General features: G+C 67.6%; 111 protein-coding genes and 1 other RNA gene (1 of these 112 only partly in view). 45 read left to right on the top strand and 67 right to left on the bottom strand.

The genetic code is table 11. The annotated features are described in order from the left end of the window. Positions 1 to 669: 669 nt before the first annotated feature. The 7 genes from recA to dapA all read right to left on the bottom strand — a co-directional run bounded on the left by recA (position 670) and on the right by dapA (position 8,838). On the bottom strand, positions 670 to 1,749 hold the full coding sequence (gene recA, locus ACOTSS_RS05925; RefSeq protein ID WP_448690589.1) for a recombinase RecA: 1,080 nt from the start codon (positions 1,747 to 1,749) through the stop codon (positions 670 to 672). Positions 1,750 to 1,871: 122 nt separating this feature from the next. Continuing rightward, positions 1,872 to 2,225 (bottom strand): response regulator, encoded by a 354-nt coding sequence (locus tag ACOTSS_RS05920; RefSeq protein ID WP_448690588.1) that lies wholly within the window; start codon positions 2,223 to 2,225, stop codon positions 1,872 to 1,874. Next, positions 2,215 to 4,581 (bottom strand): response regulator, encoded by a 2,367-nt coding sequence (locus ACOTSS_RS05915; protein WP_448691299.1) that lies wholly within the window; start codon positions 4,579 to 4,581, stop codon positions 2,215 to 2,217. Before ACOTSS_RS05915 ends, ACOTSS_RS05920 begins: the two co-directional genes overlap by 11 nt. A 102-nt stretch (positions 4,582 to 4,683) precedes the next feature. After that, on the bottom strand, positions 4,684 to 6,750 hold the full coding sequence (locus ACOTSS_RS05910; RefSeq protein WP_448690587.1) for a M13 family metallopeptidase: 2,067 nt from the start codon (positions 6,748 to 6,750) through the stop codon (positions 4,684 to 4,686). A 92-nt stretch (positions 6,751 to 6,842) separates the two neighbouring features. Beyond that, positions 6,843 to 7,472, bottom strand: a complete 630-nt coding sequence (locus tag ACOTSS_RS05905) for a DUF2062 domain-containing protein (RefSeq protein WP_176473480.1) — start codon at positions 7,470 to 7,472, stop codon at positions 6,843 to 6,845. Next, the gene (gene smpB / locus ACOTSS_RS05900; protein WP_095386291.1) at positions 7,469 to 7,954 is read right to left on the bottom strand and encodes an SsrA-binding protein SmpB; all 486 of its coding nucleotides are present in this window, start codon (positions 7,952 to 7,954) and stop codon (positions 7,469 to 7,471) included. The genes ACOTSS_RS05905 and smpB overlap by 4 nt, the downstream gene beginning before the upstream one ends. Positions 7,955 to 7,962: 8 nt before the next feature. After that, positions 7,963 to 8,838, bottom strand: coding sequence for a 4-hydroxy-tetrahydrodipicolinate synthase (gene dapA, locus ACOTSS_RS05895; protein WP_448690586.1), 876 nt, complete (start codon positions 8,836 to 8,838; stop codon positions 7,963 to 7,965). Between the two features lie 102 nt (positions 8,839 to 8,940). Between dapA and ACOTSS_RS05890 the strand changes: the two genes are divergently transcribed. From ACOTSS_RS05890 to ACOTSS_RS05880, 3 genes are all read left to right on the top strand, one after another. Continuing rightward, positions 8,941 to 10,974: a transglycosylase SLT domain-containing protein gene (locus tag ACOTSS_RS05890; RefSeq protein ID WP_448690585.1), complete on the top strand. Its 2,034-nt coding sequence runs from the start codon at positions 8,941 to 8,943 to the stop codon at positions 10,972 to 10,974. 115 nt (positions 10,975 to 11,089) lie between these two features. Then, positions 11,090 to 11,572 (top strand): transcription elongation factor GreB, encoded by a 483-nt coding sequence (gene greB, locus ACOTSS_RS05885; protein WP_448690584.1) that lies wholly within the window; start codon positions 11,090 to 11,092, stop codon positions 11,570 to 11,572. Positions 11,573 to 11,654: 82 nt separating this feature from the next. After that, the gene (locus ACOTSS_RS05880) at positions 11,655 to 12,302 is read left to right on the top strand and encodes a hypothetical protein (protein WP_448690583.1); all 648 of its coding nucleotides are present in this window, start codon (positions 11,655 to 11,657) and stop codon (positions 12,300 to 12,302) included. 15 nt (positions 12,303 to 12,317) lie between these two features. Here ACOTSS_RS05880 and ACOTSS_RS05875 read toward each other — a convergent pair whose 3' ends face one another. The 9 genes from ACOTSS_RS05875 to ACOTSS_RS05835 all read right to left on the bottom strand — a co-directional run bounded on the left by ACOTSS_RS05875 (position 12,318) and on the right by ACOTSS_RS05835 (position 20,148). Further along, positions 12,318 to 12,473, bottom strand: a complete 156-nt coding sequence (locus tag ACOTSS_RS05875; RefSeq protein WP_176473481.1) for a hypothetical protein — start codon at positions 12,471 to 12,473, stop codon at positions 12,318 to 12,320. Positions 12,474 to 12,551: 78 nt separating this feature from the next. Next, an RNA gene (rnpB, locus tag ACOTSS_RS05870) (RNase P RNA component class A) lies at positions 12,552 to 12,944 on the bottom strand. Positions 12,945 to 13,428: 484 nt separating this feature from the next. Next, the gene (locus ACOTSS_RS05865) at positions 13,429 to 14,118 is read right to left on the bottom strand and encodes an N-acetylmuramoyl-L-alanine amidase (RefSeq protein WP_448690582.1); all 690 of its coding nucleotides are present in this window, start codon (positions 14,116 to 14,118) and stop codon (positions 13,429 to 13,431) included. A gap of 78 nt (positions 14,119 to 14,196) precedes the next feature. Further along, positions 14,197 to 15,054, bottom strand: coding sequence for a CheR family methyltransferase (locus ACOTSS_RS05860; RefSeq protein ID WP_448690581.1), 858 nt, complete (start codon positions 15,052 to 15,054; stop codon positions 14,197 to 14,199). Beyond that, positions 15,051 to 16,163, bottom strand: coding sequence for a chemotaxis-specific protein-glutamate methyltransferase CheB (cheB, locus tag ACOTSS_RS05855; RefSeq protein ID WP_448690580.1), 1,113 nt, complete (start codon positions 16,161 to 16,163; stop codon positions 15,051 to 15,053). The genes ACOTSS_RS05860 and cheB overlap by 4 nt, the downstream gene beginning before the upstream one ends. An 8-nt stretch (positions 16,164 to 16,171) precedes the next feature. Next, positions 16,172 to 16,546, bottom strand: a complete 375-nt coding sequence (locus tag ACOTSS_RS05850) for a response regulator (protein ID WP_448690579.1) — start codon at positions 16,544 to 16,546, stop codon at positions 16,172 to 16,174. A gap of 79 nt (positions 16,547 to 16,625) precedes the next feature. Next, entirely contained in the window at positions 16,626 to 17,063 is a 438-nt protein-coding gene (locus tag ACOTSS_RS05845) for a chemotaxis protein CheW (protein WP_448690578.1), read from the bottom strand. Then, complete coding sequence (locus tag ACOTSS_RS05840; protein WP_448690577.1) at positions 17,060 to 19,441, bottom strand: chemotaxis protein CheA; 2,382 nt, start codon at positions 19,439 to 19,441, stop codon at positions 17,060 to 17,062. The genes ACOTSS_RS05845 and ACOTSS_RS05840 overlap by 4 nt, the downstream gene beginning before the upstream one ends. A 62-nt stretch (positions 19,442 to 19,503) precedes the next feature. Next, complete coding sequence (locus tag ACOTSS_RS05835; protein ID WP_448690576.1) at positions 19,504 to 20,148, bottom strand: histidine phosphotransferase family protein; 645 nt, start codon at positions 20,146 to 20,148, stop codon at positions 19,504 to 19,506. Positions 20,149 to 20,274: 126 nt separating this feature from the next. Here ACOTSS_RS05835 and ACOTSS_RS05830 point away from each other — a divergent pair, with 126 nt between their 5' ends. Further along, positions 20,275 to 21,231 (top strand): RluA family pseudouridine synthase, encoded by a 957-nt coding sequence (locus tag ACOTSS_RS05830; RefSeq protein ID WP_448690575.1) that lies wholly within the window; start codon positions 20,275 to 20,277, stop codon positions 21,229 to 21,231. Positions 21,232 to 21,312: 81 nt separating this feature from the next. Continuing rightward, on the top strand, positions 21,313 to 22,215 hold the full coding sequence (rpoH, locus tag ACOTSS_RS05825; RefSeq protein ID WP_448690574.1) for an RNA polymerase sigma factor RpoH: 903 nt from the start codon (positions 21,313 to 21,315) through the stop codon (positions 22,213 to 22,215). A gap of 6 nt (positions 22,216 to 22,221) precedes the next feature. On the opposite strand, the gene ACOTSS_RS05820 is transcribed toward rpoH, so the two are convergent. Next, positions 22,222 to 23,019 (bottom strand): transporter, encoded by a 798-nt coding sequence (locus ACOTSS_RS05820; protein WP_448690573.1) that lies wholly within the window; start codon positions 23,017 to 23,019, stop codon positions 22,222 to 22,224. Between the two features lie 98 nt (positions 23,020 to 23,117). On the opposite strand from ACOTSS_RS05820, the gene mtgA reads away from it, so the two are divergent. Then, positions 23,118 to 23,825, top strand: a complete 708-nt coding sequence (mtgA, locus tag ACOTSS_RS05815) for a monofunctional biosynthetic peptidoglycan transglycosylase (RefSeq protein WP_448690572.1) — start codon at positions 23,118 to 23,120, stop codon at positions 23,823 to 23,825. Positions 23,826 to 23,921: 96 nt separating this feature from the next. On the opposite strand, the gene ACOTSS_RS05810 is transcribed toward mtgA, so the two are convergent. The 4 genes from ACOTSS_RS05810 to aspS all read right to left on the bottom strand — a co-directional run bounded on the left by ACOTSS_RS05810 (position 23,922) and on the right by aspS (position 28,151). Beyond that, positions 23,922 to 24,458, bottom strand: coding sequence for a J domain-containing protein (locus tag ACOTSS_RS05810; RefSeq protein ID WP_448690571.1), 537 nt, complete (start codon positions 24,456 to 24,458; stop codon positions 23,922 to 23,924). A gap of 54 nt (positions 24,459 to 24,512) precedes the next feature. Beyond that, the gene (locus ACOTSS_RS05805) at positions 24,513 to 25,298 is read right to left on the bottom strand and encodes a polyphosphate kinase 2 family protein (RefSeq protein WP_448690570.1); all 786 of its coding nucleotides are present in this window, start codon (positions 25,296 to 25,298) and stop codon (positions 24,513 to 24,515) included. 62 nt (positions 25,299 to 25,360) lie between these two features. Beyond that, positions 25,361 to 26,239 (bottom strand): alpha/beta fold hydrolase, encoded by an 879-nt coding sequence (locus tag ACOTSS_RS05800; RefSeq protein WP_448691298.1) that lies wholly within the window; start codon positions 26,237 to 26,239, stop codon positions 25,361 to 25,363. Positions 26,240 to 26,369: 130 nt separating this feature from the next. After that, positions 26,370 to 28,151, bottom strand: coding sequence for an aspartate--tRNA ligase (aspS, locus tag ACOTSS_RS05795; protein ID WP_448690569.1), 1,782 nt, complete (start codon positions 28,149 to 28,151; stop codon positions 26,370 to 26,372). Between the two features lie 182 nt (positions 28,152 to 28,333). Between aspS and rnd the strand changes: the two genes are divergently transcribed. After that, the gene (gene rnd / locus ACOTSS_RS05790; protein ID WP_448690568.1) at positions 28,334 to 29,524 is read left to right on the top strand and encodes a ribonuclease D; all 1,191 of its coding nucleotides are present in this window, start codon (positions 28,334 to 28,336) and stop codon (positions 29,522 to 29,524) included. Positions 29,525 to 29,701: 177 nt separating this feature from the next. On the opposite strand, the gene ACOTSS_RS05785 is transcribed toward rnd, so the two are convergent. From ACOTSS_RS05785 to ACOTSS_RS05770, 4 genes are read right to left on the bottom strand one after another with little or no spacing between them, the layout of a single operon-like run. Continuing rightward, on the bottom strand, positions 29,702 to 31,204 hold the full coding sequence (locus ACOTSS_RS05785) for a Ppx/GppA family phosphatase (protein WP_448690567.1): 1,503 nt from the start codon (positions 31,202 to 31,204) through the stop codon (positions 29,702 to 29,704). Next, positions 31,188 to 33,356, bottom strand: coding sequence for an RNA degradosome polyphosphate kinase (locus tag ACOTSS_RS05780; protein WP_448690566.1), 2,169 nt, complete (start codon positions 33,354 to 33,356; stop codon positions 31,188 to 31,190). The genes ACOTSS_RS05785 and ACOTSS_RS05780 overlap by 17 nt, the downstream gene beginning before the upstream one ends. After that, the gene (locus tag ACOTSS_RS05775) at positions 33,347 to 34,018 is read right to left on the bottom strand and encodes an HdaA/DnaA family protein (protein ID WP_448690565.1); all 672 of its coding nucleotides are present in this window, start codon (positions 34,016 to 34,018) and stop codon (positions 33,347 to 33,349) included. The genes ACOTSS_RS05780 and ACOTSS_RS05775 overlap by 10 nt, the downstream gene beginning before the upstream one ends. Continuing rightward, positions 34,018 to 35,289 carry a heavy-metal-associated domain-containing protein gene (locus tag ACOTSS_RS05770; RefSeq protein ID WP_448691297.1) on the bottom strand — a complete coding sequence of 424 codons (1,272 nt, stop codon included), beginning with the start codon at positions 35,287 to 35,289 and terminating at the stop codon, positions 34,018 to 34,020. The genes ACOTSS_RS05775 and ACOTSS_RS05770 overlap by 1 nt, the downstream gene beginning before the upstream one ends. An 86-nt stretch (positions 35,290 to 35,375) precedes the next feature. Between ACOTSS_RS05770 and purM the strand changes: the two genes are divergently transcribed. From purM to cls, 3 genes are all read left to right on the top strand, one after another. Continuing rightward, positions 35,376 to 36,494 carry a phosphoribosylformylglycinamidine cyclo-ligase gene (gene purM / locus ACOTSS_RS05765; protein ID WP_448690564.1) on the top strand — a complete coding sequence of 373 codons (1,119 nt, stop codon included), beginning with the start codon at positions 35,376 to 35,378 and terminating at the stop codon, positions 36,492 to 36,494. A 125-nt stretch (positions 36,495 to 36,619) separates the two neighbouring features. Beyond that, positions 36,620 to 37,570 (top strand): phosphoribosylglycinamide formyltransferase, encoded by a 951-nt coding sequence (gene purN / locus ACOTSS_RS05760; protein ID WP_448690563.1) that lies wholly within the window; start codon positions 36,620 to 36,622, stop codon positions 37,568 to 37,570. A 50-nt stretch (positions 37,571 to 37,620) separates the two neighbouring features. Further along, positions 37,621 to 39,066, top strand: a complete 1,446-nt coding sequence (gene cls, locus ACOTSS_RS05755; protein ID WP_448690562.1) for a cardiolipin synthase — start codon at positions 37,621 to 37,623, stop codon at positions 39,064 to 39,066. 82 nt (positions 39,067 to 39,148) lie between these two features. On the opposite strand, the gene ndk is transcribed toward cls, so the two are convergent. The 4 genes from ndk to ACOTSS_RS05735 form a co-directional block, all read right to left on the bottom strand. Beyond that, positions 39,149 to 39,571, bottom strand: coding sequence for a nucleoside-diphosphate kinase (gene ndk, locus ACOTSS_RS05750; protein ID WP_095388737.1), 423 nt, complete (start codon positions 39,569 to 39,571; stop codon positions 39,149 to 39,151). Between the two features lie 97 nt (positions 39,572 to 39,668). Then, positions 39,669 to 40,211 (bottom strand): hypothetical protein, encoded by a 543-nt coding sequence (locus tag ACOTSS_RS05745; protein WP_448690561.1) that lies wholly within the window; start codon positions 40,209 to 40,211, stop codon positions 39,669 to 39,671. Positions 40,212 to 40,297: 86 nt separating this feature from the next. Beyond that, on the bottom strand, positions 40,298 to 40,747 hold the full coding sequence (locus tag ACOTSS_RS05740; protein ID WP_448690560.1) for a DNA polymerase III subunit chi: 450 nt from the start codon (positions 40,745 to 40,747) through the stop codon (positions 40,298 to 40,300). A gap of 129 nt (positions 40,748 to 40,876) precedes the next feature. After that, positions 40,877 to 42,331, bottom strand: a complete 1,455-nt coding sequence (locus ACOTSS_RS05735; protein WP_448690559.1) for a leucyl aminopeptidase — start codon at positions 42,329 to 42,331, stop codon at positions 40,877 to 40,879. Positions 42,332 to 42,456: 125 nt separating this feature from the next. Here ACOTSS_RS05735 and ACOTSS_RS05730 point away from each other — a divergent pair, with 125 nt between their 5' ends. The 4 genes from ACOTSS_RS05730 (at position 42,457) to rsmA (ending at position 48,179) form a co-directional block, all read left to right on the top strand. Continuing rightward, positions 42,457 to 44,814, top strand: a complete 2,358-nt coding sequence (locus ACOTSS_RS05730; RefSeq protein WP_448690558.1) for an LPS-assembly protein LptD — start codon at positions 42,457 to 42,459, stop codon at positions 44,812 to 44,814. A 157-nt stretch (positions 44,815 to 44,971) separates the two neighbouring features. Then, entirely contained in the window at positions 44,972 to 46,312 is a 1,341-nt protein-coding gene (locus ACOTSS_RS05725) for a peptidylprolyl isomerase (RefSeq protein WP_448690557.1), read from the top strand. Then, complete coding sequence (gene pdxA / locus ACOTSS_RS05720; protein ID WP_448690556.1) at positions 46,312 to 47,331, top strand: 4-hydroxythreonine-4-phosphate dehydrogenase PdxA; 1,020 nt, start codon at positions 46,312 to 46,314, stop codon at positions 47,329 to 47,331. The genes ACOTSS_RS05725 and pdxA overlap by 1 nt, the downstream gene beginning before the upstream one ends. A 23-nt stretch (positions 47,332 to 47,354) precedes the next feature. Then, positions 47,355 to 48,179: a 16S rRNA (adenine(1518)-N(6)/adenine(1519)-N(6))-dimethyltransferase RsmA gene (gene rsmA / locus ACOTSS_RS05715; RefSeq protein WP_448691296.1), complete on the top strand. Its 825-nt coding sequence runs from the start codon at positions 47,355 to 47,357 to the stop codon at positions 48,177 to 48,179. 118 nt (positions 48,180 to 48,297) lie between these two features. Here rsmA and rpsU read toward each other — a convergent pair whose 3' ends face one another. Then, positions 48,298 to 48,504, bottom strand: a complete 207-nt coding sequence (rpsU, locus tag ACOTSS_RS05710; protein ID WP_003047635.1) for a 30S ribosomal protein S21 — start codon at positions 48,502 to 48,504, stop codon at positions 48,298 to 48,300. 282 nt (positions 48,505 to 48,786) lie between these two features. On the opposite strand from rpsU, the gene ACOTSS_RS05705 reads away from it, so the two are divergent. The 3 genes from ACOTSS_RS05705 to ACOTSS_RS05695 all read left to right on the top strand — a co-directional run bounded on the left by ACOTSS_RS05705 (position 48,787) and on the right by ACOTSS_RS05695 (position 51,093). Further along, positions 48,787 to 49,551, top strand: a complete 765-nt coding sequence (locus ACOTSS_RS05705; RefSeq protein WP_448690555.1) for a class II aldolase/adducin family protein — start codon at positions 48,787 to 48,789, stop codon at positions 49,549 to 49,551. Positions 49,552 to 49,578: 27 nt separating this feature from the next. Further along, complete coding sequence (locus tag ACOTSS_RS05700) at positions 49,579 to 50,124, top strand: (2Fe-2S)-binding protein (RefSeq protein WP_448690554.1); 546 nt, start codon at positions 49,579 to 49,581, stop codon at positions 50,122 to 50,124. A gap of 111 nt (positions 50,125 to 50,235) precedes the next feature. Beyond that, positions 50,236 to 51,093, top strand: coding sequence for an RcnB family protein (locus tag ACOTSS_RS05695; protein ID WP_448690553.1), 858 nt, complete (start codon positions 50,236 to 50,238; stop codon positions 51,091 to 51,093). A gap of 63 nt (positions 51,094 to 51,156) precedes the next feature. Here ACOTSS_RS05695 and ACOTSS_RS05690 read toward each other — a convergent pair whose 3' ends face one another. Further along, the gene (locus tag ACOTSS_RS05690; protein ID WP_448690552.1) at positions 51,157 to 53,784 is read right to left on the bottom strand and encodes an EAL domain-containing protein; all 2,628 of its coding nucleotides are present in this window, start codon (positions 53,782 to 53,784) and stop codon (positions 51,157 to 51,159) included. Positions 53,785 to 53,951: 167 nt separating this feature from the next. Between ACOTSS_RS05690 and ACOTSS_RS05685 the strand changes: the two genes are divergently transcribed. Next, positions 53,952 to 54,983, top strand: a complete 1,032-nt coding sequence (locus tag ACOTSS_RS05685) for a fatty acid desaturase family protein (protein WP_448690551.1) — start codon at positions 53,952 to 53,954, stop codon at positions 54,981 to 54,983. Between the two features lie 3 nt (positions 54,984 to 54,986). Here ACOTSS_RS05685 and ACOTSS_RS05680 read toward each other — a convergent pair whose 3' ends face one another. Continuing rightward, the gene (locus ACOTSS_RS05680) at positions 54,987 to 55,466 is read right to left on the bottom strand and encodes an asparaginase domain-containing protein (RefSeq protein WP_448690550.1); all 480 of its coding nucleotides are present in this window, start codon (positions 55,464 to 55,466) and stop codon (positions 54,987 to 54,989) included. Between the two features lie 115 nt (positions 55,467 to 55,581). Further along, a complete protein-coding gene (locus tag ACOTSS_RS05675; RefSeq protein ID WP_448690549.1) occupies positions 55,582 to 57,183 on the bottom strand; it encodes a lysine--tRNA ligase in 1,602 nt (533 codons plus the stop codon). Positions 57,184 to 57,288: 105 nt separating this feature from the next. Between ACOTSS_RS05675 and ACOTSS_RS05670 the strand changes: the two genes are divergently transcribed. Then, positions 57,289 to 57,657: a PilZ domain-containing protein gene (locus tag ACOTSS_RS05670; RefSeq protein ID WP_448690548.1), complete on the top strand. Its 369-nt coding sequence runs from the start codon at positions 57,289 to 57,291 to the stop codon at positions 57,655 to 57,657. 47 nt (positions 57,658 to 57,704) lie between these two features. On the opposite strand, the gene ACOTSS_RS05665 is transcribed toward ACOTSS_RS05670, so the two are convergent. Genes ACOTSS_RS05665 through alr form a run of 3 tightly spaced genes read right to left on the bottom strand, consistent with a single transcriptional unit; the run spans position 57,705 to position 60,474 of the window. After that, positions 57,705 to 58,052, bottom strand: a complete 348-nt coding sequence (locus ACOTSS_RS05665) for a RidA family protein (protein WP_448690547.1) — start codon at positions 58,050 to 58,052, stop codon at positions 57,705 to 57,707. Between the two features lie 20 nt (positions 58,053 to 58,072). Then, a complete protein-coding gene (locus ACOTSS_RS05660) occupies positions 58,073 to 59,332 on the bottom strand; it encodes a D-amino acid dehydrogenase (RefSeq protein ID WP_448690546.1) in 1,260 nt (419 codons plus the stop codon). After that, a complete protein-coding gene (alr, locus tag ACOTSS_RS05655) occupies positions 59,329 to 60,474 on the bottom strand; it encodes an alanine racemase (RefSeq protein WP_448690545.1) in 1,146 nt (381 codons plus the stop codon). The genes ACOTSS_RS05660 and alr overlap by 4 nt, the downstream gene beginning before the upstream one ends. 120 nt (positions 60,475 to 60,594) lie before the next feature. Here alr and ACOTSS_RS05650 point away from each other — a divergent pair, with 120 nt between their 5' ends. The 3 genes from ACOTSS_RS05650 to ACOTSS_RS05640 all read left to right on the top strand — a co-directional run bounded on the left by ACOTSS_RS05650 (position 60,595) and on the right by ACOTSS_RS05640 (position 64,524). Next, on the top strand, positions 60,595 to 61,041 hold the full coding sequence (locus tag ACOTSS_RS05650; RefSeq protein WP_448690544.1) for an Lrp/AsnC family transcriptional regulator: 447 nt from the start codon (positions 60,595 to 60,597) through the stop codon (positions 61,039 to 61,041). Positions 61,042 to 61,191: 150 nt separating this feature from the next. After that, a complete protein-coding gene (locus tag ACOTSS_RS05645) occupies positions 61,192 to 63,924 on the top strand; it encodes an ATP-dependent DNA helicase (protein WP_448690543.1) in 2,733 nt (910 codons plus the stop codon). A gap of 54 nt (positions 63,925 to 63,978) precedes the next feature. Then, on the top strand, positions 63,979 to 64,524 hold the full coding sequence (locus tag ACOTSS_RS05640) for a SixA phosphatase family protein (RefSeq protein ID WP_448690542.1): 546 nt from the start codon (positions 63,979 to 63,981) through the stop codon (positions 64,522 to 64,524). Positions 64,525 to 64,629: 105 nt separating this feature from the next. Here the strand turns inward: ACOTSS_RS05640 and ACOTSS_RS05635 are convergent, their stop codons facing one another. The 5 genes from ACOTSS_RS05635 to rpmF all read right to left on the bottom strand — a co-directional run bounded on the left by ACOTSS_RS05635 (position 64,630) and on the right by rpmF (position 67,716). Beyond that, entirely contained in the window at positions 64,630 to 65,031 is a 402-nt protein-coding gene (locus tag ACOTSS_RS05635; protein WP_448690541.1) for a MerR family transcriptional regulator, read from the bottom strand. Between the two features lie 14 nt (positions 65,032 to 65,045). Next, positions 65,046 to 65,339: an integration host factor subunit alpha gene (locus ACOTSS_RS05630; RefSeq protein WP_448690540.1), complete on the bottom strand. Its 294-nt coding sequence runs from the start codon at positions 65,337 to 65,339 to the stop codon at positions 65,046 to 65,048. 182 nt (positions 65,340 to 65,521) lie between these two features. After that, complete coding sequence (locus ACOTSS_RS05625) at positions 65,522 to 66,487, bottom strand: beta-ketoacyl-ACP synthase III (protein WP_448690539.1); 966 nt, start codon at positions 66,485 to 66,487, stop codon at positions 65,522 to 65,524. Beyond that, on the bottom strand, positions 66,484 to 67,518 hold the full coding sequence (plsX, locus tag ACOTSS_RS05620) for a phosphate acyltransferase PlsX (protein ID WP_448690538.1): 1,035 nt from the start codon (positions 67,516 to 67,518) through the stop codon (positions 66,484 to 66,486). The genes ACOTSS_RS05625 and plsX overlap by 4 nt, the downstream gene beginning before the upstream one ends. A gap of 21 nt (positions 67,519 to 67,539) precedes the next feature. Continuing rightward, positions 67,540 to 67,716 (bottom strand): 50S ribosomal protein L32, encoded by a 177-nt coding sequence (gene rpmF / locus ACOTSS_RS05615; RefSeq protein ID WP_095383514.1) that lies wholly within the window; start codon positions 67,714 to 67,716, stop codon positions 67,540 to 67,542. 454 nt (positions 67,717 to 68,170) lie between these two features. On the opposite strand from rpmF, the gene ACOTSS_RS05610 reads away from it, so the two are divergent. Next, positions 68,171 to 68,611 (top strand): MAPEG family protein, encoded by a 441-nt coding sequence (locus ACOTSS_RS05610; protein WP_448690537.1) that lies wholly within the window; start codon positions 68,171 to 68,173, stop codon positions 68,609 to 68,611. A 33-nt stretch (positions 68,612 to 68,644) separates the two neighbouring features. Here ACOTSS_RS05610 and ACOTSS_RS05605 read toward each other — a convergent pair whose 3' ends face one another. From ACOTSS_RS05605 to ygfZ, 5 genes are all read right to left on the bottom strand, one after another. Next, positions 68,645 to 69,310, bottom strand: coding sequence for an MBL fold metallo-hydrolase (locus ACOTSS_RS05605; RefSeq protein ID WP_303620931.1), 666 nt, complete (start codon positions 69,308 to 69,310; stop codon positions 68,645 to 68,647). A gap of 55 nt (positions 69,311 to 69,365) precedes the next feature. Beyond that, positions 69,366 to 69,542, bottom strand: coding sequence for a hypothetical protein (locus tag ACOTSS_RS05600; RefSeq protein ID WP_448690536.1), 177 nt, complete (start codon positions 69,540 to 69,542; stop codon positions 69,366 to 69,368). A 136-nt stretch (positions 69,543 to 69,678) separates the two neighbouring features. Continuing rightward, positions 69,679 to 70,233, bottom strand: coding sequence for a retropepsin-like aspartic protease family protein (locus ACOTSS_RS05595; protein WP_448690535.1), 555 nt, complete (start codon positions 70,231 to 70,233; stop codon positions 69,679 to 69,681). A gap of 51 nt (positions 70,234 to 70,284) precedes the next feature. Then, a complete protein-coding gene (locus ACOTSS_RS05590; protein ID WP_448690534.1) occupies positions 70,285 to 70,893 on the bottom strand; it encodes a hypothetical protein in 609 nt (202 codons plus the stop codon). 32 nt (positions 70,894 to 70,925) lie between these two features. Then, positions 70,926 to 71,654 (bottom strand): CAF17-like 4Fe-4S cluster assembly/insertion protein YgfZ, encoded by a 729-nt coding sequence (gene ygfZ / locus ACOTSS_RS05585; protein WP_448690533.1) that lies wholly within the window; start codon positions 71,652 to 71,654, stop codon positions 70,926 to 70,928. 140 nt (positions 71,655 to 71,794) lie between these two features. On the opposite strand from ygfZ, the gene pyrC reads away from it, so the two are divergent. After that, positions 71,795 to 72,817: a dihydroorotase gene (gene pyrC, locus ACOTSS_RS05580; RefSeq protein WP_448690532.1), complete on the top strand. Its 1,023-nt coding sequence runs from the start codon at positions 71,795 to 71,797 to the stop codon at positions 72,815 to 72,817. Positions 72,818 to 72,957: 140 nt separating this feature from the next. Here pyrC and rarD read toward each other — a convergent pair whose 3' ends face one another. Then, on the bottom strand, positions 72,958 to 73,875 hold the full coding sequence (rarD, locus tag ACOTSS_RS05575; protein WP_448690531.1) for an EamA family transporter RarD: 918 nt from the start codon (positions 73,873 to 73,875) through the stop codon (positions 72,958 to 72,960). A gap of 25 nt (positions 73,876 to 73,900) precedes the next feature. Further along, positions 73,901 to 74,122 (bottom strand): hypothetical protein, encoded by a 222-nt coding sequence (locus ACOTSS_RS05570; protein ID WP_448690530.1) that lies wholly within the window; start codon positions 74,120 to 74,122, stop codon positions 73,901 to 73,903. Between the two features lie 180 nt (positions 74,123 to 74,302). On the opposite strand from ACOTSS_RS05570, the gene ACOTSS_RS05565 reads away from it, so the two are divergent. From ACOTSS_RS05565 to ACOTSS_RS05550, 4 genes are all read left to right on the top strand, one after another. Then, positions 74,303 to 74,707 (top strand): glycine zipper 2TM domain-containing protein, encoded by a 405-nt coding sequence (locus tag ACOTSS_RS05565; protein ID WP_448690529.1) that lies wholly within the window; start codon positions 74,303 to 74,305, stop codon positions 74,705 to 74,707. 184 nt (positions 74,708 to 74,891) lie between these two features. Continuing rightward, complete coding sequence (locus ACOTSS_RS05560) at positions 74,892 to 75,443, top strand: GNAT family N-acetyltransferase (RefSeq protein WP_448690528.1); 552 nt, start codon at positions 74,892 to 74,894, stop codon at positions 75,441 to 75,443. Next, positions 75,440 to 75,880 (top strand): DUF1330 domain-containing protein, encoded by a 441-nt coding sequence (locus ACOTSS_RS05555; RefSeq protein ID WP_448690527.1) that lies wholly within the window; start codon positions 75,440 to 75,442, stop codon positions 75,878 to 75,880. The genes ACOTSS_RS05560 and ACOTSS_RS05555 overlap by 4 nt, the downstream gene beginning before the upstream one ends. A gap of 87 nt (positions 75,881 to 75,967) precedes the next feature. Continuing rightward, entirely contained in the window at positions 75,968 to 76,714 is a 747-nt protein-coding gene (locus ACOTSS_RS05550; protein WP_448690526.1) for a hypothetical protein, read from the top strand. Between the two features lie 7 nt (positions 76,715 to 76,721). Here the strand turns inward: ACOTSS_RS05550 and ACOTSS_RS05545 are convergent, their stop codons facing one another. Beyond that, the gene (locus ACOTSS_RS05545) at positions 76,722 to 77,462 is read right to left on the bottom strand and encodes a Crp/Fnr family transcriptional regulator (protein ID WP_448690525.1); all 741 of its coding nucleotides are present in this window, start codon (positions 77,460 to 77,462) and stop codon (positions 76,722 to 76,724) included. 130 nt (positions 77,463 to 77,592) lie between these two features. Here ACOTSS_RS05545 and ACOTSS_RS05540 point away from each other — a divergent pair, with 130 nt between their 5' ends. Then, entirely contained in the window at positions 77,593 to 79,002 is a 1,410-nt protein-coding gene (locus ACOTSS_RS05540; protein ID WP_448690524.1) for a DUF1254 domain-containing protein, read from the top strand. Positions 79,003 to 79,296: 294 nt separating this feature from the next. On the opposite strand, the gene ACOTSS_RS05535 is transcribed toward ACOTSS_RS05540, so the two are convergent. From ACOTSS_RS05535 to thiS, 3 genes are all read right to left on the bottom strand, one after another. Further along, complete coding sequence (locus ACOTSS_RS05535) at positions 79,297 to 79,479, bottom strand: CsbD family protein (protein ID WP_448690523.1); 183 nt, start codon at positions 79,477 to 79,479, stop codon at positions 79,297 to 79,299. Between the two features lie 115 nt (positions 79,480 to 79,594). After that, positions 79,595 to 80,368 carry a bifunctional sulfur carrier protein/thiazole synthase protein gene (locus ACOTSS_RS05530; protein ID WP_448690522.1) on the bottom strand — a complete coding sequence of 258 codons (774 nt, stop codon included), beginning with the start codon at positions 80,366 to 80,368 and terminating at the stop codon, positions 79,595 to 79,597. A gap of 1 nt (position 80,369) precedes the next feature. Next, on the bottom strand, positions 80,370 to 80,576 hold the full coding sequence (gene thiS / locus ACOTSS_RS05525; RefSeq protein WP_448690521.1) for a sulfur carrier protein ThiS: 207 nt from the start codon (positions 80,574 to 80,576) through the stop codon (positions 80,370 to 80,372). A 213-nt stretch (positions 80,577 to 80,789) separates the two neighbouring features. Here thiS and ACOTSS_RS05520 point away from each other — a divergent pair, with 213 nt between their 5' ends. From ACOTSS_RS05520 to ACOTSS_RS05500, 5 genes are all read left to right on the top strand, one after another. Then, a complete protein-coding gene (locus ACOTSS_RS05520) occupies positions 80,790 to 81,230 on the top strand; it encodes a type II 3-dehydroquinate dehydratase (protein ID WP_448690520.1) in 441 nt (146 codons plus the stop codon). Between the two features lie 69 nt (positions 81,231 to 81,299). Beyond that, positions 81,300 to 81,776 (top strand): acetyl-CoA carboxylase biotin carboxyl carrier protein, encoded by a 477-nt coding sequence (gene accB, locus ACOTSS_RS05515; RefSeq protein ID WP_448690519.1) that lies wholly within the window; start codon positions 81,300 to 81,302, stop codon positions 81,774 to 81,776. Positions 81,777 to 81,787: 11 nt separating this feature from the next. After that, complete coding sequence (accC, locus tag ACOTSS_RS05510; RefSeq protein WP_448690518.1) at positions 81,788 to 83,143, top strand: acetyl-CoA carboxylase biotin carboxylase subunit; 1,356 nt, start codon at positions 81,788 to 81,790, stop codon at positions 83,141 to 83,143. 98 nt (positions 83,144 to 83,241) lie between these two features. Further along, positions 83,242 to 84,633 carry a L,D-transpeptidase family protein gene (locus ACOTSS_RS05505; protein ID WP_448690517.1) on the top strand — a complete coding sequence of 464 codons (1,392 nt, stop codon included), beginning with the start codon at positions 83,242 to 83,244 and terminating at the stop codon, positions 84,631 to 84,633. Positions 84,634 to 84,672: 39 nt separating this feature from the next. Next, positions 84,673 to 85,149, top strand: a complete 477-nt coding sequence (locus ACOTSS_RS05500; protein ID WP_448690516.1) for a hypothetical protein — start codon at positions 84,673 to 84,675, stop codon at positions 85,147 to 85,149. A 4-nt stretch (positions 85,150 to 85,153) separates the two neighbouring features. Here ACOTSS_RS05500 and ACOTSS_RS05495 read toward each other — a convergent pair whose 3' ends face one another. Next, positions 85,154 to 85,876, bottom strand: coding sequence for a murein L,D-transpeptidase catalytic domain family protein (locus ACOTSS_RS05495; protein WP_448690515.1), 723 nt, complete (start codon positions 85,874 to 85,876; stop codon positions 85,154 to 85,156). 200 nt (positions 85,877 to 86,076) lie between these two features. Here ACOTSS_RS05495 and ACOTSS_RS05490 point away from each other — a divergent pair, with 200 nt between their 5' ends. Further along, complete coding sequence (locus tag ACOTSS_RS05490) at positions 86,077 to 86,421, top strand: arsenate reductase family protein (RefSeq protein ID WP_448690514.1); 345 nt, start codon at positions 86,077 to 86,079, stop codon at positions 86,419 to 86,421. Positions 86,422 to 86,434: 13 nt separating this feature from the next. On the opposite strand, the gene ACOTSS_RS05485 is transcribed toward ACOTSS_RS05490, so the two are convergent. Both ACOTSS_RS05485 and recF read right to left on the bottom strand, forming a co-directional pair. Next, the gene (locus ACOTSS_RS05485; RefSeq protein ID WP_448690513.1) at positions 86,435 to 86,749 is read right to left on the bottom strand and encodes a hypothetical protein; all 315 of its coding nucleotides are present in this window, start codon (positions 86,747 to 86,749) and stop codon (positions 86,435 to 86,437) included. A gap of 92 nt (positions 86,750 to 86,841) precedes the next feature. Beyond that, on the bottom strand, positions 86,842 to 87,951 hold the full coding sequence (gene recF, locus ACOTSS_RS05480) for a DNA replication/repair protein RecF (RefSeq protein WP_448691295.1): 1,110 nt from the start codon (positions 87,949 to 87,951) through the stop codon (positions 86,842 to 86,844). 270 nt (positions 87,952 to 88,221) lie between these two features. On the opposite strand from recF, the gene ACOTSS_RS05475 reads away from it, so the two are divergent. Together ACOTSS_RS05475 and ACOTSS_RS05470 are read left to right on the top strand one after the other, a co-directional pair. Continuing rightward, complete coding sequence (locus ACOTSS_RS05475; protein ID WP_448690512.1) at positions 88,222 to 88,350, top strand: hypothetical protein; 129 nt, start codon at positions 88,222 to 88,224, stop codon at positions 88,348 to 88,350. 61 nt (positions 88,351 to 88,411) lie between these two features. After that, on the top strand, positions 88,412 to 88,591 hold the full coding sequence (locus tag ACOTSS_RS05470; RefSeq protein WP_095383448.1) for a PspC domain-containing protein: 180 nt from the start codon (positions 88,412 to 88,414) through the stop codon (positions 88,589 to 88,591). A 358-nt stretch (positions 88,592 to 88,949) separates the two neighbouring features. Here ACOTSS_RS05470 and ACOTSS_RS05465 read toward each other — a convergent pair whose 3' ends face one another. The 4 genes from ACOTSS_RS05465 to ACOTSS_RS05450 form a co-directional block, all read right to left on the bottom strand. Beyond that, complete coding sequence (locus ACOTSS_RS05465) at positions 88,950 to 89,132, bottom strand: hypothetical protein (protein ID WP_448690511.1); 183 nt, start codon at positions 89,130 to 89,132, stop codon at positions 88,950 to 88,952. Positions 89,133 to 89,251: 119 nt separating this feature from the next. Next, positions 89,252 to 90,961, bottom strand: coding sequence for a M56 family metallopeptidase (locus ACOTSS_RS05460; RefSeq protein ID WP_448690510.1), 1,710 nt, complete (start codon positions 90,959 to 90,961; stop codon positions 89,252 to 89,254). Continuing rightward, positions 90,958 to 91,326 (bottom strand): BlaI/MecI/CopY family transcriptional regulator, encoded by a 369-nt coding sequence (locus tag ACOTSS_RS05455; RefSeq protein ID WP_448690509.1) that lies wholly within the window; start codon positions 91,324 to 91,326, stop codon positions 90,958 to 90,960. Before ACOTSS_RS05455 ends, ACOTSS_RS05460 begins: the two co-directional genes overlap by 4 nt. Before the next feature lie 554 nt (positions 91,327 to 91,880). Then, complete coding sequence (locus ACOTSS_RS05450) at positions 91,881 to 92,489, bottom strand: TetR/AcrR family transcriptional regulator (protein ID WP_448690508.1); 609 nt, start codon at positions 92,487 to 92,489, stop codon at positions 91,881 to 91,883. A gap of 79 nt (positions 92,490 to 92,568) precedes the next feature. On the opposite strand from ACOTSS_RS05450, the gene ACOTSS_RS05445 reads away from it, so the two are divergent. Continuing rightward, the gene (locus ACOTSS_RS05445) at positions 92,569 to 94,008 is read left to right on the top strand and encodes an 8'-apo-carotenoid 13,14-cleaving dioxygenase (RefSeq protein WP_448690507.1); all 1,440 of its coding nucleotides are present in this window, start codon (positions 92,569 to 92,571) and stop codon (positions 94,006 to 94,008) included. Here ACOTSS_RS05445 and ACOTSS_RS05440 read toward each other — a convergent pair. Both ACOTSS_RS05440 and ACOTSS_RS05435 read right to left on the bottom strand, forming a co-directional pair. Continuing rightward, the gene (locus ACOTSS_RS05440; RefSeq protein ID WP_448690506.1) at positions 93,929 to 94,789 is read right to left on the bottom strand and encodes an NTP transferase domain-containing protein; all 861 of its coding nucleotides are present in this window, start codon (positions 94,787 to 94,789) and stop codon (positions 93,929 to 93,931) included. The two genes, ACOTSS_RS05445 and ACOTSS_RS05440, sit on opposite strands and share 80 nt — an antisense overlap. Beyond that, positions 94,786 to 95,817 carry a D-alanine--D-alanine ligase family protein gene (locus ACOTSS_RS05435; protein WP_448690505.1) on the bottom strand — a complete coding sequence of 344 codons (1,032 nt, stop codon included), beginning with the start codon at positions 95,815 to 95,817 and terminating at the stop codon, positions 94,786 to 94,788. The genes ACOTSS_RS05440 and ACOTSS_RS05435 overlap by 4 nt, the downstream gene beginning before the upstream one ends. 130 nt (positions 95,818 to 95,947) lie before the next feature. On the opposite strand from ACOTSS_RS05435, the gene ACOTSS_RS05430 reads away from it, so the two are divergent. Next, positions 95,948 to 97,459 (top strand): hypothetical protein, encoded by a 1,512-nt coding sequence (locus ACOTSS_RS05430; RefSeq protein ID WP_448690504.1) that lies wholly within the window; start codon positions 95,948 to 95,950, stop codon positions 97,457 to 97,459. Between the two features lie 164 nt (positions 97,460 to 97,623). Continuing rightward, positions 97,624 to 98,637: a hypothetical protein gene (locus ACOTSS_RS05425; protein WP_448690503.1), complete on the top strand. Its 1,014-nt coding sequence runs from the start codon at positions 97,624 to 97,626 to the stop codon at positions 98,635 to 98,637. 102 nt (positions 98,638 to 98,739) lie between these two features. On the opposite strand, the gene rplL is transcribed toward ACOTSS_RS05425, so the two are convergent. The 4 genes from rplL to ACOTSS_RS05405 form a co-directional block, all read right to left on the bottom strand. Further along, positions 98,740 to 99,117 carry a 50S ribosomal protein L7/L12 gene (gene rplL / locus ACOTSS_RS05420; RefSeq protein WP_053553858.1) on the bottom strand — a complete coding sequence of 126 codons (378 nt, stop codon included), beginning with the start codon at positions 99,115 to 99,117 and terminating at the stop codon, positions 98,740 to 98,742. A 96-nt stretch (positions 99,118 to 99,213) separates the two neighbouring features. Beyond that, entirely contained in the window at positions 99,214 to 99,729 is a 516-nt protein-coding gene (gene rplJ, locus ACOTSS_RS05415) for a 50S ribosomal protein L10 (protein WP_448690502.1), read from the bottom strand. Between the two features lie 326 nt (positions 99,730 to 100,055). Further along, a complete protein-coding gene (locus ACOTSS_RS05410) occupies positions 100,056 to 100,994 on the bottom strand; it encodes a hypothetical protein (RefSeq protein ID WP_448690501.1) in 939 nt (312 codons plus the stop codon). Beyond that, on the bottom strand, positions 100,991 to 102,349 hold the full coding sequence (locus tag ACOTSS_RS05405; RefSeq protein ID WP_448690500.1) for a glycosyltransferase: 1,359 nt from the start codon (positions 102,347 to 102,349) through the stop codon (positions 100,991 to 100,993). The genes ACOTSS_RS05410 and ACOTSS_RS05405 overlap by 4 nt, the downstream gene beginning before the upstream one ends. Before the next feature lie 508 nt (positions 102,350 to 102,857). On the opposite strand from ACOTSS_RS05405, the gene ACOTSS_RS05400 reads away from it, so the two are divergent. Both ACOTSS_RS05400 and ACOTSS_RS05395 read left to right on the top strand, forming a co-directional pair. Next, on the top strand, positions 102,858 to 103,412 hold the full coding sequence (locus tag ACOTSS_RS05400; protein WP_448690499.1) for a PadR family transcriptional regulator: 555 nt from the start codon (positions 102,858 to 102,860) through the stop codon (positions 103,410 to 103,412). Positions 103,413 to 103,423: 11 nt separating this feature from the next. Further along, on the top strand, positions 103,424 to 103,753 hold the full coding sequence (locus ACOTSS_RS05395; RefSeq protein WP_448690498.1) for a DUF2218 domain-containing protein: 330 nt from the start codon (positions 103,424 to 103,426) through the stop codon (positions 103,751 to 103,753). A 7-nt stretch (positions 103,754 to 103,760) separates the two neighbouring features. Here the strand turns inward: ACOTSS_RS05395 and ACOTSS_RS05390 are convergent, their stop codons facing one another. Then, entirely contained in the window at positions 103,761 to 106,559 is a 2,799-nt protein-coding gene (locus ACOTSS_RS05390; RefSeq protein ID WP_448690497.1) for a DUF3857 domain-containing protein, read from the bottom strand. Between the two features lie 82 nt (positions 106,560 to 106,641). Then, positions 106,642 to 106,935 carry a 4a-hydroxytetrahydrobiopterin dehydratase gene (locus ACOTSS_RS05385; protein WP_448690496.1) on the bottom strand — a complete coding sequence of 98 codons (294 nt, stop codon included), beginning with the start codon at positions 106,933 to 106,935 and terminating at the stop codon, positions 106,642 to 106,644. 53 nt (positions 106,936 to 106,988) lie between these two features. Here ACOTSS_RS05385 and ACOTSS_RS05380 point away from each other — a divergent pair, with 53 nt between their 5' ends. The 3 genes from ACOTSS_RS05380 to ACOTSS_RS05370 form a co-directional block, all read left to right on the top strand. Beyond that, on the top strand, positions 106,989 to 107,417 hold the full coding sequence (locus ACOTSS_RS05380; protein WP_448690495.1) for a metallopeptidase family protein: 429 nt from the start codon (positions 106,989 to 106,991) through the stop codon (positions 107,415 to 107,417). Beyond that, a complete protein-coding gene (gene ccmA, locus ACOTSS_RS05375) occupies positions 107,414 to 107,998 on the top strand; it encodes a heme ABC exporter ATP-binding protein CcmA (RefSeq protein WP_448690494.1) in 585 nt (194 codons plus the stop codon). Before ACOTSS_RS05380 ends, ccmA begins: the two co-directional genes overlap by 4 nt. A 118-nt stretch (positions 107,999 to 108,116) precedes the next feature. Next, on the top strand, positions 108,117 to 108,555 hold the 5' portion of the coding sequence (locus tag ACOTSS_RS05370; protein WP_448690493.1) for a heme exporter protein CcmB. The gene runs 209 nt beyond the window's last position; 439 of the gene's 648 nt are visible here — the first part of the coding sequence; the start codon lies at positions 108,117 to 108,119; its stop codon lies beyond the right edge, outside the window.

Below are 108,555 nucleotides of genomic sequence, written 5' to 3'. Positions count from 1 at the left end.
CATAGAGAGGCAGGCTTTGCGTCCCAGCCTTCTCTGCATATCTGCACGGGTTTTCCATTCGCTATGGAACGACCGTTAGCGACCGGTTGCGGTTACATGCGACGTGATCCCCGGCGGAAGCCGGGGTCCAGGGCGTTAGAAACCGATGCTGGCTGGTCGCGCTCTGGACCCCGGCTTTCGCCGGGGATCACCAGATGGGCCATCCTCTGGAGCGCGCGCCTGTCTTTCATCGTCACCCCGGACTCGATCCGGGGTCCCGCTTGATGCTCAAGCCAGTCAATACCTCAGAAAGCGAGAGATCCCGGATCAAGTCCGGGGTGACGAATGTCGGAAACCGACCGGTTGCTGCCATATCCGACGTGTACCCCGGCGAAAGCCGGGGCCCAGGGCTTCGTCGCGCATCCCTAGCTTTTTATCGCCCTGGACCCCGGCTTTCGCCGGGGCACACAATGGAATGGAAACGTCCGCTTCCCACCCCAAAGCCGCCATCGCGCTCGAACCGCAAACGGCGGGATCGTCCACGCAGGGATCAACGGCGGGCGGGCCGACCTGCGAAAGGGAGAGAGCAGGTCCAAGGGGCATGGGGCCCGCCGCCGTCGGCCAGCCGGTCAGGAGGGGCGGACCGGCCGGATGGCGAGGGTCGGGATCGCGCGCTGCGATCCCGACGCCTTAGATGTCGTCGTCGCCCTCGTCGTCGGGGCCAGCCATCATCTCCTCGGCCACTTCGTCGGTGCGGCCGCGGATCGCGGTTTCGAGCCGTTCGCGAAGCTCGGGATTCTCGGTCAGGAAGGTTTTCGCATTCTCGCGGCCCTGCCCGATGCGGATCGAGTCATAGCTGAACCAGGCGCCCGATTTCTCGACCAGTCCGGCCTTGACGCCGATATCGAGAATCTCGCCGATCTTCGAAATGCCCTGCCCGTACATGATGTCGAATTCGACCTGCTTGAACGGCGGCGCGACCTTGTTCTTCACCACCTTCACGCGCGTCGTGTTGCCGACGATCTCGTCGCCGTTCTTGATCTGGCCGGTGCGGCGGATGTCGAGGCGGACCGAGGCGTAGAATTTGAGCGCGTTGCCGCCCGTCGTCGTCTCGGGATTGCCGTACATCACGCCGATCTTCATGCGCAGCTGGTTGATGAAGATCACCATGCAGCGCGAGCGGCTGATCGAACCCGTCAGCTTGCGCAGGCTCTGCGACATCAACCGCGCCTGCAGGCCGACATGGCTGTCGCCCATCTCGCCCTCGATCTCGGCGCGCGGCACCAGCGCGGCGACCGAGTCGACGACGAGCACGTCGATCGCGTTCGAACGCACCAGCGTGTCGACGATCTCGAGCGCCTGTTCGCCCGTGTCGGGCTGCGACACGATCAGCTCGTCGATGTCGACCCCCAGCTTCTTCGCATAGACGGGGTCAAGCGCATGTTCGGCGTCGACGAAAGCGACCGTGCCGCCGGTCTTCTGCGCTTCGGCCAGCGTATGCAGCGCCAGCGTCGTCTTGCCCGAGCTTTCGGGACCATAGATTTCGATCACGCGGCCGCGCGGAAGGCCGCCGACCCCCAGCGCGATGTCGAGCCCGAGCGACCCGGTCGAGATCGCCTCGACCTGCATCGCCTCCTTCGAGCCCAGCTTCATCACCGAGCCCTTGCCGAAGGCGCGGTCGATCTGCGCCAATGCGGCGTCGAGCGCCTTCTGCCTGTCCGTTCCGTTCACTGATTTCCCCGATTCGACGAGTGACAATTGTCCGGCCATTACCGTCCCTTTCCTGCTCTAGAGCGAAGGCAGAAGCATCGCAACGCCCGACCTCTGTACGACATTTGTTCTCAAAGAACAAGAGGGGAACAATGGGAAGCGGAATGACGGGGATTTCGTCGCTACTCGCGGAAGAAATCCTGCAAGACCGCCTCGATCTCGCTCAGCCGGAACGGCTTGGACACGAGCTTGCGGTGCGCGTGCGCGGGCGGGATCACGTCGCCGCCGCCCGAGGTGAAGGCAAAGGGGATATCGCGCTCGGCCAGCGCGTCGGCGACCGGCCATCCCTTGGTCTCGCCGAGATTGATGTCGATGAGCGCCGCCGCGACCGGCTCCGCGTCGATAATGGCCAGCGCGTCCTCGACCGCGGCCGCCTGCGCAGGCTCCGCGAAACCGAGGGCGTCGAACATGTCGGCCAGCATCATGCCGATCAGCACATCGTCCTCGACGAGCAGGATCAGCCGGTCATCCGCCATTGGAAATCCGATGCGCCGCAGCGTCGAGCGCCGCCGACGTCGCTTCCGCCAATTGCGCGACCGAAAAGGGTTTGGGCAGAAAAGCGACCTGGTCGATGTCGATCGACTGGCGGAGCTGCTCCTCGGCATAGCCCGACATGAACAGCACGGGCAGGTCGGGCCGCTTGGCGCGCATCGCGCGCACCATCGCGGGGCCATCCATCACCGGCATCACCACGTCGCTGATCACCAGGTCGATCCTGTCCATCGTGCCGAAACGTTCGAGTCCCTCTTCGCCCTGCGCGGCGGTCATGACAGTATAACCCGCGCGGACCAGCGCGCGTTCCGCGACCGCGCGCACCATGTCCTCGTCCTCGACGAGCAAAATGGTCCCGGTGCCCCACTGACTCTTTCGCGGCTTGATCGCCGGCGGCGCCGCGACAGGCGCGCCGCTTTCGGTGCGGTGGACCGGCAGATAGATGGTGAAGCTCGTCCCCTGCCCCGGCTTGCTGTCGGCGAAGATGAAACCCGCCGATTGCTTGATGATGCCATAGACGGTCGACAGGCCGAGCCCCGTCCCCTTCCCCACATCCTTGGTCGTGAAGAAGGGCTCGAATATCTTGGGCAGCACGTCGGCAGGAATGCCGGTGCCCGTATCGCTGACCTTGAGCGCGCTATAATCGGCAGGCGGCATGATCTCGCTGCCCATCTGCCGTACCTCTGCCGCGGTGACCGGATAGGTCTCGATCGTCAGCGTACCGCCCCCCGACATCGCGTCGCGCGCGTTGACCGCGAGGTTGATGATCACCTGCTCGAGCTGCCCCGGGTCGGCGCGCACCGCGCCCAGCCCGCGGCCGTGATGCACCGACAGCTGCACCGTTTCGCCGATCAGCCGCTTCAAGAGATGCGAGACCTCCGAAATCACGTCGGGCAGCTGCAATATCTGCGGCCGCAGCGTCTGCTGGCGCGAGAAAGCGAGCAGTTGCCGCGTCAGGCTGGCGGCGCGATTGGCGTTGCTGCGGATCTGCTGGATATCGTCATAGTCGCTGTCGCCGGGCGTGTGCCGCATCAGCATCAGATCGCACGCGCCGAGCACCGCGGTCAGGATATTGTTGAAGTCGTGCGCGACGCCGCCCGCGAGCTGGCCCACCGCCTGCATCTTCGATTGCTGCGCGACCTGGCGCTTCAGCCGCGATTCCTCGCTCGAATCCTTGAGGCTGAGCAGCACCGCCGCCTCGCCGAGCCCGCGCACCCCGACGACGCGCATCGACACCGGCTCGTCGCCCTGCCCGGCGAGCCGGATCGACAGGTCGCCGCCGACCTGCTGCCCGCTGCTGTGGCGGCGGATCATGTCGGCAAGCGGTCCCTTGTCCTCTCCCACGACCAGATCGCCCGGATAGCGCGGCATCCGCCCATCGGCGATGCCGGCGGCGCGGAGGAAGGCGCGGTTCGTGTAAAGGAAGCGCCCGTCGCGATCGACCATCGCCAGCCCGAAGGGCAGCAGCGACAGCAAGGTTTCGACATAGGTCTGCGCCGTGCCGCGGTCGGCGGGCCCGATCTCCTCGTCGATCAGCGCGAGCAGCATCGGCCCGCCCGCGCCAGCGGGCGCGAGCGGAATCTGGATCATCCGCACCGGCGTGGTGCGGTCGCCCTCGCGCGCGAAATAGAGCGCCCCGGCGTCGTCGAGCCGCAGCATCGCCGCCGCGTCGCGCCCGGCATAATGGGCGCGGTCGCTCTCGCCGAGCGCGCGGAGCAGGAAGGCCTCATTGGCGACGCGCAGCCGTCCCTCGGCGCTGACCAGCGCCGCCATGATCCCCGCCTGGCCAAGCGTTCGCCCGGCCGGGCCGTCGAGGTGACGGACGATTTCCGATGCGAGGTCAAGCCGTTCGTGCGCCGCGAAGCGCCAGACCAGATAATCCTCGGCCTGTCCCGTCCGCGTGACCTGCGCGCGCAATTGCAGGCCGCCGACCGATATCTCGTCGGCACGCCCCTCGCCGTCGCGCCACGCGGCACGGCCGGCATTTTTGAGCTGTTCGGCGCCGCGGCCTTCGAGCGGCAGTCCGGGCGGGGTCACGAAGCCGCCCATCCAGGTCGCGAACAGGTCGTTGGCGCAGACCATTCGGCCCGCGCGGTCGGTCACGGCAATGGCGACGTCGTCGTGCGCGACCGCCTGCCGCAACATGGTCCAGTCGGGTGCCCCCGCCTCGCCCGCCGTCGCAGCGGGAAACAGACGGCGGGCGAGAATCACGCCACCGATGGCGATTGCGATTCCCGCGACGAAACCCGCCGCCAGCACCGGATCGCGCGTCGCCCAGAACAGCAGCGCGACCGACAGCAGCGCGAGACCCGCGAGCAGCCCGGCATCGACCCGCGACAGGCCCGCAGGCGCCGTCCCGACGGGACCCGCCCCCCTGCCGACGTCGGCATCAGCGGAAGGCAGGCTCGTCGCGTTCAATCTCGGGCTTTCCTTATTCGCGCATCACCAGATGCGGACACGATCCTTGGGCGCCAGATAGAGCTTCTGGCCTTCCTTTACCTGATAGGCCTTATACCAGGGGTCAAGGTTGCGCGAGACCCAACTCCGCTGGATCGAGGGCGAATGCGGGTCGGTGGTGATGCGCTGCGACAGATTCTGCTCGCGATAGTTGCGCCGCCACACCTGCGCCCAGCCGAGGAAGAAGCGCTGGTCGCCGGTCATCCCGCCCAACACCGGCGCCTCCTTGCCGCCCAGCGACTTCTTGTAGGCATCATAGGCGATGGTCAGCCCGGCGAGGTCGCCGATATTCTCGCCCAGCGTGAACTCACCGTCGAGATGCTCACCGGGCAGCACTTCATAAGCGCTGTATTGCGCGACCAGCGCCTTGCCCGCCGCCTCGAACGCCTTGACGTCTTCGGGAGTCCACCAGTCGGCGAGCTTGCCGGTTTCGTCATATTTGGCGCCCTGATCGTCGAAATGATGGCTGATCTCGTGACCGATGACGGCGCCGATGCCGCCATAGTTGATCGCCGGATCGGCGTTGGGGTCGAAGAAGGGCGGCTGCAGGATCGCGGCCGGGAAGACAATCTCGTTCATGCCGAAATTGGCGTAGGCGTTGACCGTCATCGGGGTCATCCCCCATTCCCAGCGCCGGATCGGCCCGCCGAGGCGGCTGATATTGTCGTCGTGCGCGAACTGGTTCGATCGCAGCGCATTGCCGAACAGGTCGTCCGCCTTGATCTCGAGCTTGCTGTAATCCTTCCACTTGTCGGGATAGCCGATCTTGGTGGTGAAGTTCGCGAGCTTCTTGCGCGCCCTGACCTTGGTTTCGGGCTGCATCCACGTCAGATTGTCGATGCGGCTTCCCAGCGCCGCGATGACATTCTTCACCAGCTTGTCCATTTCCGCCTTGGTTTCGGGCGTGAAATATTTGGCGACATAATCCTGGCCGACGGCCTCGCCCATATTGTTCGTGGTGAAATCGACCGCGCGTTTCCAGCGCTCCTGCATCTCGGGCGTGCCCGACAGCGCGGTGTCGTAGAAGGAAAAGGCTTCCTTCGCCACCGCGTCGGGCAGCACGTCGGCAAAGCCGTCGAGGCTGCGCACGAGCAACAGGTCGCGGATCACGCCGATCGGCGCGTCGGCGATCAGCTTCGCTTCGCCGGTGAAGGCGCTCGGCTGTGCGACAAGGATCGAATCCTCCTTGACCCCGACCCCGCGTATGAAGCCCGCCCAGTCGAAGCCCGGCGCCGCCTGCGTCAGCTCGGCGATCGTCATCTTGTTATAGACCTTGGTCGCGTCGCTGCTGTCGTTCTTGTCCCAGTGGACGGTCGCGATCTGTTTTTCGAAATCATAGATCGCCTGCGCGCGCGCGGCGGCGTCTTTCTCGCCCGCCAGCGTCAGCACATTCTGCAGATGCTGGAGATAGGCCGCCTGCAGCTTGGCGTTGCGCTCGCCATCCTTCAGATAGAAATCGCGGTCGGGCATGCCGATGCCGCCCTGATAGAGCGAATAGATATAGACGTCGGGATTCTTGTCGTCCTGCCCGACATAGCCGCCGAAGAAATGCTGGATGCCGTTGCGGTCGGCCTCGGCGAGCAGCTTGACGAGCCCCGCCTTGTCGACGCTGCGTACCTTGGCGAGCCACGGCTCGATCGGCGCCAGCCCCTTCGCCTCGACCGCTGCGGCGTCGAGATAAGAGGCATAGGCGCGCCCGATCATGCTGTCCGGATTGCCCCTCGCGGCCTCGAGAATCTCCTGCGTACGCTTCTGCGACAGGTCGGCGAGCGCGGTGAACATGCCGTAATTCGACTTGTCGGCGGGGATCGCGGTGTTCTTCGCCCAGGTGCCGTTGGCATAGGCATAGAAATCGTCGCCGGGCAGGACGGTCCTGTCCATGCCCGACGCGTCGAAGCCATAATCGCCGATTTCGGGCTTGGCGGACGCCTTCGCGTCGGCGCTTTTCGTTTCTTCCTTCGCGGCGAGTTGCACAGCGGGCGCCATGCCGAACAGAAGGGCGCCGAGCGCCGCCGTCGCCAGCAGGCGCGAAGAGAGTTTCGGACGGATCATGATTTTCCCCAGTTTGAAACGGAACAGGATCGCGCCGCGCGGGCGCGGCACGGGCTGATGATGCGACAGCTATAACCGGGCGCGGGGGCCGTTCAACCGGCCGCGGCGTCGCTCGTCGACGCCTCAAGTCGTTTGTCGCGCGCAAGCTGCAGCTTGCGCCGCCAGCGCAGCCGGATCCAATTGTCCCAGATCAGCGTCGCGAGCACATAGCCGACGAGCGCGGACACCGCCGAAATGACGAACAGCCCGGCAATCAGCGCGGGCGCGGCATCGGAGAGCAGCCAGCGCAGCCATTGCGCGACCGTCGCCCCTTGTTCGACCATCACCGAAAAGGTCGCCACATTGGCGTGGAGCCCGAACATGCGGTCGCCGAGCCATACCGATGCCGCGATGATGAACGGCGTCGTCACCGGGTTCGACAGAAAGGTCATCGCCGCGCCGATCGGAATATTGGCGCGAAAGGGCAAGGCGAGCAGCGCGACGCCCAATATCTGCACGCCGGGGATCAGCAGGAAGATGCCGACGAACAGGCCCAGCGCGGTTCCGCGCGGGACCGACGTGCGCGTGAAGCGCCATAAATGACTGTGCGCGACGCGATGCGCGAACGGCCGGACGAACCGGCTCGCCAGCAACTCCTCGCGCGTCGGCGAATTGCGGCGAATCCAGTTCATCACCGCCGCCTTGTCGCGGACTTTGGGGTCGCGAGGCGCGTTGCCGCTCATCCGCGCTCCTTCATCAATCTCTGCTTGTCGCGCTTCCAGTCGCGTTCCTTGATCGATTCGCGCTTGTCGTGCGCCTTCTTGCCCTTGGCGAGCGCGAGTTCGACCTTCGCGCGGCCGCGGCTGTTGAAATAGACCGAGAGCGGCACCAGCGTCATCCCCTGCCGCATCACCCCCGCGTGCAGCTTGTTGATCTCGCGGCCGTTGAGCAGCAGCTTGCGCGGCCGCCGCGGCTCGTGGTTGAAGCGGTTGCCGTGGCTGAACTCGGGAATGTTGGCGTTGATCAGCCACACCTCGCCACCCGTCACTTCGGCATAGCTTTCGGCGATCGTCCCCTCGCCGAAACGCAGCGATTTGACCTCGGTCCCCTGCAGCGCGATCCCCGCCTCGAACACCTGCTCGATGGCATAGTCGAAGCGCGCGCGCCGGTTCTCGGCGACGACCTTTTTCTTGTCGAATTCGGCGGCGGACTGCGGACGGGCCATCGGGAAACCTAGAAAACTCCCGCCGCTTCGAGCGCGGCGTCGACGGCGGCGCGCGAGGCGGCCGACGCCGGAATGATGGGCAGGCGCACTTCGGGGTCGAACCAGTCGTGGATGCGCGACAGCGCATATTTGACGGGCCCCGGCGACGCGTCGGAGAACATCGCCTTGTGCAGCGCGAACAGCCGGTCGTGGAGCGCCAGCGCGCGCGTCCAGTCGCCGGCGGCGCAGGCGGCGGCGAAGTCGGCGCAAAGGCGCGGCGCGACATTGGCGGTCACCGAGATGCAGCCGACCCCGCCCATCGCGGCGTGCGGCAGCCACAGATCGTCGTTGCCCGAAAGCTGGCAGAAATCATGTCCCGCCCCGGCGCGCTGGACGGTGACGCGGGCAAGATCGCCGCTCGCATCCTTGATCGCGACCACGCTCGGGATTTCGGCGAGCTTGCACATCGTCTCGGCGCTGATGTCGGTCACCGTGCGGCCCGGCACGTTATAGACGACGATCGGCAAGTCGCTCGCCTCGGCGAGCGCGCGGAAATGCGCGAGCAGCCCATCCTGCGTCGGCCGGTTGTAATAGGGCGCGACGACCAGCGCGGCATCGGCGCCCGCCGCCTGCGCGTGGCGCATGTGGCGGATCGCGGTCGCGGTGTCGTTCGACCCGCAGCCCGCGATCACCGGAACGCGCCCCGCCGCCGCCTCGATGCAGCAGTCGATCACCCGATAATGTTCGTCGAAGCCCAGCGTCGGGCTTTCGCCCGTGGTGCCGCACGGAACCAGCGCGCTCGTCCCCGCGTCGATCTGCCAGTCGACCAGCCGTTTGAAGGCGGGAGCGTCGAACGCCCCACCGCGAAATGGCGTCACCAAGGCGGGAATCGACCCCGAGAACATGCACCGCTCCTTTACAAAAATCGCGCCGCGACCGATAGGACAGCGACGGCGCGCCGCCTAATGAACGTCTATTCAGCGCCCCGCAAGGAGTTTGCCACTAACATGGCCGGCATGATTTCGCTGCCCCCTATTTCCCGCCTCGCGCTCGTCGCGGCCCTCCTCATTCCCGGCATCGCCTCCGCGAGCGAACTGACCCCCGAGCAGATGGCCTGGTACCGTGCCCAGATGGGGCTCGCGTCGGTGTCGACCAGCCCCCCGACGGCGACCAATTCGGTCGGCGACGCGGTGCTCGAATGGCGGCGGCTGACACAGGACAACAACGCCTCCTTCGACCGACTGTCGCGCTTCCTGATGGCGAACCGCGGCTGGCCCGATGCCGACAAGATGCGCGTCCGCGCCGAAAAGGCGATCGCGATCGACAGCTTCGACCCCGCGCGCACCCTCGCCTATTTCACCGCCTTTCCGCCCAGGACGCCGAGCGGCGAACTGCGCATGGCGCTCGCACTCAACGCCTCGGGCCGGCGCGACGAAGCCAATGCCGCGGTGCGCCGCGCCTGGACCGGCGGACCGCTGACCCAGGACGAGGTCAACCGGGTGCTGACCTTCTTCCCCGGCGCGATCACCCCCGCCGATCATGACGCGCGGATGGAGCGGCTGCTCTGGTCGAACGACACCGGCGCGGCGGCGCGCCAGCTCACCTACACCTCGCCGCAGAAGCGCGCGGTGTTTTCCGCGCGGCTCGCGATGCGCAGCGGCGCGGTCGACGCGGCGCTGCAGGCCTCCGCGGTCGAGGCCGCCAACCCATCGCTCGTCCGCACCGACCCCGGCTATATCACTGCCAAGGCGACCTGGCTTCGCGCCTCGGGCCGCGCCGGCGAAGCGCGCGCGTTGCTTGCCGGCCCGCGCGCGCTGGCGAGCGCGCCGCTCGACGCAGAGGAATGGCTCGAAACCTTGCTGACCAACGCCCGCCTCGCCGATGCGGGGGGCGACAAGACGACCGCCTATAATATCGCGAAGCAGCTCGACGACGCGCTGCCGCCCGGCACGGTGGTGCGCGAAACCGCGCTCGGCGTGCGCGACGATTATACCTCGCTCGCCTGGCTCGCGGGCCAGCTGGCCTTCCGCGACCTCCATCGCCCCGGCGAGGCGGTGCGCCTGTTCCGCGCCTATGGCGACGCCGCGCGCTCGGCGCAAACGCGCACGAAGGGCTATTATTGGGCCGGGCGCGCGGCGCTCGCCGCCGGCGACACCGCGACCGCCAACGCCTATTTCTCCGACGCGGCGGAGCATTATGACCAGTTCTACGGCCAGCTTTCGCTCGAGCGGCTCGGCCGGCCTCAGCCGCGACCGGCCGCCACCCCCAGCATCCCCGTGACGCCGTCGGAAAAGACGGCGTTCGAGGACGACCGGCTCGTCCGCGCCGCGCGCGCGCTCGGCGAGATCGGGGCATGGCGCGAGCAGTCGCTGTTCCTGCGCGCGCTCGCGCAAAAGGCGACCTCACCCGCCGATCACATTCTCGCGGGCCAGCTCGCCAAGCAGATCGGGCGCCCCGACCTCGGCGTGATGATCGGCCGCAGCGCGCAGGCGAACAGCCTCGACGCGGTCGAGGTTTCGGGCTTTCCGACCGTGCGCGTTCCCGCGGGGCACGAAAGCAACTGGACCTTCATCCACGCGATCACCCGGCAGGAAAGCCAGTTCGACCGCGCCGCGGTCAGCCACGCCGGCGCACGCGGCATGATGCAGCTGATGCCGGGCACGGCGCGCGAGGTCGCGGGCAAGCTGGGGCTCAGCTACGACGCCAGTTCGCTGACCACCGACACCAATTACAATCTGACGCTCGGGTCGACCTATTTCCAGCAGATGCTCCGCTATTTCGGCGGCAGCTATCCGCTCGCGGTCGCCGCCTACAACGCGGGGCCGGGCAATGTGAACAAATGGCTGCGCGCCAACGGCGACCCCCGCTCGGGCGGAATCGGCATCGTCGACTGGATCGAGGCGATCCCGATCTTCGAGACCCGCAACTATGTGCAGCGTGTGCTGGAGAACGCAGTCGTCTACGATACGCTGCGCGAAGGCGGCGGCTCCCAGCCCAAGGCGCCGCTGAGCTTCTATCTCGGCAAGACGACGCCGGGATAGGGATAGGCATAGTCACAACGTCATCCCGGCGAAGGCCGGGATCTCGCCGGTGCGGCCGAAACGCGAGGGTGAGATCCCGGCCTTCGCCGGGATGACGGCTAGAGAGTTTGGGGCAATGGCCGGAGACAAAAACAACATCATCAGCCCGGCGGGTTTCGCCGCGCTGCGCGCCGAATATGACGCGCTGCTCGGCGGCGAACGTCCGAAGCTGGTCGACGTCATCAGCTGGGCGGCGGGCAACGGCGACCGCAGCGAGAATGGCGACTATATCTACGGCCGCAAGCGGCTGCGCGAGATCGACCGGCGGCTCGCCTTCCTCGCGCGGCGGATGAAGGCGGCGCGGGTCGTCGACCCCGCCGAGCAGCCCGACAAGAGCCGCATCTGGTTCGGCGCGACGGTCGAGTTGGCCGACGAGGAGGACGCGCGCCGCACCGTCACGCTGGTCGGCGACGACGAGGCCGACGCGGGCGCCGGCCGGATCGGCTGGAACAGCCCCCTCGCCCGCGCGCTGCGCGGCGGCGCCGTCGGCGACCTGCGCACCGTCGCGCTGCCCGCGGGTCCCAAGGAATGGGAAATCATGGCGATCGCCTATCCCTGACCGCCTGTGAGCGCGATCACAGCGGCCGCTCCCGCAATGCGATAGGCACGGGCGGTTCCTATCGGGTCGCAGGAGGGGGATGATGCGCTATCTTCTGGCTTTTCCGGCCGCCGCCATGCTGGCGGTCGGCGCGCAGGCGGGCTCCGTCCCGCGCTATGGCGATGCCGAGATCGCGGCGGACCTGAAGCCCGGCGAAGAGGTCGAAGCCCGGATCGACGGCGATTTCAACGGCGATGGCGAAACCGACACCGCCTGGATCGCCGCGGGTCCCGACCGGCGCACCGTCCACGTCGTCTTCGCCGTGCGAAGCGAGGTCGACTTGGGCCATGTCCCGGCAGGAAGCTTTGCGCTGCCGCCCGACCGTCTCGGCCCCGCCGAACTGTCGGTGACCAAGGACGTTCTGGCGATCAAGGATCTGACCGGAGGCACGACCGCGCTGGGGGCCACCTACCGCTTTCGTGGCGACCGTGCGACGGCGCGGATGCGGCTGATCGGTCTCGACGCGACGGCCTATAGCCGCACTTTCGCCCACGACGGCGCCAAGATGAGCTGGAACCTGCTGACCGGCGACCTCATCACATCGCGGCTCGAGTTGACCGGCAGCGGCGACGATGCGGGATATCGGGAGTCCGGCGCGAAACGCATGCGGCGGCCGATCAGCGTCGTCGACATGGAAGCCACCCCCGACGCCGAGACCGAACTCGCGGCGATGGTGCCGCCGCCCGGCTAGTCTGCGATGGGCGACTCAGGTCCGCAGCAGCGCGGGGACGATCCACACCGCCGAAAGCACGATCACCGCGAGGACCAGCGATATCGCAAGGACATAGCGGACGCCCTGCCCCTTGACGGCGCTCGTCGCCTCTTCATCGGTGACTTCGATATGGTCTTCGACGACTCTCATCTTTCGTCTCCCTATCGTCTACCCGTCAAAACGCGCCGCGGCGGCAAGCGGTTCCCGCGCGCGGCGGAAGGGGAGAGACGTGCCAGAGGGTCTGTAAGCCGGGTTCTGTCCACCCCTTTTCAGGGGATGGGCGATCATTCCTCTAGGCGAACGGTTGCCCGAACGCTCAAGCAGTCAACCCGGACGGCGGGGCCGGAACCAACCCTGGGATCGAACCCGTGCCATCCCTATTCGACCTTGCTCCCGGTGGGGTTTGCCGTGCCGCGTCCGTTACCGTCCGCGCGGTGCGCTCTTACCGCACCCTTTCACCTTTCGCCGGGCCGAAGCCGTGGGCGGTCTCTTCTCTGTGGCACTTTCCCTAGGCCCGCCCGAAAGCGGACCCGCCGGACGTTATCCGGCACCGTGGTTTCCATGGAGCCCGGACTTTCCTCCCCCTCGCTTGCGCGAAGCGGCGATCGCCCGACCCTCTGGCGGGTGGATGTATAGCGCGATCCGCCGGCCATTGCGAGGGTTTGCGAAAATGGCGGCTTTGGACTGGGAAGCGGACGTTGCCGTCTTTCGTCAGCCCGGGTTGGATCGGGATCCGCTCGGCGCAAGGATCGCGCGATAGCCCAAAGTTCAGGAAAGTTCAGCCTTGTGCGACCCCCGATTGGGACCTTGCGGCGACCGCTGTTTGTCCACCAAATGAAAGAGTCGAATCGAGGCTGGCACAGCGCGATAATGTAGGAAAGCCTTTTTGAAGGCGGTGTCTGCCTTGGGGTGGGGAGCGGACGTTGCGTCCCGATAAGCCCCTCCCCTTCAGGGGAGGGGCAACGCAGACTTGGCAGCTTGCTGCCTAGTCGGAGTGGGGTGGGGTCTATCGGCCTTGCGCAAGGCCGATAGACCCCACCCACCCCTCCCCTGAAGGGGAGGGGCTTTCTCTCTGCCTATGGCCGCTAGCGGTCGAAACCGGCCGTCAATTCCCCTCGGGCTGCGGCAGCAGCAACGCCAGCAATATCGCCCGGCATTCGCCGTCGATCGTGCCATCGATCAACTCAGTGCGAAACCGCCGCTGGAACGCCACCGTCGCCGCGAACCCGTCGGTCACGTCATAACCGAAGCGTTCGAGCGCGAGCAGGAAGCCCGCGTCGGTCCACAAGGGATCGGTCAGCTTCTTGGTCGGCCGCGGCAGCGCGAGGCGGCGGCGCGCCAGTTCCTCCCATGGGAAAAGCTCGCCGGGGTCCTGCTTGCGCGTCGGCGCGATGTCCGAATGACCGACGACATTACCGCGCGTGATCGCATAGCGATCCTTGATCTGGTGGACGAGACGAACGACCGACGCGACCTGCGGATCGGGAAAGGGCACATAGCCCCATTCGTGCCCCGGATTGACGATCTCGATCCCGACGCTCGCCGAATTGATGTCGCTGATCCCGCGCCAGTGCGACTTGCCCGCGTGCCAGGCGCGCTTGTCCTCCGCGACCATATGGGTGATCTGCCCGTCCTCGCTGACGACATAGTGCGCCGACACTTTGGCGGCAGAATCGGCAAGCCGATCAATGGCTTCGGCCCCGGTCTTCATGCCGGTATAATGGAGGACGATCATCGAGACCGGCAGCGAACGCTCGTCGAAATTCGGAGACCAGCGTTCGATAAAATCGCTCATGCCTGTCGCTGCCCATTTCCTGCGAACCCCGGCCCCGCTTGCGCCAGCGGGGGGCAAATTGCAAGGTTGGAGCGGCCTTCAGGCCGCGACGCGCCGCACCTGCTGATCAGCGGGTTCGTAGAGGCCGCGCAGCCGCGGGCTGGCGACGAACTGGTCGGTCTGGCCGAGCACCGTCTCGCCCGCTCCCAGCACGAGGAAGCTTTGCGGCGCCGCGACCGCGCGCAACCGCGCGAAGGCCTTGAGGCGCATCGGCGCCGCGAAATAGAGCAGCAGATTGCGGCAGAAGATGAGATCCGCAGGTGCCGCGAGCGGCGGCCGGTCGACGAGCATGTTCTGCACCGAGAAATCGATCCGGCGCCGCAGGTCGGCCTTCGCGAGCCAGCCCGCCTCGGTCTGGTCGAACCAGCGCACCATGCGCTGCACGGGGAGGCCGCGCTGGATCTCGAACTGGGTGTAGATCCCGACCCGTGCGCGCGAAATCGCATGATAGCTGACGTCGGTGCCGACAATCTGGACCTGCCACCCCGCCCACCGTTCGGCCTGTTCGGCGAGCAGCATCGCCATCGAATAGGCTTCCTGCCCGGTCGACACGCCGCAATGCCAGATGGTGACGCGGCGCGAGAGCGCGTTGACCTCGCGGATATGATCGAGCGCCTTGGAAGCAATGTCGTCGAACACACTGTGTTCGCGATAGAAAAATGTCTCGTTGTTGAGCATCGCGTCGACCGTGTCGTCGAGCAGCTGGCGGCTCGTTGAGGTAACGAGCGCCGCAACGAGCGCGTCGAGATCGGCGATGCCGTGGCGCTGCATCACCGGTTTCAGCGACATTTCGATGCGCCAGATGCGGTTCGGCGACAGCGTCTGCCCGGTGCGCGATTCGAGCACGCCCATCAGCACCCGATAGGCCGACTCGCTCGCGGTCCCGCCCGCCATCATGGCTTGCGCCCCGGAAGGAAGCTGCCGAGCATCAGCGCGATCGCGTCGGGGTTCAGCGTCGCCGCCGCGACCCCCGCCTTGCTCACCGCGCCGGGCATGCCCCAGATCACGCAGCTTTCGGGCGCCTGCGCGAAGACGGTGCCGCCCGCCGCCTTCAGCCGCGCCGCGCCGTTCGCGCCGTCGCGGCCCATGCCGCTCAGCACCACGCCGACGCCGCCCTTGCCATAGGCCTCGGCGACCGAGGCGAACATCGGATCGGCCGAGGGGCAGCAGCCGTTTTCGACCGGATGCCGGTCGAGCGCGATTTCCCGGCGACGGCCGTTCGCGACGACGACCAGATGCGCGTCGCCCGGCGCGAGATAGATATGCCCGCGCTCGACCGCCATTCCCGCCGCCGCCACCCGCACGCGGCGCGGCGTCATCGTCGCGATCTGGCGCGCATAGAATTCCATGAAGGCGTCGGGCAGATGCTGGGTCAGCAGGATCGGTGCGGTGATCCGGCGGTCAAGATGGGCGAGGAAGTTGGCGAAGGCGGGAATGCCGCCGGTGGAGGCCGCGACCGCGATGCATTCGAGCGGCTGGCCGGTGTCGATCGCGGCCACGGGCGTCGGCGGCGCCGAAGGCTGCGCGGGCCGCAGAACGGCCGGAGCGGTCAGCGGCTGCTGCCCCAGCGTCATGATCCGCTCGGTCAGCACCTCGGCGAAGCGTCCGGAGAAGCTGCCGCGCCCCGGCTTGGCGAGCGTATCGCTGGCCCCGAGCGACAGCGCGTCGATCGCGGCGGGTCCGCCTTCGAGGCAATTCGAGGAAAGGATGAGGACGCGCGCGCCCTGCGCGCGCTCCAATATGTGCGGCAGCGCGTCGATGCCGTTCATCCCCGGCATCTCGATGTCGAGCACGACGACATCGACCGGCTCGCACGCCAGATAGGCGAGCGCCTCGTGCGCCGATGCGACCGAAGCGCAGATCTTCAGCTCGGGCCGCTGTTCGACGATGCGTTCGAGGATGCTACGCACGACCAGGCTGTCGTCGACGAGCATGACGCGCACCGTGCGCGCCGAGGGCATGGTGGCCGCCTCGCGGCCGGAGAGATTGAGCTGCGGCTGACTCACCTTCGTCCTCAGGCGACGCCGACGAGCTGCAATTTTCCTTCCAGCGTTTCGCGGTCGAACGGCTTCATCACATATTCGTCCGCCCCGGCCTCGATCGCGGCGCGGATATGGTCGATGCTGTTCTCGGTCGTGCAGAAGACGACGCGCGGGCGCTCGTCGCGCCCGAAGTCGAGGTCGTTGAACGCGCCCAGAAACTCCATGCCGCTCATCACCGGCATGTTCCAGTCGAGCAGGATCACGTCGGGGCGGTTCGCGCGGCAGAAGGTCAGCGCCTCCTGCCCGTCAGCGGCCTCCTCCACAGCGAACGCCATGCTTTCAAGAATATGGCGCGCGACCTTGCGAATCACTTTGCTGTCATCGACGACCAGACAGGATTTCGACATTTCTATTACCTCCGACCCCCCGGGGTTGCTCGCCTTGCTAGCGCGAAGGGGTGTCCAGCCCGTTAATGAACGACAAAAGTCATGCGGCGCTCGCGACGGGCAACGTCACGAAATGCGCGGGGTCGACGACGAGTAGCGACGCGCCGTCATGCTCGATCATCGCGTCGGCGACGCGCGCCCAGCCGGGAAGCAGCTTCCCGGCGACGCGCGTTTCGGGCGCGTCGATGAAGCAGACATCCTCGATCTCGTCGGCGAGCAGCGCATAGCCATGATCGGCAACGTCGACGACGATCACCCGCTGCCCTTGGGTCGCCGCCACCGGGGGCAGCCCGACGACGACATGCGGGTCGATCAGCGTGAAGACACGGCTGCGGAGCGCGAATAGCCCGGCGACATGCGGCGGGGCGGCGGGCACCTCGACCGGGGTCCCGACCGTGACCACCGAATGGATCGCGCGGCTGCGCAGCGCAACGCGCGTGTCGGCGATGCGCGCGACGAGATAGAGTTTCTCCATCATGGGCGGCCTCCTCCCACCCGGGCGCGCAAGGCTTCGAGCAGCGCCTGGCGGTCATAGCGATAGACGGTCTCGTCGTCGGGCCCGGCGGCCGCGACCGCCGCGCGCAGCCGGATCACCGGCACGCCGCCCGCGACATGGGCGGCCGGGTCGGCATCCTCGGACAAGATCAGCAGCACGTCGGGCAATTCGTCGCCGGCCGACGCGACGCGATAGCCCGCACTGCGCAGGATCGGCGCCAGGAAATTGTCGCCCCAGCCGTCGGCATCGCCCGCGAGCCCGCACAGCGGCTGGCGCGCATCGACCGGTGCGGTGCCGCGCGCATATTGTTCCATCAACCAAAAGGGATCGAGCAGTTCGACGGGCTCGCCACCGACCAGCGCGACTCCGGCGATCAGCCCGGGGGCCGCCGCGGGCTGGACCGCATCGGGCAACCGCACGATGTCGATCACCGCCTCGATCGGATAGCAAAGCCCCCCTTGCCCGTCGTGAAGGCGAAGCAGCTTCACCGCGCCCGGCCCCTCGGGCAGCTTCGCGGCGTGGACCGGGAAGATGTCGTCGCCGATCTGCGCCTGCACCGCCCCGGCGCTTTCGAAAAGCGCGAGCGCGGGGACTTCCTCGACGCGCTCGATCACCGACAGGCGCACGCCGCGAACGCGGCCGCCCGCATCGCGGAACAACAGAAGCTGGGTCGCCTTGCGCGCCGCGGCGGTCTCCGCCTCGGCATCGGCCGCTTCGTCGCGGCTGCGCCCCGCCTCGGAGGCATCGACCCCCGCCGCGGCGAGCAGCCCCTGGACGTCGAGCAGCAGCACCGGCCGGCCATTGTCGGGCAGCGTCGTGCCCGCGTAGAGGCCGGTCGCCATGATCAGCGGTGCCGCCGGCTTGATCACCAGTTCCTCATGATCGTGGATCGCCGCGACGCTCAGCGCATAGCTCTGTCCCTGCCCCGGCCGCACGATCACGATCGCGCGATCCTCGGCATCCTCGTCCGTGCCGGCCTTCAGCCCGAGTATCTCTTCGAGCCTGAGCAGCGGGAACTGCTCGCCGCGCACCGTCGCCAGCTCGCCGCCGCCGACGCGGTCGATGCGCGCGCTGTCGCTGTTCTCGAGCAGGATTTCGCGAACGGCGCCGCGCGGGATCGCGAAATATTGCCCCGCCGCGCGCACCATCAGCCCCGAAATGATCGTCAGCGTCATCGGCACGCGCAGGATGATCGTCAGCCCGCGTCCCTCGTCGTTGCGCAGTTCGACGACGCCGCCGATCTTTTCCAGGTTCGACTTGACGATGTCCATGCCGACCCCGCGCCCCGACACCGAGGTGATCTGGGCGGCGGTCGAAAAGCCGGGGCGAAAGATCAGTTCGAGCTTGTCCTTCGGGGTCAGCGCGCGCGCTTCGGTCGCGGTCAGGATGCGCGCCGCGATCGCCTTCGCGACCAGCGCGTCGGGCGACAGGCCGCGGCCATCGTCGCGCACCTCGATCTCGATCTGGTTGCCCGACTGGCGCGCGGCGACCGACAGCGTCGCGTTCACGCCCTTCCCCGCCGCGACGCGCTGGTCGAGCGGCTCGATGCCGTGATCGATCGCGTTCCGCACGATGTGAATCAGCGGATCGCGGATATTTTCCATCATCTCGCGGTCGAGCTCGACCTCGCCGCCGCTGGCGACGAACTTCACCTTCTTGCCCAGATCCTGCGCGAGGTCGCGGACGATGCGCGGCAGCGGCGCGAACAATTTGTCGATGCGCTGCATCCGCATCTGGCTGACCGACTGGCGCATCCCGGCGATCGAATCGGACAGGCGGTCGAATGAGGCGATCAGCCGCGGGTCGGCGCCCGATTCGCGCAGCATGCGGGCGAATTCGTTGCGCGCGAGCACGATGTCGGTAACCCCGGTCATCACGCTGTCGAGCAGCGGCAGCGGCACGCGGATCGAGCGCCATGCCTGCAGTTCGGCGGCCAGATCGTCCTCGCGCCGCAACTGGATCTCGACCGGCTCGGGCGTCTCGACCTTTTCGCCAGCAAAGGCGAGCGCGTCGATCACGTCGGCATCGTCGCCCGCCGGCTCGCCGCCGCCGGCGCCCAGCGCGCCGCACAATTCGGTCAGGCGGTCGATGACGCCGAGCACGCCGGTGACGAGCGCCGCGTCGGCGGGCCGGTTGCCGCGCCGTACCTGATCGAGCGCGTCCTCGGCCGCATGCGCCAGTGCGGTGACGCGCGGCAGCGACAGGAAACCCGAACTGCCCTTGATCGTGTGGACGAGACGAAAGATCGCATCGAGCCGCTCGCGGTCGCCCGGATCAGCCTCCCACGCGACGAGGGCGCCCCCCGCCTCGGCGAGAATTTCCGCCGTTTCGGCCAGAAAGTCGTTCAGCAGATCATCCATCGCGGTACCGGTGCGCCCCAAAATCGAAGCGCGACCATGCCCGACAATGGTTAAGGGAGGCTTTACCCGCGCGCCCTCAGCACTGCCCCGACGAGCAGCGAGGTCGGCGTCTCGCGCGCCAGCATCACCGTGCCGCCGTTCTGCGCCGCGACCGCCTGCACCAGCATCGCGGGCGCGGTGCGCGAAGTCATGGCGCCGCTCGCCTCGCCCTCGGCCAGGATGCGCTCGACATCCTTGTCGACGAGGATGCGCTCGGCTTCGGCGTGGAGCGCGATCTCGATGCCGCCCTCCTGCTTCTCGCACCCGATATCGAGCCGGCCGCCGCGCACCAGCGCATCGACCAGGATCAGCGCGAGGTTGAGGATGATCTTGACCGCCGGCTTGGGCAGCGGCTCGTCGCCGATCATCCAATTGAGGCTGATCGGGCGCTCGGCCATGATCCCCTCGATCGCCGCCTTCGCCTCGGCGGGCGGCACCGCTTCGCCGAAGCCGCCCGCCGAGCCGAAGGCGAGCCGGAAGAATTTGAGCTTCGCCGCCGACGTCCGCGCGCTCTGCTCGAGCAGGTCGAAACAGCGCGCCCGCATGTCGGGATCCTTCTCGTCGGCGAGCAGTTCGAGCCCGTTGGCGAACGCCCCGACCGGGCTCAGCAGGTCATGGCACAGCCGCGAGGCCAGCATGGAGGCGAAATCGACGCGATCGTCGGTCATGGATGAAATGGCTCCCCAGCGCAGTTCCGCGGATATTTCCGCGCGACCCCGCTCCTAGGGCAGCAAGGCCGCTCAGGGCAAGCGCGTCCCCTTGAAATTCGGCGTTCCGGGGCCACATTCCCCTCAATGCAGGGGGACGAGGATATCTTGACCGTAGCGCTCGACGACAGAGCCGCCGGGCTGCGGCTCGACCGGGCGCTCGCCGAGGCGCTCCCCAGCCTGTCGCGCGAACGCCTGAAGACGCTGATCAAGGGCGGCCGCGTCGCCGATGCGAGCGGCGCGGTGCTCTGGGACCCATCGGCGAAGGCTGCGGCGCCCGCGACGATCGCGGTCCGCCTTCCGGCCCCGGCGCCGGCGCATAATGTCGCGCAGGACCTCGCGCTCGTCATCGCCTATGAGGACGAGCATCTGATCGTCGTCGACAAGCCCGCAGGCATGGTCGTCCACCCCGCCGCGGGCAATGCCGACGGCACGATGGTCAATGCGCTGCTCCACCATTGCGCGGGGCAGCTTTCGGGAATCGGCGGCGTCGCGCGGCCGGGCATCGTCCACCGCATCGACAAGGACACGAGCGGGCTGATCGTCGCCGCGAAGCACGACAAGGCGCACGAGGGCCTCGCGAAGCAATTCGCCGCGCACAGCATCGACCGCCGCTACCTCGCGCTCGCGACCGGGCGGCCGATGCCGGCGAACGGCACCGTCGACGCGGCGCTCGGCCGGTCGAGCGCCAACCGCAAGAAAATGGCGGTGGTGCCCGCGGGACGCGGCAAGCATGCGATCACCCACTACCGGACGATCGAGCCGCTCGCCGGCGCGACGCTCGTCGAATGCCGGCTCGAAACCGGGCGCACGCATCAGGTGCGCGTCCATATGGCGCATATCGGCCACCCGCTCGTCGGCGATCCGGTCTATGGACGCGCCAGGAAGCCGCTGTCGGACGTGCTGAAAGCGCGAGGTTTCGCGCGGCAGGCATTGCACGCGGCCCATTTGGGTTTTATTCATCCGGCAACCGGTAACAGGATCGCGCTCGACAGCGAACTCCCCCAGGATATGCGGGAACTGATCGATGAATTGCGCGTTTAAGTTTCGAATGAAAATCTATCTCGACCGCCGGATGCAACCGCGGCATATTTCTCCTCTGAAAAATTAGGGAAGACGCTATCAATGGCTAACAAAAGCAATGTTCCGGCAGTGGTGCCCGCGCTCGGCGGTGAGGCGAGCCTGAACCGCTACCTGGCCGAAATCCGCAAATTTCCTCTCCTGACCCCCGAGCAGGAATATATGCTCGCGAAACGCTTTCAGGAGCATGGCGACAATGAGGCCGCGGCGCAGCTCGTGACCTCGCACCTTCGCCTCGTCGCCAAGATTGCGATGGGCTATCGCGGCTATGGCCTGCCGGTCAGCGAGCTGATCAGCGAGGGCAACATCGGCCTCATGCAGGGCGTGAAGAAGTTCGACCCCGAACGCGGCTTCCGCCTCGCCACCTATGCGATGTGGTGGATCCGCGCCTCCATCCAGGAATTCATCCTGCGCTCGTGGAGCCTCGTCAAAATGGGCACCACCGCGGCACAGAAGAAGCTGTTCTTCAACCTTCGCCGGATGAAGAACAACCTCGAAGCGTTCGAGGACGGCGACCTGTCGCCCGAAAATGTAGCGAAGATCGCCAAGGATCTCGGTGTCACCGAGGACGAGGTCGTCAGCATGAACCGCCGCATGGCGATGGGCGGCGATACGTCGCTCAACGTGCCGATGGGCGAGGACGGCGACAGCCAGTGGCAGGATCTGCTGGGCGACGAGGGCCCGCTGCAGGACGAGCGCGTCGCCGAGGCCGAAGAGCGCGACGTGCGCCATGCGCTGCTCAACGAGGCGCTCGAAACGCTCAACGAGCGCGAGCGCCATATCCTGACCGAGCGCCGCCTGACCGACGATCCCAAGACGCTCGAGGATCTGAGCCAGGTCTATGACGTCAGCCGCGAGCGCGTCCGCCAGATCGAAGTGCGCGCCTTCGAAAAGCTGCAGAAGGCGATGCTCAAGCTCGCCGGCGAGCGGCGGCTGGTCGGCGCCTGACCGCGCTCAGAAGCGCCGGACGTAGCCCGCGTAGAGCTGAACGTCCGGGCTGTCGCGGTTGAGCCCGGCATTGACGCCGACATCCCATTGGCTGTCGGCGTCGGGTTGCCACCCCAGCGACACCCCCGCCAATGCCTCGGTCGCATGGCCCTCGGGATCATGGTCGCGCGTCAACGACAGCTCAACCGCCGCCGACACCGCGTCCGACAGGCCGAAACCCAGGCCGGCTACCGACCCATAGGCCAGGTGGCGCCCGTCGCCGTCGGCATCGACCGCGGCGTCGACGTGCGGCGTCAGGCCGAGCGACAACGCGCCGAGTTCGAAGCTGACCGGCACCACCAGCCCCGCGCTCCAATCGCCCGCCCCGACCGCCTCGCCGCCCAGCGGCAGCGTCGCATAGGGCATGACCGCCAGCGAAAAGCCCGAGCCGTCGGGGCTGCGCAGATTCTGCCGCAGCGCCAGCGTCACGTCGCCGGTTCGCGTCCGCACGGTCCGCTCGCCGGTCGCCCGGTCGCGCTCGCGCACATGGCCGAGCATCGTCCAGCCGACCTGCACCTCGAGCGAAGGCGTCAGCCCGGCGCGCAGCAGCGCGTCGCCGAAGGCCCAGTTGTCGGTGCGGCCGCCTTCATTCCCGTCGAGCGTCCAGTCGGCGAGCCCGACCTCCAGCACCACGGCTCCGGCATCGACGGTACAGGCCGGCGTGCCGAGCCCCGGGCGGTCGGGGCAAAGCTCGCGTCCCTCCTCCGCCAGCGCGGGGGTCGCGGCCGCCAATGCGGCAACCAGCATGGTCGATCGAAGCGGCATCGGCTCTCCTTTTTTCCGTCCTCCGCCGCTCTTGTCGGGGAATGGGCCTTCCTATCAAGCCCGCTTGCCTCGCCGCGGCAAGTGGCTAATTTGCGGGCATGGCAACCAAATCGCGCGCGACCAAGCGCAAGCTCCCCTGGTATCTGCGGCCCTTCAAATGGTTGCTGTGGTTCATCCTCATCTCGGTCCTGTGGGTCCTCGTCTACGCCGTCGTACCGCCGCCGGTGACCTTCACCATGCTCGCCGACAGCAGCGGCATCACCAAGGACTGGACGAGCCTGTCCCGCATCGACCGCAACATGGTGCGCGCGGTGATCGCGGCCGAGGACGGCAAATTCTGCAGCCACGACGGCTTCGACCGCGAGGCGATCGAGCAGGCGATCGAGCGCAACGCCAAGGGCAAGAAGTTGCGCGGCGGATCGACGGTCAGCCAGCAGACCGCGAAGAATGTCTTCCTGTGGCAGGGCAGCGGCTGGACCCGCTATGTCCGCAAGGTCCCCGAAATCTGGTTCACCTTCCTGATCGAAAAGATCTGGGGCAAGCGCCGGATCATGGAGGTCTATCTGAACGTCGCCGAGACCGGCATCGGCACCTATGGCGTCGAGGCGGGCGCCCAGCGTTACTTCGGGCATGGCGCCGGCAAGCTGACTCCGGCAGAAGCCGCGCGCATCGCGGCGATCCTGCCGCTGCCCAAGAAGCGCGAGGCGGTGAGCCCCTCGGGCTTCACCCGCCGCTATGGCAACACGATTCGCGCGCGCATCGGCGCGGTGCGCCGCGACGGGCTGGACACGTGCGTCTATCAGTGAGGCACTTCAGTGCAGGGAGCGGACATCTCCCACCTTGTCATTCCCGCGAAAGCGGGAACCCGGAGCGGGCGTAGGCCGATCCCGCACCGGGTTCCGCTACGCCGGCTTCCAGCTCTTCCTCTCTTCCGCCTGTTTCAGCACTTCGAACGCCGCCTGCCCTGCCGCGAACCGCTTCGCCGCCTCGGCATCGCCGGGCTTCACGTCCGGATGGCATTCCTTCGCCAGATTGCGCCATGCTTTCTTCGTCGCTTCGAAATCGGCGTCGGGTTCGAGGTCGAGCACCTCCAGCGCGCGCATCTCGTCGGCGCTGCGGCTGCCGTCGCCAGCGCCGCCCCAGGCATAATGCTGCGCGCGGGCATAGCTGCGCGCGCCGCGCGCTTCCTCGGCGGCTCGCGCCGCCGCATCCTCGGCGCTGAGCCCTGCGAAATAGTCCCAGCCGCGATTATATTCGGCGGCGTGCGTTTCGCAGAAATACCAGCGTTCGGGACTGTTCGGCGACTTGGGCGCGGGACAGTTGCCCGGCTCGGTGCAGCCGTGGCGGTCGCACAGCCGTACCTGCTGCGCCTCGCGACCCTGGCCATAGGCGCGCCAGCGGGGAAAACCCCAGTCGTCGGATCTCTTGGCGCGGCTCATCCGACCTCATGTAGCGACTGAGCCTCGCCGTGGCTAGGCGCGATGCCCGAAAAGCTAGTCCTTGGCGGTGTATCCGAACGCCTTGTGCGCCAGCTTCACCACCGCCGGGTCGCGATCGGGCGGCGTCATCGGCACCGCGGCTTCCAGCGCCTCGGCGACATGGGCCAGCGCGGCGATCCGCGCGGCTTTCTTGTTGTTGCCGTCGATCACCTTCCACGGCGCCCAGCGCGTGTCGGTCTGTTCGAACATCTCGTGCATCGCGGCGAGATAATCCTTGCGCTTGGCGCGGTTGCGGTAATCTTCGGGCCCGGTCTTCCAGCGTTTCCAGGGATCGTCGAGCCGGTCGGCGAAGCGCCGGTCCTGCTCCTCCTGCGTGACGTGGACGAACAGCTTGACGAGGTTGGTATGCGACCCGGTCAGCTGCGCCTCATATTCGTTGATCTCGTCATAGCCCTTGCGCCATTCGGCCTCGGTCGCGAAACCCTCGACGCGCTCGACGAGCACGCGGCCGTACCAGCTGCGGTCGAAGATCGAGATTTCGCGATTGCCGGGCAGCCGCTTCCAGAAGCGCCAGAGGAAATGGCGCGCCTTTTCCTCGTCGCTCGGGGCGCCGATCGGCCAGACCTCGAAATAGCGCGGGTCGAGCTGCGCGGTCAGGCGCTGGATGATTCCGCCCTTCCCAGCCGCGTCCCAGCCCTCGAGCATGATGACGCTGCGCTGGCCGTGCGCGATATGCGCGGCCTGTACGCGCTCCAGCCGCTCCTGCAGCAGGGCCAGATCGTCGCCATAGGAGCCGTCATATTTGGCGCCGGCTTCATAGTCGGCGAGATCGATCGTCATCGCTGAATCCCCTCGGGTCCTCTCGCCGCTGCTATCACAGCGGCCTCGCCGAAGCGAAGCGATTAACCCTGATTTTCCGTCACTCCGGCGAGCAGCGCCGCGACGCGCGCCGGGTCCTCCATCGGGATGAAATGGCTGTTATCCGCCCACAGCTCGTCGCGCACCGCGCCGATCCGCGGCCCAAGCCCCGGCCAGGTGGGACTTTGCGAGAAATCCATCGCATCGCCGCGCGACCCCGCCGGCGCGCGGATCAGCGTCACCGGCGCCGCGACGGCGTCCATCCAGGCATAGGGGTCGGTGCGTAGCGCATTCTGGTACATCGAGGCTTCGAGCGCGGGCGGACAGGCGAGTTCATACTCCTCGCCCGACCCCGCAGGCAGCAGGCCATAGGCGCAATAGTCTGCGAGTACCTCGGGCCGCCAGCGGCTGTAAGGCAGCCGGTCGGCGAAGCGCGCACGCATCTCCTCCGCGCTCGCCCACTGGTTGCGGCGGCGCGCGACGGGGTGCTCGGCGGGATCCGGCACCGGAGCATCGCTCGCGCCAACGTAGAGCGCCGGGTCCATGATCACCGGGTCGATCAGGACGAGATGCGCGAAGGCATCGGGCCGTTCGGCGGCGAGCCGCGTCAGCACATGGCCGCCCATGCTGTGCCCGCAACCGACGAGTGTCCGCCCGGCCATCCGGTCGAGCAGCGGCAGAAGCACCTCGGCATTGGCGCCCCAGTCGGCGAGCGTCGCGGGCTTGAAGCTGCGCCCATGCCCGCGATGATCGGGCGCGACGACATGCGTCCCCGCCGGAAGCGCCGCGACGACCTGATCCCACAGCCGCGCATGAAAGCCGGTCGCGTGGAGCAGCAGCAGCGAGGCCCCCTCGCCCGGTGTGCCCCATTCGAACCAGCATATCTCCCCGTCCGGCGTGGCGAGACGGCGTTCGCGAGGCATCGTCACGCCCCACATCGCGCAATCGTCATCCCGGCGAAGGCCGGGATCTCGCCCTTGCGTTCAGATGCACCGGCGAGACCCCGGCCTTCGCCGGGGTGACGAGGAAGTAGGGTGCGATCCAAGGCTATGATCAGCCCTTCGGCCCGTCGACCAGCCGGATGCTGAGTTCCTTGAGCTGCTTGTCGCTGACGGGTGCCGGAGCGCCCATCATCAGGTCCTCGGCCTTCTGGTTCATCGGGAAGACGACGACCTCGCGGATATTGGGCTCGTCGGCGAGCAGCATGACGATGCGGTCGACGCCGGGCGCCGACCCGCCGTGCGGCGGCGCGCCGAACTTGAAGGCGTTGATCATGCCGCTGAAGTTCGCATCGACCTCGGCCTGGCTATAGCCCGCGATCTCGAACGCCTTGTACATGATGTCCGGGCGGTGGTTCCGGATCGCGCCCGACGACAGTTCGACGCCGTTACAGACGATGTCATACTGCCACGCGAGGATGTCGAGCGGGTCTTTGGTTTCGAGGGCCTCCAGTTCGCCCTGCGGCATGCTGAACGGGTTGTGGCTGAAATCGATCTTGCCCGTGTCCTCATCGGCCTCGAACATCGGGAAATCGACGATCCAGCACATTTCGAACTTGTTCGCGTCGATAAGGTCGAGCTGTTCAGCGACGCGGGTGCGCGCAAAACCGGCAAGCTTCGCGGCGACGGCTTCTTTGCCCGCGGCGAAGAACAGCCCGTCGTCGGGACCTAGACCAAGTTCGGCAGCAAGGGCATCCATCTTCTCCGGCCCATGGTTCTTGGCGATCGGGCCGCCCCATTCGCCGCCCTTGCGCGTCGCATAGCCAAGGCCGGCGAAGCCTTCGCCCTGCGCCCAGCTGTTCATGTCGTCGAAGAATTTGCGGCTCTTCTCGGCCGTGCCCGGCGCGGGGATCGCGCGGACGACGTCGCCCGCGGCAACAATGTCGGCGAAGCGGCCGAAGCCCGAGCCGTTGAAATGCGCCGAAACGTCAGTGATGATCAGCGGGTTGCGCAGGTCGGGCTTGTCGTTGCCGTACTTCAGCATCGATTCGCGGTACGGGATGCGCGGGAAGCTGCCCGCCGGGGTCACCGACTTGCCGTTCGCGAACTCCTCGAACACGCCCGCGAGCACGGGCTCGATCGCATTGAACACATCGTCCTGCGTCACGAAGCTCATCTCGAAATCGAGCTGATAGAATTCGCCTGGGCTTCGGTCGGCGCGCGCATCCTCGTCGCGGAAACAGGGCGCGATCTGGAAATAGCGGTCGAAGCCCGCGACCATCAGCAACTGCTTGAACATCTGCGGCGCCTGCGGCAGCGCATAGAATTTGCCGGGATGGACGCGGCTCGGCACCAGATAGTCGCGCGCGCCCTCGGGCGAGGACGCGGTGAGGATCGGGGTCTGATATTCGGTGAAGCCCTGTTCGACCATGCGGCGGCGAAGGCTCGCGATCACGTTCGAGCGCAGCAGGATGTTGGCGTGGAGCCGTTCGCGGCGGAGGTCGAGGAAGCGGTATTTGAGGCGGATATCCTCGGGATATTCCTGTTCGCCCGCGACTGGCATCGGCAATTCGATCGCCGCCGACTGGACCGCGACGTCGCGCGCGCGGACTTCGATCGCGCCCGTCGGCAGGTTGGCGTTCACCGTTTCGGACGACCGCGCGACGACCTCGCCGGTGATCGTCACAACGCTCTCGGCGCGCAGACCGTCGAGCGTGGCGAAGACCGCATCGCTTGAGTCCGCGACGATCTGGGTCAGGCCATAATGGTCGCGCAGGTCGACGAAGAGCAGCCCGCCATGGTCGCGCTTCCTGTGCACCCAGCCGGAGACGCGGACGGTCTGGCCGACCTGCTCGGCGCGAAGCTGGCCGCAATGATGGGTGCGATAGGCGTGCATTTTTCTCGTCTTTCAATAGTCGGGATAGTCACGTTTCACGTGTTTTATGGCCGCGCCTAAGGCAGGTCGGCGCGTCATTTGTCAAGCTCTGCGCCGCCGCGCCCTTTTTCGAGCATCGGGACTCTGCGCGTTTGGGGCAAATTTTCCTGCCCGTCCGCCCCAACTCGCTGTATAGGCCCGGCATGCAAGTCCATCCGCTAATCGAGTCCAACGCTGCACTCATCACATTCTGCGACCTCATCAAGGACAGCGATTTCATCGCGGTCGACACTGAGTTCATGCGCGAGAACACCTTCTGGCCCGAGCTCTGCCTGATCCAGGTCGCCAACAGCGAACATGCCGCCGCGATCGACCCGATGGCGCCGGGGATCGACCTTTCGCCGCTGCTCGACCTGCTCGTCGACAATGAGGAGGTGCTGAAAGTCTTTCACGCGGGCGGCCAGGACGTCGAAATCATCTTCAACCTGACCGGCAAGACGCCGCACCCGATCTTCGACACCCAGATCGGCCAGATGGCGCTCGGCCAGGCCGAGCAGGTCGGCTATTCGAACCTCGTCGAGGCGTGGCTCGGCATCCTGCTCGACAAGGGCGCGCGCTTCACCGACTGGAGCCGCCGTCCGCTCGACAAGCGTCAGATCGACTATGCGATCGGCGACGTCACCCATCTCGCCAAGATATTCCCGATGATGCTGAAAAAGCTCGTCAAGACCGGGCGCGGCCACTGGCTCGACGAAGAGATGGAAAAGCTCGCCGACCCGGCGAACTACAGCGTCGACCCCGAAAAGGCGTGGCTGCGGATCAAGGTGCCCTCGCGCAAGCCCGACGTGCTCGGGCGCCTGCAGGCGCTCGCGGCATGGCGCGAGCGCGAGGCGCGCTCCAAGAATCTGCCGCGCGGCCGCATCGTCAAGGACGAGACGCTCGCCGACCTCGCCGCGCACCCGCCCAAGGATCAGGACGGCCTCGGCCGCGTCCGCGGGCTGTCGGCGACCTGGAAGAGCAACGATATCGGCGGCCGGCTGATGGATGCGCTGGCGGTCGCCAAACCGCTCTCCAAGGACGAGATGCCCGACCGCGCGCCGCGCGGGCCGGGGCTCGGCAAGGAAGGCGCGCTCGTCGCCGACCTCCTCAAGCTGCTGCTCAAGATTCGCGCGCGCGAACTCAACGTCGCGGCGCGACTGATCGCGCGCAGCGACGATCTCGAAGCACTGGCGGCTGGACGCCGCGACGGCATCCCGATGCTCGAAGGCTGGCGCGAGGAGGTCTTCGGCCACGCCGCGCTCGACCTGGTCGAAGGCCGGATGGGCTTCGCGGTCAAGAACGGCAAGCTGGTGATGAGCAGCATCGACGCGCCCGCGCCCGCCGACGCCGCCTGACCTCGGGCGGGGCCAGAACGGCGAGCCCACAAATATGACCGCATCCCCGAGCTAAGACGAGGGGGATTGCCGAGCGAAGCCGAGGCAGCGACGGAGCGGGTTCTCGCTTCGCTCGAACAAGCCCCTCGTCTCCGCTCGGGGATGCGGATTATTTATCTGTACGTCCCGCGATTCGCCCTAAAGCAGCACCAACTCCGGTTTCGCACCCAGCGCCTGCGCCAGCGAGCGCAGGCGGCGCTCGACCGATTCGCCGGCAAGATGGTGCCAGCCGGGATTCAGGCGCAGCACGAGCCGGTCGTCCTCACGCCCGATCGCGCTGCCCTTCAGCGGCGCCTCGACCCCGCCCGTCAACCGCTGCGCCAGCCGGATGGCGAGCCCCCATTGCCGCGCCCGCGCGAGCCGCTCGGCGCCGACGAGCGCGCCCATCGCCGGGAAATCGGCATCATTACCGCCGAACCCCGCATGGAGAGCGCGCGCGAGCAGGATGCGCCCCGGTATGTCGATGCCGCGCCAGTTGCCGTGGAGCCCGATCTCGGTCCCGCGTTCGGCGCGAAAATCGGGGTTCGCCGACCAGGCGACGTCGCTGAGCAGGCTCGCGGCGAGCCGGACGCGGCGGTCCGCCTCCGCCTCGTGCACGAACAAAGGCGCGATCCAGTCGGCGATCGCGCGCCCGTGCGGCGCGAAGCGCGCGAGGCGGCGGCCCTCGAATTCGGCGGCGACGATCAACGGGTCCTGCGCCTGCGTTTTCGCGTCGAGCGCCTGATAGAGCAGCCCTTCGCGAAGACCCGACGAGGAGATCGTCATTTCGGGCACGTCGATGATGGTGACGAGCGCCGCGAGCAGCGCCGCTGCATCGGGCAGCGTCACCGCGCGGTTCGCCGCCATGCCGGGGATCGCCTTCAGCTCCTCGACGCTCAGCCGCTTGGTCGCGCGCAGCAGTCGGCGGAGCGCGCTGCGCGGCAGCGTATGCTGGTCGAGCACCGCGAGCGGATCCTTGGTGAGTTCGAGGTCGAGCCGCGACAGAGCGCGCCACGATCCGCCGACCAGATAGAGCGGCAGGCCGGTAAGATTGCCCGGCCAGCCCGCTCCCTTGAGCATCTTGCGGACCGCGCGCTCGAACGGCTGCTGCCCGTCCTTGCGGAGCGCGGGCAGCCGCAGCACGCCGAGCGGAAAGGACGCGCATCGCCCGACGCGCCCCCCGGCGACCTCGGCGAGTTCGAGACTGCCGCCGCCCAGGTCGACCGCGATACCGTGCGCGTCGGGGATCGCCGACAGCACCCCGCAGCCGGCCGCCAGGGCTTCTTCCTCACCCGACAGCAGCCGGATCGTCAGCCCCGCGTCGGCCGCACCGGCGATGAAGTCGGCGCCGTTGGTCGCGTCGCGCACCGCCGCGGTCGCGACGCATTGCAGGTTCTCGACCTCCATATGCTGCGCGAGCAGCGCATAGCGGCGCAGCGCGATCAGGCCGCGCTCGGCGTCCTCGGGCGCGATCCGCCCGTCAGTCGACAGGCCGCGGCCGAGCCCCGCGGGCACCTTCTCGTTGAAGATCACCGCGGGCGCACGCGGCGGACCTTCGTAGACGACGAGGCGCACCGAATTGGAGCCGATGTCGATGACGGCCGAGCGGTGGATGGCGAGTTCAGGGGCGCGAAGACGCAACGGGTCAGTCTTCGCGCACATGAAAGGCGAGCGTCGGCACGTCATGGCGTTTGTGGAGCGCCGTGCCGCGGCCCGAGAGCGAGGGGTTGTTCATGAAATAATGGTGCAGGTTGAAGGGTTTGTCGTCGGACCTTACGCGCACATAGGTGCCGTCGGGCTGGAGGATCCAGCTCTGTTCATTGTCGATCAGGTTCGCGACCAGCACCTGATCCAATATCTGGTCGTGGACGGTCGGATTCTCGATCGGGATCATATATTCGACTCGGCGGTCGAAGTTGCGCGGCATCCAGTCGGCGCTCGAAATATAGAGCTTCGCCGCGCTGTGCGGCAATGCCGCGCCGTTCGCGAAGGCCCAGATGCGGCTGTGCTCGAGGAAGCGCCCGACGACCGACTTGACGCGGATCGTTTCGGACAGGCCCGGCACGCCGGGGCGCAGGCAGCAGATGCCGCGCACCACGAGTTCCACCGGCACGCCCGCCGCGCTGGCCTGATAGAGTTTGTCGATGATGTCGGGATCGACGAGGCTGTTCATCTTGGCCCACACGCCCGACGGCCGCCCCGAACGCGCCGCCGCTATCTCATCGTCGATCAGATTACACAGATTATGCCGCATGTTGAGCGGCGACATGGTGATCATTTCGAGGTGATCGGGCTCGACATAGCCGGTGATGTAGTTGAACAGCTGCGCCGCGTCGCGCCCGGCGCGCGGATCGGCGGTGAAGAAGCTCAAGTCCGTATAGATTCGCGCGGTCACCGGGTGGTAATTGCCCGTGCCGAAGTGGCAATAGGTGCGATAGCCCTGCCCCTCGCGGCGCACGACCATCGAAATCTTGGCGTGCGTCTTCCACTCGATGAAACCGTAGACGACCTGCACCCCGGCGCGTTCGAGCTGGTTCGCCCAGAGCAGATTCTGCTCCTCGTCGAAACGCGCCTTGAGTTCGACCACCGCGGTCACCGACTTGCCCGCCTCGGCGGCCTCGATCAGCGCGCGGATCACCGGCGACTGGTTGCCCGCGCGGTAGAGCGTCTGCTTGATCGCGACGACATCGGGATCGGCGGCCGCCTGGCGGAGGAAGGAGAGGACGACGTCGAAGCTCTCGTACGGATGGTGGACGACGATGTCCTTCGACCGGATCGCCGCGAAGCAATCGCCGCCATGCTCGCGGATACGTTCGGGAAAGCGCGGCGAATAGGCCGGAAATTTGAGGTCGGGCCGGTCGATGTCGACGATCGCCGACAGCGCCGCGAGCCCGACGAAGCCACCGATCTTGGCGACGATCGCTTCATGCCCCTGAATGTCGTCGCCCAGCACCGCGGCGAGTTCGCCCGGCATGTCGGCGCCAAGCTCGAGCAGGATGACGCGGCCGCGGCGCCGGCGGCGGATCGCGGTGCGGAACAGGCGCACGAGATCCTCGGCCTCTTCCTCGATCTCGATGTCGCTGTCGCGGATGATGCGGAACACCCCGCGCGAACGGATCGTGAAGCCGGGGAAGAGCAGGTCGCCGAAAATCTCGATCAGATATTCGATCGGAACGAACGCGGTGCCTTCACCGGGCACCGGCACGAACCGCGGCAGCGAGGGCGGGATCATCACCAGTTCGCGCACCGTGTCGCCGGTCGCCTTGCGCTGCAGGTCGAAGATCACCCCGAGCCCGCGGTTGGGAATGAAGGGAAAGGGGTGCGCGGGGTCGAGCACCTGCGGGGTCAGGATCGGGAAGATCTGATCGACGAAATATTGACGAAGCGCCACGCGCAGCGCCGCGGCGTCCGATCCCGCGCCGTGGACGATGACGCCCTGCTCGGCGAGCAGGCGGTGTAGCCGCTGCCATTCGGATTGTTGCTGGTCGACGAGCCGGTTCACCTCGGCCTCGATCTCGGCGAGCTGCTGGCCCGGCGAGCGGCCGTCGGCCGAGGGATCGTCGATTCCCTGGAGCTGCTGCCCCTTCAGTCCCGCGACGCGGACCATGAAGAATTCGTCGAGATTGCTCCCCGAAATCGACAGGAAGCGCAGGCGTTCGAGCAGCGGATGCGCCGGATTCAGCGCCTCCTCCATCACCCGACGGTTGAAGGCGAGCCACGACAGTTCGCGGTTGAAGAAACGGTCGGGGCCGAAGCCGGGCGGCGACGCATCGGCGTCATTATCGGCGCGTAGGGGGCTGCCAGCTATGGACATTGGGCCTTATCCTGTCGTTCGAGCAAATCGGGATCGATCAGCCCCTGTGACAGTAATGTTTCACGCGTAAGACGAACCCCGACGCGCCGCCCCTGTTCGAGCGAGGCCGCGTCGAGCGCGGCAACGACGCGGTGGATCATCGCATAGCTGCGCTCCATTCGCGGCACGATATAGGAAGCGACCTCGGGCGAGATCGCCATGCCGCGCTGCGCGAACAGCGCCTCGATCAGCTCGCGCGCCAGGCAATCGTCGGGCTCGCCGATCGTCAGCACCGGCACCGCGCGCAGCCGCGAGGCGAGGTCGGGAAGCGCGACAGGCCATTCAGCGGGCGGCGCATCGGCGATGATCAGAAGCGGCGTGCCGCTCGCCTGCGCGGCGTTCCAGGCGTGGAACATCTCCTCTTCGGAGACGCTCGCGGGGCCGTCGATCACGCGGCCGCCGGTCTCGCGCGCGAAGATCCGCCCGATCAGGCTGCGCCCCGACCCGCGCGGCCCCGTGAGCACCGCGGTGCGCACCGGCCAGGTCGAGACATGATGCAGATAGCGGAGCGCATCGCCGTTGCTGGTGCCGACGATCAGCGGTCCGTCGTTCGCTCCGCCCGCGCTCCAGTCGAGCGGCAGCGCGAATTGCGAAGGGGGGCGGTCCCTGGGGGCGCGCGCCATCAGCGGCTGATCCGCAGGGTGTTGCCGCCTTGTTGCACCTTGTAGCCGCGCGCTTCGAGCGCCGCCTTGAGCGCCGCGATGTCGCCGCGGAAGGTCACGCGCATCACCGAGGTGCCGCCAAGCGCGAGGCTGGTGGTCGAGGCCGACTGGACCCCGGCGATGCCCCCGACGTTCCGCTCGGTCGCCGATACCGATTCGACGTCGGGCGACGCATATTGGACGGTGAAGCTCGCAACTCCCGCCGGCGCCGTCGTCGGCACGCTCGCGTCGATTTCGCCCGGCAGCGCCATGTCCTCGGTGGGCAGGGCTTCCTCGGGCAGATCCTCCTTCTCGACCGGCTTCTCAAGGACCAGATAGCGGTCGGTCTTGAGGACACCCGCGGCGAGCGCCTCGGTATAGATGCGGTCCATATGCGCGACCGCCTTCTCCATCATGTCGGGCAGCGCCTTCACGCTCGGCCCGGTCATGGTGAAGGTCTGGATCAGCGTGTTGTCGGGGCCGAAGCGCGCGGCGAAATGGCCGGTGATCGGCCCGCCGGGATAGCTATATTCGATCCGCGCCATCGGCATCAGCACGTCGGCGGCGCCATATTGGTCGAGGATCACGCGCCACCACACGCGGCCGCGGCGGCCGGTCTGTCCGGCGTTGAGCAGCAGCGTGTCGGCGCCAGTGCCCGCGGTGCGCACATAATCGACCGCGCTCTGCCCCGTATTATATTCGGCCCACGCGCGCTGCCACTCGCTGCGCTGTTCGAACACCTGCGGGATGCCGTCGATCGAATAGACGGGAATCACCAGCAGCGGCGGCGAGCGCAAGGTGCGGCCGCTGACGCCCAATATCTGTCCCGCGCGGACGCGGTCGAACTGGACGCCCAGCGTCGCGACATAGCGGCGCGGGCCGATCTGTTCGCTTTCGACGACGATCGCGGTGACGATGCCGTCGAGCACCGAATCGCCGAGCGCGGGGCCGTCGCTGCCGTTCGTCTTGCGATAGAGCTGCGCCCAGCCCTTGCGCTGCGCCTCGCGCCAGCCCTTTTCGCGCGCGTCCTCCGCATTGTCGCCGGTGACGTCGACCTTGATCCCGCTGGTCAGAAAGTCGCCGCTGCTGTTGATCGGGGTGATGCCGCGGTCGCCGCGCGCGATCTGTCCCTCGACGATGCCGGCGGCCAGAATCGCAAGAAGCAGGCCGAAAAAGGCGAACCAGCGCCAGTCGCGTGACTGGATGGCGGGTCCGGACCGGCGGGCGAACGGGAGGGAAAGGGCCGAAATCATCACGTCTTTCATGCTCTGCCCAAAAGCGCGGGCCCGGACAAGGAAATCATGGCATTTATCCGCCGGAACCGTTAGTCGCGCGTGCCATGGATTCCAAGCACAACCAACGAGACGGGCAGCCCGCCTCCTACACTTATGCGAAAGCCGGGGTATCGATCGAGACCGGCAACGCGCTGGTCCGTGCCATCGCGCCGCTGGCCCGAGCGACGCGCCGTCCGGGTGCCGACGCCGACCTCGGCGGCTTCGGCGGTTTCTTCGACCTGAAGGCCGCGGGGTTCAGCGATCCGCTGCTCGTCGCGGCGAACGACGGGGTCGGCACCAAGCTCAAGCTCGCGATCGATTCGGGGCGCCACGACGGCGTCGGCATCGACCTCGTCGCCATGTGCGCGAACGATCTGATCGTGCAGGGCGCCGAGCCCCTCTTTTTCCTCGACTATTACGCGACGGGCAGGCTCGACAACGAGGTCGCCACAGCCGTCGTCGCAAGCATCGCCGAAGGCTGCAAGCAGGCCGGCTGCGCGCTGATCGGCGGCGAAACCGCCGAGATGCCGGGCATGTACAGCGAAGGCGATTACGACCTCGCCGGTTTCTGCGTCGGCGCGGTCGAACGCCATGAGGTACTGACCGCCGACAAGGTCGCCGCGGGCGACGTGATCCTCGGCCTCGCCTCGTCGGGGGTGCATTCGAACGGCTTCTCGCTCGTGCGCCGGCTCGCGGCCGACAAGGGGTGGAAACTCGACCGCCCCGCCCTTTTCGACCAGACTATCCTGCTGATCGACGCGCTGATGGCGCCGACGCGCATCTATGTGAAGAGCCTGCTGCCGCTGGTGAAGACCGGCAAGATCCACGCGCTCGCACACATCACCGGTGGCGGGCTGCTCGAGAATATTCCGCGCGTGCTCCCCGCGCACCTCCACGCGCATGTCAACGCCGACGCATGGGACCAGCCGCGGCTCATGGCGTTCCTGCAGGCGCAGGGAAATATCGAGCCCGAGGAAATGGCGCGCACCTTCAACTGCGGCATCGGCATGGCGGTGGTCGTCGCGGAGGCGGATGTGGCAGATGTGACCGCCGCGCTCGAAGCCGCAGGCGAGACGGTGCACCGGATCGGGCATATCGCCGAGGGCGAAAAAGGCTGCACCGTGTCGGGCGCCGCCGGGACGTGGAGCGCGATGGGCGCGTGGAGCGCGACGCATAACGGCTAATTTTTTCGTCACCCTGAACTCGTTTCAGGGTCCATGGCCCAGCGCCGAAATCTTCGCTGCGGGCGACGAGAGAACAGGTCATGGATGCTGAAACAAGTTCAGCATGACGAGAATGGGGAGCGATGATGACCAAAGCCAAAGTCGCCGTCCTGATCTCGGGCACCGGCACGAACATGGCCGCGCTGCTTTACGCCGCAAAGGCCGAGGGCTGCCCCTATGAGATCGTCCTCGTCGCGAGCAACAATCCCGATGCTCCCGGACTGACGCTGGCCGCGGCAGAGGGCATCGCTACCTGGAGCCTTTCGCACAAGGGCATGAACCGCGACGCCTTCGACGCATTGGTCGACGAGCGGCTCCGCGAGGCGGGGGCCGACTATGTCGCGCTCGCGGGCTATATGCGCATCCTCTCGGACGGCTTCGTCACGGCATGGCAGGGGCGGATGCTCAACATCCACCCGAGCCTGCTGCCGCTCTACAAGGGGCTCGACACCCACCAGAGGGCGATCGACGCCGGCGACAAATTCGGCGGCTGCAGCGTCCATGTCGTGACGCCGACGCTCGACGACGGGCCGGTGCTCGCACAGACGCCGGTCGCGATCCTGCCCGGCGACACCGCCGACAGCCTCGCCGCGCGCGTCCTGATCGCCGAGCATCAGCTCTATCCGCCGACGCTCGCCGCCTTCGTGACGCGCGAACGCGATCCGGCCTATCTGCTCGGCCGAGTGCGCGCGCTCGCGATGGCGCTGCCTGAGGTCGACGAAGTGAGCTCGCACGGCATGCCCTGCTTCGGCATCGTGAGGGCCAAGAAATTCGCCTATTTCACGCACGATCATCACGGCGACGGCCGGACCGCGCTGCTCGTCAAGATCAGCGGTGCCGACGAACAGGCGCAGCTCATCGAGATGGACGCCGAGCGCTATTACCGCCCCGCCTATTTCGGCGACGGCTGGGTCGGCATCCGCCTCGATCGCGGCGATACCGACTGGGACGCGATCGCCGACTGGCTGCGCAAGAGCTGGCTCGCGGTCGCGCCGAAGAAGCTCGCGGGACTGATGGGGGTCGCGGAGGAGTTCTGACGCGCTGATAAAGGCTGGCCTTTTCGGCCAAAGCCGGGTGAAAGGGCGCGATGACGGCGGATTTCACCCTCGCCCTGTCGATCCTGTTCGTCGCGGCGCATATCGTGATCATCGGGCGCATCCTGCTGCGCCCGCAGCGCGAGCCTGCCTCGCGCATCGCATGGCTGATCGCGGCGCTCGCCGCGCCGGTGGTCGGCGTGGTCGCCTATCTGCTGCTCGGCGAGGCGCGGATCAGCGCGAAGCGGCGCGCGCGCTATCGCCAGATCGAGGCGCACCTGCCGCATCCGTCGGAGAATGACGATGTCCGGCGCGCGCTCGCCGAAACGCCCTATGCCGCGCCCTTCGCGCTCGCCGAGACGGTGAACCGGCTACCGCCGACCGCGGGCAACCACGCGACGCTGGCGCCCGACGGCAACGCCGCGATCCGCATGATGGTCGAGGATATCGACGGCGCCGCGTCGAGCGTCCATCTCTGCTTCTACATCTGGCTCGCAGACAACAACGGCTTCCGCGTCAAGGATGCGCTGATCCGCGCGGCGAAGCGCGGGGTGAAGGTCCGCGTGCTCGCCGACGCGCTGGGGTCGCGGGGGTTCATCCGCTCGGCCTACTGGATCGAGATGGAGAATGCGGGGATCGACGCGCGCATCGCGCTGCCGATCGGCGGGCTCGTCTGGACGCTGATCCGCGGACGCTTCGACCTGCGCAACCACCGCAAACAGCTCATCGTCGACAACCGCGTCGCCTGGTGCGGCAGCCAGAATCTTGCCGACCCCGAATTCCGCATCAAATCGAAATATGCGCCGTGGGTCGACATCATGACGCGCTGGGAAGGGCCGGTGGTGCAGGCGTGCCAGTTCGTCTTCGCCGCCGACTGGGAAAGCGAGCGCGGCGACGATATCGGCGACCTGCTCGGCGACGCGGCCGCACCGCCCGCGGCGGCCGAGCCCGGCATCGCGGCGCAGGTGATCGGGACCGGGCCCAACCTTCCCTACCCCGCGATGCCCGCCTGCTTCACCGCGCTGATCCACGCGGCGCGGCGCGAGCTTGTCGTGACGACGCCCTATTTCGTCCCCGACGAACAGCTCGTCTTCGCGCTGCTCGACGCGGCGCGGCGCGGGGTGGCGACGACCATGATCCTCCCGCGGCGCAACGACAGCCGCATCGTCGCGGGGGCGAGCCGCAGCTATTATGGCGACCTGATCGCGGCGGGGGTGCGGCTTTATGAATATCGGCCGGGCCTGCTCCACGCGAAGACGATCACCGTCGACGGTGCGGCCGCGCTGATCGGCTCGGCGAACCTCGACCGGCGCAGCTTCGAGCTTAATTTCGAGAATAATATCCTGTTCGCCGACGCCGGCTTCACCGCCGAAATCCGCGCGCGGCAGGCGGCTTATCTGGCCGATTCCGACCCCGTCACCGCCGAACGGATCGCCGAAATGGGGATCGCCGCGCGCCTGTGGCAGAACCTGCTCGCGATGCTGAGCCCGCTGCTCTGACCGGCGACGGAAAAGGCCGCCGGATCGCTCCGGCGGCCTTCGATCTTTGTCATCCCCGCGAAACCCGCGGCGACGTTCGGGTTCAGCCGACGATCTCTTCGGGCTTGAAGAAATAGGCGATCTCGATCGCCGCATTCTCATCGCTGTCGCTGCCATGGACGGTGTTGGCCTCGATGCTTTCGGCGAGTTCCTTGCGGATCGTGCCCGGCGCGGCATCCTTGGGGTTGGTCGCGCCCATCACGTCGCGGTTGCGCTGCATCGCATTCTCGCCCTCGAGGACCTGGACGACGACCGGACCCGAAGTCATGAACTCGACGAGCTCGCCGAAGAAGGGGCGTTCCTTGTGGACCGCGTAGAAGCCCTCGGCCTGTTCGCGGGTCATGTGGATGCGCTTCGACGCGACGACGCGCAGGCCCGCGTCCTCCAGCATCTTGGTGACGGCGCCGGTGATGTTGCGGCGCGTCGCGTCGGGCTTGATGATCGAAAAGGTGCGGGTGACCGCCATGGGAAAGCTCCTGCGTGGGTGTGTTTTATGATGCGCGCGCCTCTAGCGGCGCTTTGGCCACACCGCAAGCGGGGAGCGAAGGCTGGCGGGGCGGCGGTCAGCCGCCGTGCCCATAGGTGACGCTGCCGGTCACCATGTCGCCCTCCTGCGTGGCGGTGAACTGCATCCCCGACTTGTCGTCGCCCGGCTTTTCCGCCGCGATCATCATCGTCTCGTCGGCCGTGATCTCGGAGGTAACCTTCATTCCCTGCGCCTCGACCTGCTTGCGGAAATGGGCGATCACGTCCGCCGCCTTGCCCTTCACCTCGAAACTCGCCATTCCGCTGGTTCCGTCCTTGCTGGTCGAGGATAGTCCCCCGGTCATCTTCGCCCCCGGAAAGGGCGCGATCCCAGCCGGGAGCTTCGCATTGGCGGCGCCGCCGCCAAAGCTCACCTCGCCGTCGGCGGTCTTGATGCTGACGTTGCCGGTTTCGCCGTCGTCGCTGCTCGTGACCTTGTAATCTGCGGTCTCGCCCGTTTCGGGATCGGTATAGGTGCCGCTCGCGACCTCCTTTTCGGACTTGGAGCCGCAGCCCGCGACGAGCAGCGCCGCCGCCGCGGCGAAGGCGGTGAAGAAGGTGGATGATGGGCGGATCGTCATGGTCAAGCTCCTGTTTTCATAGGGGGTAAGGCCCTTTTGCGCGATGCCCCGCCCCTGTCGGTGACCCCCGTCACAGTCATCGCACGTCATGGCCCCTCCGACCAGCGGCCGCGGTCGTCCTGCTTCCAGAAATGGGTTTCGGTCCCGTCGGCGGCGCCCAGCTTTCGCCAGGTCGCACGGGCGTCGTCGATGCGGCTGTTGTCGAAGAAGAGGAAGACGCGGTCGAAGGTCAGAGCTTCCTCGCGCCACACCCCATCGGCGAGCGCGGCATGGCGCGCGCCATTGGCGGCGGGCGGGGCGAGCGACCCTGCGATGAGGATCGGCTCGATCGCTTCGTCGGGCGTGCCCGCCGCGCCGTGCGGCAGAAAGCTTGCCGGCTGCAGCGTCCACAGCGCCTCGTCGATCGCCTGGCGCTGCATCGCCGATTCGGCGACGACGAGCAGCCGGTCGCCGCCCGCCAGGATGCGCGTCGCGACCGCGGGAAGCACACGTTCGACGGGATCGCGGGTCAGGCGGTAGAAGTCGACGCGCGCCATCTTCCGCCTAGCTCACGGTCGTCATTGCGAGGAGCCGGAGGCGACGCGGCAATCCGGAGTAGGCGCAGGGCCGCCCTGGATTGCTTCCCCCGGCTTTTCGCCGGGGTCGCAATGACGAGGTGATGATCATCAGCCCTCGAAATTATCCGCCACAAACCTATCGAGCAGGCGCACGCCATAACCGGTCGCGCCCTTGGCATAGGTCGGGCCGTCCTTGTCGTGCCACGCCATGCCCGCGATATCGAGATGCGCCCATTGGACGCCCTCGTCGACGAAACGCTTCAGGAACTGCGCCGCGGTGATCGAGCCGCCTTCGCGCGGACCGATATTCTTCATGTCGGCGATTCCGCTGTCGATCAGCTTGTCATAGGCTGCCGACAGCGGGAAGCGCCACAGCTTGTTCGCGCTCGCCTCACCCGCACTCAGCAGTTTCGCCGCCAGATCCTCGTCGTTCGCGAACATCCCGGCATATTCGTGACCGAGCGAGATCACCATCGCGCCGGTCAGCGTCGCGAGGTCGACGATCACCTTCGGCGAATAATTCTTCTGCGCCCAGGCGATGCAATCGCAGAGGACCAGCCGGCCCTCGGCGTCGGTGTTGAGCACCTCGACCGTCTGACCCGACATCGTCGACACGATGTCGCCCGGGCGCATCGCATTGCCGTCGGGCATATTCTCGACGAGGCCGACGACGCCGACGACATTCGCCTTCGCCTTGCGGCCCGCGAGCGCCTTGATCGCGCCCGCGACGGCGCCCGCGCCGCCCATGTCCCACTTCATCATGTCCATGCCCGGCCCGGGCTTCAGGCTGATGCCGCCGGTGTCGAAGGTGACGCCCTTGCCGATGAAGACGACCGGCGCCTCACCCGCCTTGCCGCCGTTCCAGCGCATCGCGAGCAGGCGGGGCGGGCGCACCGAGCCCTGCGCGACGCCGAGCAGCGCGCCCATGCCGAGCGCCTTCATCTGGCGTTCGTCGAGGATTTCGAGCTCGACGCCGAGGTCGGCAAGATGCTGGCAGCGTTCGACGAAGGTTTCGGGATAGAGAAGGTTCGGCGGCTCGGCGACCAGCGTCTGGGTCAGCGCGACGCCCTCGGCGACCGCCTGTGACGCGGCCCAGCGGCCCGAAACATCGCCCGCCGCCGACGCGATGACCAGCGTCTTGAGGCTGGGCTTCGCCGTGTCGGCGAGCCGCGTGCGATAGGTGTCGAGCCGCCAGTTGCGCAGCCGTGCGCCCATCGCGAAGGCCAGCACATCCTCCTCGTCGGCCTCGGTCCCGGTGAAATCGACCGCGACCCTCTTCGCGCCGCTCGTCTGCAGCCGCGCGGTCAGCGCCGCACCGCCGCGTTCGAGATCATGGACGCTGCCCTCGCCGATGCCGACGAGCAGCAGCCGCTGCGCACGGTCGCCGTCGACCGCCGCGGTCTCGGCCACCGCGCCCGCCGCGCCCTCGAAACGCGCCTGCGCCGCGGCGGCGGCGAGTAACGCCGCGTGCGGACCGACGAGCGCGCCAGTCCCGCCCTTGCGGACCGGAATGGCGACCGTGTCGGCGGATGCGTCGATTTGCGCGACAAACTGAATGTCCATGCCTTAACTCTCTTATGCGATGATTGATTGCAACGTGCCGGACCGATAGGGGTTTCGCTTGCGAGTTGCAAAAACAAAGCTGCCGGTTCAATCGGGACGGACGCGAAGAGGGACAACCAATTCTAATGACATGGGCTTTGTTCCGACAGGCGACGGGCGCACGATATCTGTGGCTGACGACCGCGAGCGGACTGGCCCTGATCGCGAACCCCGCGCTCGCGCAACAGGTCGATGAGTCGCCGCCGCAGGACGTCGCCGCGCCGCCCGTCGTTCCGACGCTCCCCCCCGTCCCTTCCGAGGCCCCGGTGCCGCCGGGCGAGCCCGACCTCCAGACCCCCGACGTCTCGCCGGTCACCGTCGATGCGCCCGAGGTGAAGGCCGAGGATCAGATCGGCTTCGCGGCCGACAATCTGAATTACGACAGCGATACCGAAATCGTCGTCGCCGAGGGCAATGTCGAAATGAACCGCGAGGCGATTTCGATGCGCGCCGACAAGGTGACGTGGAACCGCAAGACGGGCGAGGTGATCGCCGAGGGCGATGTCGCGATCAAGAATCCCGAGGGCGACACCGCCTATGGCGACCGCATCGAACTGACCGACACGCTGCGCGACGGGGTGGTCGAAAATCTGCTCGTCGTTCTCGACAACGGCTCAAGGCTCGCCGCGATCCGCGGCACGCGCTTCGACAACGGCAATATCGAGCTGGAGAACGCCGCCTACACCCCCTGCCCGGTCGAGGACGAGAACGGCTGTCCCAAGAAGCCGAGCTGGCAGATCCGCGCCGTGCGCGTGATCTACGACCGCGCGAAGAACAAGGTGAAATACAAGGGCGCGCGGGTCGAGATCTTCGGCCTGCCGCTGATCCCCCTGCCCGGCCTCAGCCATCCGGCGAACAGCGAGGCGGGAAGCGGCATATTGGTGCCGAACGTCCGGCTCGACCGCACCAACGGCTTCGAGATCGCGCTGCCCTATTATCTCCGCCTCGCGCCGAACCGCGACCTGACGCTGACGCCGCATCTCTACACCGACGCCGCGCCGATGCTCGAGGGCGAGTTCCGCGCGCTCACCGATTTCGGCTCGTTCCGCATCAACGGCTTCGCGACCTACAGCTCGGTGGTGCCACTGGTGGGCACGCCGACGACCTCGACCAACGAATTTCGCGGCTATCTGGAAAGCGCGGGCAAGTTCCAGATCGATCCGCGCTGGAGCGTCAGCTACTCGGGACGCATCGCGACCGACCGCACCTTCATGCGCCGCTACGACATCAGCCGCGACGACCGGCTGCGCTCGACCTTCGAGATCGAACGGATCGGCAGCCAGAGCTATTTGTCGATCGCCGGCTGGGCGACGCAAACGCTCCGCTTCAACGACGAGCAGGGGCAGCAGCCGATCGCGCTGCCGATCATCGATTTCCGCCAACGGCTCGACGATCCCTGGCTCGGCGGGCAGTTCGAGCTGCAATTGAACACCCTCGCGATCGGCCGCACCGCGGGGCAGGATACGCAGCGCGCCTTCGCCGGCGCGCGCTGGGACCTGCGCCGGCTGACGCCGCTGGGCCAGGAAATCACGCTGACCGCGCTGGTTCGCGGCGACGTCTATCACAGCGACGGGAATCTGCTGACCGCCATCCCCGGCTATCGTGGCGAATCGGGCTGGCAGGCGCGCGGCATCGCCGCGGTGGCGGCCGACATGCGCTGGCCCTTCATCGGCGAATTTCTGGGCGGAACGCAGACGCTGACCCCGCGCGTCCAGTTCGTCGCGACCCCGCCGATCAACAATATCGAGATCCCGAACGAGGATTCGCGCGCCTTCGACCTAGAGGATGGCAATCTCTTCGCCATCAACCGCTTCAACGGCTACGACCGCTTCGAGGACGGCGCGCGCGTCACTTACGGCGTCGAATGGAACTACACCCGTCCGGGATTCGCGATCAATTCGGTGGTCGGGCAAAGCTATCGCCTGTCGAACAAGCCGACCCTGTTTCCCGACGGTACCGGCCTGACCGATCGCACCTCGGACATCGTCGGGCGCACCACCATCGCTTACAGGGATTTCCTGCGCCTGACCCACCGCTTCCGGCTCGACAAGGACGATCTCGCGGTGCGCCGCAACGAGTTCGACGCGACGATCGGCAGCCGGTCGACCTATGCCGTGGTCGGCTATTCGCGGCTCAACCGCGACATCGTCAGCCTCGCGGAGGATTTGCAGGACCGCGAGGAGGTGCGTGCCGGCGGTCGCATCGCGGTGGCGCGCAACTGGTCGGTCTTCGGCTCGGCGATCGTCGACCTCACGGGCAAGAGCGACGATCCGCTCAGCACCTCCGACGGCTTCGAACCGATTCGCCACCGGCTCGGGGTCGCCTATGACGACGACTGCCTGTCGATCGCGTTGACCTGGCGCCGCGACTATATCGACACCGGCGACGCGCGGCGCGGCAACAGCTTCTCCTTCCGTATCGCCTTTCGCAACCTCGGCTTCTGATCTCCATGCCCCGCCTGGAAGAGCCTCCCGCTCAGCCTGCGTTCAGCGTGACGCCGCTATTCGCGGCGGCAAAGCGGTCGGGCAAAGGCGATTGCGCTGGACCATCGGACGTTTCCGCTGATACGGAGCGTGCCACGAAATCTCGAATAGGGTGAAGATGACCAAAATTTCGACCATGATCGGCTTGCTGGCCGTGGCGGCCGCCGGGATCACCCCGGTCGTCGCGCAGACCGTCGCCGACGACGAAGTGCCGACCACCAGCCTCGACATTCCCGGCAATGTGAAGCTCTATGGCGACGCCAAGGCGAATGTCTATCGCCCCTCGGCGACCGTGAATGGAGAGATCATCACCTCGACCGACATCGAGCAGCGGATGGCACTGATCCGCATCGCCAACGCCAATCTGACGCTGAGCGCGGAGGAGGAGCAGCGGCTGCGCCAGCAGGTGTTCAGCAACCTGATCGACGAGAAATTGCAGATCCAGGCCGCAAAGCAGGCCGAGATCGCGATCGACGAGAATCTGATCAACCAGCAGTTCGCGCAGCTCGCGGCGCGCTTCAAGCAGTCGCCCGAGCAGTTCACCGACTATCTGAAGTCGAAGGGGTCGTCGGCGGCCGCGGTCAAGCAGCAGATCCGCGGCGAATTCGCGTGGGACCGCCTGTTGTCGCGCAACATCCAGTCGACCACCAACGTATCGACCGAGGAAGTCGACGCGGTGCTCAAGCGGCTCGAGGCGGCCAAGGGCCAGGACGAATTCCATCTCGGCGAGATTTATCTGTCGGCGAACTCCGAAAATGCCGCCGCGGTGGTCGAAAACGCTCACAAGATCATGCAGGCGCTGCAAGGGGGCGGATCGTTCGCCGCTTACGCGCGCCAGTTCTCCGAGGCGTCGACCGCGGTGGTCGGAGGTGATCTCGGCTGGGTGCGCGCGGGACAGCTTCCCCCCTCAATGGCCGAAGCCGCGGCACAGATGCAGGCGGGTCAGCTCGTCGGGCCGATCGAGGTTCCCGGCGGCGTCTCGATCATACTGATGGTGGACCGGCGCCAGGTGCTGACCGCCGACCCGCGCGACGCGCTGCTCAGCCTAAAGCAGATCTCGCTCGATTTCCCCGCAGGGACGACCGAGGCGCAGGCGACCGAGCTCGCGAGCAAGTTCACCGAGGCGACGAACGCCATATCGGGGTGCGGAACCGCCGACGCCGTGGCGCAAAGCCTGGGCGCGGCGGTCGTATCGCGCGACAATCTGTCGATGCGTCAGCTTCCGCCACAATTGCAGCAGACATTGATGGACCTTCAGGTGGGCAAGACCACCCAGCCCTTCGGCTCGGCCAGCGACGGCATCAGCGTCCTCGTGCTCTGCGGACGCGATATGCCGCAGGCGGCGGGTGCGCCCAGCGCCGAGCAGATCGAGCAGCGGCTGCTCGACGAAAAGGTCAACAAGCGCGCCCAGCGCTATCTGCGCGACCTGCGCCGGGATGCCGTGATCGAATATAGCTGATGACCGATTGCACCAGCCCGCGCCCGATCGCGGTCACCATGGGTGACCCCGCCGGCGTTGGGCCCGAAGTCGCCGCGCGCGCCTGGGCGGCGCGCCGCGAGCATCGCCTGCCTCCCTTCGTCGCGATCGGCGACATCGCCGCGATCGAGGCCGTCTGGGACGGTCCCATCGCGCGCGTCAGCGACATCGACGAGGCCGCACGCGTGTTCGGCAACGCGCTGCCGGTCTGGCACCTCGAGGACAGCGGACCGCTGACGCCGGGCCAGCCTACTCCGGCGGGCGCCACCTGCGCGCTGCACACGCTCGAAACCGGGATCGGGCTGACGCGCAATCAGGCAAGCGCCGCGCTCGTCACCGGCCCGGTGTCGAAGCACGCGCTCCACGGCATCGGCTATACCCACCCCGGCCAGACCGAATTCATTGCCGAACGCTGCGGCGTCACCGCGACCAATGCGGTGATGATGCTCGCGGGCCCGGCTTTGCGCGTCGTGCCGCTGACCGTCCACATCCCGCTTGCGCAGGTGCCCGAACGGCTGACGAGCGAACTGATCGTCGCCAAGGCGCGGATCGTCGCGCGCGGGCTGCAGCGCGATTTCGGTATCGAACGACCGCGGATCGGCGTCGCGGGGCTCAACCCCCATGCCGGCGAAAGCGGTCAGCTCGGCGACGAGGAACTGCGGATCATCGCGCCCGCGGTCGCGCAGCTCGCCGAAGAAGGGCTGATCGTCGAGGGTCCGCTCGCCGCCGACGCGCTGTTCGCCCCGGCGATCCGCATGCAATATGACGCGCTGCTTTGCGCCTATCACGACCAGGCGCTCGCGCCCTTCAAGGCGCTGCATTTCCACGACGGGGTCAATCTGACCCTCGGCCTGCCGATCGTGCGCACCTCGCCCGATCACGGCACGGCGTTCAACATCGCGGGCACCGGCAAGGCCGACCCCGGCCCGACGATCGCGGCGATCGCGATGGCGGCGCGGATGGCCGAGGCGCGCGAACGCAGCTGCGCGCCCGCCAAGTGACGACCCACGAGCCGACGCGCCCGCTGCCGCCGCTGCGCGAAACGGTGCGCGCGCATGGCCTGTCGGCCAGCAAGGCGCTGGGGCAGAACTTCCTGTTCGACGAGCAATTGCTCGACCGGATCGCGGCGCTGCCCGGCGATCTCGATGATGCGACGGTGTTCGAGGTCGGTCCCGGCCCCGGCGGCCTGACGCGCGCGCTGCTCCGCTCGGGCGCGCGGGTGATCGCGGTCGAGCGCGACGACCGCTGCCTGCCGCTGCTTGGCGAACTCGGCGAGGCGTTCGGCGGACGGCTGACCGTGATCGCCGACGATGCGATGGCGATCGACGCCGACGCGCTGGCGGGCGGCCCTTATCATATCGTCGCCAACCTTCCCTACAATGTCGGCACCGCGCTGTTCACCCGCTGGCTCGAACCTGCGGCATGGCCTCCGCAATGGCGCTCGCTGACCCTGATGTTCCAGCAGGAGGTCGCCGAACGCATCGTCGCCGCGGTCGGCACGCCCGCCTATGGCCGGCTCAGCGTCCTCGCCCAGTGGCGCTCCACCGCCCGCATCGCGATGAAGGTCCACCGCTCGGCCTTCACCCCGCCGCCCAAGGTGATGTCGGCGATCGTCCATGTCGTCCCCGCCGAGCAGCCCGCCGGCGTCACCCCCGCGCTCCTCTCGCGCCTCACCGAAAAAGGCTTCGGCCAGCGCCGCAAGATGCTGCGCCAGAGCCTGAAGGGCGTGCCGGGCGCGGTCGAGGCGCTCGAAACGATCGGAATAGACCCGACGCGCCGCGCCGAGACGGTGAGCGTCGCGGAATGGGTGGCGCTGGCGCGGGTGCTGCGCGGGCCGGCTACGGGTTGATCGTCTCGACTGCGAATGCACGAAACAGGACCGCCATCCGCGGCTCGGCAAAAAGAAAAAGGGCGCCGCATTGCCGCAGCGCCCTTTTCACGATCAGGATCCCGAACGGGAGGGACGGTTACTTGATACCGTCGCGCTCCATCCGCTTGCGCTCCATCTTGCGGGCGCGGCGGACGGCGGCGGCGCGTTCACGCGCGCGCTTTTCGCTGGGCTTTTCGTAGTGACGGCGCAGCTTCATTTCGCGATACACGCCCTCACGCTGCAGCTTCTTCTTGAGCGCGCGAAGGGCCTGGTCGACATTGTTGTCGCGAACGATGATCTGCATACGCCGTGTCGTCTCCTGTTCGTCAAACGGCCTGTGTCCCCGGTCGCATTCCGGTTCGCCATAGGTCGCCGATATTCGGGCAATAAAAAGAGCGCCGCGAAAGCGCGGGCGTCCGATGCAGCGCCAACTAAAGAGATTCGCGCCGAAATGCAAGCCCCCGAGCGATGAGCCGCGAGATGGACCGCGCGAACGTCCTGCCGAAACCCTGCAGGCGGGATTGTGCCCGCCCCTTTGCCTGTGGCATAGGTAGCAGGACGAAACCGATAGGAAGAGGATCAGCCGATGGCGACCCAGCTCAAGCGCAACAGCAAATATAGCGAAGCCGAGTGGACGGCGCGGCAGGAACTCGCCGCCTGCTATCGCATCTTCGCGATGATGGGCTGGGACGAAATGATCTTCAACCATATCACCGTGAAGGTGCCCGACGAGGAGGGCAGCTATCTGATCAACCCCTATGGCATGCATTTCAGCGAGGTCACCGCGTCGAGCCTGATCAAGATCGACATCGACGGCAACAAGGTCGACGAGGACAATCCGTGGCACGTCAACAAGGCTGGCTTCGTCCAGCACAGCCTGTTCCACCGCGTCCTGCCCGACGCGCACGCGATCATCCACACCCACACGACCGCGACGACCGCGGTCTGCGCGCTCGAAGGCGGGCTGCAGCCGGTCAATTTCTATGCCTGCAACTTCGCCGGCCAGCTCGCCTACCATGATTTCGAGGGCGTGACGGTGCGCGAGGAGGAAGGCGAGCGCCTCGTCCGGAATCTCGGCGACAAGCGCATCCTGATGCTGAGGAACCACGGCCCCGTCGTGATGGGCAAGACGCTGACCGAAGCCTTCATCAAATATTGGGCGCTCCAGCGCGCATGCGAGATTCAGCTCGCAACGATGAGCATGGGCAAGCCGATCACCGTCCCGCAGGAGGTGATCGCGGTCCACCAGCGCGACCTGTTCATGGCCTCGATCCCCGGACAGGCCGGCAAGGCCGAATTCGACGCGATGGTGCGCAAGGTCGACAAGATCGACACGAGCTGGCGTGACTAATCCGTCAAACCGGTCCATCAGACCCGCATGACGAAATTCTCGGTCAACGACCGGCCGGTCGAATATCGGATGGAGCCCGAAACGCCCCTGTTGTGGGCATTGCGCGACGCGTCGAACCTGACCGGCACCAAATATGGCTGCGGCACCGGCGATTGCGGCGCCTGCACCGTCGATATCGACGGCGAGGCGATTCGCAGCTGCCTTGTCACCATCGCCGAGTGCGAGGGGCGATTCGTCACGACGATCGAGGGCCTGTCGCGCGACCGCAGCCATCCCGTGCAGCAGGCGTGGGTCGCCGAGCAGGTGCCGCAATGCGGTTTCTGCCAGTCGGGGATGATCATGACAGCCGCGGCGCTGCTGCGCACCAACAGCAACCCCAGTGATGCCGAAATCGACGCGGCGATGACCAATATCTGCCGCTGCGGAACCTATCCGCGCATCCGCGGTGCGATCCGCCTCGCCGGACGGGTGCTGCGCGGCGAGGAACGGATCGCCGCCGCGCCGCCGCCGGGCATCCGCCCCGAGGACGCGGCGCGCGCCGTTCCCGCGATGCGCCCTCCGCGCGGAAGCTGAACCGCAGACAACGCCCCGGTCAGCACCGACTCATCTTGCGGGGTGTAGGAATTGCTCCATCATCCCCACTGGCGCCTCCAGTATGCGGGACATGGATTGGAGACTGGCGACATGAAGAAGATGTTCGGAGGGTTGCTGATGGCGGCAACGATCCTGACGCCGCTGGGCCCCGCCTTCGCGCGACCCGACAGTGCGGGCGTGCAGATGGCGCAGCGCGGCGGCGAACGCGGCCACCGCGGGTCGGAAGGCCGGCGCGGCGAGGCTCGCGTCCAGCGCGAGCGCGCATCGCGACCGCAAGTGCAGCGGCAACGCCCGCAGGTGCAGCGGCAGCGATCGCAAGTTCAGCGCGACCGGTCGCAGCGCCCGCAGGTGCAACGTCAGCAGGTTCAGCGCCCGCAGCGCAGCGAGCGCGACAATCGCTGGCGCGACCGCCAGCGCGCGCAGCAGACGCAGCGCCGCGGCGGCAGCTATGACCGTAACCGCGACGGTCGCACCGATCGCCGGTGGGACCGCAACCGCAACGGACAGGTCGACCGGCGCTATGATCGCGACCGGAACGACAACCGCTGGAACCGCAACGACAACCGGCGCTATGACCGCAACGACAACCGCCGCTGGGATCGGAACGACAACCGGCGCTATCGTGACAACGACCGGCGCAACTGGAGCCGCGACTGGCGCCACGACCGCCGCTACGACTGGCGCGATTACCGCAATTCGCATCGCAGCTATTACCGGATGCCACGCTATTATTCGCCGTATCGCAACCATCGCTACACGCGGTTCAGCATCGGCTTCACGCTGGGGTCGCTCTTCTATGGCCAGCGATACTGGATCAACGATCCCTGGTACTATCGCCTGCCGCCCGCCTACGGCCCCTATCGCTGGATTCGCTATTATGACGATGCGTTGCTCGTCGACACCTATTCGGGCGAAGTGGTCGACGTCATCTACGACTTCTTCTGGTAATATTCCTTTCGGTTACCGGAAGCCAACTGGAGGGCCGGCGTCGCCGGCCCTTCTTTTGTAGGGTCAGGCGGCGCGATTCGCACGCCGGCGCGGCGCCGACGGCCGCCCCTGCCTCGCCTGCCCGATCAGCGCCTCGATCTCGATCGCATCGGCAAAGCGCACCCCGACGCGATTGCCGTCGGACCAGCGCGCTTCGGCATCGAGCCGCATCCCCGCCCCGAACTCCAGAGTCAGCGGCGTTCCCGCGGGGACATTCCACAGCCCCTCGATCAGCGCGCCGCCCGACGATATATTGCGGACGAGCGCCTCGTAGCGATAGCCGCCGCTCATCACATGGATCGCGCGCAGGATATGACGACGCGGCGCGCGCGCGCTCTGATAGCCGCGCGCAACGGCCCGGCCGTCGCCTTCGCCGAGCAGCGCCAGCATTTCGTCCAGATCCACCGGCTTGCCATAGATATAGCCCTGGACGTGACTGCACCCGAGACGGCGGACGAGCGCCAGATCGTCGTGCGTCTCGACCCCCTCGGCCGTCGTCTCCATGTCGAGCGCGGTCGCAAGGCCGACGATCGACGAGATGATAGCGGCGTTCATGCTGCTCTTGTCGGCGGCCCCGAGCACGAAACTCTGGTCGATCTTGATCTTGTCGAACGGCGCCTTCTTCAGATAGCCGAGCGCCGAATAGCCGGTTCCGAAATCGTCGAGCGCGAGCCGGACGCCGGTGCGCTTGAGCCGCTGGAACATTTCCAGATTTTCGGGGCTCTCGTCGAGGAAGACCCCTTCGGTGATCTCGAGTTCGAGCTGTTCGGGTGCGATGCCCGACGCCGACACCGCGCTCATGATCGTCGCGGGCAGCCGGTCGTTGGCGAACTGCCGCGGCGACACGTTGACCGCGACGCGATAACCAGGGCCGATGCGCGCGATCGTGTCGCAGGCGGTGCGGATGATCCATTCGCCGATCGGCACGATCAGGTTCGATTCCTCGGCGATGGGGATGAATTTCGACGGGCTGACCGCTTCGCCGTCACCCCGCTGCCAGCGGATCAGCGCCTCGAACCCGGTGATGCGCTCGCGCGCGACATCGACGATCGGCTGATAGAGCAGCTTCAGCTCGTCGCGAGCCAGCGCGTCGCGCAGCGCGTCCTCGATCGCCTTGCGCTCGCTCGCCTGGTTGTGCATCGCGTCGGCGTAGAAGCGATAGACGCCGCGCCCCGCGTCCTTCGCGGCATAGAGCGCGAGGTCGGCGTTGCGCACCAGCGCCGCCGCGCTCACCGCCTGCCCGTCGGCGACCGCGATGCCGACCGACGATCCGATCCGCACCTGCTCGCCCTCGATCGCGAAAGGCTTGGCGAGGCTCAGGATGATCGCGTTGGCGATGCTCGCGAGCTTTTCGGCCTGGGTGATTTGCGGTAGCACGATCTGGAATTCGTCGCCGCCTAGCCGCCCGACCTGCCCCTTGTCGCCAACGATCTGCGTCAACCGCCCTGCCGTCTGCTGCAACAGCTGGTCGCCGACCGGGTGACCGAGTGTGTCGTTCACCGCCTTGAAGCGGTCGAGGTCGAGCAGCAACAGCGCGCACGGCTGCGCCTGCCCCATATGGTTGCGCAGCGCGCGTTCGAGCAGATCGGTGATGTGAAGCCGGTTGGCGAGGCCGGTCAGCGTGTCGTAGCGCGCAAGCTGGTTGATCTCGCGCTCCGACCTCTTCTTTTCGGTGAGGTCGGTGCCGCTACCGCGAAAGCCCTGGAAATTGCCGAATTCGTCGGAGATCGGATTGCCCGAGATCGACCACCACCGCTCCTCGCCCGGCACTGCTGCCTGAACCGTCAGATCCTTGAAGGGGGTTCGCGACGACAGGCTGAACCCCAGCGTCCGCTCCTCGCTCTCGTCATTGCCGATGCGTTTCCGGATGATGCCGGTGAACGGCCGGTGCAACATATCGCCGAGCGGGCGGCCGAGCTTCGTCGCAACGGTCGGCGAGACATAGACGAGCTGCCCGTAGCGGTCGGTTTCCCAGAACCAGCCGCGCCCGGCGCGCTCGAAATCGCGGACCAGTCCCAGCGCGCGCTGCTGCTCGCTCACCGCGAGCCGCCGCGCGCGCGTCGCGCGCCGCTGATGGCGCATATCCTCGCGCACCATCACGATCAGCAGCGCGAGGAACACCATGCCCGCCACGGCGAACGGCCACGAGGCGACACCGATCGCGCCCCCAAAGGCAGCGGCGCCGGCAAAGGCGAAGAAGGCCGGCCGGGCGATCGCCGACGCCGATGCCGCGACGAGGATCGCGCCGAACTCAATTGCGGTGAAAGCATCGAAATAGAAACTGCCGTCGCGCATCGCGGTTGCGGCGAACATCGCGGCGGAGGTCAGCAGCGTCCCAAGCGCGACCAGCGCCATCGCCAATGCCGCCGCGATGCGCAGGTGCGACGGCGCAAGGCTCCGCCGCGCGCGCGACATCTGTCCGAGCACGGTCAAAACGAGGTCGCAGCCGACGCCGACCGCCATCGAAAGCCACTGCGCGCGCTGGTCGAGGAAGCCGTCGATGCCGGGAAAGAACGCAAAGGCGAAAAAGGCGAGCACCCGCCCGATGAACACATAGTGCCAGAGCTGCGCCACGCGGCTCAGCCGGGCCACGAACTCGGGCGAGTCGAGCAGCGATTCGTCCGAAGACGCCGCACCGGAAAGCGGTCGCACTATGGAACGCTTTGACGCCAAAATCCCTTGATCCTGCTGGTTCGACCCGGATGGAGCACTGTCAGAAAGGGGTTTCCAAATCCTTATTCTGAAAGGCGAAATCCCCCCATTGTTGCGCCATATCGGGAGGGGTTGGGTTTCGGTTCGCAACTTGTTATAGCTTGATCATGCCCGCCGTTCGCCTCTTGCCGCCCGACCGTTTCTTCGACCGCGCCGAATGGGCCGCGGTGACGCGCGCTTCGTCGTGGCGCGGCATCTGGCTGGTCGCGCACGCCTGGATCGTCAGCATCGCGGCGGTCGGCCTCGCCGCCTGGTCGGAAAATCCGGCCGCATGGCTGCTCGCGGTGATCCTCGTCGGCGGGCGCCAGCTCGGCCTCGCGATCCTGATGCACGACGCCGCGCATGGCGCGCTCCACCCGAACCGCAAGGTCAACAATTTCCTCGGCCAGTGGCTCACCGGCGCCGCGGTCGGATCGGACCTGATCGCCTATCGAACCTATCATCTGCAGCATCACAAATATACGCAGCAGCCCGAGGATCCCGACCTCTCGCTCTCGAAGCCCTTCCCCACCACCCGCGCCAGCCTGGGACGCAAGATCGTGCGCGACCTGAGCGGGCAGACCTTCTTCAAGCAGCGGATGGCGCAGTTCGCCTATGCGATCACCGGCCTCAAAGCGATGCTGCGCGGCGAAAAGCCGGAGAAGGCGCAGGGCGGGACGAAGGCGGGGACGCCGTTCAACAAGCAGTCCGACGACGGCATGACGTCGCCGACCGCCGACGTCGCGGGCGCGATGGCGGTGGCCCGCGCGGTCGGTCGATTCCTGCTGGTCCAGGCGGTGCTGCTCGCGGCGTCGCTGCTGCTCTATGGCTGGACGCCCTGGCTGCTGTGGCTCGCGGGGCTCGCGACAACCTTCCAGCTCTATCTGCGCATCCGCAACATCGCCGAGCACGCCTGCACGACGACGGGGAGCCAGGACCCCTTCACCCATGCGCGCACCACCCATGCGGGTTGGGTCGCGCGCGCGACGGTCGCGCCCTATTGGGTCAATTATCACGCCGAACATCATCTGTTCATGGGCGTGCCCTGCTATCGCCTGCCAGAGGTCCACGCCGCGCTCGGCCGCGCGGGCAAGCATGAGGCGATGACGATCGCGCCCAGCTACGGCGCGGTCTTGCGCCAGGTGACCGCGCTGGGCTGAGCCCTATTCGGCGACGAAGCGCGCCCCGGCGCGGTCCTTCACCGTCGTCGCGGGGTCGAAGATCATCCCGTTCATCGCGATATAGACCCCCGGCGGCAGCGTCTGCGCCGCGGCGAGCGCGAAGCCGACGTTGAACTCGGCATCGCTCGCGCGCACCGACGCCGGCTGCATCGCGCCGGTCATCACGATCGTCTTGCCCGCGATCCCCGCGAGCACCCGCCCGGTGACGACCATCGTGTCGGTGCCGTGGGTGACGAGGATGCGCGCGGCGTCGCTCGCCGCCACCGCGGCGCGGATCGCCTCGCGGTCGGCATCGGTGAGTTCGAGGCTGTCCTTGCGCATGAGCTGGGTGACGCGGTGCGGGACATGGACATTATTCTCGCGCAGCATGTCGGGGATCGCCGCGGGACCGATCTGGAACTCCGACAGGGCGTCGAAATAGACCTTGTCGATCGTCCCGCCGGTGGTGAAGATGTCGATCATAAGCACCCCTTGGTCATTGCGAGGAGCGCAGCGACGAAGCAATCTCCAGCTCTCGGCCTTAGTGCATGGCCGATGGCTGGGGATTGCTTCGCTTCGCTCGCAATGACGTTCCGTTTCACGCCAAAGCCTCGGCGATTAGCCGCCGCGTATTCTCCACCCCGAACAGCGCGATGAAGCTGCCCATGCGCGGGCCCGCACTCGATCCGAGCAGGGTCTCGTAGAGCGCCTTGAACCAATCTCGCAGATTTTCAAAGCCATAGACCTCGTTCTTGCCAATCTCATAGACGATATTCTGGATATCGTCGGCCGAGGCATCGGCAGGAAGCGCCGCGAGTTTGTCGTCGAGTTCGCGCAGTGCCGCGCCTTCGCCGCCCTGCGGCTTGCGGCGCTTCAGCGTCGGTGCGACGAAGTCGCGGTTGTACGCCATCGCATTGTCGATCAGCCGGTCGAGTTCGGGATAGCTGTCCGCATTCGCGCCCGCGACATATTGGCCGAGATAGCGCCAGATCTGATCCTTCGACGCGTCGGCACCCATCACCCCGACAAGGTTGAGGAGCAGCCCGAAGGTGACCGGCAGCACCGTATCCGGCATATCCTCGCCGCGCGCGACATGAACATGATGCACGGGATTGCCGAGCTTCTTGTCGGCTTCCTGCGCCGGATAATGGCCGCGCATCTGGAGATATTCGTCGACCGCCTTCGGGATCACCCCGATGTGGAGCTGCTTCGCCGACTTGGGTTCGCGATAGATATAGAAGGCGAGGCTTTCCTCGCTGCCATAGTCGAGCCATTGTTCGAGGCTGAGGCCGTTGCCCTTCGACTTCGATATCTTCTCGCCCTTTTCGTCGAGGAACATCTCGTAGATCAGCCCCTCGGGCTTGCGTCCGCCGAGCGCCTTCGCGATCTTGCCCGACTGTACGCCGCTGTCGGTCAGGTCCTTGCCGTACATCTCGTAATCGACGCCCAATGCGACCCAGCGCATCGCCCAATCGACCTTCCATTGCAGCTTGGCCCCGCCCGACAGGATGTTGTGCGTGACCGTCTCGCCCTCGTCCTCGAACGAGACGAGTCCGGCGTCGGCGTCGACCACCGTCACCGGGACCTGCAATACGATTCCCGACTTCGGACTCACCGGCAGGATCGGCGAATAGGTCGCCGCGCGCTCGGCGCGCAGCGTCGGCAGCATGATATCGAGGATGTCCTGATTGTGGCGCAGGACATTCCTCAGCGCGTCGTCGAACGCCCCCGACCGGTAGCGTTCGGTCGAGCTGACGAATTCATAGTCGAAGCCGAAACGGTCGAGAAATTCGCGCAGCATCGCATTGTTATGATGCGCGAAACTTTCATACTTTCCGAACGGATCGGGGATCGCGGTCAGCGGCTTGCCCAGATATTCGCGCAGCATGTCGCCGTTGGGCACATTGTCGGGAACCTTGCGCAGACCGTCCATGTCGTCGCTGAACGCAACGAGGCGCGTCGCCGCGCCGCCGGTCAACGCCTCATAGGCGCGGCGCACCATCGTCGTGCGCAGCACCTCGTTGAAGGTGCCGATATGCGGCAGGCCCGACGGGCCATAGCCGGTCTCGAACAGCATGGGTTCGCCGCCCGGCTTGCCATCGGGATAGCGTTTGACCAGCTTGCGCGCTTCCTCGAACGGCCAGGCCTTGGACGTTTGCGCGGGCTCGCGCAGCGACGGGTGAAGGTGCAAATCGGTCATGCCGCGCCCATAGCGGCAAGATGGCGGGTTTCGAAAGGCAAAATTGCCGCGCGGATCGCGATCATGGTTACCCGAAATTTACCATCTTTGCCGTAGCGTCGCCGCATGACCAGCTCCCTGCCCCGTACACCGCGCCATCACAGGCGCACCGCCGTCGACCTCGACATCGTCGTCAACGGCGTCCTCAATCATGTCGAGGGGCGGATCATCGACCTGTCCGAAGGCGGCGCGCGCATCGACGGCGCAAGCCTGCCCGCGCGCTCGCGCTGCGAGATCCATTATGGCGGCCAGACCGTCTATGCCGTCGTCATGTGGTCCGAAGTCGACCGCATGGGGGTACGCTTCCCCTATGAACTGACCCACGGCCCGCTCCACAAGGCGCTCGAACGCGCGCGCGGCGCGGCGATGGTCGATCCAGGGCAGATTTTCCGGGCCATGCGCCCGACGGGCTTCGGGCGCCGCGGGTTGAACTGAGGATCGTCAGCGGGAATCCGCGCGGCACCCGGCAGCCCAGCCCCGGTTCAGGCCAGGGCGGCGGTGACGATCACCTCGACCTTATAGTCGGGGGTCGCAAGCCGGACCTCACCGGTCGCGCGGGTCGGGGCATTGGCGCCGCCGATCCACTCTTCCCACACCGCGTTCATCGCGCCGAAATCGGCCATGTCGGCAAGCCAGATCGTCGCGGTCAGCAGGCGCGACTTGTCGGTGCCGGCCTCGGCGAGCAGGCTGTCGACCTGCGCGAGCACCGCGCGCGTCTGCGCGGTCGCATCCTCGCCCGGCGCGCCGACCTGGCCGGCGAGGTGGACGATGCCGCCGTGGATCACGGCCTGGCTCATGCGCGGGCCCGAATGAAGGCGCTCGATACTCATATTGGTCTCTCCTTTTGGGTTCAGTGCGAATAACGGTCGAACCCCAGCCCATCGGGATCGATCGGCGGAGCCTCTCCGCCGATGAGGCTGGCGATCAGGCGGCCCGAGCCGCATGCCATCGTCCAGCCCAAAGTGCCATGCCCCGCGTTGAGAAACAGGTTCGAAATCGGCGTCGCCCCGACGATCGGCGTGCTGTCAGGGGTCATCGGACGCAGCCCGCTCCAGAAATTCGACGACGCTTCATTGTCGGCGGCGCCCGGGAACAGGTCGTTCAGCGAATGGCGCAACGTGCCCTCGCGCCGCGCCGGAAGCGCGCGGTTGAAGCCAGAGAGCTCGGCCATCCCCCCGACGCGGATCCGGTTGCCGAGCCGGGTGATCGCGATCTTGTAGCTTTCGTCGAGCAGCGTCGAGACCGGCGCGCGTTCGGGATCGGCGACCGGCAGCGTGATCGAATAGCCCTTCACCGGATAAATGGGGAGGCGCAGTCCCAGCGGCCGCAGCAGCGCGGGGGAATAGCTCGCAAGCGCGACCAGATAGGCATCGCCGTGCAGTGGTCCCGCGTCGGTATGGACCGCGGCGATGCGGTCGCCCTCCTTCTCGATCCCCTCGATCCGCGTGTCGTAGCGCAGATCGACGCCCTTCGCGGGCAGCAGCGCGGCGAGCTTGTTGGTGAAGATATGGCAGTCGCCGGTCTCGTCGTGCGGCAGGCGCAATCCGCCGAGGAAGCGGTCGCGCGTGGCGGCGAGGCCGGGCTCGGCGCCGATACAGCCGTCGCGGTCGAGCAGTTCGTAGGGCACGCCATAATTCTGCAGCACCGCGATGTCGCCGGCGCTCGCGTCGAGCTGTTTCTCGGTGCGGAAAAGCTGGAGCGTGCCCTGCGAGCGCTGGTCATAGTCGAGGCCGAGCCGACCGCGCAGCGCGACGAGTTCGTCGCGGCTGAACTCGGCGAGCCGCACCATGCGGCTCTTGTTGAGCGCGTAGCGTGCCGCGGTGCAGTTGCGCAGCATCGCGAGGGTCCAGCGCAGCATCGCCATGTCGGGCCGCGGCTCGATGATCAGCGGCGCATGCTTCATGAACAGCCAGCGCAGCGCCTTCGCCGGAATGCCCGGCGCCGCCCATGGCGAGGCATAGCCCGGCGAAATCTCGCCCGCGTTGGCGAAGCTGGTTTCCAGCGCCGGCCCCGGCTGGCGATCGACGAGCACCACCTCGTGCCCCGCCTCGGCGAGATACCAGGCCGAAGTGACGCCGACGACGCCCGCGCCCAGAACGATGACCTTCATGGATTTTCCCCCGGCAGGACGATCTCGGCGTGGCCGTCCTCGACAAGGATGCGCGCGTGACGCGCGCCGAGCCGCGTCAATATCTCATAGGCGATGGTGCCGGCGTCGCGCGCGACGTCGGCGAGCGATTGCGACGGCCCCAGAAGCTCGACGAAATCGCCCTCGGCGAGATCATCTTCGGCCAGCGCGCCGATGTCGACGGTCAGGCTGTCCATCGACACGCGCCCGACAATCGGCAGCCGCGCGCCGCCGTGCCAGGCGGCGCCGACGCCGCCGAGGCAGCGCGGCCAGCCGTCGGCGTAGCCGAGCGCGATCGTCGCGAGCCGCTGCGGCGCGGGAGCGATATGATCGAGACCATAACCGACCCCCGTTCCCGCCGCGACGGTGCGGATCTGGAGCACGCGGGCGTCGAGCCGGACGACGGGGCGCAGCCCTTGCGCGTTCGGTCCCGGGTCCACCCCGAACAGCGCGACCCCGGGGCGTGCGATATCGCCATGAAAATCGGTCGGCAGGAAGACGCCCCCGCTATTGGCGATAGAGGCGGGCACGGCCGGGAAATGGGCGGCGACCGCGCGAAATGCCGCAAGCTGGTCGGCGTTCGCGGCGCGACCGGGTTCGTCGGCGCAAGCGAGATGGGTCATCAGCAGCCGGAGGTCGAGATCGCGCGGCAGCGCGGGATCGGCGGCGAGCGCGATAGCATCGTCCGCGGGCAGGCCGAGGCGCGACATGCCGCTGTCGACCTGCAGCGCAGCAGGAAGCGCGCAGCCAATCGCGCGGGCGTGGGCGCGCCAGCGCGCGGCCTGCGACAGTGAATTCAGCACCGGGACGGCGCCGGCAGTGGCGCACATCGCCTCGCTCCCCGGGTCGAGCCCGTTGAGGATGAAAATCGCGGCATCGGGGCCGATCGTACGCGCCAGCGGCTCCGCCTCGCAGAACTGGGCGACAAAGAAGGTGCGGCAGCCCTCGCGATAAAGCGCGGCGCCGACCCGCGCTACACCGAGGCCATAGGCGTTCGCCTTGACCACAGCACCGCAGCGCGCGGGCGCGACACGCTCGGCGAGCGTCCGGTAATTGGCGCGCAGCGCGTCGAGGTCGATGCCGAGGCGGCTCGAACAGGCTTCGAGGCAAGATGATGGCTGCATATCGCTCTCCCGCGGCAGGAGATAGCGAATATTATCCTCTATATTTCGCCGATTCGCTGTATAACCCCGCGCTGACTACGATAAAATTGGCATAATCTGCGAAAAATTGGAATTTTCCATATGCAAGCGCTCGACGACGCCGACCGGCGCATCCTGACCCGCCTCCGCCTCGATGCGCGTATCACCAACAGCGCGCTCGCCGCGGAGGTCGGCCTTTCGCCCTCAGCCTGCCTGCGGCGCGTGCGCCTGCTCGAACAATCGGGCGTGATCCGCGGCTATACCGCGATCGTCTCGGGCGCGGCGCCCGACGAGGGCACGATCGCGATCGTCCAGATCGAGCTCGAACGCCAGACCGAGGAATATCTCGTCCGCTTCGAGGCCGCGCTGCGCCGCCATCCCGAAATCCAGGAATGGTATCTGATGACCGGCGACGGCGACTATATCCTGCGCGTCCAGATCGCCGGGATCGACGATTATGGTGCGTTCCATCGCGACATCCTCTCGCGCTTGCCCGGCGTGTCGCGCATCACCTCCAGCTTCGCGATGCGCAGCCATCGCCGGATGTAGAAAGCGATCGGCCGGCTTCTCGACGGTTCGGGTAGCGACCTCCGGCTCAGCGAAACTTTCCGGCACCGGCCCGGCCCCTTTCTTTTCAGAGGAGTATCGCAAGGCTCTCGCGCCCTTGCCGCGTTCCTCTTTTGTCCCTAGCGTCGGGGCATGGCCCCCGTCCCCCTCTCCCTCCCCGCGATCCATGCGAGCCATGTCGGCATCTGGATCGCCGACGCCGCCGGGCGCGTGCAGCGGGTCGGGCGCGGGGAGGCGATCGCGGCGGTCGCGGCGACCCCGCACCTGCTGCTCGGCGCGCCGCTGACCGGCGACCGGTTGGGCTATCCCGAGCTGTCGGGGCTCGACCTGCTCGAACTCTTCGCCTTTCTTTATCCCGCGCGCTTCGCGGTCCCGACGCCGGCGGGCTTTGCCGCCGCGCTCGGGATCGATCCGCCGAAGGCAGAGGCCGAGATCGCGGCCTTCCTGCCGCGCGCCGCCGCCGCGATGCTGGACAGCCTCGGCGATCCCGGCTGGCCCGAGCGCGAAGGCGCGTGGCATAGTCTGCAGGCGCTCGCGCGGCAGCGCTGGCCGTGGACGCCGCTGGTCCAGCCACGACTCGATACGCCCGACAAGGCCGACCGCTGGCTGTTCGCGCGCCTGCCCGAATGGGAGGAAGCACCGCCGCGCGGGGCGCCGCGTCAGGTCCGCATCGAGGCGGCCGATGTCGCGGCGCGGCTGGGTCAGCTGACCGGCGACGGCGCCGAGCGCCGCCCCGGCCAGCAGGATTATGCCCGCGCCGTCGCCGCCGTTTTCGAACCGCGCGAGCGCAAGGACGCGCCGCAGATGCTGGTGGCCGAGGCGGGCACCGGGATCGGCAAGACGCTGGGCTATCTCGCCCCCGCCAAGCAGTGGATCGACGCATCGGCGGGCGCGGTCTGCATCTCGACCTTCACCAAGGCGCTGCAGCGCCAGTTGGCGCGCGAGACCGAAAAGCTCTACCCCGACGCCGCGACGCACCGCGAAAAGGTCGTGGTGCGCAAGGGGCGCGAGAATTATCTCTGCCTCCTGAACCTGGAGGACGCGCTGCAGGGCGGTTTTTCGGGCCGCGCTGCGATCCTCGCTCAGCTCGTCGCGCGCTGGACCGCCTATACGCGCGACGGCGACATGATCGGCGGCGACCTGCCCGGCTGGCTTCCCGCGCTGTTCCGCCGCAACGGCACCACCGCGCTCACCGACCGGCGCGGCGAGTGCATCTACGCGGGCTGCCCGCATTTCCGCAAATGCTTCATCGAGCGCTCGGCGCGCGCCGCAACGCAGGCCGATATCATCATCGCCAATCATGCGCTGACAATGGTGCAGGCGGCGCGCCCGCGCGACGGTGGCGGCCCCGCGACGCGGCTGATCTTCGACGAGGGCCATCATCTGTGGGACGCCGCCGATTCGATGTTCGCCGCGGCGCTGACGGGGCAGGAAGCGGTCGAGATCCGCCGCTGGATCCTGGGCCCCGAGGGCAAATCGCGCGGGCGGCGGCGCGGGCTCGCGGCGCGGCTCGCCGACGTCGCGAGCTATGACGAGGCGGGCGAGCAGGCGATCCAGATGGCGATCGCCGCCGCCGCCGAACTGCCCGGCGACGGCTGGCTCGCGCGGCTCGCCGAGAACGACCCGTGGGGCGCGATCGAGCGGCTGCTCGCGGCGGTGCGCGCGCAGGTCTATGCGCGCGGCGCCGATCCGAAGAGCGCCGACAGCGGCTACGGCCTCGAAACCGAGCTCGCCGATCCCGACGGCGCGCTGGTGAGCGCCGCCGCCGCGGCGAGCGATGCGATCGAGGCGCTGCTGCGGCCGCTGCTCGCGCTCGGCAAGCGGCTCGACGCGTTGATCGAGGACCCGCCCGACTGGCTCGACGGACAGGCGCGCGCGCGCGTCGACGGCGCGCGCGCCAGCCTCGGCACGCGGATCGACACGCTGGGCGCATGGCTGTCGCTGCTCGGCCGCGTCGGCGGGCCCGCCGACCCCGATTTCGTCGACTGGCTCGCGGTCGACCGTTTCGACGGGCGCGAATATGATTGCGGCCTGCATCGCCACTGGCTCGACCCGGCACGTCCGGTCGCCGAGATCGTCTACCGCCCGGCGCAGGGCGTGCTCGTCACCTCGGCGACGCTGCGCGGCGGGCATCATGCCGGCGCGGGCTGGGCCGACGCCGACATTCGCACCGGGGCGCGGCACATGGACGGCCATGTCGGGCATTTCGCCGTCGCGAGCCCTTTCGACTATGCGCGCCAGTCGGAGGTGCTGATCGTCACCGACATCGCGCGCGGCGACCTCCCCGCGCTCGCGGGCGCCTACAGCCGGCTGATCGAGGCGTCGGGCGGCGGGGCGCTCGGCCTGTTCAGCGCGATCCGGCGGCTGCGCATCGTCCATGCGCGCATCGCCGACCGCCTCGCGCGCGCGGGCCTGCCGCTCTATGCTCAGCATGTCGACCCGCTCGACACCGGGACGCTCGTCGACATCTTCCGCGCCGACCCCCACGCCTCGCTGCTCGGCACCGATGCCTTGCGCGATGGCGTCGACGTCCCCGGTGATTCGCTGCGGCTCGTCGTCATGGAGGGGGTGCCCTGGCCGCGCCCGACGATCCTCCACGCCGCGCGCCGCGCCGCGCAGGGCGGCGGCGCCTATGACGATATGGTGATCCGCGGCCGCATCGCGCAGGCGTTCGGCCGGCTGATCCGCCGCGCCGACGATTTCGGGCAGTTCGTGATGCTCTCGCCCAGCTTCCCATCACGGCTGCTCGGCGCCTTTCCCGAAGGGACGCCGATCCGCCGCCTGCCGCTCGACGAAGTGGTGAATCACGTCGCCGCAGCCAATGTCGCGCAGCGCGGCCGCGCATATGCCTTCCCACCGTCATGAGTTTGCGGCACAAGGCGGCGATTCGGGGACAGCGCCGACAGGTGGGGAGAGATTTTGAAGACGTTGACGATCCTGCGCCACGCCAAATCGGGCTGGGACGCCCCCGTCGAGCGCGATTTCGACCGTCCGATCAATATGCGGGGCCGGCGCGGCGCCGAACTGGTCGGCCAGTATCTGAAGCGGCAGGGGCTGCCCGTCGAGCGCATCGTCGCCTCGCCCGCGGTGCGCGTGACCGAGACGCTCGACATCTTCCAGCCCGCAGCGGGGCTCGCGGCCATCGAGCCGCACTGGGACCGGCGCATCTATCTCGCCTCGGCGGCGACGCTGATGGACGTGGTCCGCGACACCGGCGACGACGCCGATCATGTGCTGATCGCGGGGCATAATCCCGGGCTCGAGGATCTGATCCTGATGCTGGTTCCCGAATCGGCGGGCGATGCGCTGCGCGCCGAGGTCGAGGAAAAGCTGCCGACTTCCGCGCTCGCGCGGCTCGAACTCGACATCGACGATTGGCACGCGCTCGAGGCGGGACAGGCGCGCTTCGCGCTGTTCATCCGCCCGCGCGACCTCGACCCGGCGCTGTCGCCGGCGATCGACTAGAGTGTTTTCAAGTCAGGTGGAATCACCTGACGACTCGGAAAACACGGTAAAACAAGAATCTAGAGTGCCGGTTTTGATTCCATCAAAACCGAACGCACTCTTGGCTCAGCCGGCGTCGAGCGCCGCGGCCAGCCGCTGGCGAAGCGCGACGAGCGCCGCGAGCGGCACGCCGCCCGCGGCGGGGGCCGGCGACGACGCGGTGTCCAGAGGCGGCGTGGGCGCGGCGACCGCCTCAGCCTTGCCCCCGCCCGACAGCGCCTTGCGCGCGCCTTCGACGGTGAAGCCCTTCACATGCAGCAGATGATGAATGCGCTCGGCGAGCGCGACGTCCCCCGGGCGGTAATAGCGACGGCGGCCCGAGCGCTGAAGCGGCCGAAGCTCGGGAAAACGCGTTTCCCAATAGCGCAGCACATGGGTCGGCACCCCGATCCGGTCGGCGAGCTCGCCGATCGACAGCATCGCACCCGCCGCCTTGCCGCCGTCGCCGCGCTCGTCGAAATCGGGCATGGCCGATCCCCGGCTCAGCTACCGGCGACGCGGGCCCGCATCGCCTGGCTGGCGCGAAAGGTCATCACGCGGCGCGGCAGGATGGGTACCTCGATGCCGGTCTTGGGATTGCGGCCGATGCGCTGCGCCTTGTCGCGCAGCACGAAGGTGCCGAAGCCCGAAATCTTCACATTCTGCCCGTCGGACAGCGCGTCGGACATGTGCGACAAGATGCTCTCGACGATCGTTGCCGATTCGTTGCGCGACAGCCCCACCATCTGATTGATTCGCGCCGCGATGTCGGCGCGGGTAAGCGTTCCTGCAGCCATGTTCGTCCCTTCCCCTCCTGAAGCGATAACCGAAGCCGGTTCCCGGAAGGTCCCCCACCGTCACGAGTCCCGCGCATAGTTGTAACAAAAGCGAATAAATCCGCAAAACTGAAACGGATGGACAGAGAAGTTGAAGCGACGAACGCCGCGGAAACAGTCTCGACGACGCCCGCAGGGCCGGTTCAGACCCGCAGGACCGCCGCGCCCCAGGTGAAGCCGCCGCCCATCGCCTCGAGCACGACGAGGTCGCCGCGCCGGATTCGCCCGTCGCGCACCGCGAGATCGAGCGCGAGCGGCACCGATGCCGCCGACGTGTTGGCGTGCTGATCGACGGTCAGCACGACGCGCTCGGCGGGAAGGCCGAGCTTCTTCGCGGTCGCGTCGATGATGCGCTTGTTCGCCTGGTGCGGCACGACCCAGTCGATGTCGGCCGGCGAGAGTCCAACGTCGGCCAGAACCTCGCCGAGCACCGCGGCGAGGTTGGTGACAGCGTGGCGGAATACCTCGCGCCCCTGCATCCGCACATGGCCGACGGTTCCCGTCGTCGAGGGGCCGCCGTCGACATAGAGCATGTCGCAATATTGCCCCTCGGCGTGGAGCCGCGTCGCGAGGATGCCGCGGTCGTCCGCGACCTCCTCGGCCGACAGCACCACCGCGCCGGCGCCGTCGCCGAACAGTACGCAGGTCGTGCGGTCCTCCCAGTCGAGGATGCGGCTGAAGGTTTCGGAGCCGATGACCAGGGCATGCTTTGCCGCGCCGGTGCGCAGCATCGAATCGGCGACCGACACCGCGTAGAGAAAGCCCGAGCAGACTGCGGCGACGTCGAAGGCGATGCAGTCGGGCGCGCCGAGCAGCGCCTGCACCTTGGTCGCGCTCGCCGGGAAGGTATTGTCGGGGGTCGCGGTCGCGACGATGATCAGCCCGATGTCCGATGCCTCGAGTCCCGCGGCGGCGAGCGCCTCCTTGGCGGCCGCGGCGGCAAGCGTCGCCGTCGTCTCGTCGGGCTCGGCGATATGGCGGAAACGGATGCCGGTGCGCTCGACGATCCATTCGTCGCTGGTGTCGACGCGCCGCGCGAGCTCTTCGTTCGAGACGCGCGTGCGCGGCAGCGCCGAGCCGGTGCCGGTGAGGATGGCGCGAAGCGTCATGCTGCGGCGCTCCCGCGGAAATTGGCGAGATCCTCGGTCACCTGACGCGTGATATCCTTTTCGACGAGTTCGGCGCACAGATGCACCGCGTTGGCGACCCCCTTCGCATCGGCGCTGCCGTGGCTCTTGAGCACCACGCCGTTGAGGCCGAGGAACACGGCGCCATTGTGATTATTGGGATCGAGATGGTGGCGCAGCAACTCGGTCGCCGGGCGCGAGATCAGGAAGCCGATCTTCGAACGAACCGACGAGGTGAAGGCGCGGCGGAGCAGGTCGGTGACGAAGCGCGCCGTCCCCTCGATCGTCTTCAATGCGATGTTACCCGAAAAGCCGTCGTGAACGACCACGTCGACATGACCGCGCGACAATTTGTCGCCCTCGATGAAGCCGGTGAATTCCATCGGGAGGTGCTCGGCGCCGCGCAGCATCGCGGCGGCGTCGCGAATCTCGTCGGTGCCCTTCAGTTCCTCGGTGCCGATGTTGAGCAGCGCGACGCGCGGGCGTTCGAGCCCCATCGCGGTGCGCGCATAGGCGGCGCCCATCACCGCGAACTGGACGAGGTTGGTCGCGTCGCAATCGGTGTTGGCGCCCAGGTCGAGCATGACGACGTCATTGTCGCCGAGCGACGGCAGCAGCGCCGCGAGCGCCGGCCGGTCGATCCCCGGCATCGTGCGCAGCGCGAGCTTCGCCATCGCCATCAGCGCGCCGGTGTTGCCCGCCGAAACCGCACCGCCCGCGTCGCCGCGCTTCACCGCGTCGATCGCGAGCCCCATCGAGCTGCCACGGCCGTTGCGCAGCGCCTGGCTCGGCTTGTCCTCGCCCGACACGACCTTGTCGGTGTGGATGATCTCCGACGCCGCGCGCAGGTTCGGGTGGTTGTCGAGCGCGGTCTTGATCCGCGTCTCGTCGCCGACAAGCAGAAAGCGGAGACCGTCGTGCTGATGACGCGCCATCGCCGCGCCCGCGCACATCACGCGGACGCCGACGTCACCGCCCATCGCATCGATCGCGATTCGCGGTGTCAGGCTCATCGGGACGCTCTCCGGCTTGGCTTAAGCGCCGGCCACCACTTCGCGGCCGTTATAATGGCCGCAAGCGTTGCAGAGGTTGTGCGGACGCTTCAGCTCGCCGCAGTTCGGGCATTCCTGATAGGCTTCGACCTTCAGGCTGTCGTGGCTGCGACGCATGCCGCGCTTCGAGGGCGATGTTTTTCGCTTGGGGACGGCCATGATATATCCTGTATTCTCAAACTGTTCGTTACGAATCGGCAAACCCGGATTTGTCGTGCCCGTTACCGGAAACGACTGGCCCGCCCGCCGCGCCGAAGGCTGTTCCCGTTCGAAAAGGACAGGAAAATCTTCCGCCGGAAGGTGCCTCAACGCCTGATGGTGTCGGGTGCCGGATCGGGCGCGGCTATAGCGTTTTTGCCCGCAAAGGCAAGCCCCGAGGAATGCCGGCGGTGACGTTGTCCGGCTTTGTAAAGCTCGGCCACCCTCCTAGTCACCCCGGACTTGATCCGGGGTCCCGCTTTTCCACGCTGCCGAGCGGGAAGCCGGATCAAGTCCGGGGTGACGAAACCAGCAAAATCACACGCGCTTTTCGAACGGCTTTGCCACGGGAATGCTTGCCCGCTCCGCCCGACAATGCCACATCGGACGCGATAACCGCAGGAGGGGAAAGCCGATGACGATGTTGCCGATCAGCCTGACGATCGCCGCGGGGGCGGCGCTGCTCAACATCTGGCTCGCGACGCGCGTCGGCCGGGTGCGGACGAAGGAAAAGATCTTCGTCGGCGACGGCGGCAACGAGGCGGTGATCCGCCGGATGCGCGCGCACAGCAATTATGTCGAGAACACCGCCTTCGTGCTGATCCTGCTCATTCTCGTCGAACTGGGACTCGGTTCGTCGATCTGGCTGTGGGCGGTCGGCGCGCTCTATCTGGTCGGCCGCATCCTCCACGCGCTCGGCATGGACGGGATGATGTGGGGCCGCATGGCGGGGACCGCCATCACCATGCTCACCCAGGCCGGGCTCGCGATCACCGCGCTGGTCGCGGTCTACACGACGCCGACGACGATCATTGCCACCGAGGTGCAGGAAACCGAAGCCGTCGCTCCGAACTGACGGTCTCCCCTCCCGCTTGCGGGAGGGGAAATTCTACGCTTCGAGCGCCGCATCGCCGACATAGGGATTGGTCCGCCGCTCCTGCGCGAAATTGCTGTGCGGGCCGTGCCCCGGCAGGAAGACGGTGTCGTCGCCGAGCGGCCACAGCTTTTGGGTGATCGATGCGAGCAGCTGCTGATGGTCGCCGCGCGGAAAATCGGTGCGGCCGATCGAGCCCTGGAACAGGACGTCGCCGACGATCGCCAGCTTCGAGGGGCGATGATAGAAGACGACGTGCCCCGGCGTGTGTCCGGGGGTGTGGATAACGTCGATCGTCAGATTGCCGACGGTGACGGTGTCGCCGTCGACGAGCCAGCGGTCGGGCTCGAACGGCTCGCCCGACATGCCGAAGCGCGCGCCGTCCTCGCCGAGCCGCTCGATCCAGAAGCGGTCGTCCTCGTGCGGCCCCTCGACCGGCACGCCGAGTTCCTTCGCGAGCACCCCCGCCTGCCCGCAATGGTCCATATGGCCGTGGGTGACGAGGATCTTCTCGACCTCGACCCCGGTCTGGCGCACCGCCTCCTTCAGCTTGTCGAGGTCGCCGCCGGGATCGACGAAGGCCGCCTTGTTCGTCTCGGTGCACCAGAGCAAGGTGCAATTCTGCTGAAAGGCGGTGACGGGCACGACGGCGGCGCGCAGCGGCGGATTGGGAGCGTTCATGGCCGCTGATGTGGGGAAAAGCGGCGGGGATGGCAAGGGTTGTCGCCCCCCAACTCTACGGCATGACCAGCCAGCCGGCGATGGCCCCGCCCGCCACGAGCGCGGGCGTCACCCACATGCCCTTGAGGCGCCAGGCGGCGGCCAGCGCGACGCCGAAGCGCAGGAATTTCAGGAACAGCGCGGTCAGGCTCAGCCGCGACGGGTGGACAGGGGCGGGGATGTTGGTCGTCATATAACGCTCCGAGCGCCGCGAACGCGGCGGGTGGAGCGGAACTTGGACGAACCCGTCTGAACGGGCGTCCGCGTCGGCCCGTCCCGCACCTTATCGGTCCGTGCCGATGCGCGAGTCAATGCGTTACCTGCGGCTCTTACCGCAGCGTCATCGTGTCGCCTTCGATCGTCACCGCGTCGAGCTTCGACAAATAGCTCTGGCCGAGCAGCGAGACGCCCATGTCGGTATCGACCACCGCCGCCGCGACGCCGCGCACTTCGATACCGTCGACCTCGACGCTGCGCAGCATCACCGGGCGCACGGGCACGTCGCCGCCCGCGGTGCGCGCGCTGCCCGCGACGGGAAGGCGGTCGACGTCGATGCCGATCGCCTCGGCATCGCGCCGGGTCAGCGCGACGATCGAGGCGCCGCTGTCGACCATCATCCGGATGCTCGCACCGTCGACGTCGGCGTCGGCATAGAAATGCGAATCGCCCGCGCGGTCGAGCCGGACCTCGCCTGATGCTCCGGCCGCCACCGGCGCCGGCGACCAGCCACCCTTGGCACGGCGCTCGGTCGTCCAATTATTGTTGCGGTCGTCCGAATCCAAAGAAGCCTGCGCGCGATCGGGGGCCGAGCGGCTGGCGATCCCCGCCATGCCGATCGACGCCGCCGCGATCACCGCGGCCAGACCGAGAAAACGCCCCAACATGCCGCGCTTTTCGCACAACGGCGTTGGGGAATGGTTAAGCGCGAAGCGGGCTCAGCCGCGCTCGACGAAGGCGCGCCAGGTCGGTGCGCCGCCGCGCAGCGAATAGGTGATGCGCGCGCAGGCATAGGGCCGCCCCGCCCTGTTGTCCGCCTCGGCGGCGGTTTCCGGCCACGCCGCCGCGCCGTCCTGCCCGGCGGCCCAGCACACCAGCGCCTCGGCCTCGGGCCGCGCCGCGATCTCGGCGCGGTCGGCGGCACTGTAGGCGGCGGGAACGCTCCAGCCGAAGATCCGGCGCTCGATAGGCTCCGACGCCGCGAACAGCGGTGCGAAGGCGGCGCAGCGGTCGGCGAGCAGCGCGGCGACCGCCTGCCGTTCGGCCGCGCCGAGCCAGCGTCCGCCGAGCAGCGGCTGCCAGCGCGCGGGTTCGCGCGAGCGCAGCGCGGGGAGCAGCTCGTCCGCCGCCGCGACGAAGCGCGCGAGCCAGGGCGAATCCGCGGCGAGCGGTGCGAGCTTCGCGGGTTCGGTGGCGGGTCCGGGCTCGATCGGCACCAGCGGCGCCGTGCCAGCGATCGGCGCAGGGGGCGCGGCGCAGTCCTGTGCTGCGGCCGGCAGGGCGGCGAAGGCGGCGACCAGTGCCGACGGGATCAGAAGCGCACGCATGGGCGGCATCATATCACGTCCGGCTGCATGCGTCATGAACCGGACGCGGCCAGCCCTTCGCGCAGCCATCCCGGCGCCTTTGCGGCGTCGATCGTCTCGACGCGGCGATGCTCGACCGACCAGCCGAGCTCGGGATAGGCGACGATCTGCCGCGCTGGTTCGGCCGCGGCGATCGGCACCACGACCAGCCGCCGGTTGACCTTCTGCCGCCAGTTCATCCGCGCGGTATTCTCCTGTCCGACATAGCAGCCCTTGGAAAAGCTGACGCCATTCAGCTCGGCGGCATTGCATTCGAGCCACAGCGTCGTGCCGTCGCCGAGCTCGGCGCGCCCTTCGGTGACGCCGAGCGGCAGCCGGTGCGCGCGCCAGCCGGCGTCGACGCCCTCGCCCTCGTCTGGCGACCCGAGCCAGCGCTGGCCGAGATCGGCGAGCCGCGGGTCGGGTTCGCCGAGGTCGCCAAAGGGCGCCCAATGCACCGCGAGCCCCTCCTCGCGCGCGATGGTGATCGCCCGGCGCAGGCGATAGAGGGTCAGCCGCCTGACAAGGTCGTCGGCGGCCTCGCGCTCGCAATCAACCAGCAAATCGTCCTCATCGCCCCAGATGAGGAAGTCGAACAGCACTTTCCCCTGCGGCGTCAGCAGCGCCGCCCAGACCGGCAGATTGCCCGCCACGTCGTTGGTGACGAGGCCCTGAAGGAAGCCGCGAACATCGTCGCCCGACAGGCGGATGAGGGCACGATCGTTGAGGGTTGTGTTAGACATGAGCGGACAATAGGGAGCGCGCGAGCCAACTTAAAGCCCCTCCCCTTCAGGGAAGGGGTTGGAGTGGGGTCCATCGGCCTTGCTCTATGTTTCGAGACCCCACCCCCGGCCCCTCCCCTGAAGAGGAGGGGGGAGACAGTATGACCGACCGCCTGACCATCCGCCGCCCCGACGACTGGCACGTGCATCTGCGCGACGGCGCGATGCTGGCCCATGTCGCTCCGTACACGGCGCGCCAGTTCGCGCGCGCGATCGTGATGCCCAACCTGGCGCCGCCGGTGACGACGGCCGCCGAGGGCGTCGCCTATCGCGACCGCATCCGGGCCGCGGTGCCCGCCGATCTCGACTTCACTCCGCTGATCGTCGCCTATCTGACCGACCACAGCGACGCGGGCGAGATGGCGCGCGGCCATGCCGAGGGCGTCTTCACCGCCGCGAAACTCTACCCCGCGCATGCGACGACCGGCAGCGCGCACGGCGTCACCGACGTCGCGAACATCATGCCCGTGCTCGAACGCATGCAGGCCATCGGCATGCCCTTGCTGATCCACGGCGAGGTCACCGATGCCGAGGTCGACATCTTCGACCGCGAGGCGGTGTTCATCGAGCGCACCCTCGCGCCGCTGGTGAAGGCGCTGCCGGAACTCAAGATCGTCCTCGAACATATCACCACCGCCGAGGCCGCGCAGTTCGTCGCCGACGCGCCTGCCCATGTCGCCGCGACGATTACCCCGCAGCATCTCCACATCAACCGCAACGCGATGCTCGTCGGCGGCATCCGGCCGCACGCCTATTGCCTGCCCGTCGCCAAGCGCGAGCATCACCGCCTCGCGGTGCGCGCCGCCGCCACCTCGGGTTCGCCCAAATTTTTCCTCGGCACCGACAGCGCGCCGCACGCGGTCCACACCAAGGAGGCGGCGTGCGGCTGCGCGGGAATCTTCAACGCGCCTTACGCGCTCGAATCCTATGTGACGGCGTTCGACGAGGATGGCGCACTCGACCGGTTCGAAGGCTTCGCGAGCGAACATGGTCCGCGCTTCTACGGCCTGCCGCTCAACGAGGGCACCATCACCCTCGAGCGCGGCGAAACCGTCGTTCCCGACCGGGTCGGCGAAGTCGTTCCCTTCCACGCCGGCGAAACGCTCGGCTGGCGGATCGTCTAGGACGGATCGACATTCAGAAGATGGCGAGTCGAAAATGGTGGTTTTCCGCGACCCGGAGCGCAGCGTGCTAATGGCACGTGAGCACCGGAAGCGCGGAAGGCCGCCATTTGCAGGCCGCCAGGGCTAAATGTCGATCCGTCCTAGGGCGTCGGCGGCACGCGCGGCGCGCGGGCCTTCACCCACATGTCGAAGCTGAACACCGCGATGCTGATCCAGATCAGCAGGAAGCAGAAGAGCTGCGCAGGCTTCAGCGGCTCGTCGAACAGGAAGAGGCTGAGCAGGAAGACGATGCTCGGCGCGAGATACTGGCAGAAGCCGAGCGCCGCATAGCTCATCCGCCGCGCCGCTGTCGCGAACATCAGCAGCGGGATCGCGGTCACCGCGCCCGCCGAGACGAGCAGCCAGCTGATCGCGCCGCCCGATCCGAAGCCGACGCCGTCGCCCGCCTGGACATAGAAGGCCGCGATCGCGAGCGCGGGCAGGAACAGCAGCGTCGTCTCGATCGCCAATCCCGGCAGCGCGCCGACCGGCGCCACCTTGCGGAGCAGGCCATAGACGCCGAAGCTGAGCGCCAGCGTCAGGCTGATCCACAGCGTGTCGAGCGCGCCCGCGAGCAGGATGGCGACCCCGACCCCGGCGATCGCCACCGCGACCACCTGCAGCCGGCTCAGCCGCTCGCCGAGGAAAACCATGCCCAGCATCACATTGACCAGCGGATTGAGATAATAGCCGAGGCTCGACGCGAGCACGTGACCCGAGAAGATCGAATAGATGTAGACGAGCCAGTTGAGCGCGATCAGCAGCGCGCTCGCGAGCAGCAGCCGCAGCACGCGCCAGTCCTTCAGCGCCGCCAGATAATCGCCGATCTGGCGGCGGAAGAGCATGATGACGAAGCAGAGCGGCAGCGACCAGATGATGCGCTGCGACAGCACCTCGACCGGCGGCACGCTTTCGAGCAGCTTGAAGAAAAGCGGGACGAAGCCCCAGATCGTATAGGCGCCCAACGCGTAGGGCAGCCCTCCCTGGTCGCTCCCCGCGGGGGCCGGCGGTCGGTTCATGGTCTTGCTCTTGCGGTCGGTGGGGTCAGATGATGCCGCCGCCCATCATCAGGCGCAGCACGCCGATGACGATGACGACGATATTGAGGTTGCGGCCGCTGGTCCGGTTCGACATCGCGCCGAGCGCGAGCCCGACCACCGCGATCGGCACCACCACCCAATTCGCCCAGCCGAGCAGCGGGATGAAGGCGGGAATGGCCAGAATCAAGGCGATAACGCCGATGACGATCGAAGCGATGTTGAGCATGGGCATAGTGTCGCACGCCGTCCGAAGCCCGGCAAGACCCTTTCGGTTCGTCGACGCCAGCACTCGGCTCGTCTTGTTGCCTTGGGTTCATGCAACGCAGTTCAGCCTGCATCCGTTCTCACACCGAAACGCCCGGATGCCGACAAGGGATCGAGGCGTCGAACCAGGAAAGGACTTGTAATGCGTAATTTCACCAAGAGCCTGCTGGGCGCGTTCGCGGCGATCGGCGTTGCCGCCACCGCCCCCGCCTATGCCGGCATCTCGACCGCGGCACCGGCGCAGGGTCACGTCTTCGTCAAGGCCGACCAGGACGCCGGCTTCTATCGCAAGAAGCGCCATCATCGTTCCTATGCGCGCGACCAGCGCGTCAATTCGAACACCCGCATCTGGCGCGGTAGCGATGGCCGCTATCGCTGCAAGAAGGACAACGGCACCACCGGCCTGCTGATCGGCGGCGCGGTCGGCGGTCTCGCGGGCCACGAGATCGCGGGCGACGGCGACAAGCTGCTCGGCACCGTGCTCGGCGCCGCGGGCGGCGCGCTGCTCGGCCGCGAGATCGACCGCGACAAATATCGCTGCCGCTAAGGCACAGAGAACCGTTACGGGTACGGGTTCGAGACCCCTCCACCCGCACCGCGTGATGGAGAGGGCGTCGGCTTCGGTCGGCGCCCTCGTCGTTTGCGCCCGATGCGCCAGCGATTGCGCCTTGCCCCCGCTGGCGTCTTCGCCCAGAAACGGGGCCTTGTCCCGCCGCTTCGAAAGGATCGCCATGCTGAACGGCCCCCTTCTCGTCACCGAGCGGCTGATCCTGCGCCCACCCGCCGCCGAGGATTTCGACGCTTTCGCCGAAATGTGCGGCGAGGAAGACACGATGCGCTTCATCGGCGGCGCCTGCCCGCGCGCGCAGGCGTGGCGGCTCTGGTGCACACTCGCGGGCGCGTGGCACATCCGCGGCTTTTCGATGTTCTCGGTGATCGAGCGCGCGACCGGCGAATGGGTCGGGCGGCTCGGCCCGTGGGAGCCCGACGGCTGGCCGGGCGCGGAAATCGCCTATGGCGTGCGCGCGAAATTCGCCGGCAAGGGCTATGCCTTCGAGGGCGCGGTGGCCGCGTGCGACTTCGCGGTCGAATTCCTGAAATGGCCCGAATTGATGCACAGCATCGACCCCGCCAACCATCGCTCGCAGGCGCTGGCGAAGCGGCTCGGCGCGACGAACAGCGGCCCCACCCGCCTCCCCGCCCCCTTTCAGGACGCCCCGGTCGACGCCTGGACGCAAAGCGCCGACCAGTGGCGGCAAAAGCGCAAGGAGCTGACGCCATGACCGACCATCATGTCGACCCCGAACGCGCGCAGTTCGACGCCTTCAAGGCGCTGCCGCGCGACACGGTGATCCATATGCTCAACCTCGTGCGTTTCCGCGACACGGCCGCCTATCCCGCCGAGCATCCGCTCGCCGGACGGCATCTGACCGGCGCCGAGGCCTACGGCCATTACGGCGCCGACAGCGGCCCGATATTCCAGCGTGTCGGCGGGCGCATCGTCTGGCGCGGCACGATGGAGGCGATGGTGATCGGCCCCGAGGGCGAGCATTGGGACGCGATCTTCGTCGCCGAATATCCGAACAGCGGCGCCTTCATGGAAATGGTCACCGACCCCGTCTACCGGCAGGCGGTGGTCCACCGCCAGGCGGCGGTCGAGACCTCGCGGCTGATCCGCTGCAATCCGAAAGCGTCTCGCTCCGAGACAGTTTTCGGCTAACAAAGCCTTACCGGTTAACGCTTTTTGCTCACATCTTCTTAACCAGAATTCGGCTAGTCCCGATGAAAGATTAAGGGAGTGTTAGCGATGATGTTGCGGGGAAAATGGCTCGTTGCCGGTTTGCTGATCGCGACCGCGGGGCTCGCCGGCTGCCGGGACAACCCCGAAAAGGCCGATCTCGCGCCGCTCGACGACGGGCTGACCAATGCCGACCCCGCGATCAAGGGCGCGCTCGAAGACAAGATCATGGTCGACCCCAAGCTCGCGGGCCAGGCCAACCGCAACGCCGCGGGGCCAGGCAACCGGCCGGTCGACGGCGGGGTTCCCGGTATCGCTGCGGGCAAGGCAGCGACCGCCGCCGAAGCCGCCGCGGCGATGAAGGCGGGCAAGCTGCTCGCCGCACCCAGGGCGCTGCCCTTCGAGGAGGGCTGCGCCGGCGACTGCGCCGCCAAGCGTCCGGTCACCATCGGCGCGCTCGCGCGCGAACAGACCAAGGGCAGCTGCGACGCGAAGCTGACCTATGGCAACGGCTGGGCCGACCGCATGCCCGCGGCCTTCCCCGTCTATCCGCGCGCGACTCTACGCGAAGCGGCCGGCATCAATGGCGGCAAGTGCAACATCCGCGTCGTCAATTTCCAGACCGCCGCCTCGATCCAGGGCGTGCTCGACTATTATCACACGATGGCGGTCCGCGCCGGCTACACGAGCGACCATCGCGTGCGCGGCAACGAACATATGCTCGGCGGCACCAAGGGCGAACTCGCCTATGTCGTGATGCTACGCCGCGACGGCGGCATGACCGACGTCGACATCGTCGCCTCGGGCGGGCGCTGAGAAAGCCTCACGGCCCCCGCGTCGCGACCGCGTCGAGCGCCGCCGCATCGCGGATCGTGATGCGGTTATAGTCGATCGCGATCACGCCGGCGCGCTCCATGTCGCGCAGCACACGGTTGACGCTCTGCCGCGTGACCCCCAGCATCGCGCCGAGCTGTTCCTGCGGCAGTCGAAGGCCGAGTTCGGTTCCGCCATCGCCCGCGATGCCGTGAATCCGGCCGAGATGGGCGAGCGTCGCCGCCATGCGCTGCTCGAGCGTGCCAAGCGTCTGGTCGTGGAGCAGGCGCAGGCTGTCGCCATGGCGGGTGCAGAGCAGCAGCGCGACATCGCGCCACAATACCGGTTCGGCATCGAGGATCGCGGTCAGCGCGTCGCAAGGTAGGTGCAACAGCACGCTGTCGGCATAGGCGCGGAAATCATAGGGTAACCGCACATCCGACAAGAGCAAGACGAGCGCCAGCACCTCAGGCGCGCTTGCGAGGCCAAGGACGAAACGCTTGCCCTCCGCCGAGCCGCTGCTGATCTCGACACCGCCCGCGGCGACGACAATCACGTCGCGGCTGCGGGGATGGTGGTGCGTGCCTATATCCGTGCCGCGCGCATAGGATCGCGCGCGGGCGATCGCCGCGACCTCGATCAGCCGCGCCTCGGGCCAGTCGCGGAACAGCGGGCAGAGGCGGAGTGCGCGCAGGCGCGCGTCGGGTCCCCAATGTTCGGGCGATCGGTTCGCCTGCGGCCTCGTCGACATGCTTTCGTTCCCCTATGCTGCCGACCTCTATGCCGCACATGCGAAAATCCCAAAGAGATTGTCGGCTGGATGACAGACTGGCGGCGCGGCCATCGCTAGCGGAAGGCGAGATCGAGAGGAGACCTATCGCATGAAGATGCTTCTTGCCCTTGCCGCGATGGCGGCGGCCGTCCTGTCCGGCCCGGCGCGCGCCGCGCCGCAAGCGACGCCCCAGGAAACGACGACGACCGAAGAGGACGCCTACGCCATCGGTCTCGAAGCCTATACCTACGCCTATCCGATGGTGCTGATGGAGGTGACGCGCCGGGTGTCGACCAACGCCAGCGAAGGCCGGCTGCGCGCGCCGGTGAACCAATTCGCGCACATGAAGACCTATCCCGACGCGAGCTTCAAGGATGTGGTGCGCCCCAACGCCGACACCCTCTATTCGACCCTGTGGTATGACGTCGGCCGGGAACCGCTGATCCTGACCCTGCCCGACACCGCGGGCCGCTATCATGTCGTGCCGATCATGGACATGTGGACCGAGGTGTTCGCGACGCTCGGCACGCGCACCACTGGCAACAACGGCGGCACGGTAGCGCTCGTCGGCCCGCACTGGCAGGGGACGCTGCCCGCCGGGATGCGGATGGTGCGCAGCCCGACCGAGCAGGGCTGGATCATCGGACGCATCCAGACCAACGGCGCCGCCGATTACGACCATGTCCACCAGTTGCAGGCGGGCTATGCCGCGACACCGCTGTCGGGTTGGGGCAAGCCGCAGGCCGCGGCGGAGGCGAAGGCCGATCCGTCGGTCGACATGAAGACTCCGCCGGTCGAGCAGGTCGCGCAGATGGCGCCCGGCGCCTTCTTCGCGCTGTTCGCCGAGACGCTGAAGCGCAACCCGCCGCACGCGAGCGACTATGCGGTGCTGCTGCGCATGGAGCGCGTCGGGCTGGTGCCGGGGAAGAGCTTCGACCTCGCCACCGCCGACCCCGCGGTGCAGCGCGGCCTGACCCGCGCCGCGGCCGACGCCTATGCGCGAATCCTGAACCGCCGCAAGGGGCTCAACCTGACGAAGAACGGCTGGGTCGCGATGGGCAACGCGCTCGGCGTCTATGGCAACGACTATCTCCAGCGCGCCTTCATCGCCTACGCCGGCCTCGGCGCGCTGCCGCCCGAGGAGGCCATCTATCCGATGGTGCCGCTCGACGGCGAGGGTAAGCCGCTCAGCGGCGCGGCGCGCTATGTCCTGCATTTCGACAAGGACCAGATTCCGCCCGCCGACGCCTTCTGGTCGCTGACCATGTACGGCGCCGACCAGTTCTTCGTCGCAAACCCGATCGACCGCTTCGCGATCGGCGACCGCGACAAGCTGGCCTTCAACCCCGACGGCTCGCTCGACCTCTATATCCAGAAGGATAATCCGGGTGCGGACAAGGAAGCCAACTGGCTCCCCGCGCCCGCGGGACCGTTCACGATGAACCTGCGCCTCTACCTGCCGCGGCGCGAGGCGCTCGAAGGGCGCTGGACGCCGCCGCCGCTGAAGCGGGTGCCCTGATCTGAACGGCAAAAAAGGCGATTATGGATTTTGCAAATCCGCTTGCACCGGCTTTCGGTCGACCAGCGAGATTCTGCGTCTCATACCGTCGTCATTCCCGCGAAAGCGGGAACCCAGAGCGAGCGTCGGCTGACCCCACGCTGGGTTCCCGCTTTCGCGGGAATGACGACGGTGGGGATGTCACCTCCCCACCCCAAAGCCGGCACGTCTCACTTGCGTTTATAGTCGATGCAATCGCCGAAAAAGAAAGGCCCCCGGGCGACCGGGGGCCTTTCGTTCGGGGAAGACCGAGCGTCAGATCTTGTCGCCAAGCGCGCCCTTGACCTTGCCGCTCAGATTCTGGGCTTCACCCTTGCGTTCCTGCGCTTCGCCTTCGGCGCGCAGGCGTTCATTGTCCGTCGCCTTGCCGATCGCCTGCTTGGTGTTGCCGGCGGCTTCATTGGCGAGACCTTTGGCTTTGTCCTTGAATTCACCCACGGGGAATCTCCTTGGCTGGCACGAGGCAACATAGCCCCGTGCCCGATCAACGAGCGCGCGTCGTCAATGTTCCGCGGAATCGAATTAAGCCATTAAATTAAAAGAGAAAACTAACCTAGATTAGTCCCGCGAGCGGACTCGACGGATCGGCGTAGCGGCGCTGGCCCATGCGGCCCGAGAGATAGGCATCGCGCCCCGCCTCGACCGCGAGCTTCATCGCGCGCGCCATGCGGACGGGATCCTTCGCCTCGGCGATCGCGGTGTTCATCAGCACGCCGTCGCAGCCGAGTTCCATCGCCACCGCCGCGTCGCTCGCCGTGCCCACGCCGGCATCGACGAGCACCGGCACCGACGCGCCCTCGACGATCAGGCGGATCGTCACGCGATTCTGGATGCCGAGCCCCGAACCGATCGGCGCGCCGAGCGGCATGATCGCGACCGCGCCCGCATCCTCGAGCTGCTTCGCGGCGATCGGATCGTCGACGCAGTAGACCATCGGCAGAAAGCCCTCTTTCGCGAGCACTTCGGTCGCTTCGAGCGTCTCGCGCATGTTGGGATAGAGCGTCTTCGCCTCGCCCAGCACCTCGAGCTTCACCAGATCCCAGCCGCCCGCCTCGCGCGCCAGCCGCAGCGTGCGGATCGCGTCGTCGGCGTTGAAGCAGCCGGCGGTGTTGGGAAGATAGGTGATCTTCTTCGGATCGATATAGTCGGTGAGCATCGGCGCGGTCGGGTCCGAGACATTGACGCGGCGCACGGCGACGGTGACGATCTCCGCCCCCGACGCTTCGACCGCGGCGGCATTCTGCTCGAAATCCTTATACTTTCCGGTGCCGACGATCAGCCGCGACGTGAACGTCCGCCCGGCGACACTCCACTGGTCCGCTGACACCTCAACCGCCTCCTACGAAATGAACGATTTCCAGCGCATCGCCCTCGGCGAGCGCAACATCGGCAAGGGTCGAGCGCGGGACGATCTCGCGGTTGCGCTCGACCGCGACCTTCTTCACGTCGAGCCCGAGCGAGGCGACGAGATCGGCGATGCTGCCGCTCCGCACCTGCCGCTGTTCGCCGTTGAGGACGATCGAAATGCTCGCCATGCTATCAATAATCTCCGTATCCCCGAGCGAAGACGAGGGGCCCGTTCGAGCGAAGCGAGAACCAGCGTCGTCGCAGCCTCGACTTCGCTCGGCAAAGCCCCTCGTCTTCGCTCGGGGATGCGGGAGCATTAGTGAAACGCGTCGATGGACATTTCCAAACAGTCGCGACGCATATAGGGAATAGCGATTGCACCGCAACCGAAAGCCCGCCTTTTGCCCGACAAGCCCATCGTCTATGTCCTTTCCGGCCCCAATCTCAACCTGCTCGGCACGCGCGAGCCGGAGATTTACGGGCACGATACGCTGAACGACATCCACGCGCGGCTCGAAGCGCAGGCGGCTGGGCTCGGCCTCGCCGTCGAATGCCGGCAGACGAACCACGAAGGCGTGCTGATCGACTGGCTGCACGAGGCCTATGTCCAGGGGGCGAAGGCGGTGCTGCTCAATGCGGGCGGCTATACCCACACGTCGATCGCGATCCACGATGCGATCAAGTCGATCAAGGTACCGGTGATCGAGGTCCATCTGTCGGACCCGATGAAGCGCGAAAAATTCCGCCATATCAGCTATGTGGGCATGGCCGCGGCCGCGCATTTCGCGGGGCATGGCGCCGACAGTTACACGCTGGCGCTGGACGCCGCCGCGCGCTTCTGACAAGAGGCGCGATCAGAAACAGGGGTCAGGGCGCCTCCAATCCGGCGCCGCAACAACGGGAAAACACATATGGGTGACCATAAAGAGCAGGGCATCAACATCGATCCGGCGTTCGTCCGCGCGCTTGCCGAACTGCTCGACGACACGCAGCTTTCGGAAATCGAGGTCGAGGACGGTGATCGCAAGGTGCGCGTCGCGCGCACGCTGACCGCCGCCGCCGCGCCGCTGGCTTACGCCCCCGCTCCGGTCGCCGCGCCCGCAGCCGCCGCTGCACCCGTGGCCGCGCCGGCCGCCCCCGCCGCCGACAATTTCGCCGACGCGGTGAAGTCGCCGATGGTCGGCACCGTCTATCTCGCCCCCGAACCCGGCGCGCCCAATTTCGCGAGCGCCGGCGCCGCGGTGAAGGAAGGCGAGACCATCCTGATCATCGAGGCGATGAAGGTGATGAACCCGATCACCGCGCCCAGGGCAGGCACGCTTCAGGCCGTGCATGTCGAGAACAGCCAGCCGGTCGAGTTCGACCAGCCGCTGTTCACCATCGGCTGAGGCCCAGCCGCATGACGATCGAGAAACTGCTGATCGCCAACCGCGGCGAGATCGCGCTGCGCATCCACCGCGCATGCCATGAAATGGGCATCAGGACCGTCGCGGTCCACTCGACCGCCGACGCCGACGCGATGCACGTCCGCTTGGCCGACGAGGCGGTGTGCATCGGCCCGCCCGCGGCGAAGGACAGCTATCTCAACATTCCGGCGATCATCTCGGCCGCCGAGGTGACCAACGCCAACGCGATCCATCCCGGCTACGGCTTCCTGTCGGAGAATGCGCGTTTCGCCGAGATCATCGAGGCGCATAATCTGGTCTTCGTCGGCCCCAAGCCCGAGCATATCCGCACGATGGGCGACAAGGTCGAGGCGAAGCGCACCGCGGTCGAACTCGGCCTGCCGGTCGTCCCCGGCTCGCCCGGCGCGGTCACCTATGGCGAAGAGACGAAAGCGCTGGCGCGCGAGATCGGCTATCCGGTGCTGATCAAGGCCGCCTCGGGCGGCGGCGGGCGCGGCATGAAGGTCGTTCCCGACGAGGACAGTCTCGAAAGCCTGATGGGTCAGGCGTCGAGCGAGGCGGCGGCGGCGTTCGGCGACCCGACCGTCTATATGGAGAAATATCTCGGCAACCCGCGCCATATCGAATTTCAGGTGTTCGGCGACGGCAACGGCAACGCCATCCACCTCGGCGAGCGCGACTGCTCGCTCCAGCGGCGCCACCAGAAAGTGCTCGAGGAAGCCCCCTCGCCCGTCATCTCCGCCGAGGAGCGCGCGCGGATGGGCAAGATCTGCGCCGACGCGATGGCGAAGATGCACTATCGCGGCGCGGGGACGATCGAATTCCTGTGGGAAAATGGCGAATTCTTCTTCATCGAGATGAACACCCGCATCCAGGTCGAGCATCCGGTGACCGAGATGATCACCGGCTTCGACCTCGTCCGCGAGCAGATCCGCATCGCCGACGGCCGCGGCCTGTCGGTTCGGCAGGAGGATCTCGAATTTCGCGGCCATGCGATGGAATGCCGCATCAATGCAGAGGACCCGCGCAGTTTCCTGCCCTCGCCGGGCAAGGTCACCCAATATCACCCCGCGGGCGGCATGCACGTCCGCGTCGATAGCGGGCTCTACGCCGGCTATGCGATCCCGCCCTATTACGACAGCATGATCGGCAAGCTGATCGTCTATGGCCGCACCCGCGAAAGCTGCATGATGCGGATGCGCCGCGCGCTCGAGGAAATGGTCGTCAGCGGGGTCAAGACCAACATTCCGCTCCACCAGGCGCTGCTCGCCGCGCCCGACGTGATCCACGGCGACTATACGATCAAATGGCTCGAGGAATGGCTCGCGCAGCAGGACGACGCGGCCTAGCACGGCCTGACCGCCCTCTCCCCTGAAGGGGAGAGGGCGGTCCTGGATCGCGCCTCCCCGCCTTCCAAACCCCTGTTTTTTTGGCTATGGCGACGCCTATGGTCAAAAACTCTCCCTTTTCCGCGCCTGCCGCGGCGCTCCTCCTCCCGCTCGCTCTCGCAAGCGCTCCGGCCCTCGCCCAGACGTCGGACGTGAAGGAGGACTCGGTCGTCTTCCAGCCCGACAAGGTCGCCGACGACGCCCCCGTCGTCGAAACGCTCGCCGAAGCGAATCTGCCGAGCTGGTCGAAGGACAATGCTCGCGCGCTGGTCGCCTTCATCGGCACGGTCGGCGGCGAAGGCCTGTTCCCGAAAGATTATAATCCCGAGGGGATCGAGGCGGCGATCGCCAGCGGCAATCAGATCCAGCTCGACAAGGTGGCGACCGACAGCTTCCTGCTGCTCGCGACGCACCTGCGCGACGGCCGCACGCCGAATGCGGCACGCAAGCAGTGGTTCATGACCGACAGCGACGCCGACGGCACCCCGCTGATCCCGCTGCTCAGCTATGCGCTGACGGCGAACGACATTCCGGTCGCGCTCGGCGGGCTCGACCCCGTCCATCCGACCTTCGCGCTGCTGAAGGCGGCGCTCGCCACCGCGAAGACCCCCGCCGAGGCCAATGCGATCCGCGTCAACATGGAGCGCTGGCGCTGGATGCCGCGCGACCTCGGCACCGGCTATGTCGTCAGCAACGTCCCCGAATATCTGACCCGCGTCATCCACGACGGCGTCGTCATCGCGACGCACAAGGCGGTCGTGGGCAAGCCCTCGACCCCGACGCCGCAGCTCAACCCGATGGCGACCGGCGTCATCGTCAACCCGACCTGGACGCTGCCGCGCAGCATCATCAACGAAGGAATCGGCGCGACGATCGCCAGCAACCCCGCCCGCGCCCGCGCGCAGGGCTATACCTGGACCGGCAAGGGCAAGACGCTGTCGGTCGTGCAGCAGCCGGGGCCGGGCAATTCGCTCGGCGTGATGAAGATGGAGATGCTGAACCCGCACGCCATCTACCTCCATGACACGCCGTCGAAGGGCGCCTTCGCGGCCGACAAGCGCGCGTTCAGCCACGGCTGCATCCGCACCGAAAAGGCGCTGCATTTCTCGGGCCTGATGGCGGTGATGTTCGCGGGCAAATCGCCCGAGGAATTCGGCGAGGCGATCGCCAGCGGCAAGACGACCCGCTTCGGCTTCGATCAGCCCTTCCCGGTCTATGTCGCCTATTGGACGATGGTGCCCGACGGCAAGGGCGGCGTGAAAAAGCTCGCCGACCTCTACGGCCGCGACGCGCCCGTCGTCGCGAGCTTCGCCAAGCCCGGCCGCCCAACCGCGGTGCTGATCTCTCCCACCCCGCCGCCGGTCGTGCCGACGACGACGACCGCTACGCGCCAGCCGGCACCGGCGAGCGCGCCGAGCGCAACCGCGCCGGGGACGTCGGGGATTTATTGAGCAGTCATGGAAGCTGGGCGCTCAACTGGCAAAGGTCTGATGGCGCTGGCGATCCTGCTTTCCTTGGTTGCGCCGCCTGCCATCTCCGCAGAACGTCCCGACGCGCAATTTCAATGCGACGCGACGACAAGGAACGAATGGCTCGCCCCCCCTTCCAACGTGGACGAAGGCGAGAAAATCGATCCGGCGCTCGTTCGCCCCATATCAAGCAATATCAAGCGGGCCATCGCGCTGCTGGGCGATCGAAGCGCCATTCCCCTGACGCACGGTCAACTTGTCGAGTTCATGGGAACGAAGGCCTCCGAAACCATCCCGCCGGGCGATCAGTATCGTGCCTATCTGGTGCGTGCGGTGTTTCCCACCGGTCGACCCACACTCGACGTTCGCTGGAGCGGCAATGACCTCCATGTCTTTGCCGCCGGCCTGGGGTGCGCGCCCTTTACAAAGCATCCGGTGATTGTTTTCCTCACCCGCGAGCCCGCGCGCGTATTCGTGACGGCTTCGGCCGCCCTTTGACGATTCAATCCGCGGTCCCCGGCATCACCCCGCTCGTCGCGCTCGTCCGGACGATAGCCTCGGTGCCCGGCAGCGGCGGCAGCACGGGTTGCGGCGGCGGAACGCTCAGCTTGTCGGCGAACAGCAGCCGGCCCGGGCCGAGCTTGTAGAGGATTTGCGGCAGCAATTCCTCGCCGAACACGAAACAGCCCTCGCTGCGCCCCAGCTTGCCCTGCGTGGCAATCAGCGATGGTTCGGCGTACCAGGCGCCGTGGACGACGATCGCGCGCATGTCGGCGTTGCTGTTGTCGGGATCGAGCCCGGCGAGCCGCATCGACGAGCCGTTCGATCCCCAATAATAGTCGCTGGTGCGATAGGCGCCTCGCGAACTCGCGAGGCTGCCGGGGGCGTTCGAGAAGCTCTTGAGCCAGCCATCATGCTGCGGGTCCGAGCCACGGCCGTGCGTCACCGGATAGAGGTCGATCCGCCCCGCGACCATGTCGACGAGCGCGAAGCGCGGGCGGGAGGACGGAAGCCCGAAATCGACGATGCCGACGCGGTCGGTCAGCGCGATATGACGGCCCTCGCGCGCGAGCTGCGCCCGCGCCACCGCGAGATAGTCGACGGGCGGCGGTGCAGGCGCCGCCGGGTGCTGGGCGATCCAGTCCGGCACCTGCGCGCGCGCCTCTGCCGCCGCGAAAGCGCCCGCACTCGCGAGCCCCGCCAGCATCGACCTGCGATCGATCATCTTGTTCACTTGCAACCCAACCCCGCATGCCGCCTCCGGCGGTCCTTCGTCGGGACATTAGCCGCAGCTTGCCCTCTAAAGGCAAGACGCATCATCGTCTTCATGCGGGGTGTTGTGCCATAATCGCCATGAACAGCGGGTTTACGCGCCGCACCCGCCCGCCCTTGCCCCGCCCGCACCGGCGCGATAGAGCCGCTTCCATGAAAGCGACCATCTGGCACAACCCCGCCTGCGGCACCTCGCGCAAGACCCTCGCGATCATCGAGGAGACGCCGGGCGTCGAAGTCACCGTCGTCGAATATCTGAAGACGCCCTACACGGCGGACAAGCTGCGCCAGCTCTTCGCCGACGCCGGCCTGACCGCAAAGAAGGCGCTGCGCCTCCGCGGCACCGACGCCGAAGAGCGCGGCCTGCCGGACGCGAACGAGGAGGCGATCATCGCCGCGATGGTCGATAATCCCGCCTATGTGAACCGCCCGTTCGTCGAGACCGACAAGGGCGTTCGCTTCTGCCGCCCGCAGGACGTGGTGCGGGAGATTCTTTAGTCGGTCGCCTGTATCAAGGGCATTGAAACCCGACGCTCCCAGTGGGCACACAGACAAGATAAATATCGCCATCGCGCCGTAGCTTCAGGCGCATTCTCCCGTTCTTGATGAAAGTGTGCCCAAAATACTGCACTGTCACCACAGGCGGAAGCCGCGGACCGCGCAAGACTCGCGCCACATAAAATTTCGCTGTCATCCGGCCGTGGCCCAACAGGTCGTCCGGATGGTTCGTCGGCTCATAAACATACAGATTCTCAAGCCGCCCCAAAACTTCGACATCGCGAGTGTCCGCCGCCGGCTGCTTGGCGGCAGCGTCGCTGAAAAGCATGGCTCCTATCAGCAGGGCCGAACAGCTTAGGCGCATTTCGCTCTCCCGCGTTGCGCGATGGGCCGCACTATATTGCGGGACCAATCGCTTGCCTACCCCGCCGAAATCCGCCCCCCCGCGATCCGGAACCGCGTCACCGGCCCCGGCATGGCGTCGAACAACGCCGCCTCGGTCCCCGTCAGCCACGCCTGTCCGCCCTGCCCCGCGAGCCGTTCGTAGAGCGCGGCGCGACGCGAGGGGTCGAGGTGCGCGGCGACCTCGTCGAGCAGCAGCACCGGCCGCCGGCCGCGCGCCCGCGCGACGCAGTCGCTGTGCGCGAGGACGAGCGAGAGCAGCATCGCCTTCTGCTCGCCGGTCGAGCAGCGCGCGGCCGCGCGGCCGCTCGCGGCATGGACCGCGGCAAGATCGTCGCGGTGCGGCCCCGCGGTCGCGCGTCCCGCCGCGGCGTCGATCCGCCGCCGCCCGGCGAAGAGTTCGCGCAAAGCCTCTTCGCTCCAAGACAGCGCGCGCGCCGCGCCTTCGCTGTCGACCAGCGTCAGCAGCGGCCGCGCGAAGGGGGCGTCGGGTTGCTCCGCCAATTCGGCCGACAACGCGGCGAGCGTGCGCTGCCGCGCCGCGTCGATCGCCGCGCCATGCTCGGCGAGCTGCGCCTCGAGGCTCGTCAGCCACCGCGCGTCGGCGCCCGCAAGATCGGCGAGCAGCTTGCCCCGCGCGCGCAGCGCCGCCTCGTAGCGGTTGCCGTGCTGCGCGTGGCGCGGGTCGAGCGCGAGGACGAGCCGGTCAAGGAAGCGCCGCCGGTTCCCTGCGGTCTCGACGAACAGCCGGTCCATCGCGGGGGTCAGCCACAGCACCGCGAGCCAGTCGCCGAGCGCGGTCGCCGCAGCGGGGCTGCCGTTGATCCGCACCAGCCGACGCCCCGGATGCGCGGGCTCGATCCCGGTGCCGAGCGCAACCGGGGCGAGCCCCTCGCCCGCGAGCACCTCGGCGAACACCGCAAAGCCCCCCGAAGCCCCGTCGCGCACCATCTCGGACAGCGGCGCGCGGCGCAGCCCGCGCCCCGGCGCGAGCAGCGAGATCGCTTCCAATATATTGGTCTTGCCCGCGCCATTGTCGCCGTGGAGCGCGACGAGCCCCGGTCCTGCGCCCAGATCCGCGCCGGCATGATTGCGAAAATCGGTCAGCGAAAGGCGGGTCAGCGTCATCCCGATCGCGCGTAGGATATTTCTCACGACGAGGGAAACGCCTCTTTCTTCCCTCCCACAAGCGGGAAGGGAAGGAGCACTTCTAAGGCGGAAAGGAATTTTTCACATTATCGGTAATTTTTCCCATCATCGCGCAAAATTCCCAACGCAATAATATTCCAAAACCGGAAAAACCGCGCTTAACCGTCCATGAATGAAATTGGCACGCCTCCTGCAATAGTGTCGGCATCCACCGGATGGTCCGGATGGGAGGAACGAAAGGATTTCATCATGGCCCACTTCAACACCGAATCGCTCAAGAGCTACGCGATCGCCGCGGTCGCCTCGCTCTACTGCTCGCTGATGTTCCTGGCCGCTGTCGGCCCGAACGGTGCCGAACTCGGCCGCCTGGTCATCTGACCAGCGGCCGGTTCGCCCACCCCATGATGCCGGCCCTCGCGCCGGGACGGAAAGGAAAGAAATGAAACAGGGTTTTCGCAAGAATCGTCGCGATGGCATGGTCTTCGGCGTCTGCGCCGGCATGGCCGACCACTTCGGCTTCGACGTCTTGTGGACGCGCGTCGCCTTTGTGGCGCTGACCTTGCTGGGCTTCGGCCTGCCGCTGCTGCTCTATATCACGGTCGCGATCCTCGCACCCTAGAGCCTGATGACATGGCTTTGACCCATCGTGATCGCCCTGTGAAGGACGCCGGCGAGGAGCGGGGCGCAGCGCGGGCCGGTGGCCCGCGCAAGACCCGCGACGACGTCCGGCGTCCTTCACAGGGCGACCCCTGCGGGGCGGGCCGCTTTTGGCCCATTGCCGCGTTGCTCGTCGGTCACGATGCCTCGGCATCGCTCCCTCCTCGCGCCTCGCACTGGGCCAAATTCGGCTCCGTCACGGTGGATCAAAGCCATGTCATCAGGCTCTGGCCCCGGGCCGGCCGCCTTCCAGGCGCAGTCGCACCGGCCCGCCTATCTCCAAGGACCAAAGGGCTCACCGGCCGTTCCGGTGGGCCCTTTTATTTGGGCCGGACGCTGAACCGATAGGGAATATAGATGAACACCTCGGTCGCGATCGCCTGCGCCCAGATCAGCTGTTCGTTGAGCCACGCGACCTCGACCCCATACGCCGCGGCGGTCTTCAGCGCCTCGGCCGCGACCAGCTTGCGGGTAAAGAGGAAGGTAGGATGAAAGGGGACCACCGGCTTTCCGCTTTCCACGAGAAAAGGGAGCGGCGAAGCGCCGCTCCCTTTCCCCGCCCCTGCCGCCGGCCCCTACCGGGGACGTTGGACCGGCGTCGAAGCCGAATGGCGGCCGCGGCCTATTTCGTCTTGCGCTCGAGGTCGGCGATCGCGCGGTCCATGTCGGCGACCACCTTCGCGCGCGTCTCCGCCGACATATGGGTCGACGCCTCGCCCTTCGCGATGCGGTCGCGCGCCTTGCGGAGCGCCGAAAGCTGGCTCGACGGATCGCCGCCATCGCCGCAGTGGAGCACCATCACGCGGCGATGCGTCTGGCCGCCCTTCTCGTCGCGATCGACGATCGGCATCTGCATCTTCCCTTTGCCGTCCTTGCCGCAACCGGCGCGGATCACCGCCTGGGCGTCGGCGACGGTCCAGACCCCCGGAGGCGCCGGCGGCATGGGCGGCACGGGAGGCATCGGCGGCATCGCGGCGCTGAAACGCTCGCGGCGCTTCGCCTCGAGCTTGTCGGCGATCGCCGCGGCGCGGTCGCCGGTGATGCCCTGTTCGGCGAGCGTCGCCAGAATATCCTCACGCGACAGCCCGCCCGGCATCCGGAGTTCGAAACGGCGCGCGGTGGGCGCCCCACCCTCGGCGGCCTCGCCCTTTCCGTCCTCGCGGACCACGACGCGGGTGACCTCGCGGCGCCGGCCGTCGGCCTTGCCGCCTTCGCCGTCATCCTCGCTGGTGAAGATCATCACCCGATGCGCGCCCTCGACCGCTTCGGGCGGAGCCGGCGGCGCGGGAGGCGGCGGCAGGTCCACCGCGGGAGGCGCGGGAGGCCCCGGCGGGACCGGCAAATCCTCGGCCTGCGCGCTCGCCTGCGCTGTCGCCGCGGGGACCAGCGTCGCGGTCGCCGCGAGCGCCGCCATCGCCGCGCCGCCGACGAGGAGCCGTCCGGCGAGACTGCGCCGGCGCGAAATATCCTTTTGCATCATCAGCATCGTCAGTCTCTCCTGCAAAGTGTCGCGCGAAGCCATCGGCGCCGCGAGCGCGAGACGCGAGCCGACCGCCGCCTTGGCAATGGCGGTTGCATAGCTCGCGGTGCGCGGGCCGCGCCCTTCCTCGCCCGCCATCACGAGCACGCGCACGTCGCACGCGGCCTCCTGGTCGAAGCGGAAGGCGCGGATCGCGCGCCAGGCGAGCGGATTGAACCATTGGCTCGCGAGCAGCAGCAGCGCCGCCGCATTGGCCCAGAGGTCGCCGTGGCGATGGTGCGCCAGCTCATGGTCGATCGCCAGCGCGCGTTCCTCGGGCGCGTAGCGCGCGAAGAAATCGCGCGGCACCGCGACGAAGCGGCGGACGAGGCCGAAGGCGACGGGCCCGTCGACCGCATCGCTCATCACCAGGCGGATCGAACCGAGCGGATCGAGCTCGGCGCCGCGCGCCAGCACCTCCACCTGAAAGCGCCGATGCGCGAGCGCGGCGCGCGCGAGAACGACGAGCGCACCCGCCAGCCAGAGCAGAAACAGCAGCGGCAAGGCGTCGGCGAAGGTCCAGGCCGTCTGGGGCATCGCCGCCGGAGTCACCACTGCGTGAGCGGCTTCGGTCATTTCGGTCATCATCCCGTCGACCGGAAGCATCGGCGCGGCCGCCGGCGCCGGCGCGGGATCGGCGAAGGGCAGCGGCGGCAGCACGAACCGCAGCGCCGGAATGGCCCAGAGCGCGTAGGTAAGTCCGGGACCGAACAGCCGCGCGATGGGTTTGCGGATCAGCAGCACCGCCGCGACGAGCAGCGCGGTGGTGAGCATCGTATCGCCCCACGCCTGCATCAGTATCGCGGCGCTCATGACTTGAGCTTCCGCAGCAACGCCTCGATCTCGGCGATGTCGGCGTCGGTCAGCGCCTCGCGCTCGGCGAGATGCGCGATCATCGGGCTGACGCGGCCGCCGAAGAGCCGGTCGACGAAGCGCTGCGATTCCTCGCCCATCGCCGCCGCGCGATCGATCGCCGGACGATAGAGATAGCGGCGCCCGTCGGCCTCGGCGGTCACCGCGCCCTTCTGCACCAGCCGCGCGATCAGCGTCTTGACCGTCGCCTGCGTCCAGCCGTTGGCCTTGCCGACCCGCGCGGTCAGCTCGGCCGCGGTCTGCGGCGCATCGTCCCACAGCGCGCTCAACACCTGCATTTCGGATTCGCTTGCACGTTCGGCCATGCGGATCCCCTCCCTTCGGCTTGATCCTGCAATTCGATTACAGATGTAGTCAATAGACTGAATGGCCGATGAACGGCGCGGCCCGTCCATGTGTCGGAAACCTTGACACTCCATCCGGCCGGTAAGGATTCGCTAACCAGCGTATCACGCCGAAAACAGGGACGGCGCAGAATTGGCACGGCGCTTGTATGATATTCCGTGTTCCCGAGTGTTCCGCTCAATGGAGCGGCGGGGGACATCGGTCTGGTCCCTGATGTTCCCCGCCCTCATTCGGGAAAATCCACTTACCCCCGAGGCACACGGGGGGCGGAGCGGCCCAACGGCCCCGCCCCCCGGATGCTTTTCACAAACGGCCGGCAGCAGCCATTTCACCATCGTAACCCTGAACTTGTTTCAGGGTCCATGGCCTGCCGTCTGCTTCGACGCGGCATCGAACGAGAGGTCTGGCCATGGATGCTGAAACAAGTTCAGCATGACGTGATTTTGAACGGCAGTTCCCCACCTCAAAGTCGACGTCTCGCTTACGGGCGCCGCGCCGCTGACGCGAGCCCCCCTCAATCCACTCCGCCGAAGGTCAACCCGACCACGCGCGCGACCATCGCCTCGTCCCAGTCGACACGCCGGTCGAGGATCAGCATCGCCAGCCCGTGGACCAGCGCCCAGGCATGGAGCGCAGCGGTATCGACCGATTCCGCCGGGAACACCTCGCCCACCCCGGCGCGCAGCAGATTATAGGCGACCTCGCCGCCATCACCCTCCTCGCCGCCCTTGCGCTCGGGCATCTGGCGCGTGAAGCTCAGGCGGAACAGCGCGGGCTCGTCATGCGCGAAGCGGACATAGGCGATGCCCGTCGCCTTGAACCCCGCGCGCCCGCCGCCCGCCTTCAGCCACGCCTGCGCCTGCAGCGCGCCCAGCCGCCGCAACCCTTCCTCGGCGAGCGCGTCGAGCAGCGCCTCCTTGTCCGGGAAATGCCGGTAGAGCGCGGTCGCGCTGACCCCGACGTCGCGCGCCAGCGCGCGCAGCCCCAACTCGCCCGCGTCGCCTTTCGCCAGCCGCTCCAGCCCCGCCGCGATCACCGCCGCGCGCAGGTCGCCATGATGATAGGCGCGCGCCGGCTTCGCGGGCGCATCTTTTATGTTGACACTGTTATCTTTGTTCGCCATCATGTTTCCACTGTAAACATAGCGAGTCGCCAAAAGCAAGTTTCAGGCATCCCCTCCCCGGGATTTAAGGAGAAGCGTCATGGCCAGCAACGTCGAAACCCTGATCCGCAGCGCGGTGACCAAAGGCATCGGCAAGGTCGCCGACTTCAACCGCAAGCGCCTCCCCCGCCCCGCCGACGCGCATCCCTATCTCACCGGCATCCATCAGCCGATGACCGAGGAGCTGACGCTCGAGGCGCTGCGCGTCGACGGCGAGATTCCCGCGGCGCTCTCCGGCCGCTACCTCCGCAACGGACCCAACCCGGCTCTCCCCCCCGATCCCGCGAGCTATCACTGGTTCACGGGCGCCGGCATGGTCCACGGCATCCGCATCGAGGGCGGCGCCGCGCTCTGGTATCGCAACCGCTGGGTGCGCGGTGCCGAGGCGTGCGCGAAGCTCGGCGAGGAGATTCCTCCCGGTCCCCGCGCCGAAGGCTTCGACGCGCCCAACACCAATGTCGTCGGCCTCGCCGGGCGTACCTTCGCGATCGTCGAGGCGGGCGGCAAGCCGGTCGAGATGTCGGACACGCTGGACACCATCGCGCACAACCCCTTCGACGGCACGCTCGCGGGGCCTTACACCGCGCATCCGCACCACGACCCCTTCACGGGCGAGACCCACGCGATCACCTATCAGGGCGAGCAGCCCAACAAGGTGTGGCACGTCGTGCTCGACACCAACGCGCATGTGATCCGCGAGGAAGCGGTCGCGGTCGCCGACGGCCCGTCGATCCACGACTGCGCGATCACGCAGAATTACGTCCTCGTCTTCGACCTGCCCGTGACCTTCTCGATGAAGTCGCTGCTCGCCGGCTATCGCTTCCCCTATGCGTGGAACGAGGCGCACCCGGCGCGCGTCGGCCTCCTCCCCCGCAACGGCGCGGGCAGCGAGATCGTCTGGGTGCCGGTCGCCCCCTGCTATGTCTTCCACCCCGCCAACGCGTTCGAGACCGCCGACGGCAAGGTGATCGTCGATGTCGCCGCGCACGAGACGATGTTCGCGGAATCGAAACGCGGCCCCGACAGCCCGCGCTCGCGCCTGGAACGCTGGACGATCGATCCCGCCGCGGGCGCGACGACGCGCGCCGTCATCCACGATCACAACCAGGAGTTCCCCCGCTACGACGAGCGGCGGACGACGCAGCCCTACCGCTATGTCTACAGCGTCGCGCTACCCGACGGGCCGGGCGAGCTGGCGATCGCCGACACCCGCCTGTTCCGCCACGACCTCGAACGCGGGATCACCGAGACGCGCGATTTCGGCCCCGGCCGCCACCCCGGCGAATTCGTCTTCGTCCCGCGCGCCGCCGCGGGGGCCGAGGATGACGGCTGGCTGGTCGGCCTCGTCGTCGACAGGAACGACGAGACCACCGACCTCATGATCCTGAACGCCGACGATTTCAGCGGACCGCCGCAAGCCGTCGTGCATCTGCCGCATCGGGTGCCGCCGGGCTTTCACGGAAACTGGGTCGCGGACTGACCGCGGCCCGGCGCGCCATCAGCGTCTCGGTCACGCGCAGCGAGCGTTCGTTGTCGACGTCGATCGCCGTCTGCCCGTCGCTGACCACCAAGGGAGCGACGTCGACCTTCAACTGGCGCGAGATGCGGCGGAAGATATGGTGGATCGGGCCGAGCCCGAAGCGGAAGCGCAGCAGGTTGATCAGCCCGAAGGCCTGCATCACCCGGATCGGCTTCTTGACGAACTGGCCGCCGCCGCGGAACGCCTCGGCGGCCTTCAGCGCGGCGCGGTCGCCGATCCAGTAGGCGTTGCAGTTCGACACCGCGACATCCGAAAATTCATAGAAGCGCCGCTGCCCTTCGGGATGGGCCGCGAGCACATCCTCGCGCCGCGCGAGCGCGACCCCCGCGCCGGCGCCGAGCCGCACCGCCTCGCGACCGATCTCGGCGATCGTGTCGGGGGTGAGCAGGCAATTGTCGGCGGTGGTGATCAGCAGCGGAAAAGTCGCGAGGCCGGCGACCGCGAGCACCGAGTCCGCGAGATTATCGGCGGCGGGAACGACGACCAACCGCTCGCCCAGCGCGGCGATGACCCGATCGTCGATGTCTTCGAGAAGCGTGGTGTGGTGCGTCGACACGAAGATCCGCTCGGCACCGCTCGCCGCCGCGCTGTCGAGGACATGCGCGATCATCGGCCGTCCGGCGACGGGCACGAGGCACTTGTCGGCGACGCCGTGCGCCGCGGCGAGCGCGTCGACCGCGCCGGGCCGGCGGCCGGCCAGGATCAGGATCGACCCGGTCACGCGGCGTCGCGCCGCGCGCCGGCGGCCTCCACCTGCCGGATCATACTCTCGGCGACGATCGTTTCGATCAGGTCGGCCTGCGTGAAGCCAGCCGCCACCGCCGCGCGGCCGAAGACCTTCTCGGACCAGAGGTTGCAGTTCAGATTGACCTCGAGCAGCCGCACCTCCCCGCTCGCGAAATCGACCCGGAACTCGAAGCGCCCATAGTCGAACGGCCGGAAGACCTCGACCATCTGCCGCGTATGGGCGATGATCCGTGCCGCCAGCTCACCATCGTCGAACAGCCGCAGGCTGTATTTGGCGCTGCGATCGACGAGGTCGCGCTTCTCCTGATAGGTTCGAAGGTGTGTGGGGTCGGCCTGCTCGAAGATCATCATCGGCAGGATAGCGGGCGCGCCGCCTACCGTGATCACCGGCACCTCGACATCGCTGCCGTCGATGAAGGGCTCGACGATCGCGTCATGGTCGAGCGCGTGGACCTCGGCCACCGCCTGCGCCAGTTCGCCGCGGTCGTGCGCGTCGCGAATCCCCCACGAGGCCGAGCTGTTGTTCGGCTTGATCACCCAGCGCCGCGCGGGCGGGCAGCGCGCGACGTCGACCGGCGCGCCGCGGCGGAACAGCGTCCAGGGCGCGGTCGGCACGCCACGCGCCGCCGCCTCCAGCTTGGTCAGATGCTTGTCGTCCGACAGCCCGCGCACGATCGGCGAGGCGCCCACATAGGACAGGCCGACGCGGTTGCAGAGCAGCGGCAGCAGCATCTCCGAATTGAAGAAGCCGCCGCGGTTGAGCAGCGGAAAGACGAAGTCGGCGTCGGGTCGGTCGAACAGCACGGCATAGCTGTCCGCCACCGACAGTCGCAGGCCCAGCCCCTCCAATATCTCGCGCACCTCGCGGTGGTAGAGGGCGTGATTGCCGTCTTCGGGGTGCAGGCCCCCGGTCCAGCGGGCGTGCTTGGCGATGAACAGAAGCCGCTGCGTATCGCGAAGGCGATCGGGCAGCCGGGTCGGGACGAGGTCGGTCGTTTGCATGTTGCGATCCGACCACAGCCAGGTTGCAGGGGCATGACCGTTCGATGACGGCGCTGAAACCGAAACGCCAAATCCCTGTCATCTTGGCGCGCTAGCCCGGCCGAGGCTCCTCTTCCGGAAAGGCCCTCGCATGCTGCTCACCGCGTTCGCATCCGACCAAGGCCGCGCCGCGCCCTGGCCCCGCGATGCCGCCCGGCTCGCATCCGCGCTGGTGAGCGGCGGCGACGCCCGCATCCGGCCCGACGCGAGCGGCTGCAACCCATATTACGCCAGCGTGCTGCCCTCGGACGCGCTCGCCTATGGCTCGTCGACGATCAGCAGCATTTCGCGCCCGGCATTCGACACGCTCGCGGCGCGCTGGGGCGCCCGCCTCGACCGCCCCGTCGCCGACGAGGATTATGCCGAGGGGCTGGCGATCCTGCGCTTCAAGCTCGCCGCCTGTTTCGGCCTTACCGACACCGCGATCGTGTTCGCGGCGTCGGGCACCGACCTCGAATATGCGGGGCTCGCGGCGCGGCACGACGGGCGGCCGGTCACCGCGGTCCTGCTCGGGCGCGACGAGGTCGGCAGCGGCTGCGTCCACAGCGCGGCGGGCCGCTTCTTCGCGGGCGAAACCGCGACGGGCGCGCGCGTCGTCGCGCAGGCCGCGATCGATCCCGCCTACGCGGGAACCGAGCTCGTCGACATCGCCATCCGCGACGCGGCGGGAGCGCCGCGCGCCTCGGCGGCCGTCGCCGCCGAACTGTCGCTGCATATCGAGCGCGCCGCCGCGCGCGGCCGCCGCGCGGTGGTGCATGTCGTGCACGGGTCGAAATCGGGCCTGACGCTGCCTGCGCTCGCCGACGTCGAGCGGCTCGCCGCGGCGCACGGCGATGCCGTCACGATCGTCGTCGACGCCTGCCAGCTCCGCATCGCCGCCGCGGCGATCCGGCAATATCTCGCGCTCGGCTGCGTCGTCCTGCTCACCGGGTCGAAATTCGCGGGCGGCCCGCCGTTCAGCGGCTTCGCGCTGATCCCCGACGCGATGCGCGAGCGGGCGCTGCCGCTGCCCGCCGGCTACCGCCGGATCGCGAACCGCGCCGAATGGCCCGCCGACTGGCCGGGCGCCGACGCGCTACCCGCATCGGGCAATTTCGGCCTGCTGCTGCGACTCGAGGCGGCGATGATCGAGCTCGAACGCTTCGCCGCGCTGCCCGCCGAACGCGTCGGCGCCGTCGCCGCGCGCTTCGGCCACCACGCCGCCCGCCTCGCGCAGCGACTCGAGCTCGCCGAGGTGCCGGGCACCGGCACCTCCTGCCTCGCCACCGAGACGCTGCGTACGCTCGATCTCACCGCGCGCTGGCCCGATTGCGACTTCGACGCCGCGCGCACCATGCACGGCCATATCGCCCGCCGCTCGCGCCTCTGGCTGGGACGCGAGGTGCGGCTCGGACAGCCGGTGCGCACCCACCGGATGTCCGACGGCCGCGCCGCCGGCACGCTGCGCCTGTCGCTGTCGATGCCGCTGATCGCGGAGCTTGCCGCGCTGCCCGATCCTGCGCTCGACGACCGGCTCGACCGCGACATGGCGCTTGTCGGCGCGGCGATCTCGGCGGCGGCGTCGACGACGCTCGACAAGCGCGAAACCGCTACGCTCGGCTGACCGCAAAAGCGGTTCCCAGACACGACGAAGGGGGCCCGATTCTTCGCCCAGCCGCCCCGCGGCCACCGTTCATCGCGAAAACCGGCGCTTTTCGGCAGCACTTTGCGCGCGCCGCTCGTTTCCCCTTCACCATGACGAAGAATATCCCCCTCTCCCGCCCCGCCATGAGCGCGATTGCCGCGTTCCTGGCGCTCTCGGCTCCCGCCGCTTTCGCGCAGGAGGCCCCCACCGTCCCGATGACCTCGCCCGTCGGCACGCCGCCGCCGGTCGCGACCCCGGCGCCGGCGCCCACTCCCGGACCGACGGCGCCCGCCCCGGCGCAGCAGACCGCACCGGCGCCGGCGCCCAAGCCCGTCATCCGCGTGCCGCTCGACCTGCCGCCTGTTCCCGCCGAGCCCGCGCCCAAAGCCGAAGCGCCCGCGAACTCTGCGGCGCCCGAGCGCGCCGAACGCCCCGCACCGCGCCAGCGCAGCGCCGAACGGGCCCCCGTCGCCGCGCCGAAAGCGGCGGCGCCCGCTCCTGCCGAGGCGTCGGCCGATGCCGTGTCTGGAACCGAAGCCGGACCGATCACCGCGCCCATGACGACCCTGCCCGAACCGATCGCCGAAACCGCGCCGGCGCCGGCCGAAACCGCCGCCCCGGCTGGCGACGGCTTTCCCTGGGAGCTGGCGGGGGGTGCCGCGGCGCTGCTGATCGTCGGCGGCGCGGGTCTCGCCTTTGCCCGCCGCCGTCGCAGCGCGGAAGAGACGGCCGATGAAGGCATGAGCTATGAGGAAATGGCGGCAGCGGAAGCGGTGCCCTATAGCCCGCCCGCCGCCGAACCCGAGCCGATCGCGCCCGCCGCGCCGGTCGACGAGCCGCGCTCCACCCCTGCCTTTGCCGCGGCACCGCACGGCAGCATGGGCCGCCACGAGGCGATGGCGCTCGCCGGGCCGACGCCCGACAATCCGTTCGCCACCCTCGCCAAGCGGCTGAAACGCGCGCGCTTCCTCGATCAGCAGGAACGCCAGGCCTATGAGGACACGCTGGCCGGGCAGAAGGACCTGCGCCGCAAGCCCGCGACCGCGTGGGAAATCTCGCACCGTGTCGAGCCTGCGTCCGCCGAGCAGGAAGTGCGTCGCCCCGAGGCCGGCCGAGGCCGTGCCAACACGCTTCGCCCGGGCTGGAATCGCCCCTGATCCCCTTCCCGTTGGCATGAAAAAAGGGCGGCGCCTCGCGGCACCGCCCTTTTCTTTTCGTCGGAACGGAGCCGGCGAGCCGGCTCCCGTCCGCGAACCGAATTACTTCAGTTCGACGGTCGCGCCGGCGGCTTCGAGCTTCTTCTTCAGCTCTTCGGCTTCGGCCTTGTTCACGCCTTCCTTGACGGCCTTCGGCGCGCCTTCGACGAGCGCCTTGGCTTCGCCAAGACCCAGGCCGGTGATCGCGCGGACTTCCTTGATGACGTTGATCTTCTGACCACCGTCGCCCGTCAGGATGACGTCGAACTCGTCCTTCTCTTCAGCGGCGGGAGCAGCGGCGCCCGCGCCACCCGGAGCGGCAACCGCCACGGCAGCGGCGGCCGAAACGCCCCACTTTTCTTCGAGCAGCTTCGAAAGCTCGGCGGCTTCCAGAACGGTCAGCGCCGACAGGTCGTCAACGATCTTAGCAAGATCAGCCATTTTCATTCTCCATCAGATTTCAAATCGTCATGCCAGCGAAAGCTGGCATCGTTCGGACTTCACACAGACCCCAGCTTTCGCTGGGGTGACGCACATTTATGCCGCTTCCTTGGCGCCATAGGCGCCAAAGACCCGCGCCAGCTGACCAGCCGGGGCTGCCGCGATCTGGGCAACCTTGGTGGCCGGAGCCTGGAGCAGGCCAACGAGCTTGCCGCGCAGTTCGTCGAGCGACGGCAGCGCCGCAAGCGCCTTCACGCCTTCCACGTCGAGGATCACGTCCCCCATGCCGCCACCGACGATCTCGAGTTTGTCGTTGGTCTTGGCAAATTCCACCGCGACCTTCGCCGCCGCCACCGCGTCGGTGGAAGCTGCGATTGCCGTGGGGCCGGTCAGCAGGTCGCTGATCCCGGTGTAGGGCGTGCCGTCGAGCGCGATCTTGGCCAGGCGGTTCTTCGCGACCTTGAAGCTCGCGCCGGCGTCGCGCATCTGCTGGCGAAGCACCGTCGACTGGGCGACGGTGAGGCCCAGGTTGCGAACAATCACAACCGAGGCGGCGTTCGACAGCGTAGCGTTCAGCGCGGATACGGCTTCGGCCTTTTCAGCACGATCCATGCCTGTTTCTCCACTCTTGCCCGGATGCATGCGCGAGCGCACGCCGCCGGGCGGCTAACACACGCACGGGCAGACATGGGACGAATCCCGCCTGTCCATGCGCAACGATGTCCGATGGGGCCGGTCAAGCCGCGACGCCGTTTGGGGCGGGCGACCGATAAAGACTGTTCCCCGTCTCGGCTGGAAATTAAGAAGGGCAAATCCCCTTCACCAACTGTCTCGGACGGAATCGCCGGGACCGGGGCCACGGCGACACGGGGCGCCTCATAGCGGCAGGCGGCGCGAAGTCAAGGCGCAAGGCGCGTCTCGCCGGCGCCGTTCCGCCTTCAGAAGACGCGGGTCAGCCCGACCGTCGCCTGCCCATAGTCATAGGCGCCGCTGTTCTGCGGGATGTTGTTGTACTGCACGCTCGCCTTCAGAAACCAGTTGCGGCCGACCTCGGGGCTCGTCACCTCGGCGGCGGCATAATAGGAAGCGCGCCAGTCGCTGGCCGAATCGCGCTGCACGCCGACCCCGCCCGCGACCATGTAGCGCCAGCCCCCGCTGTAGCGCCGCATCTGCAGCACCGGCAGGATCTGCGCGTACCAGCGCGGCGAGTAATAATCATATTCGCCGGGCTCGGTGCTGTGGAAATAGCGGGTGCGAAGCTGCGCGCTGAGGCCCCATTCGGGCTTCACCACATGCACATAATTGGCGCGCGCGTGCAGGCGGACATTCTTGCCCGTGAATTCCTGCGCCCCCGCGACGACCGTGAAGCTGTTGCGATCGTCGACCGGCAGGTCGAGCGCCGCGCCGGCGAAGGTGTAATAGATGCCCTCGTTCACGCCGCGCGGGGTTTCGACCACGTCGCGCTCGATGAAGAATTCCTTCCGGAAGGCGGCATCGTCATGGATCGAGGCCGACCCGATCACCGTGTCGCCGTCGGTGCCGACCTGCGCGTTCCACGCCCAATGCCCGCCGGTATCGGCGTAGCGCAGGAAGACACGCTCCTTGCCCACCGTCTTCTGGCCGAGCGGGCGGTACCAGGCCTTTTCGACGCGCACGCCCAGATAGTCCTGCTGGTCGCGATAGCGAAGGTCGAGGTTGAGCCCGGCGCGATAGACATCGGTGTTGTCGGCGTCGGTCGAGGCGAAAAGGTCGAGGCCGACCGCGTGCCGCACCGGCGTTTCGGCTTCGGCGGGCGCGGCGGCGCTGTCCTGCGCGGCCGCGGGCAGGCTGGTCAAGGCGATCAGCCCGGTTGCGGCGATGATCGATGCGCGTTTCACTTGGTGTCCCATTTCTTCTTCATCCCGATGATTTCGACGACATAGCCCCACACGCACACCGGCTGCATCAGCAGGCTGTATGCCAAAGCGTAAAAGAGGAATCCCATCGGATTCCGCCGCACCTTCAGATCCTCGCCCTCAAAGACGCCGCGCTGGATGCGAAAGATGACGATGTTCCAGAGCGCCGCGAGCGGCAGCACCGCGAGCGTCAGCGGCCCGGCAATGTAGAAATAGCCGAACAGGGCGAGGATCAGCCCCGGAATGAAGACGAAGCTGTAGACGAGGTCGAGCGGCAGGAAGCACACGTTCCACCAGATGAACAGCGTCGTCATGCGCCGCTTGAACAGCAGGCGCCAATGCGCCTTGAACGCCTCCATCAGCCCGCGCGACCATCGCTTGCGCTGCAGCGCGAACTGGCGGAACCCTTCGGGCACGTTGGTGAAGGCGAGCGCATTGTCGGCATAGCCGATGCGATAGTCGCGCTCGAGCAGCGCCCATGACACGACGATATCCTCGCCGACGCATTCGGGCCAGCCGCCGACCTCCTCGAGCGCATCGCGGCGATAGAGCGAGAAGGCGCCCTGCGCGACAAGCGTGCCGTGATACATGCCCTGCATCCGCTTCACCGACGCGATGCCGTGGAAATAATCCCACTCCTGCGCGCGGGTCAGCAGGTTGGTCCGCGAATTGCGGACCATCACCGCGCCCGCCACCGCGACCGTATTGTCCGGGTCGGACAGATAGCGGCTGACGATCTGGGTCAGCGCGTTGGTGCGCATCCAGCAATCGCCGTCGATGGTCACGATCAGCCCGTGCGCCGCGGCGCGCAAGCCGTCGTTGAGCACCGCCGACTTGCCGCGGTTGACCGCGAAATCATGGAGGGTGAAGGTGGCGCCCGCCGGCAGCGCGAGCGAGGCCAGCAGTTCGCGAACGATGGTCGCGGTCGTGTCGGACGATCCGTCGTTGAGGACCAGAACCTCGAGCGGCCCGCGATAATCCTGGCGCGCGAGGCTGGTCAGCGTGTCACGGATGGCGCTCGCCTCGTTATAGGCCGCGACGAGGACGGTGACGCCCGGCTGCGCCTTCGCGGGCATCCGGGCGGACGGCCTGCGATCGAGCGACAGCGTCGCGATCAAAAAGGCGTTCATGAAGCCCGGCACATAGGCGATGAAGATGATCGACACGAGCGCGAACGGCCAGTTGGTGACCGCCGCGAGGTCGATCACCCAGCGCTGCGACAGCCAGACGCTCAGCGCGGTCCACAGGATCGCGATCAGCAGCGCCAGCAGGAACTTGCCGCGCACGCCCAGATAGAGGCGGCGCCACTGCTCTTCGCGCGCCGACGCTTTCGGCATTAGACCACCCTTCGCTGCGACGGCTGCACGCCCTCGCGTCGAGGAAGTTGTTCCCGACATGATTTCATCCCCACAATCTCGCTTGCTGGTCCGGTGCGAGAGGCGCGGCGCTTAGAGGACGCTACATGAAACCCCGATGAACCGCCCGTGTGCGAGCCAACTGATCTTTCAACGAAAAACTCCGTATCCGCCCGCCTGCCGCGGCGCTACGCTCGCGGGGTTATCGGGTCGGCGATGTGCGGCCGCATCCTCGGCGGTCTCAGCGACGCGCGCTCCTAGTTTCATTTGAAATCAAGTCAAGTCATGACGTTGTTCAGAATCGACGAACCGAGTGCTGCGCGGTCGGCCCGGCGACATCCTCGCGCGCGCCGATTGGCTGCCAGGATGCAGATAGCCCCTTGCAGAATGGTAATTAAGATATATCTTAGAGCTATCAAGAATCGCTCTAAGGAAAGATGATATGCGTAATCACAGAGAATTTTCCGGTCCTTGCGGTCATCGCCACGCGATGCATCGCGGCGGGCGCGGGCGCGGTTTCGGTCATGGCTTCGGACGCGGTTTCGGCGGGCGCCATGATGATGACCACGACGGCCGCGGAGCGCGGCGGCGGATGTTCGACAGTGGCGAGCTGCGGCTCGTCCTCCTGAAGCTGATCGCCGACGAGCCGCGCCACGGCTACGACCTGATCCGCCAAATCGAGGAGCTGACCGGCGGCGCCTATGCACCGAGCCCCGGGGTCATCTACCCCACGCTTACCCTGCTCGACGACATGGGCCAGATCGCCGCGCAGCAGAGCGAGGGCGCCAAGAAGCTGTTCGCCATCACCCCCGAGGGCGAGGCCGAACTCGACGCGAACAAGGAGCTGATCGAAGCCCTGATCGCGCGGCTCGCCGCGGTGGGCGAAGAGCGCAAGCGCACCGATTCGGCATCGGTGCGCCGCGCGATGGGCAATCTGCGCCAGGTGCTGATGAACCGCCTCGGCCGCCGCGAGGCGGATGCGGAAACGCTGCACGCGATCGTCGCCTTGATCGACGACGCAGCGCAGAAGATCGAACGCCTGTGAGCGAGGACCGCATGACCGTTTCGGCCACCGCGTATGTTCCGACCGGACAGGCGAGCAAATATCTGCAGCAGCTCTGCAAGCATTGGCAGCATAATCTGGCGGTCGATTTCACCGCCGATCACGGCACCGTGACCTTCCCCAGGGACGCGCGCGGCGCCGATTGGCCAGGCGATGCGCTGGTGACCTTCGATGCCGGTGCGGATGCGCTCGCCGTCCGCATCGACGCGAGCGCCGAGGGACAGCTCGAGGCTTTGAAAGGCGCCGTCGCGCGCCACCTCGCCCGCTTCGCCTTCCGCGAGGCACCGCTCGCCTTCGACTGGCAGCCGTCCGCGAGCGGCTAGCCCGCTATCAGGGCTTCAGCCCATAGCGCGCATATTCGCGTTCGAGCGACGGCGCGATGCGTCGCGCGGCCGCGAGGTCGCGGTTCGCGTCGTCGACTCTGCCCATCCGCTTCAGCACGATCGCGCGCAGCAGGCGGCTCGACCCGAGGTCGGGCGCCTGCAACAGCGCCGCATCGAGATCGCGCAGCGCATCCTCGTCGCGGCCGAGACGCATCCACGCGAGCGCCCGGCTGTCGAGGATCGACGCGCTGCTGTCGCTCAGTTCCATCGCCGACGTGCAGTCCTTAAGCGCCGACTCGACCTCGATCTCGCGCGTGCCCTTGATCCAGCAGCGCGCGTTGAGCAGCCACGGCGAGCCCGGCTTTTCCTCGATCATCGCATTGACGACGTCCAGCGCCGCCCGCGCGTCGCCATATTCGCCGAGCAAGTTCACCTTCCCGAGCTTGTAGTCGTCGCGCAATTTGCCGCCGATCGCGATGCGCTCGTCGAGCATCGCGACGGCCTTGCCGACGTCGCCCTGCTCGGCGGTCAGCATCGCGACCGCGCCGATCGCGTTCGGCGACGACGGGTCGAGCTTGCGCGCCGCCTCCGCATCGGCAAGCGCGCCGGCGACGTCCGCTACCGCCTGCCGCGCATAGGCGCGTTCGAGATAGGTCTGCGCCGACGGCAGGATCGCCAGCATCCGCGTATAATCCGCGATCGCCGCCTTGTAGTCGCCAATGCCGCGGTGGAAGGAGGCGGCGCTCACCAGCGGCGCCACATTCTCCTCATCGGCCTCTTTCGCGACCTTCGCGAAAATCGCCTCGGCGGCGGCAAGCTGCGTTCCGTCGGGCCGGTCGCTGGCCGCGAGCTGCCAGCGGCGCCGCGCATCCTGCGGCGCGATCAGCCGCGGCGCCCGCGCCTCCATCGTCGCGAAGCGGTCGCGCTCCGCGGGAACCTCGGCCGCCGCTATTTCCGTCCCCGACGCGGCGAGCGTCTCGTCGACCGTCACCACGCCGTCCGCCAGCGTCACCGATCGCTTGAGGCCATAGCCCGCGAACGCGCCGGCGAGCGCGCCTTCCCCTTCGATCGTATAGCCCTTGCCGCCGTTCGGCAGGCGAATGCGCATCCGGTAGCGCGCGCGGTCGGGCGCCGCGGTGGCGACGGGAATGTCGGCCCACGCCGCCCGCGCGCGGTCGGGCGTGAAATCGAGAAGATCGGGGATGCGTGACAGCCAGCGCTCCATGCGCCGCTCGTCGCGCTTCCAGCCCGTCGAGAAGGCCCCGCGCGCCTTGATCGTCACCGTTCCGGCTTCGGCATCGGTCGTCGTCGTCAGCGACTCATATTGCGCTTGTCCGACATAGGATTGCAGGAACTGTTCGGTCAGCTTGCGCTGTTCCTTCGGGCCGAGCTGCGCCGAGGCGAGCGTCAGCAGGCTCGCGAACCTGCCGCGCACCACCATCGTCAGGTCGATCACCGACGGCAGGTCGATGCTCGTGCTCTCGTCGGCGTCGATGCTGAGGTCGACATAGGGCCGCGCCGGCGGACGCAGCGCGATCTCGATCAGGTCGGCGCCGCCCGTCCGCACCGGCAGGACATGCCCGAGCGCGGGAGTGTCGCGAATATCGGCGAGCCGCGTGCCGAGGTCGGTGCCGTCGAGCCACAGCGTCTCGCCGCCGATCGTCGCGCGCACGAGGACGTGGTTGAAGGCGAGCGCGCTCGGCACGCGCTGCGCAACGGCGTCGCCGAGCCCGGCGTGCGCCAGAACCGGCTCGGCCTCGATATCCATCGCGTGGAGCAAAGCGAGCAGCAGCAAGGTCTTCGCCTTGCAGTCGCCGTAGCGCACTTCCCAGGTCTTGGCGGGCGCCTGCGGGACATAATTGCCGCCGTCCATGCCGACCGCAAGGTAGCGGATCTTGTCCTGCACCAGTTGCAGCGCCATCGCCGCGCGCGTCAGCGGATCGCTCGACGCCGCCTCGATCGTCGCCACCTCGGCCGCGAGCGGGCTCCCCTCGGCGATCGTGCCGTCGGTTGCATAGAGCGGCGCCATCGTCCGCGACACGTCGGTCCAGTCGGCGAAGGTCGATGCCTCGATGACCGGCGGCATCTGGTAACGCGCCGGCGCGTCGCCGGGCATCTCGGGCTGCTTGGCGATCGGCACGGCAAAGCTGAGGTCGGAAAAGCCGCCGCTCTTTCCGACCTTCGCATCGACGCCGCTCGCGAGCAGCTTCCACTGCGTCTTGTCGGTGCTCCGCCACGACAGGTGATAGTTGGCGGCCGCGACGCGCGCGGGCTGGGCGACGAGCGGCAGCGACAGCTGCGCGCGGCCGCCGAGCGCCGCGTCCTTCACCGTCGTCGACATGCGCAGGCGCAGGACGTCGCCGACGCGCAGCCCCTCGACCGCGAGCGTCGCCGACAATATGCCGGTCAGCTCGCGCTGCTCGAGCGTCTGCTCGCGGCGCAGCACGGTGAATTTCTGTCCCCCGGCGAGCGCGTCGATCACCTCGCCGTTCCGCACGATCGACAGCTCGTGGATGATCAGGTCGCCCTTGTCGGGCAGCCAGGCGAGCGTGACATTGCTGTTCTGCGACAGTGCCTCGGGCGTATCGAGTTTGACCGCGGTGTCGAAATAGCTCCACACCGTCGCGCCGTCGATGCGCTGCTGCGCGTCGTACAGCATCGGGCCGCCGCCGGTACCGCCCGCATCGGGAAGCCTGGTCGCGACCACCCACGCCGGCGCGGCTTCATAGAGCGGCTGTTCACCCGCCTGAACCGCAGCGGGTGCGGCAATCGCCGCCACGAACGCCAACTGGCGCCAAACCATCATCGAAATCTGCCCCCTGCCCCTTTTCATACCCGCCGCCAAACTGCATGGGGGTGCCCGCCGTGGCAACCCCTTTTCCCTGCCGCTATGGCCGGAACAGCGCCTCGATCGCTTCGGCGAGCTGGGCATCGCGCTCCGACAGGCCATCGCAATCATGGGTGGTCAGCAATATGTCGACGCGGTTGTAGACGTTCGACCATTCGGGGTGATGATCCATCTTCTCCGCGATGATCGCGACGCTCGCCATGAAGCCGAAGGCCTGTGCGAAATTGGCGAACTGGAACCGGCGCGTGATCGCATCGCGCGCGGGTTCGTGCGTCCATTCGGGAAAACGGGCGAGCAGCGCGGCGCGCGCATCGTCGTCGAGTTTCTGAACCACCGCATTCTTCTCCCGCTGGTCAAGCCGTGCCGCCCGCCATAAGGAAGGGGCCGATGAGCGACAAGCCCGCCCTCTCCGACCTTCCCGACGGCTGGACCGGCGGCGCGCCCGATGCCGACGCTTTTCACGCGATGGCCGAGGCCGCGCTCGCGACGCTGCCCGCGGTGTTCGCACCGCATGTCGCGGGCCTCGTCATCGCGATCGAGGAGATCGCCGACGACGAAATCCTCGCCTCGCTCGACATCGATCATCCCTACGAACTCACCGGCCTCTACGAAGGCCGCCCGCTGACCGAGCGCAGCATCGACCAGAGCGGCGGCATGCCCGACCGCGTGACCCTCTATCGCATTCCCATCCTCGTCGAATGGATCGAGGAAGGCGAACGGCTCGACGGACTGGTCCGTCATGTGCTGATCCACGAGATCGGCCATCATTTCGGCTTTTCCGACGACGACATGCACGCGCTCGAGGATATGGCGTGACCGCATTGCTTCTGCTCGACGGCGTGGCGTGCATCCGCGGCGACCGGCTGCTGTTCGAGAGCCTGTCGCTGACGTTGAACCGCGGCGACGCGCTTTGGCTGCGCGGCCCGAACGGCGCGGGCAAGTCGAGCCTGATCCGCCTCGCCGCCGGCCTGCTGCGTCCCGCGGCGGGCACCGTGACGCGGCGCGAGCGGATCGCGCTGATCGACGAGGCCTCGGCGCTCGACCCCGAACTGCCGTTGCGCCGCGCGCTCGATTTCTGGGCGCGGATCGACACCGTCGACGGGCATGCGCTGGGCCGCGCGATGGACGCGATGGCGCTTGGCAACCTGGCCGACGTGCCGGTGTCGATGCTTTCGACCGGCCAGCGCAAGCGCGCGGGCCTCGTGCGCGTCATCGCGAGCGGCGCGCCGATCTGGCTGCTCGACGAGCCTGCCAACGGCATGGACGACGCGGCGCAGGCGCGGCTAGTCGCGGCGATCGCCGCACACCGGGCGAACGGCGGCGCGGTGATGCTGGCGTCGCACTTCGCGCTGGACATTCCCGACATGGCAGAGCTCGACATGGGGGCGCTGGCGTGATCCGGTTCCCGTCATTGCGAGCGGAGCGAAGCAATCTCCAGCCATCCGCCTTGAGCAAGGTCGATGGCTGGAGATTGCTTCGTCGCTACGCTCCTCGCAATGACGAGGGAGATACGGTGTGACCGCGCTCATCGCGCTCTTCTGGCGCGACCTGCGCCGCGCGTGGGGCAGCGGGGCGCTGTGGCTGCCGGCCGTCTTCTTCCTGCTCGTCGCGACCGCCTTTCCCTTCGCGGTCGGCCCCGACGCTCCGCTGCTCGCGAAGACCGGCGGCGGCATGGTCTGGGTCGCCGCGCTGCTCGCGGCGCTGCTGCCGATCGACCGGCTGGTGCGCCCCGACCGCGACGCCGGGGTGCTCGACCAGCTTGCGGTGCGGGGATTTTCCGACGAGCTGATCGCGGCGGTGAAGATCGCCGCACACGCGATCGGCTTCGGCCTGCCGCTGCTCGTCGCGCTGCTCCCCGCCGCCGCGCTGCTCGCGCAGGACGGCGCGCGCGTCGCGACGCTCGCGATCGGCCTCGCCATCGCCATCCCCGCGCTCGCCGCGCTCGCGGTGCTGA

The organism is Sphingopyxis sp. NJF-3 (genome assembly GCF_053514865.1).
This window is presented reverse-complemented; position numbering and strand designations above follow the sequence as displayed.

What these genes read in the sequence shown, in the direction of transcription:
- ACOTSS_RS05595 (WP_448690535.1), bottom strand. Translation starts at nt 70,233, where the DNA reads ATGTTGGGGCGTTTTCTCGGTCTGGCCGCGGTGATCGCGGCGGCGTCG.
- greB (WP_448690584.1), top strand. Translation starts at nt 11,090, where the DNA reads ATGGCCGGAGACAAAAACAACATCATCAGCCCGGCGGGTTTCGCCGCG.
- ACOTSS_RS05650 (WP_448690544.1), top strand. Translation starts at nt 60,595, where the DNA reads ATGCAAGCGCTCGACGACGCCGACCGGCGCATCCTGACCCGCCTCCGC.
- ACOTSS_RS05705 (WP_448690555.1), top strand. Translation starts at nt 48,787, where the DNA reads ATGGCGACCCAGCTCAAGCGCAACAGCAAATATAGCGAAGCCGAGTGG.
- ACOTSS_RS05460 (WP_448690510.1), bottom strand. Translation starts at nt 90,961, where the DNA reads ATGAGCGCCGCGATACTGATGCAGGCGTGGGGCGATACGATGCTCACC.
- ACOTSS_RS05430 (WP_448690504.1), top strand. Translation starts at nt 95,948, where the DNA reads ATGCTGCTCACCGCGTTCGCATCCGACCAAGGCCGCGCCGCGCCCTGG.
- ACOTSS_RS05610 (WP_448690537.1), top strand. Translation starts at nt 68,171, where the DNA reads ATGACGATGTTGCCGATCAGCCTGACGATCGCCGCGGGGGCGGCGCTG.
- dapA (WP_448690586.1), bottom strand. Translation starts at nt 8,838, where the DNA reads ATGTTCTCGGGGTCGATTCCCGCCTTGGTGACGCCATTTCGCGGTGGG.
- ACOTSS_RS05490 (WP_448690514.1), top strand. Translation starts at nt 86,077, where the DNA reads ATGAAAGCGACCATCTGGCACAACCCCGCCTGCGGCACCTCGCGCAAG.
- ACOTSS_RS05665 (WP_448690547.1), bottom strand. Translation starts at nt 58,052, where the DNA reads ATGAGTATCGAGCGCCTTCATTCGGGCCCGCGCATGAGCCAGGCCGTG.
- pdxA (WP_448690556.1), top strand. Translation starts at nt 46,312, where the DNA reads ATGACCGATTGCACCAGCCCGCGCCCGATCGCGGTCACCATGGGTGAC.
- ACOTSS_RS05450 (WP_448690508.1), bottom strand. Translation starts at nt 92,489, where the DNA reads ATGGCGAACAAAGATAACAGTGTCAACATAAAAGATGCGCCCGCGAAG.
- ACOTSS_RS05560 (WP_448690528.1), top strand. Translation starts at nt 74,892, where the DNA reads ATGCTGAACGGCCCCCTTCTCGTCACCGAGCGGCTGATCCTGCGCCCA.
- rpmF (WP_095383514.1), bottom strand. Translation starts at nt 67,716, where the DNA reads ATGGCCGTCCCCAAGCGAAAAACATCGCCCTCGAAGCGCGGCATGCGT.
- ACOTSS_RS05475 (WP_448690512.1), top strand. Translation starts at nt 88,222, where the DNA reads ATGGCCCACTTCAACACCGAATCGCTCAAGAGCTACGCGATCGCCGCG.
- ACOTSS_RS05565 (WP_448690529.1), top strand. Translation starts at nt 74,303, where the DNA reads ATGCGTAATTTCACCAAGAGCCTGCTGGGCGCGTTCGCGGCGATCGGC.
- ACOTSS_RS05785 (WP_448690567.1), bottom strand. Translation starts at nt 31,204, where the DNA reads ATGTGCGCGAAGACTGACCCGTTGCGTCTTCGCGCCCCTGAACTCGCC.
- ACOTSS_RS05775 (WP_448690565.1), bottom strand. Translation starts at nt 34,018, where the DNA reads ATGGCGCGCGCCCCCAGGGACCGCCCCCCTTCGCAATTCGCGCTGCCG.
- ACOTSS_RS05685 (WP_448690551.1), top strand. Translation starts at nt 53,952, where the DNA reads ATGCCCGCCGTTCGCCTCTTGCCGCCCGACCGTTTCTTCGACCGCGCC.
- accC (WP_448690518.1), top strand. Translation starts at nt 81,788, where the DNA reads ATGACGATCGAGAAACTGCTGATCGCCAACCGCGGCGAGATCGCGCTG.
- ACOTSS_RS05395 (WP_448690498.1), top strand. Translation starts at nt 103,424, where the DNA reads ATGACCGTTTCGGCCACCGCGTATGTTCCGACCGGACAGGCGAGCAAA.
- recA (WP_448690589.1), bottom strand. Translation starts at nt 1,749, where the DNA reads ATGGCCGGACAATTGTCACTCGTCGAATCGGGGAAATCAGTGAACGGA.
- ACOTSS_RS05800 (WP_448691298.1), bottom strand. Translation starts at nt 26,239, where the DNA reads ATGCCTCGCGAACGCCGTCTCGCCACGCCGGACGGGGAGATATGCTGG.
- ACOTSS_RS05845 (WP_448690578.1), bottom strand. Translation starts at nt 17,063, where the DNA reads ATGATGGAGAAACTCTATCTCGTCGCGCGCATCGCCGACACGCGCGTT.
- purN (WP_448690563.1), top strand. Translation starts at nt 36,620, where the DNA reads ATGACCAAAGCCAAAGTCGCCGTCCTGATCTCGGGCACCGGCACGAAC.
- ygfZ (WP_448690533.1), bottom strand. Translation starts at nt 71,654, where the DNA reads ATGTCTAACACAACCCTCAACGATCGTGCCCTCATCCGCCTGTCGGGC.
- ACOTSS_RS05920 (WP_448690588.1), bottom strand. Translation starts at nt 2,225, where the DNA reads ATGGCGGATGACCGGCTGATCCTGCTCGTCGAGGACGATGTGCTGATC.
- ACOTSS_RS05680 (WP_448690550.1), bottom strand. Translation starts at nt 55,466, where the DNA reads ATGATCGACATCTTCACCACCGGCGGGACGATCGACAAGGTCTATTTC.
- ACOTSS_RS05590 (WP_448690534.1), bottom strand. Translation starts at nt 70,893, where the DNA reads ATGCGTGCGCTTCTGATCCCGTCGGCACTGGTCGCCGCCTTCGCCGCC.
- accB (WP_448690519.1), top strand. Translation starts at nt 81,300, where the DNA reads ATGGGTGACCATAAAGAGCAGGGCATCAACATCGATCCGGCGTTCGTC.
- ACOTSS_RS05485 (WP_448690513.1), bottom strand. Translation starts at nt 86,749, where the DNA reads ATGCTTTTCAGCGACGCTGCCGCCAAGCAGCCGGCGGCGGACACTCGC.
- ACOTSS_RS05700 (WP_448690554.1), top strand. Translation starts at nt 49,579, where the DNA reads ATGACGAAATTCTCGGTCAACGACCGGCCGGTCGAATATCGGATGGAG.
- rarD (WP_448690531.1), bottom strand. Translation starts at nt 73,875, where the DNA reads ATGAACCGACCGCCGGCCCCCGCGGGGAGCGACCAGGGAGGGCTGCCC.
- ACOTSS_RS05780 (WP_448690566.1), bottom strand. Translation starts at nt 33,356, where the DNA reads ATGTCCATAGCTGGCAGCCCCCTACGCGCCGATAATGACGCCGATGCG.
- ACOTSS_RS05840 (WP_448690577.1), bottom strand. Translation starts at nt 19,441, where the DNA reads ATGGATGATCTGCTGAACGACTTTCTGGCCGAAACGGCGGAAATTCTC.
- rplL (WP_053553858.1), bottom strand. Translation starts at nt 99,117, where the DNA reads ATGGCTGATCTTGCTAAGATCGTTGACGACCTGTCGGCGCTGACCGTT.
- ACOTSS_RS05735 (WP_448690559.1), bottom strand. Translation starts at nt 42,331, where the DNA reads ATGGACATTCAGTTTGTCGCGCAAATCGACGCATCCGCCGACACGGTC.
- ACOTSS_RS05675 (WP_448690549.1), bottom strand. Translation starts at nt 57,183, where the DNA reads ATGACCGATTTGCACCTTCACCCGTCGCTGCGCGAGCCCGCGCAAACG.
- ACOTSS_RS05600 (WP_448690536.1), bottom strand. Translation starts at nt 69,542, where the DNA reads ATGACGACCAACATCCCCGCCCCTGTCCACCCGTCGCGGCTGAGCCTG.
- ACOTSS_RS05555 (WP_448690527.1), top strand. Translation starts at nt 75,440, where the DNA reads ATGACCGACCATCATGTCGACCCCGAACGCGCGCAGTTCGACGCCTTC.
- ACOTSS_RS05865 (WP_448690582.1), bottom strand. Translation starts at nt 14,118, where the DNA reads ATGAGCGATTTTATCGAACGCTGGTCTCCGAATTTCGACGAGCGTTCG.
- mtgA (WP_448690572.1), top strand. Translation starts at nt 23,118, where the DNA reads ATGGCAACCAAATCGCGCGCGACCAAGCGCAAGCTCCCCTGGTATCTG.
- ACOTSS_RS05400 (WP_448690499.1), top strand. Translation starts at nt 102,858, where the DNA reads ATGCATCGCGGCGGGCGCGGGCGCGGTTTCGGTCATGGCTTCGGACGC.
- ACOTSS_RS05810 (WP_448690571.1), bottom strand. Translation starts at nt 24,458, where the DNA reads ATGAGCCGCGCCAAGAGATCCGACGACTGGGGTTTTCCCCGCTGGCGC.
- ACOTSS_RS05500 (WP_448690516.1), top strand. Translation starts at nt 84,673, where the DNA reads ATGGCGCTGGCGATCCTGCTTTCCTTGGTTGCGCCGCCTGCCATCTCC.
- ACOTSS_RS05455 (WP_448690509.1), bottom strand. Translation starts at nt 91,326, where the DNA reads ATGGCCGAACGTGCAAGCGAATCCGAAATGCAGGTGTTGAGCGCGCTG.
- ACOTSS_RS05405 (WP_448690500.1), bottom strand. Translation starts at nt 102,349, where the DNA reads ATGCCGAAAGCGTCGGCGCGCGAAGAGCAGTGGCGCCGCCTCTATCTG.
- ACOTSS_RS05740 (WP_448690560.1), bottom strand. Translation starts at nt 40,747, where the DNA reads ATGGCGCGCGTCGACTTCTACCGCCTGACCCGCGATCCCGTCGAACGT.
- pyrC (WP_448690532.1), top strand. Translation starts at nt 71,795, where the DNA reads ATGACCGACCGCCTGACCATCCGCCGCCCCGACGACTGGCACGTGCAT.
- aspS (WP_448690569.1), bottom strand. Translation starts at nt 28,151, where the DNA reads ATGCACGCCTATCGCACCCATCATTGCGGCCAGCTTCGCGCCGAGCAG.
- ACOTSS_RS05805 (WP_448690570.1), bottom strand. Translation starts at nt 25,298, where the DNA reads ATGACGATCGATCTCGCCGACTATGAAGCCGGCGCCAAATATGACGGC.
- ACOTSS_RS05880 (WP_448690583.1), top strand. Translation starts at nt 11,655, where the DNA reads ATGCGCTATCTTCTGGCTTTTCCGGCCGCCGCCATGCTGGCGGTCGGC.
- ACOTSS_RS05635 (WP_448690541.1), bottom strand. Translation starts at nt 65,031, where the DNA reads ATGCCCGATTTCGACGAGCGCGGCGACGGCGGCAAGGCGGCGGGTGCG.
- ACOTSS_RS05835 (WP_448690576.1), bottom strand. Translation starts at nt 20,148, where the DNA reads ATGACCGACGATCGCGTCGATTTCGCCTCCATGCTGGCCTCGCGGCTG.
- ACOTSS_RS05910 (WP_448690587.1), bottom strand. Translation starts at nt 6,750, where the DNA reads ATGATCCGTCCGAAACTCTCTTCGCGCCTGCTGGCGACGGCGGCGCTC.
- ACOTSS_RS05850 (WP_448690579.1), bottom strand. Translation starts at nt 16,546, where the DNA reads ATGTCGAAATCCTGTCTGGTCGTCGATGACAGCAAAGTGATTCGCAAG.
- ACOTSS_RS05820 (WP_448690573.1), bottom strand. Translation starts at nt 23,019, where the DNA reads ATGCCGCTTCGATCGACCATGCTGGTTGCCGCATTGGCGGCCGCGACC.
- ACOTSS_RS05670 (WP_448690548.1), top strand. Translation starts at nt 57,289, where the DNA reads ATGACCAGCTCCCTGCCCCGTACACCGCGCCATCACAGGCGCACCGCC.
- ACOTSS_RS05390 (WP_448690497.1), bottom strand. Translation starts at nt 106,559, where the DNA reads ATGATGGTTTGGCGCCAGTTGGCGTTCGTGGCGGCGATTGCCGCACCC.
- ACOTSS_RS05695 (WP_448690553.1), top strand. Translation starts at nt 50,236, where the DNA reads ATGAAGAAGATGTTCGGAGGGTTGCTGATGGCGGCAACGATCCTGACG.
- rnd (WP_448690568.1), top strand. Translation starts at nt 28,334, where the DNA reads ATGCAAGTCCATCCGCTAATCGAGTCCAACGCTGCACTCATCACATTC.
- ACOTSS_RS05725 (WP_448690557.1), top strand. Translation starts at nt 44,972, where the DNA reads ATGACCAAAATTTCGACCATGATCGGCTTGCTGGCCGTGGCGGCCGCC.
- plsX (WP_448690538.1), bottom strand. Translation starts at nt 67,518, where the DNA reads ATGAGCCTGACACCGCGAATCGCGATCGATGCGATGGGCGGTGACGTC.
- ACOTSS_RS05570 (WP_448690530.1), bottom strand. Translation starts at nt 74,122, where the DNA reads ATGCTCAACATCGCTTCGATCGTCATCGGCGTTATCGCCTTGATTCTG.
- rpoH (WP_448690574.1), top strand. Translation starts at nt 21,313, where the DNA reads ATGGCTAACAAAAGCAATGTTCCGGCAGTGGTGCCCGCGCTCGGCGGT.
- ACOTSS_RS05745 (WP_448690561.1), bottom strand. Translation starts at nt 40,211, where the DNA reads ATGACGATCCGCCCATCATCCACCTTCTTCACCGCCTTCGCCGCGGCG.
- ACOTSS_RS05905 (WP_176473480.1), bottom strand. Translation starts at nt 7,472, where the DNA reads ATGAGCGGCAACGCGCCTCGCGACCCCAAAGTCCGCGACAAGGCGGCG.
- ACOTSS_RS05770 (WP_448691297.1), bottom strand. Translation starts at nt 35,289, where the DNA reads ATGATTTCGGCCCTTTCCCTCCCGTTCGCCCGCCGGTCCGGACCCGCC.
- ACOTSS_RS05625 (WP_448690539.1), bottom strand. Translation starts at nt 66,487, where the DNA reads ATGACGCTTCGCGCCATCCTCACCGGCACCGGCTCGGCGCTGCCGCGC.
- ACOTSS_RS05540 (WP_448690524.1), top strand. Translation starts at nt 77,593, where the DNA reads ATGAAGATGCTTCTTGCCCTTGCCGCGATGGCGGCGGCCGTCCTGTCC.
- ndk (WP_095388737.1), bottom strand. Translation starts at nt 39,571, where the DNA reads ATGGCGGTCACCCGCACCTTTTCGATCATCAAGCCCGACGCGACGCGC.
- recF (WP_448691295.1), bottom strand. Translation starts at nt 87,951, where the DNA reads ATGACGCTGACCCGCCTTTCGCTGACCGATTTTCGCAATCATGCCGGC.
- ACOTSS_RS05730 (WP_448690558.1), top strand. Translation starts at nt 42,457, where the DNA reads ATGACATGGGCTTTGTTCCGACAGGCGACGGGCGCACGATATCTGTGG.
- thiS (WP_448690521.1), bottom strand. Translation starts at nt 80,576, where the DNA reads ATGGCGAGCATTTCGATCGTCCTCAACGGCGAACAGCGGCAGGTGCGG.
- ACOTSS_RS05380 (WP_448690495.1), top strand. Translation starts at nt 106,989, where the DNA reads ATGAGCGACAAGCCCGCCCTCTCCGACCTTCCCGACGGCTGGACCGGC.
- ACOTSS_RS05505 (WP_448690517.1), top strand. Translation starts at nt 83,242, where the DNA reads ATGGTCAAAAACTCTCCCTTTTCCGCGCCTGCCGCGGCGCTCCTCCTC.
- ACOTSS_RS05545 (WP_448690525.1), bottom strand. Translation starts at nt 77,462, where the DNA reads ATGTCGACGAGGCCGCAGGCGAACCGATCGCCCGAACATTGGGGACCC.
- ACOTSS_RS05435 (WP_448690505.1), bottom strand. Translation starts at nt 95,817, where the DNA reads ATGCAAACGACCGACCTCGTCCCGACCCGGCTGCCCGATCGCCTTCGC.
- ACOTSS_RS05495 (WP_448690515.1), bottom strand. Translation starts at nt 85,876, where the DNA reads ATGATCGATCGCAGGTCGATGCTGGCGGGGCTCGCGAGTGCGGGCGCT.
- rplJ (WP_448690502.1), bottom strand. Translation starts at nt 99,729, where the DNA reads ATGGATCGTGCTGAAAAGGCCGAAGCCGTATCCGCGCTGAACGCTACG.
- ACOTSS_RS05630 (WP_448690540.1), bottom strand. Translation starts at nt 65,339, where the DNA reads ATGGCTGCAGGAACGCTTACCCGCGCCGACATCGCGGCGCGAATCAAT.
- ACOTSS_RS05860 (WP_448690581.1), bottom strand. Translation starts at nt 15,054, where the DNA reads ATGATGGCGGGCGGGACCGCGAGCGAGTCGGCCTATCGGGTGCTGATG.
- ACOTSS_RS05605 (WP_303620931.1), bottom strand. Translation starts at nt 69,310, where the DNA reads ATGAACGCTCCCAATCCGCCGCTGCGCGCCGCCGTCGTGCCCGTCACC.
- purM (WP_448690564.1), top strand. Translation starts at nt 35,376, where the DNA reads ATGGATTCCAAGCACAACCAACGAGACGGGCAGCCCGCCTCCTACACT.
- ACOTSS_RS05645 (WP_448690543.1), top strand. Translation starts at nt 61,192, where the DNA reads ATGGCCCCCGTCCCCCTCTCCCTCCCCGCGATCCATGCGAGCCATGTC.
- ACOTSS_RS05660 (WP_448690546.1), bottom strand. Translation starts at nt 59,332, where the DNA reads ATGAAGGTCATCGTTCTGGGCGCGGGCGTCGTCGGCGTCACTTCGGCC.
- ACOTSS_RS05445 (WP_448690507.1), top strand. Translation starts at nt 92,569, where the DNA reads ATGGCCAGCAACGTCGAAACCCTGATCCGCAGCGCGGTGACCAAAGGC.
- ACOTSS_RS05830 (WP_448690575.1), top strand. Translation starts at nt 20,275, where the DNA reads ATGCAGGGGGACGAGGATATCTTGACCGTAGCGCTCGACGACAGAGCC.
- smpB (WP_095386291.1), bottom strand. Translation starts at nt 7,954, where the DNA reads ATGGCCCGTCCGCAGTCCGCCGCCGAATTCGACAAGAAAAAGGTCGTC.
- ACOTSS_RS05875 (WP_176473481.1), bottom strand. Translation starts at nt 12,473, where the DNA reads ATGAGAGTCGTCGAAGACCATATCGAAGTCACCGATGAAGAGGCGACG.
- rpsU (WP_003047635.1), bottom strand. Translation starts at nt 48,504, where the DNA reads ATGCAGATCATCGTTCGCGACAACAATGTCGACCAGGCCCTTCGCGCG.
- ACOTSS_RS05550 (WP_448690526.1), top strand. Translation starts at nt 75,968, where the DNA reads ATGATGTTGCGGGGAAAATGGCTCGTTGCCGGTTTGCTGATCGCGACC.
- ACOTSS_RS05470 (WP_095383448.1), top strand. Translation starts at nt 88,412, where the DNA reads ATGAAACAGGGTTTTCGCAAGAATCGTCGCGATGGCATGGTCTTCGGC.
- cls (WP_448690562.1), top strand. Translation starts at nt 37,621, where the DNA reads ATGACGGCGGATTTCACCCTCGCCCTGTCGATCCTGTTCGTCGCGGCG.
- ACOTSS_RS05890 (WP_448690585.1), top strand. Translation starts at nt 8,941, where the DNA reads ATGGCCGGCATGATTTCGCTGCCCCCTATTTCCCGCCTCGCGCTCGTC.
- alr (WP_448690545.1), bottom strand. Translation starts at nt 60,474, where the DNA reads ATGCAGCCATCATCTTGCCTCGAAGCCTGTTCGAGCCGCCTCGGCATC.
- ACOTSS_RS05425 (WP_448690503.1), top strand. Translation starts at nt 97,624, where the DNA reads ATGAGCGCGATTGCCGCGTTCCTGGCGCTCTCGGCTCCCGCCGCTTTC.